The 113,270-nt window shown below is 59.7% G+C and carries 110 protein-coding genes, 5 tRNA genes and 1 pseudogene (1 of these 116 running past the window's edge); 58 read left to right on the top strand and 58 right to left on the bottom strand.

Annotation, left to right across the window (positions count from 1 at the left end; translation table 11 throughout):
• Positions 1-110: 110 nt before the first annotated feature.
• Together ACLH1I_RS13745 and ACLH1I_RS13740 are read right to left on the bottom strand one after the other, a co-directional pair.
• Entirely contained in the window at positions 111-692 is a 582-nt protein-coding gene (locus ACLH1I_RS13745) for a fimbrial protein (RefSeq protein ID WP_048334308.1), read from the bottom strand.
• Between the two features lie 699 nt (positions 693-1,391).
• The gene (locus tag ACLH1I_RS13740; RefSeq protein ID WP_004205728.1) at positions 1,392-2,912 is read right to left on the bottom strand and encodes an aldehyde dehydrogenase family protein; all 1,521 of its coding nucleotides are present in this window, start codon (positions 2,910-2,912) and stop codon (positions 1,392-1,394) included.
• A 263-nt stretch (positions 2,913-3,175) separates the two neighbouring features.
• On the opposite strand from ACLH1I_RS13740, the gene ACLH1I_RS13735 reads away from it, so the two are divergent.
• Entirely contained in the window at positions 3,176-4,963 is a 1,788-nt protein-coding gene (locus ACLH1I_RS13735) for a sigma-54-dependent Fis family transcriptional regulator (RefSeq protein WP_004205727.1), read from the top strand.
• Between the two features lie 2 nt (positions 4,964-4,965).
• On the opposite strand, the gene ACLH1I_RS13730 is transcribed toward ACLH1I_RS13735, so the two are convergent.
• A complete protein-coding gene (locus ACLH1I_RS13730) occupies positions 4,966-5,562 on the bottom strand; it encodes an undecaprenyl-diphosphatase (RefSeq protein ID WP_004205726.1) in 597 nt (198 codons plus the stop codon).
• Positions 5,563-5,621: 59 nt separating this feature from the next.
• Entirely contained in the window at positions 5,622-6,539 is a 918-nt protein-coding gene (locus ACLH1I_RS13725) for a LysR family transcriptional regulator (protein WP_151385348.1), read from the bottom strand.
• 103 nt (positions 6,540-6,642) lie between these two features.
• Between ACLH1I_RS13725 and ACLH1I_RS13720 the strand changes: the two genes are divergently transcribed.
• The 3 genes and pseudogenes from ACLH1I_RS13720 to ACLH1I_RS13710 all read left to right on the top strand — a co-directional run bounded on the left by ACLH1I_RS13720 (position 6,643) and on the right by ACLH1I_RS13710 (position 8,176).
• On the top strand, positions 6,643-7,248 hold the full coding sequence (locus ACLH1I_RS13720) for an FMN-dependent NADH-azoreductase (RefSeq protein WP_004205724.1): 606 nt from the start codon (positions 6,643-6,645) through the stop codon (positions 7,246-7,248).
• A 74-nt stretch (positions 7,249-7,322) separates the two neighbouring features.
• Complete coding sequence (locus tag ACLH1I_RS13715; protein ID WP_049115872.1) at positions 7,323-7,622, top strand: ArsR/SmtB family transcription factor; 300 nt, start codon at positions 7,323-7,325, stop codon at positions 7,620-7,622.
• Between the two features lie 7 nt (positions 7,623-7,629).
• A pseudogene (locus ACLH1I_RS13710) lies at positions 7,630-8,176 on the top strand (rhodanese family protein).
• Here the strand turns inward: ACLH1I_RS13710 and lpxO are convergent.
• Positions 8,157-9,059, bottom strand: coding sequence for a lipid A hydroxylase LpxO (gene lpxO, locus ACLH1I_RS13705; protein ID WP_004205722.1), 903 nt, complete (start codon positions 9,057-9,059; stop codon positions 8,157-8,159). The pseudogene ACLH1I_RS13710 and the gene lpxO sit on opposite strands and share 20 nt — an antisense overlap.
• Before the next feature lie 205 nt (positions 9,060-9,264).
• On the opposite strand from lpxO, the gene ACLH1I_RS13700 reads away from it, so the two are divergent.
• Positions 9,265-9,444 carry a hypothetical protein gene (locus ACLH1I_RS13700; protein ID WP_151385196.1) on the top strand — a complete coding sequence of 60 codons (180 nt, stop codon included), beginning with the start codon at positions 9,265-9,267 and terminating at the stop codon, positions 9,442-9,444.
• Positions 9,445-9,521: 77 nt separating this feature from the next.
• On the opposite strand, the gene stpA is transcribed toward ACLH1I_RS13700, so the two are convergent.
• Positions 9,522-9,923 carry a DNA-binding protein StpA gene (stpA, locus tag ACLH1I_RS13695; RefSeq protein WP_004205720.1) on the bottom strand — a complete coding sequence of 134 codons (402 nt, stop codon included), beginning with the start codon at positions 9,921-9,923 and terminating at the stop codon, positions 9,522-9,524.
• Positions 9,924-10,651: 728 nt separating this feature from the next.
• On the opposite strand from stpA, the gene alaE reads away from it, so the two are divergent.
• Positions 10,652-11,101 carry an L-alanine exporter AlaE gene (gene alaE / locus ACLH1I_RS13690; RefSeq protein ID WP_004205719.1) on the top strand — a complete coding sequence of 150 codons (450 nt, stop codon included), beginning with the start codon at positions 10,652-10,654 and terminating at the stop codon, positions 11,099-11,101.
• Positions 11,102-11,179: 78 nt separating this feature from the next.
• On the opposite strand, the gene ACLH1I_RS13685 is transcribed toward alaE, so the two are convergent.
• Positions 11,180-11,542, bottom strand: coding sequence for a DUF2002 family protein (locus tag ACLH1I_RS13685; protein WP_004205718.1), 363 nt, complete (start codon positions 11,540-11,542; stop codon positions 11,180-11,182).
• Positions 11,543-11,691: 149 nt separating this feature from the next.
• Here ACLH1I_RS13685 and ACLH1I_RS13680 point away from each other — a divergent pair, with 149 nt between their 5' ends.
• Positions 11,692-12,039 (top strand): DUF883 family protein, encoded by a 348-nt coding sequence (locus ACLH1I_RS13680; protein WP_004205716.1) that lies wholly within the window; start codon positions 11,692-11,694, stop codon positions 12,037-12,039.
• Between the two features lie 119 nt (positions 12,040-12,158).
• Here the strand turns inward: ACLH1I_RS13680 and ACLH1I_RS13675 are convergent, their stop codons facing one another.
• Positions 12,159-13,532, bottom strand: a complete 1,374-nt coding sequence (locus ACLH1I_RS13675; RefSeq protein WP_198079854.1) for a PLP-dependent aminotransferase family protein — start codon at positions 13,530-13,532, stop codon at positions 12,159-12,161.
• Between the two features lie 88 nt (positions 13,533-13,620).
• Here ACLH1I_RS13675 and ACLH1I_RS13670 point away from each other — a divergent pair, with 88 nt between their 5' ends.
• From ACLH1I_RS13670 to leuA, 14 genes are all read left to right on the top strand, one after another.
• Positions 13,621-14,052 carry a carboxymuconolactone decarboxylase family protein gene (locus ACLH1I_RS13670; RefSeq protein ID WP_004205714.1) on the top strand — a complete coding sequence of 144 codons (432 nt, stop codon included), beginning with the start codon at positions 13,621-13,623 and terminating at the stop codon, positions 14,050-14,052.
• Positions 14,053-14,235: 183 nt separating this feature from the next.
• Positions 14,236-14,481: a glutaredoxin-like protein NrdH gene (nrdH, locus tag ACLH1I_RS13665; RefSeq protein WP_004205709.1), complete on the top strand. Its 246-nt coding sequence runs from the start codon at positions 14,236-14,238 to the stop codon at positions 14,479-14,481.
• Positions 14,478-14,888 carry a class Ib ribonucleoside-diphosphate reductase assembly flavoprotein NrdI gene (gene nrdI, locus ACLH1I_RS13660; protein ID WP_004205706.1) on the top strand — a complete coding sequence of 137 codons (411 nt, stop codon included), beginning with the start codon at positions 14,478-14,480 and terminating at the stop codon, positions 14,886-14,888. Before nrdH ends, nrdI begins: the two co-directional genes overlap by 4 nt.
• Positions 14,861-17,002: a class 1b ribonucleoside-diphosphate reductase subunit alpha gene (gene nrdE / locus ACLH1I_RS13655; RefSeq protein ID WP_017900618.1), complete on the top strand. Its 2,142-nt coding sequence runs from the start codon at positions 14,861-14,863 to the stop codon at positions 17,000-17,002. The genes nrdI and nrdE overlap by 28 nt, the downstream gene beginning before the upstream one ends.
• A 10-nt stretch (positions 17,003-17,012) precedes the next feature.
• Complete coding sequence (nrdF, locus tag ACLH1I_RS13650) at positions 17,013-17,975, top strand: class 1b ribonucleoside-diphosphate reductase subunit beta (RefSeq protein WP_032456496.1); 963 nt, start codon at positions 17,013-17,015, stop codon at positions 17,973-17,975.
• A 357-nt stretch (positions 17,976-18,332) separates the two neighbouring features.
• Positions 18,333-19,535, top strand: a complete 1,203-nt coding sequence (gene proV, locus ACLH1I_RS13645; RefSeq protein WP_002914328.1) for a glycine betaine/L-proline ABC transporter ATP-binding protein ProV — start codon at positions 18,333-18,335, stop codon at positions 19,533-19,535.
• On the top strand, positions 19,528-20,595 hold the full coding sequence (proW, locus tag ACLH1I_RS13640; protein ID WP_048325452.1) for a glycine betaine/L-proline ABC transporter permease ProW: 1,068 nt from the start codon (positions 19,528-19,530) through the stop codon (positions 20,593-20,595). Before proV ends, proW begins: the two co-directional genes overlap by 8 nt.
• 78 nt (positions 20,596-20,673) lie before the next feature.
• Complete coding sequence (proX, locus tag ACLH1I_RS13635) at positions 20,674-21,672, top strand: glycine betaine/L-proline ABC transporter substrate-binding protein ProX (RefSeq protein ID WP_023290755.1); 999 nt, start codon at positions 20,674-20,676, stop codon at positions 21,670-21,672.
• Positions 21,673-21,853: 181 nt separating this feature from the next.
• On the top strand, positions 21,854-22,600 hold the full coding sequence (locus tag ACLH1I_RS13630) for an AzlC family ABC transporter permease (protein ID WP_064150758.1): 747 nt from the start codon (positions 21,854-21,856) through the stop codon (positions 22,598-22,600).
• A complete protein-coding gene (gene ygaH, locus ACLH1I_RS13625) occupies positions 22,590-22,925 on the top strand; it encodes an L-valine transporter subunit YgaH (protein WP_004205699.1) in 336 nt (111 codons plus the stop codon). Before ACLH1I_RS13630 ends, ygaH begins: the two co-directional genes overlap by 11 nt.
• A 90-nt stretch (positions 22,926-23,015) precedes the next feature.
• Positions 23,016-23,546 (top strand): transcriptional repressor MprA, encoded by a 531-nt coding sequence (mprA, locus tag ACLH1I_RS13620; RefSeq protein ID WP_002914337.1) that lies wholly within the window; start codon positions 23,016-23,018, stop codon positions 23,544-23,546.
• 125 nt (positions 23,547-23,671) lie between these two features.
• Complete coding sequence (gene emrA / locus ACLH1I_RS13615; protein WP_004205697.1) at positions 23,672-24,844, top strand: multidrug efflux MFS transporter periplasmic adaptor subunit EmrA; 1,173 nt, start codon at positions 23,672-23,674, stop codon at positions 24,842-24,844.
• Positions 24,845-24,859: 15 nt separating this feature from the next.
• Positions 24,860-26,398, top strand: coding sequence for a multidrug efflux MFS transporter permease subunit EmrB (gene emrB, locus ACLH1I_RS13610; RefSeq protein ID WP_002914342.1), 1,539 nt, complete (start codon positions 24,860-24,862; stop codon positions 26,396-26,398).
• Positions 26,399-26,534: 136 nt separating this feature from the next.
• Positions 26,535-28,211 carry a 2-isopropylmalate synthase gene (gene leuA, locus ACLH1I_RS13605; RefSeq protein ID WP_017901451.1) on the top strand — a complete coding sequence of 559 codons (1,677 nt, stop codon included), beginning with the start codon at positions 26,535-26,537 and terminating at the stop codon, positions 28,209-28,211.
• Here leuA and ACLH1I_RS13600 read toward each other — a convergent pair.
• The 20 genes from ACLH1I_RS13600 to mltB all read right to left on the bottom strand — a co-directional run bounded on the left by ACLH1I_RS13600 (position 28,190) and on the right by mltB (position 43,661).
• The gene (locus ACLH1I_RS13600) at positions 28,190-28,957 is read right to left on the bottom strand and encodes an AraC family transcriptional regulator (protein WP_032456498.1); all 768 of its coding nucleotides are present in this window, start codon (positions 28,955-28,957) and stop codon (positions 28,190-28,192) included. The two genes, leuA and ACLH1I_RS13600, sit on opposite strands and share 22 nt — an antisense overlap.
• Before the next feature lie 52 nt (positions 28,958-29,009).
• Positions 29,010-29,525, bottom strand: a complete 516-nt coding sequence (gene luxS, locus ACLH1I_RS13595) for an S-ribosylhomocysteine lyase (protein WP_004205694.1) — start codon at positions 29,523-29,525, stop codon at positions 29,010-29,012.
• A 165-nt stretch (positions 29,526-29,690) separates the two neighbouring features.
• Entirely contained in the window at positions 29,691-31,247 is a 1,557-nt protein-coding gene (gene gshA, locus ACLH1I_RS13590; protein ID WP_049116493.1) for a glutamate--cysteine ligase, read from the bottom strand.
• Between the two features lie 66 nt (positions 31,248-31,313).
• Positions 31,314-31,742 (bottom strand): YqaA family protein, encoded by a 429-nt coding sequence (locus ACLH1I_RS13585; protein ID WP_004205691.1) that lies wholly within the window; start codon positions 31,740-31,742, stop codon positions 31,314-31,316.
• Positions 31,739-32,305: a fructose-1-phosphate/6-phosphogluconate phosphatase gene (gene yqaB / locus ACLH1I_RS13580; protein ID WP_004205690.1), complete on the bottom strand. Its 567-nt coding sequence runs from the start codon at positions 32,303-32,305 to the stop codon at positions 31,739-31,741. The genes ACLH1I_RS13585 and yqaB overlap by 4 nt, the downstream gene beginning before the upstream one ends.
• 125 nt (positions 32,306-32,430) lie before the next feature.
• Positions 32,431-32,745, bottom strand: a complete 315-nt coding sequence (locus ACLH1I_RS13575; protein ID WP_004205689.1) for a BON domain-containing protein — start codon at positions 32,743-32,745, stop codon at positions 32,431-32,433.
• Between the two features lie 223 nt (positions 32,746-32,968).
• Positions 32,969-33,045 (bottom strand) — tRNA-Arg (locus tag ACLH1I_RS13570).
• 96 nt (positions 33,046-33,141) lie between these two features.
• A tRNA-Arg gene (locus ACLH1I_RS13565) sits at positions 33,142-33,218 on the bottom strand.
• Positions 33,219-33,279: 61 nt separating this feature from the next.
• Positions 33,280-33,356 (bottom strand) — tRNA-Arg (locus ACLH1I_RS13560).
• A 150-nt stretch (positions 33,357-33,506) separates the two neighbouring features.
• Positions 33,507-33,583: transfer RNA gene (locus ACLH1I_RS13555), tRNA-Arg, on the bottom strand.
• 4 nt (positions 33,584-33,587) lie between these two features.
• Positions 33,588-33,680: transfer RNA gene (locus ACLH1I_RS13550), tRNA-Ser, on the bottom strand.
• Between the two features lie 322 nt (positions 33,681-34,002).
• Positions 34,003-34,188 carry a carbon storage regulator CsrA gene (csrA, locus tag ACLH1I_RS13545; protein ID WP_000906486.1) on the bottom strand — a complete coding sequence of 62 codons (186 nt, stop codon included), beginning with the start codon at positions 34,186-34,188 and terminating at the stop codon, positions 34,003-34,005.
• A gap of 363 nt (positions 34,189-34,551) precedes the next feature.
• Positions 34,552-37,179, bottom strand: coding sequence for an alanine--tRNA ligase (alaS, locus tag ACLH1I_RS13540; RefSeq protein ID WP_048325458.1), 2,628 nt, complete (start codon positions 37,177-37,179; stop codon positions 34,552-34,554).
• Positions 37,180-37,429: 250 nt separating this feature from the next.
• Positions 37,430-37,930, bottom strand: a complete 501-nt coding sequence (gene recX / locus ACLH1I_RS13535; RefSeq protein ID WP_004205687.1) for a recombination regulator RecX — start codon at positions 37,928-37,930, stop codon at positions 37,430-37,432.
• A gap of 70 nt (positions 37,931-38,000) precedes the next feature.
• Positions 38,001-39,059 (bottom strand): recombinase RecA, encoded by a 1,059-nt coding sequence (gene recA / locus ACLH1I_RS13530; protein ID WP_004205686.1) that lies wholly within the window; start codon positions 39,057-39,059, stop codon positions 38,001-38,003.
• 90 nt (positions 39,060-39,149) lie between these two features.
• On the bottom strand, positions 39,150-39,647 hold the full coding sequence (gene pncC / locus ACLH1I_RS13525) for a nicotinamide-nucleotide amidase (protein ID WP_004205685.1): 498 nt from the start codon (positions 39,645-39,647) through the stop codon (positions 39,150-39,152).
• A gap of 138 nt (positions 39,648-39,785) precedes the next feature.
• A complete protein-coding gene (locus ACLH1I_RS13520; protein ID WP_004205683.1) occupies positions 39,786-40,664 on the bottom strand; it encodes a metal ABC transporter substrate-binding protein in 879 nt (292 codons plus the stop codon).
• A 7-nt stretch (positions 40,665-40,671) separates the two neighbouring features.
• A complete protein-coding gene (locus tag ACLH1I_RS13515; RefSeq protein WP_004205682.1) occupies positions 40,672-41,535 on the bottom strand; it encodes a metal ABC transporter permease in 864 nt (287 codons plus the stop codon).
• Positions 41,532-42,242, bottom strand: a complete 711-nt coding sequence (locus ACLH1I_RS13510) for a metal ABC transporter ATP-binding protein (protein ID WP_192796522.1) — start codon at positions 42,240-42,242, stop codon at positions 41,532-41,534. The genes ACLH1I_RS13515 and ACLH1I_RS13510 overlap by 4 nt, the downstream gene beginning before the upstream one ends.
• A 339-nt stretch (positions 42,243-42,581) precedes the next feature.
• Positions 42,582-43,661, bottom strand: coding sequence for a lytic murein transglycosylase B (gene mltB, locus ACLH1I_RS13505; protein ID WP_043521292.1), 1,080 nt, complete (start codon positions 43,659-43,661; stop codon positions 42,582-42,584).
• A 277-nt stretch (positions 43,662-43,938) separates the two neighbouring features.
• Between mltB and ACLH1I_RS13500 the strand changes: the two genes are divergently transcribed.
• The 7 genes from ACLH1I_RS13500 to gutQ all read left to right on the top strand — a co-directional run bounded on the left by ACLH1I_RS13500 (position 43,939) and on the right by gutQ (position 48,959).
• A complete protein-coding gene (locus ACLH1I_RS13500; protein ID WP_004205677.1) occupies positions 43,939-44,502 on the top strand; it encodes a PTS glucitol/sorbitol transporter subunit IIC in 564 nt (187 codons plus the stop codon).
• Positions 44,499-45,479 (top strand): PTS glucitol/sorbitol transporter subunit IIB, encoded by a 981-nt coding sequence (locus ACLH1I_RS13495; RefSeq protein ID WP_004205675.1) that lies wholly within the window; start codon positions 44,499-44,501, stop codon positions 45,477-45,479. The genes ACLH1I_RS13500 and ACLH1I_RS13495 overlap by 4 nt, the downstream gene beginning before the upstream one ends.
• Before the next feature lie 13 nt (positions 45,480-45,492).
• The gene (srlB, locus tag ACLH1I_RS13490; protein WP_004205674.1) at positions 45,493-45,855 is read left to right on the top strand and encodes a PTS glucitol/sorbitol transporter subunit IIA; all 363 of its coding nucleotides are present in this window, start codon (positions 45,493-45,495) and stop codon (positions 45,853-45,855) included.
• Between the two features lie 12 nt (positions 45,856-45,867).
• Positions 45,868-46,647 carry a sorbitol-6-phosphate dehydrogenase gene (srlD, locus tag ACLH1I_RS13485; RefSeq protein WP_002914815.1) on the top strand — a complete coding sequence of 260 codons (780 nt, stop codon included), beginning with the start codon at positions 45,868-45,870 and terminating at the stop codon, positions 46,645-46,647.
• Between the two features lie 154 nt (positions 46,648-46,801).
• Positions 46,802-47,161, top strand: a complete 360-nt coding sequence (gene gutM, locus ACLH1I_RS13480) for a transcriptional regulator GutM (RefSeq protein ID WP_048325461.1) — start codon at positions 46,802-46,804, stop codon at positions 47,159-47,161.
• Between the two features lie 66 nt (positions 47,162-47,227).
• Positions 47,228-48,001, top strand: a complete 774-nt coding sequence (locus tag ACLH1I_RS13475; protein WP_096833456.1) for a glucitol operon DNA-binding transcriptional repressor SrlR — start codon at positions 47,228-47,230, stop codon at positions 47,999-48,001.
• Entirely contained in the window at positions 47,994-48,959 is a 966-nt protein-coding gene (gutQ, locus tag ACLH1I_RS13470) for an arabinose-5-phosphate isomerase GutQ (RefSeq protein ID WP_094309093.1), read from the top strand. The genes ACLH1I_RS13475 and gutQ overlap by 8 nt, the downstream gene beginning before the upstream one ends.
• Here gutQ and norR read toward each other — a convergent pair.
• Positions 48,922-50,472, bottom strand: a complete 1,551-nt coding sequence (gene norR, locus ACLH1I_RS13465) for a nitric oxide reductase transcriptional regulator NorR (protein ID WP_043521289.1) — start codon at positions 50,470-50,472, stop codon at positions 48,922-48,924. The two genes, gutQ and norR, sit on opposite strands and share 38 nt — an antisense overlap.
• A 187-nt stretch (positions 50,473-50,659) precedes the next feature.
• Between norR and norV the strand changes: the two genes are divergently transcribed.
• Together norV and norW are read left to right on the top strand one after the other, a co-directional pair.
• Positions 50,660-52,108, top strand: a complete 1,449-nt coding sequence (gene norV / locus ACLH1I_RS13460; protein WP_048295431.1) for an anaerobic nitric oxide reductase flavorubredoxin — start codon at positions 50,660-50,662, stop codon at positions 52,106-52,108.
• Entirely contained in the window at positions 52,105-53,238 is a 1,134-nt protein-coding gene (norW, locus tag ACLH1I_RS13455) for an NADH:flavorubredoxin reductase NorW (protein WP_094309094.1), read from the top strand. Before norV ends, norW begins: the two co-directional genes overlap by 4 nt.
• Positions 53,239-54,080: 842 nt before the next feature.
• Here the strand turns inward: norW and ACLH1I_RS13450 are convergent.
• Both ACLH1I_RS13450 and ACLH1I_RS13445 read right to left on the bottom strand, forming a co-directional pair.
• Positions 54,081-55,028 carry a hydroxyacid dehydrogenase gene (locus tag ACLH1I_RS13450; protein ID WP_004205666.1) on the bottom strand — a complete coding sequence of 316 codons (948 nt, stop codon included), beginning with the start codon at positions 55,026-55,028 and terminating at the stop codon, positions 54,081-54,083.
• Entirely contained in the window at positions 55,025-55,720 is a 696-nt protein-coding gene (locus tag ACLH1I_RS13445) for a diguanylate cyclase (protein ID WP_017899644.1), read from the bottom strand. The genes ACLH1I_RS13450 and ACLH1I_RS13445 overlap by 4 nt, the downstream gene beginning before the upstream one ends.
• A gap of 166 nt (positions 55,721-55,886) precedes the next feature.
• On the opposite strand from ACLH1I_RS13445, the gene ACLH1I_RS13440 reads away from it, so the two are divergent.
• A complete protein-coding gene (locus ACLH1I_RS13440) occupies positions 55,887-56,603 on the top strand; it encodes an IclR family transcriptional regulator (RefSeq protein ID WP_094309095.1) in 717 nt (238 codons plus the stop codon).
• Between the two features lie 39 nt (positions 56,604-56,642).
• Here ACLH1I_RS13440 and ACLH1I_RS13435 read toward each other — a convergent pair whose 3' ends face one another.
• The 5 genes from ACLH1I_RS13435 to ACLH1I_RS13415 all read right to left on the bottom strand — a co-directional run bounded on the left by ACLH1I_RS13435 (position 56,643) and on the right by ACLH1I_RS13415 (position 63,420).
• Complete coding sequence (locus ACLH1I_RS13435; RefSeq protein ID WP_048325484.1) at positions 56,643-57,977, bottom strand: MFS transporter; 1,335 nt, start codon at positions 57,975-57,977, stop codon at positions 56,643-56,645.
• A 513-nt stretch (positions 57,978-58,490) separates the two neighbouring features.
• Positions 58,491-59,504, bottom strand: coding sequence for a HoxN/HupN/NixA family nickel/cobalt transporter (locus ACLH1I_RS13430; RefSeq protein WP_017899641.1), 1,014 nt, complete (start codon positions 59,502-59,504; stop codon positions 58,491-58,493).
• On the bottom strand, positions 59,501-61,735 hold the full coding sequence (gene hypF, locus ACLH1I_RS13425) for a carbamoyltransferase HypF (RefSeq protein ID WP_048325485.1): 2,235 nt from the start codon (positions 61,733-61,735) through the stop codon (positions 59,501-59,503). Before hypF ends, ACLH1I_RS13430 begins: the two co-directional genes overlap by 4 nt.
• An 8-nt stretch (positions 61,736-61,743) precedes the next feature.
• Positions 61,744-62,271 (bottom strand): electron transport protein HydN, encoded by a 528-nt coding sequence (gene hydN / locus ACLH1I_RS13420; protein WP_004205658.1) that lies wholly within the window; start codon positions 62,269-62,271, stop codon positions 61,744-61,746.
• A gap of 135 nt (positions 62,272-62,406) precedes the next feature.
• Positions 62,407-63,420 (bottom strand): LacI family DNA-binding transcriptional regulator, encoded by a 1,014-nt coding sequence (locus ACLH1I_RS13415; RefSeq protein ID WP_048325488.1) that lies wholly within the window; start codon positions 63,418-63,420, stop codon positions 62,407-62,409.
• A gap of 249 nt (positions 63,421-63,669) precedes the next feature.
• Between ACLH1I_RS13415 and ascF the strand changes: the two genes are divergently transcribed.
• From ascF to ACLH1I_RS13400, 3 genes are all read left to right on the top strand, one after another.
• On the top strand, positions 63,670-65,112 hold the full coding sequence (ascF, locus tag ACLH1I_RS13410) for a PTS cellobiose/arbutin/salicin transporter subunit IIBC (protein ID WP_048295440.1): 1,443 nt from the start codon (positions 63,670-63,672) through the stop codon (positions 65,110-65,112).
• A 26-nt stretch (positions 65,113-65,138) separates the two neighbouring features.
• Entirely contained in the window at positions 65,139-66,563 is a 1,425-nt protein-coding gene (locus ACLH1I_RS13405) for a 6-phospho-beta-glucosidase (RefSeq protein ID WP_023318986.1), read from the top strand.
• Between the two features lie 181 nt (positions 66,564-66,744).
• Entirely contained in the window at positions 66,745-67,026 is a 282-nt protein-coding gene (locus ACLH1I_RS13400) for a SymE family type I addiction module toxin (RefSeq protein WP_198079855.1), read from the top strand.
• A gap of 11 nt (positions 67,027-67,037) precedes the next feature.
• Here ACLH1I_RS13400 and hycI read toward each other — a convergent pair whose 3' ends face one another.
• The 9 genes from hycI to hycA form a co-directional block, all read right to left on the bottom strand.
• Entirely contained in the window at positions 67,038-67,508 is a 471-nt protein-coding gene (hycI, locus tag ACLH1I_RS13395) for a hydrogenase maturation peptidase HycI (protein WP_004205652.1), read from the bottom strand.
• Positions 67,501-67,911, bottom strand: coding sequence for a formate hydrogenlyase maturation HycH family protein (locus ACLH1I_RS13390; protein WP_004205651.1), 411 nt, complete (start codon positions 67,909-67,911; stop codon positions 67,501-67,503). The genes hycI and ACLH1I_RS13390 overlap by 8 nt, the downstream gene beginning before the upstream one ends.
• Complete coding sequence (locus ACLH1I_RS13385) at positions 67,908-68,675, bottom strand: NADH-quinone oxidoreductase subunit B family protein (protein ID WP_151629063.1); 768 nt, start codon at positions 68,673-68,675, stop codon at positions 67,908-67,910. Before ACLH1I_RS13385 ends, ACLH1I_RS13390 begins: the two co-directional genes overlap by 4 nt.
• Positions 68,675-69,217, bottom strand: a complete 543-nt coding sequence (locus tag ACLH1I_RS13380) for a formate hydrogenlyase complex iron-sulfur subunit (protein ID WP_198079857.1) — start codon at positions 69,215-69,217, stop codon at positions 68,675-68,677. The genes ACLH1I_RS13385 and ACLH1I_RS13380 overlap by 1 nt, the downstream gene beginning before the upstream one ends.
• Positions 69,218-69,226: 9 nt before the next feature.
• Complete coding sequence (gene hycE, locus ACLH1I_RS13375; protein ID WP_004205649.1) at positions 69,227-70,936, bottom strand: formate hydrogenlyase subunit HycE; 1,710 nt, start codon at positions 70,934-70,936, stop codon at positions 69,227-69,229.
• Positions 70,937-70,953: 17 nt separating this feature from the next.
• Positions 70,954-71,877, bottom strand: coding sequence for a respiratory chain complex I subunit 1 family protein (locus ACLH1I_RS13370; protein WP_004205648.1), 924 nt, complete (start codon positions 71,875-71,877; stop codon positions 70,954-70,956).
• A gap of 2 nt (positions 71,878-71,879) precedes the next feature.
• Positions 71,880-73,706, bottom strand: coding sequence for a formate hydrogenlyase subunit 3 (gene hycC / locus ACLH1I_RS13365; protein ID WP_151629061.1), 1,827 nt, complete (start codon positions 73,704-73,706; stop codon positions 71,880-71,882).
• On the bottom strand, positions 73,703-74,311 hold the full coding sequence (locus ACLH1I_RS13360) for a 4Fe-4S dicluster domain-containing protein (RefSeq protein ID WP_151629059.1): 609 nt from the start codon (positions 74,309-74,311) through the stop codon (positions 73,703-73,705). The genes hycC and ACLH1I_RS13360 overlap by 4 nt, the downstream gene beginning before the upstream one ends.
• 82 nt (positions 74,312-74,393) lie before the next feature.
• On the bottom strand, positions 74,394-74,843 hold the full coding sequence (gene hycA, locus ACLH1I_RS13355; protein WP_004205645.1) for a formate hydrogenlyase regulator HycA: 450 nt from the start codon (positions 74,841-74,843) through the stop codon (positions 74,394-74,396).
• 210 nt (positions 74,844-75,053) lie between these two features.
• Here hycA and hypA point away from each other — a divergent pair, with 210 nt between their 5' ends.
• The 6 genes from hypA (at position 75,054) to flhA (ending at position 80,973) form a co-directional block, all read left to right on the top strand.
• Positions 75,054-75,398, top strand: coding sequence for a hydrogenase maturation nickel metallochaperone HypA (hypA, locus tag ACLH1I_RS13350; RefSeq protein WP_004205644.1), 345 nt, complete (start codon positions 75,054-75,056; stop codon positions 75,396-75,398).
• Between the two features lie 3 nt (positions 75,399-75,401).
• The gene (gene hypB / locus ACLH1I_RS13345; protein WP_198079859.1) at positions 75,402-76,274 is read left to right on the top strand and encodes a hydrogenase nickel incorporation protein HypB; all 873 of its coding nucleotides are present in this window, start codon (positions 75,402-75,404) and stop codon (positions 76,272-76,274) included.
• Complete coding sequence (locus ACLH1I_RS13340) at positions 76,265-76,537, top strand: HypC/HybG/HupF family hydrogenase formation chaperone (RefSeq protein WP_002914934.1); 273 nt, start codon at positions 76,265-76,267, stop codon at positions 76,535-76,537. Before hypB ends, ACLH1I_RS13340 begins: the two co-directional genes overlap by 10 nt.
• Complete coding sequence (hypD, locus tag ACLH1I_RS13335) at positions 76,537-77,658, top strand: hydrogenase formation protein HypD (RefSeq protein WP_065802675.1); 1,122 nt, start codon at positions 76,537-76,539, stop codon at positions 77,656-77,658. Before ACLH1I_RS13340 ends, hypD begins: the two co-directional genes overlap by 1 nt.
• Entirely contained in the window at positions 77,655-78,665 is a 1,011-nt protein-coding gene (gene hypE, locus ACLH1I_RS13330) for a hydrogenase expression/formation protein HypE (protein ID WP_043520715.1), read from the top strand. Before hypD ends, hypE begins: the two co-directional genes overlap by 4 nt.
• 235 nt (positions 78,666-78,900) lie before the next feature.
• The gene (gene flhA / locus ACLH1I_RS13325) at positions 78,901-80,973 is read left to right on the top strand and encodes a formate hydrogenlyase transcriptional activator FlhA (RefSeq protein WP_004205639.1); all 2,073 of its coding nucleotides are present in this window, start codon (positions 78,901-78,903) and stop codon (positions 80,971-80,973) included.
• A 53-nt stretch (positions 80,974-81,026) separates the two neighbouring features.
• Here flhA and ACLH1I_RS13320 read toward each other — a convergent pair whose 3' ends face one another.
• The 4 genes from ACLH1I_RS13320 to ACLH1I_RS13305 form a co-directional block, all read right to left on the bottom strand.
• Positions 81,027-82,427 (bottom strand): glycoside hydrolase family 1 protein, encoded by a 1,401-nt coding sequence (locus ACLH1I_RS13320; protein ID WP_062913542.1) that lies wholly within the window; start codon positions 82,425-82,427, stop codon positions 81,027-81,029.
• A gap of 51 nt (positions 82,428-82,478) precedes the next feature.
• Positions 82,479-84,671: a CBM35 domain-containing protein gene (locus ACLH1I_RS13315; protein ID WP_043520719.1), complete on the bottom strand. Its 2,193-nt coding sequence runs from the start codon at positions 84,669-84,671 to the stop codon at positions 82,479-82,481.
• 12 nt (positions 84,672-84,683) lie between these two features.
• Positions 84,684-86,021, bottom strand: coding sequence for a maltoporin (locus ACLH1I_RS13310; protein ID WP_004205637.1), 1,338 nt, complete (start codon positions 86,019-86,021; stop codon positions 84,684-84,686).
• A gap of 262 nt (positions 86,022-86,283) precedes the next feature.
• On the bottom strand, positions 86,284-87,555 hold the full coding sequence (locus tag ACLH1I_RS13305) for a PTS sugar transporter subunit IIC (RefSeq protein WP_065802674.1): 1,272 nt from the start codon (positions 87,553-87,555) through the stop codon (positions 86,284-86,286).
• Between the two features lie 177 nt (positions 87,556-87,732).
• On the opposite strand from ACLH1I_RS13305, the gene ACLH1I_RS13300 reads away from it, so the two are divergent.
• From ACLH1I_RS13300 to ACLH1I_RS13260, 9 genes are all read left to right on the top strand, one after another.
• Entirely contained in the window at positions 87,733-88,047 is a 315-nt protein-coding gene (locus ACLH1I_RS13300) for a PTS sugar transporter subunit IIB (protein ID WP_002914979.1), read from the top strand.
• A 9-nt stretch (positions 88,048-88,056) separates the two neighbouring features.
• Positions 88,057-89,379 carry a PTS sugar transporter subunit IIC gene (locus ACLH1I_RS13295; RefSeq protein ID WP_004205635.1) on the top strand — a complete coding sequence of 441 codons (1,323 nt, stop codon included), beginning with the start codon at positions 88,057-88,059 and terminating at the stop codon, positions 89,377-89,379.
• 23 nt (positions 89,380-89,402) lie between these two features.
• Positions 89,403-89,717, top strand: coding sequence for a PTS lactose/cellobiose transporter subunit IIA (locus ACLH1I_RS13290; protein ID WP_002914983.1), 315 nt, complete (start codon positions 89,403-89,405; stop codon positions 89,715-89,717).
• 50 nt (positions 89,718-89,767) lie between these two features.
• Positions 89,768-90,682 carry an ROK family protein gene (locus ACLH1I_RS13285; RefSeq protein WP_065802673.1) on the top strand — a complete coding sequence of 305 codons (915 nt, stop codon included), beginning with the start codon at positions 89,768-89,770 and terminating at the stop codon, positions 90,680-90,682.
• Positions 90,683-90,738: 56 nt separating this feature from the next.
• The gene (locus tag ACLH1I_RS13280) at positions 90,739-91,701 is read left to right on the top strand and encodes a LacI family DNA-binding transcriptional regulator (RefSeq protein ID WP_032456513.1); all 963 of its coding nucleotides are present in this window, start codon (positions 90,739-90,741) and stop codon (positions 91,699-91,701) included.
• A gap of 178 nt (positions 91,702-91,879) precedes the next feature.
• Positions 91,880-92,797, top strand: a complete 918-nt coding sequence (locus tag ACLH1I_RS13275) for a metal ABC transporter substrate-binding protein (RefSeq protein ID WP_004205632.1) — start codon at positions 91,880-91,882, stop codon at positions 92,795-92,797.
• Positions 92,794-93,615: a manganese/iron ABC transporter ATP-binding protein gene (locus tag ACLH1I_RS13270; RefSeq protein ID WP_023318999.1), complete on the top strand. Its 822-nt coding sequence runs from the start codon at positions 92,794-92,796 to the stop codon at positions 93,613-93,615. The genes ACLH1I_RS13275 and ACLH1I_RS13270 overlap by 4 nt, the downstream gene beginning before the upstream one ends.
• Complete coding sequence (sitC, locus tag ACLH1I_RS13265; protein WP_048325503.1) at positions 93,612-94,460, top strand: iron/manganese ABC transporter permease subunit SitC; 849 nt, start codon at positions 93,612-93,614, stop codon at positions 94,458-94,460. The genes ACLH1I_RS13270 and sitC overlap by 4 nt, the downstream gene beginning before the upstream one ends.
• Positions 94,454-95,308, top strand: a complete 855-nt coding sequence (locus ACLH1I_RS13260) for a metal ABC transporter permease (RefSeq protein ID WP_023319001.1) — start codon at positions 94,454-94,456, stop codon at positions 95,306-95,308. Before sitC ends, ACLH1I_RS13260 begins: the two co-directional genes overlap by 7 nt.
• 69 nt (positions 95,309-95,377) lie before the next feature.
• On the opposite strand, the gene ACLH1I_RS13255 is transcribed toward ACLH1I_RS13260, so the two are convergent.
• Both ACLH1I_RS13255 and ACLH1I_RS13250 read right to left on the bottom strand, forming a co-directional pair.
• Positions 95,378-95,719, bottom strand: coding sequence for a nitrous oxide-stimulated promoter family protein (locus tag ACLH1I_RS13255; protein WP_074377604.1), 342 nt, complete (start codon positions 95,717-95,719; stop codon positions 95,378-95,380).
• 77 nt (positions 95,720-95,796) lie between these two features.
• On the bottom strand, positions 95,797-96,090 hold the full coding sequence (locus ACLH1I_RS13250) for a SelT/SelW/SelH family protein (RefSeq protein ID WP_048295863.1): 294 nt from the start codon (positions 96,088-96,090) through the stop codon (positions 95,797-95,799).
• 215 nt (positions 96,091-96,305) lie between these two features.
• On the opposite strand from ACLH1I_RS13250, the gene ACLH1I_RS13245 reads away from it, so the two are divergent.
• From ACLH1I_RS13245 to mutS, 6 genes are all read left to right on the top strand, one after another.
• A complete protein-coding gene (locus ACLH1I_RS13245) occupies positions 96,306-98,669 on the top strand; it encodes a TonB-dependent receptor domain-containing protein (RefSeq protein WP_135711843.1) in 2,364 nt (787 codons plus the stop codon).
• Between the two features lie 70 nt (positions 98,670-98,739).
• Positions 98,740-99,771, top strand: coding sequence for a hemin-degrading factor (locus ACLH1I_RS13240; RefSeq protein ID WP_064187465.1), 1,032 nt, complete (start codon positions 98,740-98,742; stop codon positions 99,769-99,771).
• A complete protein-coding gene (locus ACLH1I_RS13235) occupies positions 99,768-100,586 on the top strand; it encodes a hemin ABC transporter substrate-binding protein (RefSeq protein ID WP_060656689.1) in 819 nt (272 codons plus the stop codon). The genes ACLH1I_RS13240 and ACLH1I_RS13235 overlap by 4 nt, the downstream gene beginning before the upstream one ends.
• Positions 100,586-101,581 (top strand): FecCD family ABC transporter permease, encoded by a 996-nt coding sequence (locus tag ACLH1I_RS13230; RefSeq protein ID WP_065802671.1) that lies wholly within the window; start codon positions 100,586-100,588, stop codon positions 101,579-101,581. Before ACLH1I_RS13235 ends, ACLH1I_RS13230 begins: the two co-directional genes overlap by 1 nt.
• On the top strand, positions 101,574-102,353 hold the full coding sequence (locus ACLH1I_RS13225) for a heme ABC transporter ATP-binding protein (RefSeq protein ID WP_064150783.1): 780 nt from the start codon (positions 101,574-101,576) through the stop codon (positions 102,351-102,353). Before ACLH1I_RS13230 ends, ACLH1I_RS13225 begins: the two co-directional genes overlap by 8 nt.
• A 153-nt stretch (positions 102,354-102,506) precedes the next feature.
• Entirely contained in the window at positions 102,507-105,068 is a 2,562-nt protein-coding gene (gene mutS / locus ACLH1I_RS13220) for a DNA mismatch repair protein MutS (protein WP_023290813.1), read from the top strand.
• 127 nt (positions 105,069-105,195) lie between these two features.
• Here the strand turns inward: mutS and ACLH1I_RS13215 are convergent, their stop codons facing one another.
• The 4 genes from ACLH1I_RS13215 to ACLH1I_RS13200 form a co-directional block, all read right to left on the bottom strand.
• A complete protein-coding gene (locus ACLH1I_RS13215) occupies positions 105,196-105,348 on the bottom strand; it encodes a Hok/Gef family protein (protein ID WP_049116054.1) in 153 nt (50 codons plus the stop codon).
• 432 nt (positions 105,349-105,780) lie between these two features.
• Positions 105,781-106,017 (bottom strand): non-oxidative hydroxyarylic acid decarboxylases subunit D, encoded by a 237-nt coding sequence (locus ACLH1I_RS13210; RefSeq protein WP_004205613.1) that lies wholly within the window; start codon positions 106,015-106,017, stop codon positions 105,781-105,783.
• Between the two features lie 10 nt (positions 106,018-106,027).
• A complete protein-coding gene (locus ACLH1I_RS13205; protein WP_004205612.1) occupies positions 106,028-107,455 on the bottom strand; it encodes a non-oxidative hydroxyarylic acid decarboxylases subunit C in 1,428 nt (475 codons plus the stop codon).
• Positions 107,455-108,048, bottom strand: coding sequence for a non-oxidative hydroxyarylic acid decarboxylases subunit B (locus tag ACLH1I_RS13200; RefSeq protein WP_002915099.1), 594 nt, complete (start codon positions 108,046-108,048; stop codon positions 107,455-107,457). Before ACLH1I_RS13200 ends, ACLH1I_RS13205 begins: the two co-directional genes overlap by 1 nt.
• 172 nt (positions 108,049-108,220) lie before the next feature.
• On the opposite strand from ACLH1I_RS13200, the gene ACLH1I_RS13195 reads away from it, so the two are divergent.
• Entirely contained in the window at positions 108,221-108,628 is a 408-nt protein-coding gene (locus tag ACLH1I_RS13195; protein WP_004205611.1) for a MarR family winged helix-turn-helix transcriptional regulator, read from the top strand.
• Positions 108,629-108,636: 8 nt separating this feature from the next.
• Here the strand turns inward: ACLH1I_RS13195 and ACLH1I_RS13190 are convergent, their stop codons facing one another.
• Positions 108,637-109,524 carry a LysR family transcriptional regulator gene (locus ACLH1I_RS13190; RefSeq protein ID WP_004205610.1) on the bottom strand — a complete coding sequence of 296 codons (888 nt, stop codon included), beginning with the start codon at positions 109,522-109,524 and terminating at the stop codon, positions 108,637-108,639.
• Between the two features lie 108 nt (positions 109,525-109,632).
• Here ACLH1I_RS13190 and ACLH1I_RS13185 point away from each other — a divergent pair, with 108 nt between their 5' ends.
• Both ACLH1I_RS13185 and ACLH1I_RS13180 read left to right on the top strand, forming a co-directional pair.
• Positions 109,633-110,835 carry an MFS transporter gene (locus ACLH1I_RS13185; protein ID WP_151629057.1) on the top strand — a complete coding sequence of 401 codons (1,203 nt, stop codon included), beginning with the start codon at positions 109,633-109,635 and terminating at the stop codon, positions 110,833-110,835.
• Complete coding sequence (locus tag ACLH1I_RS13180) at positions 110,832-111,209, top strand: DUF4440 domain-containing protein (RefSeq protein WP_094309104.1); 378 nt, start codon at positions 110,832-110,834, stop codon at positions 111,207-111,209. Before ACLH1I_RS13185 ends, ACLH1I_RS13180 begins: the two co-directional genes overlap by 4 nt.
• 52 nt (positions 111,210-111,261) lie before the next feature.
• Here ACLH1I_RS13180 and rpoS read toward each other — a convergent pair whose 3' ends face one another.
• Complete coding sequence (gene rpoS / locus ACLH1I_RS13175) at positions 111,262-112,254, bottom strand: RNA polymerase sigma factor RpoS (RefSeq protein WP_002915106.1); 993 nt, start codon at positions 112,252-112,254, stop codon at positions 111,262-111,264.
• Positions 112,255-112,412: 158 nt separating this feature from the next.
• Positions 112,413-113,270, bottom strand: partial view of a murein hydrolase activator NlpD gene (gene nlpD, locus ACLH1I_RS13170; protein WP_151629055.1) — the 3' portion only. Its footprint extends 273 nt past the window's final position; 858 of the gene's 1,131 nt are visible here — the last part of the coding sequence; the start codon falls outside the window, past its right edge — the gene reads right to left on this strand; its stop codon occupies positions 112,413-112,415.

The following is a 113,270-nucleotide window of genomic DNA, read 5'->3' as shown; positions in this document are numbered from 1 at the left end:
AACAACTATACCGTCACGAATATAGTCCGTGACTTTATGACAATTATCACTTTAGCTATCTGCAATTAATCAGGACGCAGTGGACTGACTCTGAATAGCGCGCAATATGATTAGTTATAAATCATATTGAAATTAGCCGTACCGTTGGCATCGCCTGCCGTCACCGCACCGGTGGAGATATAGTCGGCGAAAAACTTGAGGTCGGCAGTGCCGGTGCCGGCAGTCGCGCCCGCAACGACATTTTTGGCTTGAGACGCTTTGCCGAGGCTGACCGCCGTAGACTTGTCATCTTCATACAGCTTGATCGCCACGCCAGCGGCGCCGCCGGTGGTCGCCAGCAGCGTGTTATCCGACTGATCGCGCGCGCCGTCAAACAGCACTGCAACATTTTTTACGCTGGCGGGGCAATCTTTCACACTGATATGGAAAGGGGTTTTGGTGGTTTCAAAACCTGTGCTGGTAAAATAGGTGCTGGCCCATTTGCCCAGATCCACCGTCTGGCTGGTGGATGCGCTGTCGATATTGCAGGAGCTGTCGGTGATTGATCCATTGAAGATAACCTGTCCGCCGGTACCCTGGGTACCCGCTTTGGAGCCTGGGTTAACGTTAATGGTTGGCGTAGTAACAGAAATTGCAGCGCCAGAAACCAACGCTCCCATGAGAATTGCCATAATACGAAGTTGCGTTTTCATTATTTATCTCATCGTTAACGAATATATTTTCCCGTCATCGACAATAGCCCCATGGCTATCGCGAAACGGCTCGTCCGTTCCTCCCTGTAAATGTTCATTACGTTCCTTCCGCAGGATAATCGGCACACGTCCTTTGACTCCGCTTTATTTCGCCGAAAGGTGGCCATGAATAACAAGCAGAAGAAAAAGAGTTATTTTGATGTGCAAAATAAATATATTACCCGATGTAAAAAAAGGCAACCTGATGAAATGTTACATACAGGTTAATGACTATACTCGCCATAAAGTTATTTTTTGAAATGGCATTTCGATGTTAATTTACATATCTATACAAAAGAAAATTAAATACTTCTCAACAACAACACGCCAATTTTATTAACAAATTTAAAGGTAATTGCTCAAAAAAGCGTCTTGTTTTATTGTGCTCAAACCCGGCGCCACGAAAAAATTAGGAATTTTCCTGGTATTAATCTTCATCATTTCTACACAAATTAGGGCAAAGCGCTCCCGATCCGCGCTGTAATTTCTTGTTCTGGAAGTATTTTTATTTTCAAATGAAAGCTATTACTTCATTAACCTAAATGTATTGCCGTTATCCGCCACCGTAACCACTCCCTCTCACAGGGTTATTTTGACGCAAAAAAAATCCGCAACCCGAACGGATTGCGGACTGGGGATCAATCAGAAATAAGATGGGCTTCAGAACAGGCCCAGCGGCGCGGTGCCGTAGCTCACCAGCAGGTTTTTGGTTTGCTGATAGGCATCCAGCGCCATCTTGTGCGTTTCCCGGCCGACGCCGGACTGTTTATAGCCGCCGAACGCCGCATGCGCCGGATAGACATGATAGCAGTTGGTCCATACGCGACCCGCTTTTATGCCGCGGCCCATGCGATAGGCGAGGTTGGTATCGCGCGTCCACACCCCAGCGCCGAGGCCAAACTGGGTCTCATTGGCGATAGCCAGCGCTTCCGCTTCGTCTTTAAAGGTGGTCACCCCGATCACCGGCCCAAAGATCTCCTCCTGGAAGGAGCGCATATCGTTGCGGCCTTTAATTAGCGTGGGCTGAATATAAAAACCATTATCCAGCGCCGGCGCGATAGCCGCCCGCTCGCCGCCGGTGAGGATTTGGCCGCCCTCTTCCCGGGCAATCTGAATATAGGAGAGGATCTTGTCAAACTGCTGGCGGGAAGCCTGGGCACCGATCATGGTGTCGGTATCTAACGGATCGCCGCGGCGGATCTGCGCCACCTTCTCCATGACCCGCGCCATAAAGGGCTCATAGATGGATTCATGGATCAGCGCCCGCGACGGGCAGGTACAGACCTCACCCTGGTTGAAGAAGCCGAGCACCAGCCCCTCCACCGCCTTCTCAATAAACTCCTCTTCTCCCTCCATCACATCGGCGAAGTAGATATTGGGCGATTTGCCCCCCAGCTCGACGGTGCAGGGGATAATATTCTCCGCCGCGCAGGCGAGAATATGTCGCCCGACCGGCGTGGAGCCGGTAAACGCCAGCTTGGCGATACGCTTGCTGGTGGCCAGCGCCTCGCCCGCCTCTTTGCCGAAGCCCTGCACCACGTTCAGCACCCCCGCCGGGAACAGATCGCCGATCAGCTCCAGCAGCAGGGTAATACTCAGCGGCGTCTGTTCCGCCGGCTTGAGCACCACGCAGTTACCCGCCGCCAGGGCCGGGGCCAGCTTCCACGCGGCCATCAGCAGCGGGAAGTTCCACGGGATAATCTGACCGACCACCCCCAGCGGTTCATGGAAATGGTAGGCCACCGTGGTTTCGTCAATTTCGGCAGTGCTTCCCTCCTGGGCGCGCAGGCAGCCGGCGAAGTAGCGAAAGTGATCCACCGCCAGCGGCAGGTCGGCATTCAGCGTTTCGCGGATCGGTTTTCCGTTATCCCAGCTCTCCGCCACCGCCAGATATTCCAGATGCTGTTCAATACGATCGGCGACCTGCAGCAGCAGCCGGGAGCGCTGCTGCACTGAGGTTTTGCCCCACGCCGGCGCCGCACGGTGGGCGGCGTCGAGGGCGAAGTCAATGTCTCTGGCATCCGACCGGGGAAACTGCGCAATGTTGCTGCCGTCTACCGGGGAGGTATTCATAAAGAATTCACCGCTCAGCGGCTCGACAAATTTACCGTCAATAAAGTTGCCGTAAGCGGATTTAAATGAAACCAGGGCGCCGGGCTGGCCAGGGTGTGCATAACGCATCGCAAATCTCCTTCTGTAGGGTTGAGACGCAGCGGCATATTGATTTTTTAAACTTGCCGCCGAACGCTTCTCACTTTGCAGGGGTTATGCCAGTTTTTTATTTACTTTAAATCTTTTTATTTATTAATAGGTTGCCTTCACTAACTGGGCAGATGGTCAGCCACTGTTGCACGGGTTTCCACTTATGTGTTGCAAATCGCAACACCAAATAAACCAAATAGCTACAATATTGCAACACAGCAACATCGACCCAGAGGTGCCCTGTGCCAGGCAATCCCTTTCTTCTCGCACCAGAGGTTAACGCCAATCCCCTGCTGAGCGATTCATGGTCTCGCTGCCAGCGCTACGGTCTGGATCCCGCTACCGAGGATTTTCCCCGCCTCGACGCCGGCGAGCTGGCGGATCGACTCGCCAGCCACCGCAGCCTGCAGCAGCTGGCGCAGCCGGTGGTGGAAGCCCTGTCGCGCCAGGTGGCGGACCTGCAGTCGGTGGTGATCCTCTCCGACCCCGGCGGTCTGGTGCTGCACACCGTCGGCGATACCCAGGCGATGCAAAAGGCGCAGCGCGTGGCGCTGGCGCCGGGCAATCTGTGGAGCGAAAGCGGGCGTGGGACCAACGCCATCGGCACCGCGCTGGCGATTGACGACGGCTGCGAAATCGATGGCCGTCAGCACTTTCTCACCCGCAACCAGAATCTGTACTGCGCGGCGATGCCGCTCCAGCGGCCGGACGGAAGTATCGCCGGCGTGCTGGATATCTCCGGCCCGGCGGATTTTCCCCACCAGCATACCTTTGGCTGGGTGAAAGCAGCGGCAAAGCAGATTGAGTATCTGTGGGTGAAGCAGAGCCTGCATCCTGAGCAGTGGCTGATGAGCCTGCACCGGCAGGTGGACAAGCTCGACAGCGTCGAGGAGCTGCTGCTGGTCTTTTCCGATAACGTCCTCACCGCCGGCAACCGGCTGGCGATGCGCGAGTTCGGCCTGAGCGCGGCGCAGTTTGGCCAGCTCACCTTTGCGTCGCTCTTTCCGACGCTGACGCAAACGGCGGTCAGCGTTCCCCTGCCGCTGACCACCCCGCAGGGTCGCTATCACTATCGCCTGCGCGAGCCCACCCGTCGCCGGGTGGCGGTGAGCGCCCCGCCGGCCATGCAGCTCCCCTTCACCAGCCCGCGGGAAGGCGAAAAGCTGCTCCGGCTGCTTAACGCCGGCATCGCGCTCTGTATTGAGGGGGAAACCGGCAGCGGCAAAGAGTATGTCAGCCGCACGCTGCACCAGCACAGCCGCTGGCGCAGCGGTAAATTCGTCGCCATTAACTGCGCCGCCATCCCGGAATCGCTGATCGAGTCCGAGCTTTTCGGCTACCAGCCGGGGGCGTTTACCGGCGCCAGTAAAAATGGCTATATCGGCAAAATCCGCGAAGCCGAGGGCGGGGTGCTGTTTCTTGATGAGATCGGCGATATGCCGCTGGCGCTGCAGACCCGCCTTCTGCGGGTACTGCAGGAGAAAGAGGTTGCCCCGCTGGGCGCCAGCCGCAGCGTGCCGGTGAACTTCGCCTTGATCTGCGCCACGCACCGCAACCTGACCCAGCGGGTCAGTGCCGGCGAATTCCGCGAAGATCTACTGTGGCGCCTGCGGGAGTATGCCCTGGCGCTGCCTCCGCTGCGCGAGTGGCCAGCGCTGGAAACCTTTATCGCCACCCTGTGGCGCGACCTGGGCGGCGCTTCGCGCCGGGTGACGCTGTCCACCGCGCTGCTGACCCACCTCAGCCAGCTGCCGTGGCCGGGAAACGTACGCCAGCTGCAGAGCGTCCTGAAGGTGATGCTGGCCCTCGCCGATGAGGGCGACACATTAACGCCCGATGCGCTGCCGGAGACATATCGCACCGCGCCTGCGCCGCTGCCGCGCGGGGGATTGCAGGCCCATGACGAGCAGTTGATTGTCGATACCCTCGCCAGAGTCAACGGCAACGTCAGCCGGGCGGCGCAGATGTTGGGCATCGCCCGCAGCACGTTATACCGTCGCGCCGCCCGTGCCGGACGGCCACGCCGCTGAGACTATGGCGTAAAGCGCGCCGGCAGCCAGGAGAACATCCGCCGGCTGACGGCCTCGCACAGCAGCACCAGTCGTGGGCCGACCGCCTGCCAGACTCGCTTCGCCACGATGACCCCACCGACGGCGACCAGGGCCGCGCCCACCATATCCAGCGGAAAATGCACCCCAAGATAGATCCGCGACCAGGCCACCGGCAGCGCGGCCAGCAGCATCAGCAGGCCAAGCGCCCGCAGGCGCAGCGACAGCAGCGCAAACGCAGCACTGAACATTACCGTACCGTGATCGCTGGGAAAGCTGTTATCCGCCGGATGGCTTATCCAGGTATGGCCGAGGGGGATCATAAACGGCCGCGGATGGAACCAGAGCGTCCCGCACACCATCCCCAGCCCGAGGGAAATGATCACGGCCAGGGTCATAAACAGCGCCTGACGATGTCCCTCACGGCCACCGAGAAACCACAGGCCGAGCGCGATCGTCGGCATCATAAACACAATGCCATTGGCGCAAAAACTGGCCAGCGACAGCAGGCCATCCGCGGCGCCAGGCTGCGCGTTAAGCGCGAAAAAAACAGATTGATTCAGGGTTTCCAGGGCGTTCATGGCGATAGCTCTCAGTCGTCATCTTTCTGTCATTATCGCCCAGACGCCTTAAGATACCCTTAAGCGCTGGGCGGTGTGCTTTTAGCAAGGCGCAGTCCTTCCCGCAGGGCATCGATCGCCACCTGCGTTTTTTGCGGCAGCCACGGCCCTTCCGGCCACACCGCGTGGATAGCGAAACGCACACGGTCGCTGGGCGCCAGAACCTGCTGCAGCGTCCCGTCGGCGAGCGCCTGCGCCACCAGCCAGTCCGGCAGCCAGGCGATGCCCATTCCCTGCTGCGCCGCGGCGGCGATGGCGGCAAAGTCATCCTGCACCAGCCACGCCTCCGGGGTGAAGCGCACTTCGCCCTGCTGCGGGTCGTAAAGTTGCCATTTTTGCAGCTGACCGTTATGCAGATAGCCGAGGGTGCGGTGCTCGCTCAGCCCGGCGATGGTCTGCGGCGCCGGCTGGCGGCGCAGGTACTCCGCCGCCGCGCACAGCACCATGCCATGCTCCCCCAGCGCCCGCGCCCGTAGCGACCCGGTATCGGCCAGGCTCCCGATACGCACCGCGAGATCAAACCCCTCTTCCAGCAAATTGACCTGCCGGTCGCTGTAGTGGAGCTCGAGCTTCAGCAGTGGATAGCGCTGACTCAGGCGGAACAGCAGCGGCGCCACGCAGCGCTGGCCAAACAGCACCGGCAGCGAAATCCGCAGCCGTCCCTGCACCTCGCCTTTGCCGCGCTGCAGCGCTTCTTCGGCCTCGCGAATGCGACCCAGCGCCTCCCGACACTGGTGATAAAATTGCTCTCCCTCTTCCGTCAGCAGTTGCCTGCGGGTGGTGCGCTGGAATAGCGCCACGCCGAGACGCGCCTCCAGCCGGGCAATGGTTTTCCCCACCGCCGATCGCGTGACGTGGAGGATCGTCGCCGCGCTGGCAAAGTTACCGCTCTCGACCACCGTGACAAACACCGGGATCGCGTTCAGATCGTCGCGCACAGATTGGTTCCTTATGGGATACAATAGCGGAAAATAATGTCACTCCAGAGAGAAAAAAGACAGTGTTAGTCTCTGCCTCTACCCTTTACCTGAGGCACTTACCATGGCTAACGTTCTGGTATTAAAATCCAGCATTAATGGCGAAACATCCCTGACCAATCAGCTGATTAACGAATTTCTCGCGGCGCGCCAGGCGGCGGGTCACCCCGATCGGATCCGCGAACACGATCTCAGCGCCATGGCGCTGCCGACGCTGGATGGCGCGCTGTTCGCCGCCCTGCGCGGGGCGGCGGATCCGCAGCCGGCCATCCGCGCGGCGGTTGCGCTCTCTGACCAGCTTATCGCCGAGTTAAAAGCCAGCGACCTGCTGGTGATCGGCGCCCCGATGTATAACCTCAACGTCCCGACCGACCTGAAGAAATGGTTCGACCTCGTGGCGCGGGCGCGGGAAACCTTTCGCTACACCGACAGCTGGCCGCAGGGGCTGGTCGAGGGCGTCCGGGCGGTGGTCGTCAGCAGCCGCGGCGGTATTCACCAGGGCGAAAGCACCGACGCCGTCACCCCCTATCTGCGCGCGGTGCTGGGGCTGATGGGGATCCATGAGGTGGAGTTTATCTATGCCGAAGGGCTGGATAACCGCCCGCACGGTCGCGACGCCGGGATCGCCAGCGCCCGTGCGCAGATAGCCGATCTCGCCGTTCCGGCCTGAGTCACGGGAAAATGTGCTGGCGCTGGCGGTCTTTTTATTTTAGAGTTATCTAAATTTAGAAAAAGCTAAAATACATGACCACACCTGAAGATCTGCAGGCCCGCGCCGGAGAAGCCGCCACGCTAATGAAAGCGATGAGCAATCCTCACCGATTGCTGATCCTGTGCATGCTGTGCGACGCGCCGCGGGCCAGCGCCGGTGAACTCGCCCGCGCCACCGGCCTGAGCCCTTCCGCCACCTCGCAGCATCTCGCGCGGATGCGTGACGAGGGGCTGATCGACAGCGAACGCGACGCTCAGCGTATTCACTATTTCATCACCCATCCTGCAGTACAGCAGGTGATCAACACGCTGAAAACGCTCTATTGCCCGTGAGGAGCCTATGACCATCGCCACCTTAACCCCTGCCGAAGCCCGGGCGCAGATTGCCCAGGGCGCGAGACTGATAGATATCCGCGATGCGGATGAATACGCGCGCGAACATATTCCCGATGCCGAGCTGGTGCCGCTCGCCACCCTGAACGGCGGCGCGACCCTAAACGCCCGGGCCGGCGAGCGCGTGATCTTCCACTGCCAGGCCGGCTCCCGGACGCAGAATAACGCCATTCGTCTGGCCGCCGCTGCCGCGCCGGCGCAGGTCAGCCTGCTGGCGGGTGGGATTCAGGCGTGGAAAGCCGCGGGGCTCCCGGTTGAGGAAGATAAATCGCAACCGCTGCCGCTGATGCGTCAGGTGCAAATTGCCGCTGGCGTTCTGATTTTACTGGGGGTGCTGCTGGGCTATACCGTGAACGGCGGCTTTTTCCTGCTCAGCGGCGCGGTCGGCGCCGGGCTCACTTTCGCCGGGGTGACCGGCTTTTGCGGCATGGCGCGCCTGCTGGCGATCATGCCGTGGAACCGGCGCCAGGGGAGTTAAAACGCACTCCAGATAAGCCAGGCAATGCCGCCGAAAAGCAGCCATTTGACGATGTAATAGACCGTCTTATTCCATTTTTTCAGCCGCTTGCCGACAATACGGATCTGGTAGATATAGCGAAATGCCCGGTTAATTCCGCCGGTGCGATCGCTGGCGTCGTTGGGCGCCGAGGCGGCGCTCATCAGATAGCGCCCCAGCCAGTGGTTGACCTTCTGCGCCCAGCGGTAGCGCATCGGCCGTTCAATATCGCAGAACAGAATCAGTCGATTCTCACCGCTGGTATTTTCTGCATAGTGGATATAGGTCTCGTCAAACAGCACGCCTTCCCCGTCGCGCCAGCTGTAGCGCTGACCATCCACCTCGATAAAGCAGCGGTCATCGTTCGGCGTCGCCAGGCCAAGATGAAAGCGCAGGGAACCGGCGTAGGGGTCGCGATGGCGCGGCAGACGGCTGCCGTCCGGCAGGGTGGCAAACATAGCCGCTTTTACCGACGGGATATCCCGCAGCAGCGCGGTAGTTTGCGGACAAAGCTGGCTGGCGGAAGGATGGGCATCCTCATACCATTTCAGATAAAAGCGTTTCCAGCCGGTTTTAAAAAATGAGTTAAATCCGGCGTCATTATATTTATCGGCCGCTTTAATCTGCTCCAGTTGCTGGAGGCGGATCCCTTCTTCGCGAATAACCAGCCAGTTCTGCTGCAATATCGCCAGCTCGGGAAACATCTCCGGGCGCAGATAAGGCGTATTCGGTACGCGGGAAAATAAATACATAAATCCATTCAGCGGCGCGGTAAATGTGGAATGGTCGGAGAGCTGTCGCCAGAAACGATAGCGCACCCGTCCGCGGTAATGGACATACAGTACAGCAATAACAATGATCAACAGAATGATATACTTCATGGTGTCTTTCCTGACCTGATTGGTGGTAACCCTACCCTCGCCGTCCCCCCTTCTCAGCAGCGGTATGGCGCCAGCAAAACATTAACAACTCTAATACATATACCTCCAAATTGTTTTAACAAAAAACAGCACACCCGGTGTTCAGTGAACGGGCGTTGAGCTATGGTTTAGGTTCATACGTAGTATTAACAGTGAGGAGTGAATGATGTTTTCTGTCGGCGATCTGGTGCAACCGCGTGCGGGCGGGCCAAAACTGAAAGTGATCGAAGTGCAGGGCGAGGATCTGGTGGTGGTTCAGGCCGCTCAGGAGCAGGGAGAACGCTATATGCTGAAGTCAGACGAGGTGACGCGATATCAGGAAGAGGGAGACTTCGGCGTCTGCTGAAGCTCCCTCGCTGCAGGTCATAAGGCCAGGCCGGGCGGTGGGTCTTCCCCGCCGTCGTGGCGCTGGCCGAATCGGTTTTAAATTAAAAAGCTGTCCAGCGATTTCCCCTCGGCGACCGCCAGGGCAATCGGCTTCGGCATTCTTCCCTGGCCGGTCCAGGTTTTCTCGGCGCCGGTATGATCGGTATAACGATATTTCGCCGGGCGCGGTTTCCGCTTTTTACCGCCCGCCATCGGCGGCTGAATATCGGCCACCAGCTCGTCAGGAGAAATACCGTCGGCGCGCATCAGCTCAAGCCAGGTATTCACTTTTTCCTGATATTCCGCTTGCTGCTGTGCCGCCAGCTGCTGTTGCGTACGTATTTCTTCAGTGACGATCCTGAGCTTTTCCAGCATCTCTTCAAGCACGTCAATGGAGAATTCACGGGACAGCGCGCGCAGTGAACGGATATTATTCAGTTTGTGTAACATTGAAGACATAAAATTAAAAAATTCCAAATAGCAAATTAAAAGACACAACGCGGCAAGTGTAATAGAAACGTTTATTTATTTCCAGCCTGCGGTTGTCCAGATAAATATATTATGCAGAGAGTAAATCTCTTCCGCCTGCCCTATATCGGAAAATCCCCGATTCTTTTTCGCCAGCGCGGGCCAACGAGACCATGAATAAATAAAAGCGGCGGATAGTGAGATAGGAAAATATATTCAGCAGGCGATATTACCTTTATGGTCAGCGGCTTATCCTCTTATCGTCGGCGGATGCGCTGGCCCTCTCAGCCCAACCTAATGAATAGTTACTCGGCCATTCAGAATAAAACGCCACTCGGCATTTTAGAATTTTCCACCACAAAAACCGGAATAATGGCATAAAAACATCTAAACGAGACACTCATCACAGGCTAACGCGATTTTGCGCCACGGCGAGTGCTCAGACGCCGAATCGTGGGTCAAACATCACGGCAAAAAACAACATAACCATATGAAATAAAACACATTTAACAAAATAAGCAATAAAAGTAGCGTAACGGGCAGAAAACCAACCGTCGCAGAGTATTTTATCGACAAAAAGGCAATAAATAAAAATTTATAGCTAGTTGCCACTTTTAATGCAGAGATATACTCTACGCACATCAAAACAGACAGCCCAAAAACGCTATACCAACGCGCATTTTTCGGCGTTCTTGACTTCATTTTCGAGGAGCACTCCGATGTTCTCTGCGCACTCCCGCTTGCGGCACGCGGTTGCAGACACCTTTGCGATGGTGGTTTACTGCACCGTCGTCAACATGATGATCGAAATTTTTCTCTCTGGTATGACGTTTGAGCAGTCGTTATCGTCGCGTCTGGTGGCGATCCCGGTCAACATTATTATTGCTGTTCCTTACGGGATTTATCGCGATTTCGCCATGCGTCAGGCCCGGCGCATCACTCCGGCCGGCTGGATGAAAAATATGGCCGACGTGCTGGCCTACGTGACCTTTCAGTCGCCGGTATATGTCGCCATTCTGTGGAGCGTGGGTGCGGACTGGCACCAGATTGTCGCTGCGGTGAGCTCGAACCTGGCGGTATCGATGATGATGGGCGCCGCTTACGGCTACTTCCTCGACTATTGCCGCCGCCTGTTCCGCGTGGCTCCCTACCAGCAGGCAAAAGCCTGACCGACACGTTAACAGCGACTGGCTCTGCCAGTCGCTTCCTCCCGCCAGCCGATTTCGCCCGGGCCTTTATCCAGCGAATTAATTCGTCGACATGGCCGGCTTAGCTTCGCCAAATAGCCCATTCAGAAAACGCTCAAGCGCCATGCGTGAGCTAAATCCGTGCGGAATTCCATAATGCTGCTGCGCATCCCCGGCTAAATACAGCGGAAACTGTTCATAATGGTCGCAGGTTTTGATATCTGAAGCCGGTTCAGCCAGCATATTGCTGCGCTCTTTTAACGCCGGATGAATAACTAACGCTGTTCGCCCCATGCGCGCTTCGCGGTTCACATAAACATAATTATCGCCGCGGCGATAGCCGTACGCTTTTTGCGTCACAACATCCATGGTGAAGCCGGCTTTTTCAAGAACACGCGCCACCTCATCGGGTCTTAAATACATACTGATTCCTCGTTATCTTTTACCGCACATTGACCTTACCTTATTCATTAAGGGCAGTGCTTTCGGAATATTCCAGAAACCACAGCAGTAAGCATAATTCAAAATCTTGTCCTACACTTACTCACTCGATGGAATTAAGGGAGATAACGATGGCTAACCATGTGAACCGCAACAATTTTGACGATAACGCCGAAGATATTCATAACGATGTCAGCCAATTAGCGGACACGCTGGAAGAGGTGCTGAAATCGTGGGGCAGTGACGCGAAAGAGGAAGCGGAAGCGGCGCGTGCCAAAGCGCAGTCGCTGTTAAAAGAGACCCGCGCCCGCATTAATGGCCACAACCGGGTGCAGCAGGCGGCGCTGGATGCGCGCCAGGCAGCATGTGATGCGCTGGGCTGCGCCGATACCTACGTGCGCAATAAACCGTGGCACAGCGTGGGCGCCGCCGCCGCCGTCGGGGTATTTATTGGCGTATTGCTCAATTTACGTCGATAATAGCTATAGCGTTTGCTGCCGCCGCGCGATCAGCGTGCGGAAGCCCGCCTGCTTCACGGAAAGCAATGAAGATAACAAATACGCGTCAGCCCCTGCGCGCCTCTGGCCGCAGGGGTTTTTTATGCGCCATCGGGGGGGACGCCGACGCTGATCGCCTCCCTCAGCCGCCGGGCCAGCGCGCCAGCCATTGCCGGCGAGCGAATATTGGTAAAACTCATCAGTAATCCCCCCTCGCCGGCATGGCGCATCCGCCAGTCGCTCAACGCCTGTACCGCCAGCCCGGCCGCCACCGCCCGTTGGGCCAACAGGCGATCGTCGCCGCTAACCGGCATGACCAGCTGAATCCCCCCTTGCTGCGGCGTAACCTGAAAGCCCTGCGCCTGCAGAGCCGACTCCAGCCACTGCCTGCGCTGGCTGTAGCTGGCGCGCATTTTTTTCAGATGACGCCAGAAATGGCCCTGCTGGATAAAATCCGCCAGCGTCTGCTGCCACAGGGTGGGAACCGTACAGGGCTGGCGCTCCACGGTCTGCTGAAAGCGCGCCGCCAGCGCGCTCGGCACCACCAGCCAGGCGGTGCGCAGCGCCGGAAACATCGACTTGCTGAAGGTGCCCGCGTAGATGACCCGCTGTGGCGCATCAAGGCTTTTCAGCGGCGGCAACGGTTTGCCGCGATAGCGAAACTCGCTATCGTAATCGTCCTCAATGATCCATGCGTCACGCTCCGCGGCCCATGCCAACAGCTGGCGACGCCGGGGCAGCGACAGCGCCACGCCCAGCGGACTCTGATGCGCCGGGGTGAGCAGGGCAAACCGCGCCTGCGGATGATGGCGCTGGCCCCAGGCGATATCCATCCCCTCGTCGTCCACCGGGATCGCATCCACCACCGGTTGCCCGGCCTCGACCACCGGGCGGATAAAGGGATATCCCGGATCTTCCATCCACATATGCTGCCCCGGCTGTGCCAGAGTACGCAGGATCAGGTTCATAGCGGTGGCATAGTTGCCGGCGATCAGCACCTGCTCCGGCTGACAGTCGATACTGCGCGACAGGCGCAGATAGTCGACGATCGCCTGACGCAGAAGCGGGTCGCCGCCGGGATCGCCGGGCGCCAGATCGAACCGCGACTGCGTGCGCAGCCGGCGCCCCATCACCCGCGCCCACAGCCCGCGCGGAAAGAGATCCAGCGCCGGGAGCCCCATCTGAAACGGCAACGGCTCCGCCGGCGCGGCAGGTTGCGCTGGCATTACCGGCGCCAGCTGGCGCGGACTGAGCCGTTCGCTGACAAAGGTTCCCGCCTGCCCGCGTCGCTCGAGCCAGCCCTGAGCGACCAGTTCGCCCCAGGCGTTTTCGATGGTCGCCCGGGAGACGCCCTGCTCCTGGGCAAACACCCGGCTGGCGGGCAGACGGCTGCCAGGAGCCAGTTCGCCCCGTTCAATGGCGGATTTCAGCTGGCGGGCAATACGCTGATAGAGAGGGAGGTGGCTGGCTTCCATTATGGTCTGCTTTTTTCATCACAATATGGCTATCTTTTACAGTCCATTATAGTGCTATTTTGGCTGCCGTCTTAGAGAGGAGAACACCATGAGCCAATTACGTCAGCCATTCAGTGAACTAAGCCCGGAAGTCTATAAAGGGCTGGTGCAGGCCAGCCTCGCGCTGGAGAAAAGCGAACTGGGCAGCGCCCTGGTGGAGCTGGTCTATTTACGCGTGTCGCAGATCAACGGCTGCGCCTTCTGCCTTGAGAAGCACAGCCAGGCGCTGCGCAAGGGCGGCATGGCGCAGAGCAAACTGGATGCCCTGGCCGGCTGGCGGGTGAGCGACCATTTTACCCCTGCCGAACGCGCGGCACTGGCGTGGGCCGAGTCGGTCACCGACATCGCCGCCAGCCATGCGGAAGATGAGGTTTACCTGCCGCTGCGCGAACATTTTACCCCGCGTCAGATAAGCGATCTCACCTTCGCTATCAGCCTGATGAACGCCTTTAACCGCCTCGCCGTCGCCATGCGTCTGTAGTTTCGCGCAACCTTCCCCCTCCTCCGCCTGGCCATCCCGGCGGGGGAATCCTTTGCTAAAAACGCTATATATTGAGTGGTTGAAGTTTTAAATAACTACATCTAGTATTTCCTTATTGAATGGCCCACAACGTTCGACGCTACGTTTAGCGCCGTGCTGTTATCTTAAATGGAAATACGAATCATGCGCATTATTATTTACACTCGAAATGACTGCGTGCAGTGCCATGCCACCCGGCGAGCCATGGAGAGCCGGGGACTGGCCTTTGAAATGGTCAACGTCGACCAACAGCCGGATGCCGCCGACATCCTGCGCGAGCAGGGATTTCGCCAGCTGCCGGTGGTGATCGCCGGCGACCTGCGCTGGAGCGGCTTCCGCCCGGATATGATCAATCGCCTGCGTCCCTCCGTCGCGGCGGCCAGCGCATGAGCCTCATCGTCTACTTCTCCAGCCGTTCGGAGAACACCCATCGCTTTGTGCAGCGCCTGGGGCTGCCGGCGGTGCGCATCCCGCTGAACGAGCGTGAACATCTGCAGGTAGACGAGCCCTACATTCTCATCGTTCCCAGCTATGGCGGCGGCGGCACCGCCGGCGCCGTGCCGCGTCAGGCGATCCGCTTTTTAAACGACGTACATAACCGTCGACTGATCCGCGGGGTGATTGCCGCCGGCAATCGCAACTTTGGCGACGCCTGGGGGCGCGCCGGGGATGTCATCGCGCAGAAGTGCGCCGTGCCCTATCTCTACCGCTTCGAGCTGATGGGAACCCCCGACGATATCGATAACGTACGCAAAGGAGTCAGCGAATTTTGGCAACGACAACCGCAGAACGTATAACCGCCGCCGTGGATTTTCACGCCCTCAATGCGATGCTGAACTTATACGACAGCGAGGGCCGCATCCCGTTTGAGAAAGATCGCCAGGCGGTTGAGGCCTTTATGGCGACCCAGGTTCAGCCCAACACCCTCGCCTTTGCCAGCCAGGAGGATAAACTCAGCTGGCTCGTCCGCGAGGGCTATTACGATCCGCAGGTGCTGGCCGGCTATGACCGCGGGTTTGTGTTGGCGTTGTTCGACCATGCCCGGCGCGCCGCGTTTCGCTTCCAGACCTTCCTCGGGGCCTGGAAGTTCTACACCAGCTACGCGCTGAAGAGCTTTGATGGCAAACATTACCTCGAGGATTTCGCCGAACGCAGCGTAATGGTGGCCCTGACGCTGGCCCGGGGCGATGAACAGCAGGCGCGGCAGCTGACGGAGGAGATACTCAGCGGCCGCTTCCAGCCGGCTACCCCCACCTTCCTCAACGCCGGCAAACAGCAGCGCGGGGAGCTGATCTCCTGCTTCCTGCTGCGCATTGAGGATAATATGGAGTCTATCGGCCGGGCGGTGAACTCGGCGCTGCAGCTGTCGAAGCGCGGCGGCGGCGTGGCCTTTTTACTCTCTAACCTGCGCGAGGCCGGGGCGCCGATCAAGCGCATCGAAAACCAGTCCTCCGGCGTGGTGCCGGTGATGAAGATGCTGGAGGATGCCTTCTCCTATGCCAACCAGCTCGGTGCCCGCCAGGGGGCGGGGGCGGTCTGGCTGCACGCGCACCATCCGGATATTTTGCGCTTCCTTGATACCCGGCGTGAAAATGCCGATGAGAAAATCCGCATCAAAACCTTGTCGCTGGGGGTGGTGATCCCTGATATCACTTTCCAGCTGGCGAAAGAAGACGCGCAGATGGCGCTGTTCTCGCCGTATGATGTCGAACGGCTGTACGGCAAACCCTTCGCCGACTGCGCCATCGGCGACCTCTATCCGCAGCTGGTGGCCGACGAGCGGGTGGGCAAACGCTGGATCCGCGCCCGCGACCTGTTCCAGCGCCTGGCGGAGATCCAGTTTGAATCCGGCTACCCGTACATCATGTTTGAAGACACCGTGAACCGCGCCAGTCCAGTGGCCGGGCGGGTCACCATGAGCAATCTGTGTTCCGAGATCCTGCAGGTCAGTACGCCGTCCGCCTATAATGAAGACCTCAGCTATGCCCATATCGGGGAAGATATCTCCTGCAACCTCGGCTCGCTGAATATCGCCCATACCATGGACTCGCCGGATTTCGGCCGCACAATCGCCACCGCGGTGCGCGCCCTGACCGCCGTGTCCGACATGAGCCACATTCAGTCGGTCCCTTCCGTGGCGGCCGGCAACGCGGCCTCCCACGCCATCGGCCTGGGGCAGATGAATCTGCACGGTTACCTGGCGCGGGAAGGCATTGCCTACGGCAGCCCGGAGGGGCTGGACTTCACCAATATCTACTTTTACACCGTGACCTGGCACGCGCTGCACACCTCGATGCTGTTGGCTCGCGAGCGCGGTCAGCGCTTCGCCGGCTTCGAGCAGTCGCGCTACGCCAGCGGGGAGTACTTCGACAAATATCTGCATGAGGAGTGGCAGCCGAAAACCGCACGGGTCCGCGCGCTATTCGCCCGCGCCGGCATCTCCCTGCCCGACCGGGAAAGCTGGCGCCAGCTGCGCGACGACGTCATGCGCTATGGCATTTACAACCGCTATCTGCAGGCGGTGCCGCCCACCGGCTCGATCTCGTACATCAACCATGCCACCTCCAGCATTCACCCGATCGTCTCGAAGATTGAGATCCGCAAAGAGGGGAAAACCGGACGGGTGTACTACCCCGCGCCGTTTATGAATAACGACAATCTGGCCCTCTATCAGGATGCCTACGAGATAGGGCCCCAGAAAATCATCGACACCTACGCCGAGGCGACGCGCCACGTCGATCAGGGGCTGTCGCTGACCCTGTTCTTCCCCGATACCGCCACCACCCGCGATATCAACAAGGCGCAGATCTACGCCTGGAAGAAAGGCATTAAGACGCTCTACTACATCCGACTGCGCCAGCTGGCGCTGGAAGGCACTGAAATTGAAGGCTGCGTGTCCTGCGCGCTGTAAGGAGATCAGGATGACTCATTTAACGCGCGTCAGCGCGATCAACTGGAACCGCATCGATGACGATAAAGATCTGGAGGTGTGGAACCGTCTCACCAGCAACTTCTGGCTGCCGGAGAAAGTGCCGCTGTCGAACGACATTCCCGCCTGGCAAACCCTCAGCGCGGCGGAGCAGCAGTTGACCATTCGCGTTTTTACCGGGCTGACCCTGCTCGACACCATTCAGAACACCATCGGCGCGCCGGCGCTGATGGCGGACGCCCTGACCCCGCATGAGGAGGCGGTGCTGTCGAACATCAGCTTTATGGAAGCGGTTCATGCTCGCTCTTACAGCTCCATCTTTTCCACGCTGTGCCACAGCAAGGAGGTGGATGCCGCCTTCGCCTGGAGCGAAAGATGTGAGCCCCTGCAGCGCAAGGCGCAGCTGATGCTGGGCTACTATCAGGCCGACGAGCCGCTGAAGAAAAAAATCGCCAGCGTGTTCCTCGAATCCTTTCTCTTCTACTCCGGCTTCTGGCTACCGATGTACTTCTCCAGCCGGGGAAAGCTGACCAACACCGCGGATCTGATCCGCCTGATCATTCGCGATGAAGCGGTGCATGGCTATTACATCGGCTACAAATATCAGAAAGGACTGGAGATCGTCAGCCCCGGCAAGCGCGAAGAATTGAAAAATTTCGCCCTCGATCTGCTGATGGATCTTTACGACAACGAGCTGGCCTACAGCCGGGAACTGTACGGCGAGAGCGGCTGGTTCGACGACGTTAGCGCTTTCCTGTGCTACAACGCCAACAAAGCGCTGATGAACCTCGGCTACGAGGCGCTGTTCCCGGCGGAGATGGCGGCGGTTAATCCAGCGATCCTCGCGGCGCTGTCGCCCAACGCCGATGAAAACCACGACTTTTTCTCCGGTTCTGGCTCCTCCTACGTGATAGGAAAAATGGAAGAGACCGCCGACGACGACTGGGACTTTTAACCGTACTTTCACCAGGAATATCGCGACCGAATTCCTGGTGATCTATTTCGCAGAAAAGTGGGTTCATCTGTCAAATATTCTCTCCATGGCCTAACCGTCATCATCCCGTCATATTTAGCAGAAAACTGGTCTATTTCAGTCGAATTATCCAGAGATAATCAAAAAATATTACCCACAACAAATTACCGCTCAGCCCTTATATCACGGGGGCTGCGCCGCCATGTCCCTCACTCCATTTTGCCGAGAGTTTGTCATTAAGGGTTGTCACAGAATCTGAGTATGTTAGGGTGTAAAAAGATCATAATCACCATTGGGTACCGTATCGCAATAAACAAATAACAGGAACTTCTCTATTGCATGGCAATTAAATTAGAAATTAAAAATCTTTATAAGATATTTGGCGAGCACCCTCACCGTGCTTTCAAATATATTGAGAAAGGACTCAACAAAGCGCAAATACTGGAAAAAACGGGGCTGTCGCTTGGCGTCAAAGACGCCAGTCTGGCCATTGAAGAAGGCGAGATATTCGTCATCATGGGGCTCTCCGGTTCGGGGAAATCCACCATGGTTCGCCTTCTCAATCGCCTGATTGAACCCACCCGCGGCCAGGTGCTGATTGACGGGGTCGATATCGCGAAAATGTCGGACGCCGAGCTGCGCGAGGTGCGTCGTAAAAAAATTGCGATGGTTTTTCAATCCTTTGCACTGATGCCGCACATGAGCGTGCTCGACAACACGGCGTTTGGCATGGCGCTTGCCGGCGTCCCGGCCGCTGAGCGAGAGCAAAAAGCGCGGGAAGCGCTGCGGCAGGTGGGGCTGGAGAATTATGCCCACGCCTGGCCGGATGAACTCTCTGGCGGGATGCGTCAGCGCGTCGGTTTAGCCCGCGCCCTGGCGATTAATCCCGATATTCTGTTAATGGATGAAGCCTTCTCCGCGCTCGATCCGCTCATTCGCACCGAAATGCAGGATGAGCTGATCAAATTACAGGCTAAGCATCAGCGTACCATTGTCTTTATTTCCCATGACCTTGATGAAGCCATGCGAATTGGCGATCGTATCGCCATTATGCAAAATGGCGAAGTGGTCCAGGTCGGTACTCCGGATGAAATATTGAATAATCCGGCCAATGATTATGTCCGCACCTTCTTCCGCGGCGTCGATATTAGCCAGGTCTTCAGCGCCAAAGATATTGCCCGTCGTAGTCCGGTCGGCCTGATTCGTAAAACGCCAGGTTTTGGCCCCCGCTCAGCGCTGAAATTATTACAGGATGAAGACCGGGAATATGGCTATGTCATCGAGCGTGGTAATCGCTTTGTCGGGATTGTGTCGATCGATTCTTTGAAAACCGCGCTCAGCGCCGGCCAGGGGATCGAGGCGGCGCTGATTGACGCCCCGCTGGCGGTGGAGGCGCAAACGCCGCTCAGCGATCTGCTCTCCCACGTCGGCCACGCCCCGTGCGCCGTCCCGGTGGTGGATGAAGAACAACAATATATTGGCATCATTTCCAAACGAATGTTGCTCCAGGCTTTAGATCGCGAGGGGGTGAATCATGGCTGATCAAACCAATCCGTGGGACAGCGCCCCGGCAACCGACAACGCCGCCCAGGCTGCAGACGCCTGGGGTGGCGCTTCTACTGCCGCGCCGACCAATGGCGGCGGCGCCGACTGGCTGCACAGCGCCCCGGCGCCGCAGCCGGAACAGTTCAATATCATGGATCCGTTCCATAAGACCCTGATCCCGCTCGACAGCTGGGTGACCCACGCCATCGACTGGATCGTGCTGCACTTCCGCCCGCTGTTCCAGGGGATCCGCGTGCCGATCGACTACATTCTCAGCGCCTTTCAGCAGCTGCTGTTGGGAATGCCGGCGCCGGTGGCGATTATCGTCTTCGCGCTGATCGCCTGGCAGATCTCCAGCCTCGGCATCGGGGTCGCCACCCTGGTATCGCTGATTGCCATTGGCGCCATCGGCGCGTGGTCGCAGGCGATGGTCACCCTGGCGCTGGTCCTCACCGCCCTGCTGTTCTGCATGATCATCGGCCTGCCGCTGGGGATCTGGCTGGCGCGCAGTCCGCGGGCGGCGAAAATTATCCGCCCACTGCTGGATGCCATGCAGACCACGCCGGCCTTTGTCTACCTGGTGCCGATCGTAATGCTGTTCGGCATCGGCAACGTGCCCGGCGTGGTGGTGACGATTATCTTCGCCCTGCCGCCCATCGTCCGTCTGACCATCCTCGGGATAAACCAGGTGCCTGCGGATCTGATCGAAGCGTCGCGCTCATTTGGCGCCAGCCCGCGCCAGCTGCTGTTTAAAGTTCAGCTGCCGCTGGCGATGCCCACCATTATGGCCGGGGTTAACCAGACGCTGATGCTGGCCCTGTCGATGGTGGTGATCGCCTCGATGATCGCCGTCGGCGGTCTTGGCCAGATGGTGCTGCGCGGCATTGGTCGCCTGGATATGGGCCTGGCCACCGTCGGCGGCGTGGGGATCGTGATCCTGGCGATTATTCTTGACCGCCTTACCCAGGCCGTCGGCCGCGACGCCCGCAGTCGCGGCAACCGCCGCTGGTACACCACCGGCCCGCTGGGGCTTCTCACTCGCCCTTTCTGTCGATAAGTCGATAACAGCGCCGCTCCCCGGCACCAGCCGATGCCGGGGGGCCGCCCTTCCCGTTAAACAATAAGAGGAACCACCATGCGACATAGCACGATGATGGCCACCGCCGCCTTTGCCACCCTGATCGCCACTAGCGCCTTCGCCGCCGACCTGCCGGGCAAAGGCATTACCGTCAAGCCGGCCCAGAGCACCATCTCCGAAGAGAGCTTCCAGACCCTGCTGGTCAGCCGCGCGCTGGAGAAGCTTGGCTACACCGTCGAGAAACCGAGCGAAGTGGACTATAACGTTGCCTATACCTCGATTGCCGCTGGGGATACCACCTTCATCGCCACCAACTGGCAGCCGCTGCACGATGACATGTACGCCGCGGCGGGCGGTGATAACAAATTTTACCGCAAGGGGGTATACGTCTCAGGTGCCGCCCAGGGCTATCTGATCGACAAAAAAACCGCCGAGCAGTACCACATCACCTCCATCGATCAGCTCAAAGATCCGCAGATCGCCAAACTGTTTGATACCAACAACGACGGCAAAGCGGACCTCACCGGCTGCACCCCTGGCTGGGGCTGCGAAGCGGTGATTAACCACCAGATTGACGCCTATGGCCTGAGCAAAACCGTCACCCATAACCAGGGCAACTACGCGGCGATGATGGCCGACACCATCGCCCGTTATAAAGAGGGTAAACCGGTGCTCTACTACACCTGGACGCCGTACTGGGTTAGCGACGTGCTGAAGCCTGGCAAAGATGTCGTCTGGCTGCAGGTGCCGTTCTCCTCCCTGCCGGGCGAGCAGAAAAACATCGATACCAAACTGGCCAATGGCGCCAACTATGGATTCCCGGTCAACACCATGCACATTGTCGCCAACAAAGCCTGGGCGGAGAAAAACCCGGCCGCCGCCACTCTGTTTAGCGTCATGAAGCTGCCGATCGCCGACATCAATGCCGAGAATGCGATGATGCACGAAGGCCATGCTTCTGAAGCCGACATTAACGGTCATGTTGATGGCTGGATCAAGGCCCACCAGCCGCTGTTCGACAGCTGGGTGAAAGCCGCCCTCGCCGCGCAGCAGTAACCCGCTCCCGGATAAGGCCCGACGCCTTATCCGGGCCCCCTTCCCCGCCTTTCATCCCGTCTGGGTCAGGGAAAAGCGGATTGCGGGCATTTTCATAGTGTTAAGGCGCGTCGCGCTCTGTTAAGGTGGGGACATCGGTCAATTTGCCACCTTCACATGGATCCAGCGATAAGTTATTCATATGGAAAACCCCGCGCCCTTAACCTGTGCCTTATCTGAACGTGTCGCCACCGTCGGCGAAGGCATTAAAGACAGTCTCCCCATCGTCATCAGCTACCTTCCGGTGGCATTCGCCTTCGGACTCAATGCCACCCGGCTGGGTTTCTCCCCGCTGGAAAGCCTGTTTTTCTCCTGCATCATTTACGCCGGCGCCAGCCAGTTTGTGATCACCGCCATGCTGGCCGCCGGCAGTTCGCTGTGGGTCGCCGCCCTGACGGTGATGGCGATGGACGTACGCCACGTGCTGTATGGCCCCTCGCTGCGCAGCCGCATCCATACCGCGCTGAACAAAAAGAAAACCGCCCTCTGGGCCTTCGGCCTGACCGATGAGGTTTTCGCCGCCGCCACCGCCAGGCTGGTTCGCGACAACCGCCGCTGGAGCGAAAACTGGATGCTCGGTCTCGCGTTCACCTCGTGGGCATCCTGGGTGTGCGGCACGCTGGCCGGCGCCTGGTCCGGCAACGGTTTGCTGGTGGACTATCCGGCGGTGGAAGCCGCGCTCGGCTTTATGCTGCCGGCGCTGTTTATGAGCTTCCTGCTGGCCTCTTTCCAGCGCCAGCAATCCCTGTGCGTCACCGCGGCGCTGGCGGGCGCCCTGGGTGGCATTCTGTTATTTTCCATTCCGGCGGCGATCCTTGCCGGGATTGTTTGCGGGTGTCTGACGGCGCTGGTCCAGGCCATGCTGAAGGGGATGCCGGATGAACAGTGAGGTCCTTCTGCTCGGGGTGATTGTCGGCGGCGTGAACTATCTGTTTCGCTATCTTCCCCTGCGTCTGCGCGCGGGCCATGCCCGGCCTGCCCGCCGTGGCCCGGTCAGCGTGCTGCTGGATACCATCGGCATCGCCTCGATTTGCGCGCTGCTGGTGGTCTCCAGCGTGCCGGAGATCCTCGCCGATGCCCATCGTCTGGCGCCGACGCTGATCGGCTTCCTGGTGCTGGGGGGCGCCTTCTGGAAAACCCGCAGCATTATTATCCCGACCCTCCTGTCGGCGTTGGCCTACGGTCTGGCCTGGAAAATCGCCAGCGGGCTCTAAGCTTTACGTATCAATTTTGGTCAATAATTCATTTGATTTATTTGTCACAATAGTTATTATATCGGCTGTAATTAATGAGGTCATACCCAAATGGATAGTTCGTTTACTCCCATTGAGCAAATGCTCAAGTTCCGCGCCAGCCGCCATGAAGATTTCCCGTTCCAGGAGATTCTGTTAACTCGTCTTTGCATGCATATGCAAGGTAAGCTGCTGGAAAATCGCAATAAAATGCTCAAAGCGCAGGGAATTAACGAGACATTATTTATGGCGCTGATTACGCTGGAGTCGCAGGAAAACCACAGCATTCAGCCGTCCGAGCTGAGCTGTGCGCTGGGCTCGTCGCGTACCAACGCCACCCGTATCGCTGATGAACTGGAAAAACGCGGCTGGATTGAACGCCGCGAGAGCGATAACGATCGTCGCTGTCTGCATCTGCAGCTGACCGAAAAGGGCCATCAGTTTTTGCGTGAAGTCCTGCCGCCGCAGCATAACTGCCTGCATCAGCTGTGGTCTTCACTCAGCACCAGCGAAAAAGATCAGCTCGAACATATTACCCGCAAACTCCTGAGCCGCCTTGACCAGATGGAAGAAGAAGGCGTGCTGGCGGACTCTCTACGCTAAGGGCGGCGTCGCTCAGCCCATTTTTACGTTGCAAGGAAAACAGCCAGGCCAGCAGATCTCTGCTGGCCTTTCTGATAAACAGGTCGGCTCAGCCGATGTGAAATAATAAGATCGTGGAGAATAACATGAGCGCAAATGCGGAGAGCCAAACCCCGCAGCAACCAGGCAGCAAAAAAGGGAAGCGTAAAGGCGCCCTTCTGTTGCTGACATTGCTCTTCATTATTATTGCCGTGGCATATGGGATTTACTGGTTTCTGGTACTGCGTCACTACGAAGAGACCGACGATGCCTACGTGGCAGGGAACCAGGTACAAATTATGGCCCAGGTCTCGGGCAGCGTGACCAAAGTCTGGGCTGACAACACGGACTACGTGCAGAAAGGCGATCCGCTGGTCACCCTCGATCAGACCGATGCCCAACAGGCGTTTGAGAAAGCCAAAACGCAGCTGGCCGCCAGCGTGCGTCAAACCCGTCAGCAGATGATCAACAGCAAGCAGCTGCAGGCGAATATTGACGTCAAAAAGACCGCCCTCGCCCAGGCGCAGGCTGACCTGAACCGCCGCATCCCGCTGGGCGCGGCGAACCTCATCGGCCGCGAAGAGCTGCAGCACGCCCGCGACACCGTCGCCAGCGCGCAGGCCGAGCTTGACGTGGCCATCCAGCAGTACAACGCCAACCAGGCGATCGTGCTGGGTACCAAACTCGAACAGCAGCCGGCGGTGCTGCAGGCGGCGACCGAAGTGCGTAACGCCTGGCTGGCCCTGCAGCGTACGCAGATCGTCAGCCCGATTAGCGGCTACGTTTCCCGTCGCTCGGTACAGCCAGGGGCGCAGATCGGCACTACCACGCCGCTGATGGCGGTGGTTCCGGCAACTAACCTGTGGATCGACGCCAACTTTAAAGAGACCCAGCTGGCGCATATGCGCATCGGCCAGCCGGCCACGGTGATCAGCGACATCTATGGCGATGACGTGAAATACACCGGCAAGGTGGTTGGTCTGGATATGGGGACCGGGAGCGCCTTCTCCCTGCTGCCGGCGCAGAACGCCACCGGTAACTGGATCAAAGTGGTACAGCGTCTGCCGGTCCGCATCGAACTGGATGAAAAACAGCTGGCGGAACACCCGCTGCGCATCGGCCTCTCGACGTTGGTAGAAGTTAACACCACCGATCGCGATGGCGAAATGCTGGCAAGCCAGGTGCGGAGCTCCCCGGTCTACGAGAGCAACGCCCGCGAAATCGCTCTCGATCCGGTCAATAAGCTGATAGACGAGATCATTCAGGCCAACGCCGGATAATTCGGGGTGAGTGTAATGCAACAGCAAAAACCGCTGGAAGGCGCGCAGCTGGTCATCATGACCATTGCGCTATCGCTCGCGACGTTCATGCAGGTGCTGGATTCCACTATCGCCAACGTGGCGATCCCGACCATCGCCGGTAACCTTGGCTCATCGCTGAGCCAGGGGACCTGGGTCATCACTTCGTTCGGGGTCGCTAACGCCATCTCCATTCCGATCACCGGATGGCTGGCCAAGCGCGTGGGCGAGGTGAAGCTGTTCCTGTGGTCCACCACCGCTTTCGCCATCGCCTCCTGGGCCTGCGGCGTCTCCAACAGCCTGACGATGCTGATCTTCTTCCGCGTCATTCAGGGGATTGTTGCCGGGCCGCTGATCCCGCTGTCGCAAAGTCTGTTGCTCAGCAACTATCCGCCGGCGAAACGCTCTATCGCCCTGGCGCTGTGGTCGATGACGGTGATCGTCGCTCCCATCTGCGGCCCGATCCTCGGCGGCTATATCAGCGATAACTACCACTGGGGATGGATCTTCTTTATCAACGTGCCCATTGGCGTGGCGGTGGTGCTGATGACCCTGCAGACCCTGCGCAACCGGGAAACCAAAACCGAACAGCGGCGTATCGACGGCGTCGGCCTGGCGCTGCTGATCATCGGTATCGGTAGTCTGCAGGTGATGCTGGACCGGGGCAAAGAGCTGGACTGGTTCTCCTCCAATGAAATTATCATTCTGACCATCGTGGCGGTGGTGGCGATAAGCTTCCTGATCGTCTGGGAGCTGACCGACGATAACCCGATTGTCGATCTGTCGCTGTTTAAGTCGCGCAACTTCACCATCGGCTGCCTCTGCATCAGCCTGGCCTACATGCTCTACTTCGGGGCCATCGTGCTGCTGCCGCAGCTGTTGCAGGAGGTCTACGGCTACACTGCGACCTGGGCCGGCCTGGCGTCAGCGCCGGTGGGGGTGATCCCGGTCATTCTGTCGCCGATTATCGGCCGCTTTGCGCATAAGCTCGATATGCGGCGGCTGGTTACCTTCAGCTTTATCATGTACGCCGTCTGCTTCTACTGGCGCGCCTGGACCTTCGAACCGGGGATGGACTTTGGCGCCTCGGCGTGGCCGCAGTTTATCCAGGGCTTCGCGGTGGCCTGCTTCTTCATGCCGTTGACCACCATCACCCTTTCCGGCCTGCCGCCGGAGCGGCTGGCGGCGGCGTCGAGCTTGTCGAACTTCACCCGTACCCTTGCTGGCTCCATCGGGACCTCGATCACCACCACCCTGTGGACCAACCGCGAGGCGCTGCACCATGCGCAGCTCACCGAATCGGTGACGCCGTTCAACCCCAACGCGCAGCAGATCTACGATCAGCTGCAGGGGATGGGAATGACGCAGCAACAGGCGTCCGGCTGGATAGCACAGCAGATAACCAACCAGGGGCTGATTATCTCTGCCAACGAAATCTTCTGGATCTCAGCGGCCATTTTCATCCTGCTGTTGGGACTGGTATGGTTCGCCAGACCCCCGTTCAGCGCCGGCGGCGGCGGCGGCGGCGCGCACTAAGCCTCACATTAAGGGACCTGCGGGTCCCTTTTTTACGCCTTCAGGTTGTCCAGTTCTCGCTAGTTTCTGTCTCGTTTGCGAAAGCCCGCCCGCCGGCGCTCGGGCAGGATAAAGGCAGACTATTAAGGAGAACACTATGCTGAGCCATCCTGCTGAAAAGTACCGTCCCTATCCGCCGATCGCCCTTCCCGATCGCCGCTGGCCTGACCGGCAAATCAGCCACGCCCCACGCTGGCTGTCGACTGACCTGCGCGACGGCAACCAGGCGCTGGCCGAGCCCATGGACAGCGCCCGCAAACTGCAGTTCTGGGATCTGCTGCTGGAGTGCGGCTTTAAAGAGATTGAGGTCGCCTTCCCTTCCGCTTCACAAACCGACTTCAACTTTGTCCGCCAGCTGATTGACGAACAGCGCATCCCGGAAGATGTCACTATCCAGGTGCTGACCCAGGCGCGAGACCCGCTGATCCTGCGCACCTTTGAGGCGCTGCGCGGCGCCCGCCGGGCCACCGTCCACCTCTACAATGCCACCGCGCCGCTGTTCCGCGAGCTGGTTTTCGGCATGGACAAGGCCGAGGTGATCGCCCTCGCGACCCGCGCCACCCGGCTTATCCGTCAGCAGTGCGAACAGCAGCCAGAGACCCGCTGGCAATATGAATATTCGCCTGAAACCTTCTGCTTCACCGAGCCCGAGTTTGCGCTTGAGATTTGCGAAGCGGTGGCGGATGTCTGGCAGCCCTGCGCCGAGCGACCGATGATCGTCAATCTGCCGGCGACGGTGGAAGTCAACACCCCGAATGTCTATGCCGATCAGATCGAATATTTTTGCCGCCACTTCTCCCGCCGCGGCGAAGTCTGCATCAGCGTGCATCCGCACAATGACCGCGGCACCGGCGTCGCCAGCGCCGAGCTGGCGGTGATGGCCGGTGCCGACCGGGTGGAAGGCTGCCTGTTTGGCAACGGCGAACGCACCGGCAATGTCTGTCTGGTGACGCTGGCGATGAATCTCTACAGCCAGGGCATCGACCCTGAGCTTCGCTTCGAGCAGATGAACCGGGTGGTGGAAGTGGTGGAAAACTGCAATCAGATCCCCGTTCACCCGCGCCACCCGTGGGCGGGAAGTCTGGCTTACACCGCCTTCTCCGGCTCTCATCAGGATGCGATCAAAAAAGGATTTGATGCCCGTCAGCCTGGCGACCCGTGGCGGATGCCCTATCTGCCGATTGACCCGCAGGATATTGGCTGCAGCTATGAGGCGGTGATCCGCGTCAACAGCCAGTCGGGGAAAAGCGGCAGCGCCTGGCTTATCGAACAAAATCATGGCCTGAAGCTGCCCCGCGGGCTGCAGCAGGACTTCAGCCAGCACGTTCAGCAGGTCACCGATAGCGACGGCAAAGAGATGACCCACCATGCGCTGTGGCAGCTGTTCCGCACGCGCTACGGGCTGCAGACGCAGTCTGCGCTGACGCTGGTCGATTATCAGAGCGCCAGCCAGCAGGATGGCCAGCTTTCCCTGCAGGCAACGCTGCGTCACCACGGCGAAACCCGACGCCTGCAGGGCCAGGGCAACGGCCTGCTCTCCGCCGCAGCCAGCGGCCTCAGCGCGCTGTTTCGGCAACCGTTTATGATCAAGGACTATCATGAGCATACCCTCGGCGCGCGCAGCGACAGCCGGTCGGTGGCCTATATCCGCTGCGTTTTTCCGCAAGGAGAAAGCTACTGGGGCGTGGGTATCGATAATGACGTGGCGCGCGCCTCGCTGCAGGCGCTGTGCAATGCGCTCAGCGCCGCCGATCAGGCCGGGGGACGAAAATAGTCGCTGGGGGCGACGCCCATCACCCGACGAAACATGGCGCTGAAGGCGCTGTGGCTGCCGTAGCCCAGCTCCAGCGCCACCCGCAGCACGGAGTGGCCCTGCGCCAGGCGAATCAGCGCTTCCATTAGCTTCGCCCGGCGCACCCACTCGCGCCACGTCAGGCTAGTCTGCTGCTGAAAATGGCGGTTCAGGGTTCGCTCGCTCATGCTGCACGCCTTCGCCGCCTGGCTGCTGCTCCAGACGTCGCCCGGCGCCTCGCGCACCTGCTGGCACAGCCGGCGCAGCGTTTCGCTTTGCGGCTCCGGCAGGCCAAACGGCAGGATCGCCATCCCGCGGATCTCATCGAGGATCAGCTCATAAATCCGTTCGTCGCGGCTGGCGGGGGCATAACGCTCGGCCAGCGCCAGGGAGGAGACAATCAGTTCCCGCAGCAGGGGCGTGATCTGTACGATCTGGCAGCCCGCCGGAAGATCGGCGCGCGCCAGCGGATCGATAAACAGCGTTCGCGCCGCCACGTTGCCGGTCATGCGCAGCGCGTGCGGCGTTCCCGCCGGCAGCCAGACGCCGCGTCCGGGCGGCACCACCCAGTAGCCTGCCGGCGTCGCCACCCGCACCACGCCGCTTAAAATATGCAGCAGCTGGGCGCAGTCATGCTGATGCCAGTCTTCCTGGTCACCGTGAGCATAATCATGGGCAAAGGGCACCAGCGGGCGGTGCTGAAAGGAGAAGGTGGTGGTCGTCGTCATGGCGGCGTCGGGAAAGCGGCCCGGCGACAGGCGTCGGGCCGCGGCGGAAGCACTAGATGTGCAGTTCCTGCAGTTTTTCTTTCGGCAACGCCAGTTCGTCGTTGCTGTTGATGCGCACATCGCGCTCGATGATATGACGAGCGATCTCCTGCGCCTCTTCCAGCGAGTGCATGGTGTAGGTCCCGCACTGGTAGACGTTCAGCTCCGGGATCTGGTTCTGATCTTTCACCTTCAGCACGTCGGCCATCGCCGCTTTCCAGGCGTCGGCGACGCGCTGCTCGTCCGGCGTACCAATCAGGCTCATATAGAACCCGGTGCGGCAGCCCATCGGCGAAATGTCGATAATTTCCACGCCATTCCCGTTCAGGTGATCGCGCATAAAGCCGGCGAACAGGTGCTCGAGGGTGTGGATACCGCGCTCCGGCATCACTTCCTGGTTCGGCACGCAGAAGCGCAGATCGAATACGGTGATTTCATCGCCATGCGGCGTGTTCATTTTCTTCGCGACACGCACCGCTGGGGCTTCCATTCGGGTATGGTCGACTGTGAAACTATCTAACAACGGCATTCGTCACCTCCGGGAGTGAATTTTTTTAAAATAAAATGAACTCTTTGTTCAGCCGCGAGTCTCAGTATATGAAAGACGCGCATTTATTATCATCATCATCCCTGAATCAGAGATGAAAGTTTGGCCACAGTGATGTGGCCTTTTTCTTTTCCAGCGCTTCGACCGCTACGCGTGCCGCGCCAACAGCGCCTCAAACGGCTCGCTGTCTTCCGCTTCTATTTTCTTCTGTCGCGCCACCGACGCGTCACGCTCGGCGATGAAATCTTCTTCGCTCAGGATCTCCAGCGGCTCTTCACGCAGCTGGGTCCGGTAACGATCGGCCAGCGCACGGCCGGTTCCACCAATCCCTTCTTCAATCATAGAACGCAGAATGCGGGCTGAGAAGGTTAATTCCGGATCGTCAAAACAGGCCAGCAGCTCATCGCAGACCTGTTGATAGGCCTCGCCGCCGTGAATGCTGTCCAGCGTCTGCGCTACACGGCGTAAATCGCGGAACAGATCTTTACCCACCTGCGCCAGCGGGAACTGCGCGCTTTCGCAGCCGATGCCCAACGTTAAGCCCGGCTTACGCCCTTCCAGAATCACCCGATTCCAGTTGGTGCGGGTGCACAGCAGCTCATCGCTGCTCATCTCCGGCGCGTCGGCCAGCGCGCACCAGACCATAAACAGGTCGAGGAAACGCACCTGCTGGGCGTCAACGCCGATCGGCGAGAACGGATTGATATCCAGCGAACGCACTTCGATATACTCAATACCACCGCGCAACAGCGCATCGGACGGGGTTTCGCCCCGACGGGTGACGCGTTTCGGGCGGATCGGCGCATAGAGTTCGTTTTCAATCTGCAGGATATTGCTGTTGATCTGCAGATACTTACCGTCTTTTTCCAGCCCGATTTTGGCGTACTCTTCCGACGGCGTTTTAATCGCGCGCTTCAATCCTGCCACATACTCGTGCAGATCGTTAAACGTAATTCCGAGATTGCTTTGCGACTTATTGGTATAACCAAGGTCGCTGAGGCGCAGCGAGGTGGCGTACGGCAAGTAATACATGCCGTTGCCCGTCTCCTCAAAGGGCAGCGTCGTCGGCTTTCCTTGCAGGAACGAAGCGCAAATCGCCGGCGAGGCGCCGAACAGATACGGGATCACCCAGCCAAAGCGATAGTAGTTACGAATCGTGCGGAAATAGCCTGCCGAAATGGCCTCTTTACCACTCTCAGCGTCTTCCACACCGCACTTCGCCTGCCAGAAGGCCATCGGTAGGGAGAAGTTATAGTGCACGCCGGAGATAGTCTGCATCAGCGCGCCATAGCGGTTCTTCAGCCCCTCGCGATATAGCGTTTTCAGGCGCCCCACGTTAGAGGTGCCGTACTGCGCCAGCTCAATATCCTGACCGGGGGCGATATAGCATGGCATACTCAGCGGCCACATCCGCTCATCACCGATCTGACGCGCGGTATAGCGATGGACATCGCGCATAAAGGTCAGCATATGCTCAATATCGCCATCTACTGGCGTAATGAACTCAAGTAAAGCTTCGGCAAAATCGGTGGTAATCCATTTATGCGTCAGCGCTGAGCCTAACGCCGGAGGGTGACCGGTCGTTGCAAGGGTGCCGTCTGCGTTCACGCGCAGCGTTTCCCGCTCCAGACCACGTTGAATACCCTGCAGAGCCTGCGGATGTTTTTCCAGCCAGGCCAGCGCCTGTGATACGTCCGGGATCAATTTGACCTCCCGCCTGTCGAAATCGTTTGAATAAGCATAATTGTAATGGATGAACTATCAGTCCAATTAGTGCCACCACGTCATGCCCTGAAGCGTCGCTGCTGCAATGACGATATAGCGCAGCGCCTTACCAAGGCATAAGAAAAAGAGTACCGGTCCCCAGGAAATGCGCATCCATCCCGCCAGCAAACACAGTAAATCGCCGACAACCGGCGCCCAGCTCAGTAACAGCGTGACCGCGCCGTAGCGCTTAAGCCAGCCGGCCGCCCGCTCCTGCCAGCGCGAGGTTTTGCGCAGCGGAAACAGGCGCCCCAGAATAACGTTAGTTACCCCTCCAAGGCTATTGCCGATTGTTGCTATTAATACTAACCACCACGGATGACTGACCCCCGCAAGTAGCATAGCCACCAGCACAACCTCCGAATTGCCGGGAAGCAGCGTGGCGCTTAAAAAGCTACTGGCAAACAGCGAGAGGAGTGACAGCGCATCGCTCACAGCAAACGCACGTCTACAGCGTCCATTCCCGCGCGCTTCGCCGCCTGCAGACCAAAGTCGGCATCTTCGAAGACCACGCATTTTTCCGGCGCGACGCCCATGCGCTCGGCGCACAGCAGGAAGGTATCGGGCGCGGGTTTATGGTTGACCACATGATCGGCCGCCACCACCGCGGAGAAGTAATGACGCAGGCCCAGGTGCGCCAGCAGCGCTTCGGCGACGGCGCTTTCGCTACCGGTGCCGACCGACATCGGGCGACGGCCGTGCCACGCCTTGACCACCTCGATCAGCGGCAATGGACGTACGCTGTCCAGCAGCATCGCCTTAACGGCCAGGGTTTTTTCCTGCGCCAGGCGATGTGGATCGAGATCCGCCTGGTTGAGTTCAATAATCGCCTGGGCAATCCGCCAGGTCGGTGAGCCATTGAGGGCAACCATCGCCTGTTCGTCGAAACGCATACCGTAGCGGCCCAGCACCTCATTCCATGCCTGACGATGGGTCGGCTCGGTATCGAGGATAGTGCCATCCATATCAAAGATCAGTCCTGCGTAACCTTCGTACATCGTCTTCTCACCAACCGGTTAATGAATGGTTACTGTAACGCAAAAGCCGGTCGTTGTCGCGGCCAGCGGCGCAGACGACAAAGGCGCCCACAGGCGCCTTCAGGCATCAGACCGGATAGGCGGCCTTATTTAATTCGCAGATCGTTTTCGACCATTCGCACGCCCTGCACCCGACGGGTGACTTCCACCGCCCGTTTAGCGCTTTCCGCGGAGGAGACAAATCCGCTCAGTTGGACGCGGCCTTTAAAGGTCTGGACGCTGATTTCAGAGGACTTGATGTCTTTATCGTTAAAGAGCGCCGTTTTCACCTTGGTGGTCACCACGGTATCGTCAATATAGCCGCCCGTACTCTCCTTTGTAGCCGATCCCGCACAGCCAGCGAGGGCAGTCGCCACCAGCAGCGTTGCGCAAAAAGCAGGTATTGCTTTGAACCATTTCATGGATTTCTCTCCTTGCATTTATCTCAGCCTGATAACGCTGATATACAAGGATAAATTATAGTGGAAAGCGCGGCTTGCCAATAAAAAAGTCAGGATGAAACTGGCGATGGGAAACGCGGTTATCGGGATGGTGAGAGAAGAGTGAAGATGATGCATTCAGAACGGGTGCTGCGATAATTTCGCAGCCTATGTAACAACATCGTCGCTGTTATTAAGGAGAATATGGTGCATCCGGGAGGATTCGAACCTCCGACCGCTCGGTTCGTAGCCGAGTACTCTATCCAGCTGAGCTACGGATGCATCGGGAAAGCTATTTTACTGCGGGGTTACTCTCCTGGCACTTACGATGGTTTCGCAAACCAGATAACAACAATGTTGCTGTTACTAAGGAGAATATGGTGCATCCGGGAGGATTCGAACCTCCGACCGCTCGGTTCGTAGCCGAGTACTCTATCCAGCTGAGCTACGGATGCATCGGGATTACTGCAGTAATTCTGATATCAAATTTCGCGATTTGCCATTCTTGTTAAAGAATGGTGCATCCGGGAGGATTCGAACCTCCGACCGCTCGGTTCGTAGCCGAGTACTCTATCCAGCTGAGCTACGGATGCATCGGGAAACTTGCTTTACTACGCGTCAGTGTCACAACTAACACATGCCACACTGAGTATGACGGTCTAATCGGTAGAGTGACTCGATTATGCCTCGCACTGCGGGCCGCTGCTTTCACAGCGCGCTTCTCTCTTAATTCAGAAAGAAGATGGTGCATCCGGGAGGATTCGAACCTCCGACCGCTCGGTTCGTAGCCGAGTACTCTATCCAGCTGAGCTACGGATGCAAAATGGCGGTGAGGCGGGGATTCGAACCCCGGATGCAGCTTTTGACCGCATACTCCCTTAGCAGGGGAGCGCCTTCAGCCTCTCGGCCACCTCACCACACACGCCTCTTTCGAGTGCTTCGAAGAACTTGTTTCTGCTCTTCGTCGCTGCGATGGCGCACATATTACTTTCTGGTACTTATAAGTCAAACACTTTTTCGAGACCTTTTTTCGTTTGCACACTTCGCACGCAATTCGCGTGCAAAAACGGCAAAAAGGGCAATTTATCAACAGGAAATCAGCCCTGACGCTGGCATAATGTCAAACAACCAAAGCGGCAAAGGGTAATGAAAAGCGGTATGGTGCAGGGGGAAGAAACAGAAAAAGGGAAAAAGCGGCGATAAGTGATGCGCCTCACTGAACAGCGAGGCGCGGAAACCTTAGTAACTGGACTGCTGGGATTTTTCAGCCTGAATACGCTGGTAGATCTCTTCACGGTGTACAGATACTTCTTTAGGGGCGTTTACGCCAATACGAACCTGGTTACCCTTCACCCCTAAAACTGTCACAGTGACCTCATCTCCAATCATGAGGGTCTCACCAACTCGACGAGTCAGAATCAGCATTCTTTGCTCCTTGAAAGATTAAAAGAGTCGGGTCTCTCGTATCCCGGCATTATCCATCATATAACGCCAAAAAGTAAGCAATGACAAATACCTTACGGTATAAGCAGTCATGGCATCACATTCTGTTAAACCTAAGTTTAGCCGATATACACAATTTCAACCCGACTTTATCGTTATCGGTGTTTCTCGCGCAAGGTGCCATTTCCCTGAGGTTACGGCACCTAAACCCGCCATACTTCAAGTTGCATGTGTGTTGGTTTTCCTCGCTCACCCCAGTCACTTACTTGAGTAAGCTCCTGGGGATTCGCTGTGTCGCCGCCTTCCTGCAACTCGAATTATTTAGGGTATATGCGTTTATAGTTATTACAGTTTTGCGCTGACCCAGCCTTTCACACTGGCTAACGCTGCAGGGAGAGCAGACGCATCGGTACCACCGGCCTGCGCCATATCCGGACGACCGCCCCCTTTACCGCCCACCTGCTGAGCGACCATACCAACCAGCTCCCCAGCCTTGACGCGATCTGTCACATCCTTAGACACACCGGCAATCAGGGAAACTTTACCGTCTGCGACCGTAGCCAACACCACAACCGTCGAACCCAGCTGGTTCTTCAGATCGTCAACCATGGTGCGCAGCATCTTCGGCTCCACGCCGGCCAGCTCGCTGACCAGCAGCTTAACGCCGTTAATCTCTTCCGCTTTGCTGGAGAGGTTTGCGCTCTCCTGCGCCGCAGCCTGCTCTTTCAGCTGCTGCAGCTCTTTTTCCAGCTGACGGGTACGCTCCAGCGCGGCGCGAACTTTCTCGCCGAGATTGTGGCTGTCGCCCTTCAGCAGCTGTGCGATATCGCTGAGCTGATCGCTCTGCGCGTGCAGCATGGCCATCGCGCCCTCACCGGTCACCGCTTCGATACGGCGCACGCCAGCGGCGGTACCGGACTCAGACGTGATACGGAACAGGCCGATATCACCGGTACGCGCCGCGTGAGTCCCGCCGCACAGTTCGGTGGAGAAGTCGCCCATCCGCAGCACGCGGACGCGGTCATCGTATTTCTCGCCGAACAGCGCCATCGCGCCGGATGCGCGCGCGGCATCGATATCCATAATGTTGGTTTCGATAGCCAGGTTACGACGGATCTGCGCGTTGACCAGATCTTCCACTGCACGAATCTCTTCCGGCTTCATCGCTTCGAAATGCGAGAAGTCAAAGCGCAGCGCTTTATCGTTGACCAGCGAGCCTTTCTGCGCCACATGGGTGCCGAGCACCTGGCGCAGCGCCGCGTGCATCAGGTGCGTCGCGGAGTGGTTCAGGCGGATACGCTGACGGCGAGCCTCGTCCACATCGGCCTGCACCGCGTCGCCCACTTTCAGGGAGCCGCTGGCGACTTTACCGATATGACCAATGGCCTGGCCGTACTTCTGCGTGTCGCTGACCGCGAAGGAGAAGCCCGCGCCTTTCAGTTCGCCTTTATCGCCCACCTGGCCGCCGGACTCCGCATAGAACGGGGTCTGGTCGAGGATCACTACCGCTTCCTGACCCGCGCTGACGCTATCCACCGCTTTGCCATCGATGAACAGCGCAGTCACTTTGCCGTTCAGCTCCAGATGATCGTAACCTTTAAATTCAGAGGCGCCGTCAACGCGGATCATCGCGTTATAGTCAGCGCCGAAACCGCTGGACTCGCGCGCGCGACGGCGCTGCTCTTCCATGGCGGCCTCAAAGCCGGCTTCGTCAACCTTGATGTTGCGCTCGCGGCAGACGTCCGCGGTCAGGTCGACCGGGAAGCCGTAGGTGTCGTACAGACGGAAGGCGGTTTCGCCATCCAGGGTGTCGCCTTTCAGCTTCGACAGCTCTTCATCCAGCAGCGCCAGTCCGCGCTCCAGAGTACGGGCGAACTGCTCTTCTTCGGTTTTCAGCACCTGCTCAACCTGAGCCTGCTGCTGCTTCAGTTCTTCGCCGGCGGAGCCCATCACGGCGATCAGCGGGGCAACCAGTTTCCAGAAGAAGGTATCCTTCGCGCCCAGCATGTTGCCGTGACGGATCGCGCGGCGAATGATGCGGCGCAGCACATAGCCGCGGTTTTCATTCGACGGGATTACGCCGTCAGCGATCAGGAAGGCGCAGGAGCGAATGTGGTCGGCAATAACGCGCAGCGACTTGTTCGTCAGATCGGTGGCGCCGGTGACTTTCGCCACGCTGGCGATCAGATCGCGGAACAGGTCGATGTCATAGTTTGAGTTAACGTGCTGCAGCACCGCGGCAATACGCTCCAGGCCCATACCGGTGTCGACGGACGGCTTCGGCAGCGGCTCCATGGTACCGTCAGCCTGACGGTTGAACTGCATGAAGACGATGTTCCAGATCTCAATGTAGCGGTCGCCGTCTTCTTCCGGACTTCCCGGAGGGCCGCCCCAGATGTGATCGCCATGGTCGAAGAAAATCTCGGTGCACGGACCGCACGGACCGGTGTCGCCCATCTGCCAGAAGTTGTCTGAAGCAAACGGCGCGCCTTTGTTGTCGCCGATGCGGATGATTCGCTCGCGCGGGACGCCTACTTCATTGGCCCAGATGTCGTATGCTTCGTCATCGGTCTCGTAAACGGTGACCCACAGCTTCTCTTTCGGCAGCGCGAACCAGTTCTCACCGGTCAGCAGCTCCCACGCGTATTTGATGGCATCCTGCTTGAAGTAGTCGCCGAAGCTAAAGTTGCCCAGCATTTCAAAGAAGGTGTGGTGACGCGCGGTGTAACCGACGTTTTCCAGATCGTTGTGTTTACCACCCGCACGCACGCAACGCTGCGCGGTGGTCGCACGCGAATAATTACGTTTGTCGAGACCAAGGAAGACATCCTTGAACTGGTTCATCCCTGCGTTGGTAAACAGCAGGGTCGGATCGTTGTGCGGCACCAGGGAGCTGCTGGCAACTACCTGATGTCCCTTGCTATGGAAAAAGTCGAGAAACGCCTGACGGATCTCAGCGGTGCTCTTGCTCATAATTATCCTGAAATCAAGCTACACGTCATCCTTCAAGTCGCCTCTGTCCTGGCTGCGCTTGCTCTTCCGGCACCGAACTGACGTGCGTTGCGGAAGATAGTCTCTCTTGCCGCCCTGATGCAGCTTGAATGATTTTGTGTAAAGGAATAATCGCCCAGGACGCTGCCTGCACTGTCACAACCAGCGGCCCGACGGAATAAAGTGGGAATAAGATAAGTTTTCTTTACGGCGAAGTAAAATCCCGGATGGGTCAATCTGCAAAATTTCGCCAGATTTCCTGGATATCTTCCATCAGGTAGCCACGGTACAGCAGGAATCTCTGGATTTTCACTTTTTCAGCAAAGGCGGAGGGTAACGGTTCACCGTATTTACGCTGCGCCTGCGCCCTGGCAAGGCTCACCCAGTCGATATCGCATTCGCGCATCGCCTGCTCCACGGCCTGGCGCGCAATGCCTTTCTGGCTGAGCTCCTGACGAATGCGCGCGGGGCCATAGCCTTTGCGGCTCCGGCTGGCGATGAACTGGCCGACAAAACGATTATCGTCGAGATAACGGTTTTCGATACACCAGGCAACCACCTGCTCCAGCTCTTCAGGGGTGACGTCCAGCGCCTCGGGGCCGTTTTTGCTCATTACCGGAGCAGCCAGTTTGCGCCGCAGCTCCTGTTCGCTGTGGTCGCGCATCGCCAGAATGCGGATAGCGCGGTCCAGCAGGCGGGCGTAGCCGGAGCGGCGTGATGAAGGTTCAGTCACAGGCACCTCAATAATCTAAGAAAAGCAAAAGGGCCGCATAAGCAGCCCTTTATCACTCTGTTAGACGATATCAGAAATCTTGTTCCGTTTCTTCTGCATCGTTGCCGTCAACGGCGAAGTCCGGCGTAGAGTCCTGGTTGTTGAGCAGCAGTTCGCGCACTTTCTTCTCAATCTCTTTCGCCGCCGCCGGGTTCTCTTTCAGCCAGGTGATAGCGTTCGCTTTGCCCTGACCAATTTTGTCGCCGTTGTAGCTGTACCAGGCGCCCGCTTTCTCAATCAGCTTCTCTTTCACGCCGAGGTCAACCAGCTCGCCGAAGAAGTTGATGCCTTCGCCGTAGAGGATCTGGAATTCAGCCTGTTTGAACGGCGCCGCAATCTTGTTCTTCACCACTTTGACGCGGGTTTCGCTACCGACGACGTTGTCGCCCTCTTTCACCGCGCCGATGCGACGGATATCCAGACGCACGGAGGCGTAGAACTTCAGCGCATTACCGCCGGTGGTGGTTTCCGGGTTACCGAACATCACGCCGATTTTCATACGGATCTGGTTGATAAAGATCAGCAGCGTGTTGGACTGCTTCAGGTTACCCGCCAGTTTACGCATCGCCTGGCTCATCATACGCGCCGCGAGGCCCATGTGAGAGTCGCCGATTTCGCCTTCGATTTCCGCTTTCGGCGTCAGCGCCGCGACGGAGTCGACGACGATAACGTCAACCGCGCCGGAGCGCGCCAGCGCGTCACAGATTTCCAGCGCCTGCTCGCCGGTATCCGGCTGAGAACACAGCAGGTTGTCGATATCCACGCCCAGCTTGCGCGCATAGACCGGATCCAGCGCGTGTTCCGCATCGATGAACGCACAGGTTTTACCTTCGCGCTGCGCTGCGGCGATAACCTGCAGCGTCAGGGTGGTTTTACCGGAGGATTCCGGCCCGTAGATCTCGACGATACGGCCCATTGGCAGACCGCCGGCGCCCAGCGCGATATCCAGAGAAAGCGAGCCGGTGGAGATGGTTTCTACGTCCATAGAACGGTCTTCACCCAGGCGCATGATGGAGCCTTTACCGAATTGCTTTTCGATCTGGCCCAGTGCAGCCGCCAACGCTTTCTGTTTGTTTTCGTCGATCGCCATTGTTACTCCTAATCATGCAGGGTGAAGCGTGTTCGCTTCGCCGTTAATATTTGTTCAGTTGAGGCAATTATACTGTATGGTCATACAGTATCAAGTCTTTTGTAGAAATTGTTGCCAGAGCAGATTGAGCGCGTAGGCCGTCGCCTGACGACGTACCGCTTCGCGGTCTCCGGCAAAGCATTCCCGCCGCGTCACCCCTTGCCCGCTAACGCTGGCGACGCCAAACCACACCGTCCCGACCGGCTTTTCGTCGCTGCCGCCATCCGGCCCGGCGACGCCGCTAACCGAGATGGCATAGTCCGCGCGCGCGGCGCGCAACGCGCCGATCGCCATCTCCACCACCACCGGTTCGCTCACCGCGCCGTTGTCCCGCAGCGTCGCTTCGCTGACGCCGATCATTTGCGATTTGGCCTCGTTGCTGTAAGTCACAAAACCGCGTTCAAACCACGCTGAGCTGCCGGCAATATCGGTGATGGCTTTCGCTATCCAGCCACCGGTGCAGGATTCCGCCGTGGTCACCGTCGCGCCCTGCGCCTGCAGCGCCCGGCCGACCTTCTCGCTTAGCTGCATTAATTCTGAATCGGTCATTATCGCCCCGCTTTGCTCCGGATAAAGAGGCCATCAAAGATAGCACTTTCCACAGAGATATGGGGACGAGGTGTGGAATTTACGAGGGGACATCCAAAATGAATCATCCCGGCGGCGCCGGGATGAGAAATCGCACGCTTACTTCATGCTGGCGGCGATCAGCGCCACGTTATGACGCATCATTTTGACATAGCTATCCGCGACGCCCCCCGGGGCGGAGAGCGCCTCAGGATAGAGTTCTCCGCCGGGCTGCGCGCCGGTGGCGCTGGCAATCTGCTTCACCAGCCGCGGGTCAAGCTGGTTCTCCATAAACCAGGTATGGACGCCGTCCGCGTTGATTTGCTTAATCAGCGCCGCCACCTGCGCCGCGCTGGCCTCGCTCTCTGAAGAGAGCCCCTGCGGCGCGAGGAAGGTTACGTGATAAGCGCGGCCAAAATAGCCGAAAGCGTCATGGCTGGTCAGGACCTTGCGCTTGGCCAGCGGAATGGCGCTGAACTGCCCTTTAGCCCAGCCGTCGAGGGCCGTCAGCTGGTCGATATAGCGCTTGCCGCTGCTGGTCAACGCCGCTTTATCTTCCGGGTCGGCTTTCACCAGACCATCGAGGATATTCTGCGCATACAATGCGCCGTTCGCTGCGCTGTTCCAGGCGTGGGGATCGGTCACCGTTTTGCCGTCTTCATCGAGGGTATGGGTCTTGACGCCCTTCGACGCCACCACCAGCTCGCCCTTAAAACCAGAGGCCTTAATCAGGCGATCCAGCCAGCCTTCCAGTCCCAGGCCGTTAACCACCACCACGTCGGCCTTGCTGAGCAGCGCGCTATCCTTCGGCGACGGCTCGAAGGTGTGCGGATCGCCATCCGGGCCGACCAGGGTATCCACATGGACATGCTCCCCGCCAACCTGCTGCACCATATCACCCAGCACTGAAAAACTGCTTACCACATTCAGCGTTTTCGCCATCGCCCCCTGCGCCATCAGGCCAAAGGCCAGCGCGACCACTATTGCACTACGTTTCATCATTTCCTTACCCCATCAATTTGCGCCAGCCGACCAGCAGTCGGCTGCGCGTGCCAAAAAACAGCGAAATAAAAAACAGCGCGCTGGCGGTCAGCACGATGGCGGGCCCGGCGGGAAGACTGGCCGCCCAGGAGAGACTCAAACCCAGCCAGGCGCAGAGCGCGCCGGAGAGCGCCGCCAGCAGCAGGATGCCCGGCAGCGTTCGCGCCCAGCAGCGCGCGGCGACCGCCGGAAGCATCATCACCCCTACCGCCATCAGCGTGCCGAGCACCTGAAATCCCGCCACCAGGTTAAGCACCAGCAGCGCCAGAAAAAGCCCATGCAGCACCGCGGGCAGCCGGCGGTTATTCACCTGCAGCCAGGCACTGTCGAACGCCTCGCTGACCAGACCGCGGTAGCACAGCGCGATGCACAACAGCGTCAGGCTGGCGACGCCGCTGACAAACAGCGCCGCGTCACGATCCACCGCCAGAATGGAGCCAAACAGCAGATGCAGCAGGTCGACGCTGGAGCCGCGCAGCGACACCAGAGTGACGCCCAGCGCCAGCGATCCCAGATAAAATCCAGCAAAGCTGGCGTCCTCTTTTAACGGCGTCCGCCGGCTCACCCATCCCGCCACCAGCGCGACCGCGATGCCGGCGACAAAGCCGCCCACGGTCATGGCCAGCAGCGACATGCCGCTCAGCAGATAGCCCACCGCCACGCCGGGGAGAATGGCGTGCGACAGCGCGTCGCCCATCAAGCTCATGCGCCGCAGCAACAGGAAGACGCCCAGCATGGTGGTGCTTAGCGACAGCGCCAGGCAGACCACCAGCGCCCGGCGCATAAAGCCGAATTCAATAAAAGGTTGAAAGAAGGTGTGCCAGATCATGCTGACCTCGCCTGGCTGAAGGCCGGGAGAACCGCCCGGGTGGCACCCCAGTAAGCGCGCTGGCGGGTTAAAAGCAGCGTCTCCGGAAAAAAGTCGGCTACCCGCTGGTTATCATGCAGCACCGCCAGGATGGTTTGCCCCTGCCGGTGCATGTCGAGGATCAGCTCCATCAGTTCGCGACTGGTTGCTTCATCGATACCCGTGAAGGGCTCGTCGAGCATCACCAGCGGCGCCCGCTGCACCATCACCCGGGCAAACAGCATGCGCTGAAACTGGCCGCCGGAGAGCGCTTCGATCGGGGTTTTCGCCAGGCTCGCCAGCCCGACCCGCTCCAGCACCGCGCCGATGCGTCGCCGGGTATCGCCGCTCAGACCGCGCAGCAGCGACACGCCGGGCCATGCGCCCTGACTCACCACATCCTGCACGTTGAGAGGAAACTGTGACTCGAGGGCATGGCGCTGTGCCAGCCAGCCCATCACCGGCCGCTTTCCCTGCCAGCGCAGGCGGCCGCTGACCGGCGGAAGAAACCCGGCGAGGGTTTTCAGCAGGGTCGATTTTCCGCAGCCATTGAGACCGACGATTGCCGTCAGGCTGCCGGGACATATCATCCCGCTCAGCGGAGGGGTGATCGCCGCCCCGCCATAGCCGGTTACCAGTTGTTCCAGTTCAATCATGGCAGCGTCACCGCCCACCAGGTCGCCAGCCATAGCGCCGCCAGCAGCGTTCCAGCGATGGCCAGGCGCGCCGCGCCGGATGCCATAAAAACCGATGCGAACATATCCTTACCCCTTTTATTAAATGTTATAACATAACAATACAGAGGCGAAATTAGATTGTAAATCAGAGCCGGTGAGCGTAAATGTAACAAAGGTAGACAGGAAGCATGCCGACGGGAAGAAACAGCAGGATAAGCGCGGCCTTTCCGGGAAATCCCCCGGTCGCGCTGCGCTTACGGGGCCACCAACCAGATAACAGACCGTCGCCCGGATAAGGCGCTACGCGCCGTTATCCGGGGAGGCTCGGATACTGTCAGCCGGATGACAGTATTAATAACCGCCGCGGGCCTGCGAAACCGCCAGGCCAAGCTGCCAGACGGCCATCGCGTAGTGGGTGCTGTGGTTATAGCGGGTGATGGTGTAGAAGTTCGGCAGCCCGTACCAGTACTCATAGCCGGTCCCGACGTCCAGGCGCAGCAGACTGGCCTGCTGATGGTTACCCAGCGGCTGGGTTGGGGTTAGCCCCGCCGCCGCCAGCTGCGACACGCTGTATTTGGTTTTGAAACCATTCTCCAGCCCCGGTGCCTGGCCCAGCGCCTGCACCGCCACCAGATCGCCGCTCACCCAGCCGTGCTGTTTGAAGTAGTTGGCCACGCTGCCGATAGCATCCACCGGGTCCCACAGGTTGATATGGCCGTCGCCGTTAAAGTCCACCGCGTATTGCTTATAGGACGACGGCATAAACTGGCCGTACCCCATCGCCCCGGCGAAAGAGCCTTTCAGATCCAGCGGGTCGTCGCTTTCGCTGCGCGCCATCAGCAGGAAGGTTTCCAGCTCGGAGGAGAAGTATTCGGCGCGGCGCGGATAGCTAAACGACAGGGTCGCCAGCGCGTCGAGGATGCGGGTTTTGCCCATCACCCGTCCCCAACGGGTCTCCACGCCGATAATACCGACAATGATTTCCGGCGGCACGCCGTAGACCTGATAAGCGCGGTTGAGCGCGTCCTGATATTGATTCCAGAACACCACGCCGTTCTGCACGTTATCCGGGGTAATAAACTGTTTCTTGTAGCGCAGCCAGGCGCCGGTAGGCCCGGTCGGCGGCAAGCCGGTCGGCGCCTGACGATCCATCAGCCGCAGAACGTAGTCCAGACGCTTCGCCTGCGACAGGATCTCCTGCAGCTGCTGCCTGTCGAAGCCGTGCTTCGCCACCATCTTATCGATGAACTGCGCCGCCGCCGGGTTGTTGGCGAAGTCGCCGCCCATCTGCATCACGTTATGCTGCGGTTCCAGCAAAAAGCCGCCGGTTCCACTCGCCATCTCCGTTTCCGCGGGAGTCTTGGGTTTGCTGCTGCAGGCAGCGAGGAGCACACAAAGGGGAAGTAAAGCCAGAGAGCGACGCTTCAACATGGGAATTCCGTTTAACAAATTCAGCAAGGGATAATTATGGTAAAGCATGCGACGACCAACAAGAAAGCGACAATCCGTTTGTAGACAAAATAGTCCTTCACCGACCCCTTCCCTGCATGCTGTCATGCCCCTCGTTATTTCATCCTCTCAGCGCCAACCTTTCAAAATAAAATATTTATCTTTCATTTTGCGATCCATTTAACACTTTAAAACCTTTCAAAATGATTAAAATCAGCCTGCAGTTAGCAAGAAAAATAACATGCTGAAGGAGAGAACAATGATTGACGTCGTGACCCACGGCGCGGAGTGGTTTATCGGCCTGTTTCAGAAAGGCGGCGAGGTGTTTACCGGCATGGTGACCGGGATCCTCCCCTTGCTGATCAGTCTGCTGGTGATCATGAACGCGCTGATCAACTTTATTGGCCAGCAGCGGATCGAAAAACTGGCGCAGCGCTGCGCCGGGAACCCGATCTCCCGCTACCTGCTGTTGCCCTGCATCGGTACCTTTGTGTTTTGTAACCCGATGACCCTGAGCCTGGGCCGCTTTATGCCAGAGAAGTACAAGCCCAGCTATTACGCGGCGGCGTCCTATAGCTGCCACTCAATGAACGGTCTGTTTCCGCATATCAACCCCGGCGAACTGTTCGTCTATCTCGGCATCGCCAACGGCCTCACCACCCTCGGCCTGCCGCTCGGTCCGCTGGCGGTGAGCTATCTGCTGGTCGGGCTGGTGACCAACTTCTTCCGCGGCTGGGTTACCGACCTGACCACCTCGATTTTCGAGCGAAAAATGGCGATTCAGCTGGCTCAGAAAGTGCATCTGTCAGGAGCGACATCATGACCCGGATTCGTATTGAGAAAGGCACCGGCGGCTGGGGCGGCCCCCTTGAGCTCGACGTCGTCGAGGGCAAAAAGATCGTCTATATCACCGCCGGCACCCGCCCGGCGATCGTTGACCGTATCGCCAGCCTGACCGGCTGGCAGGCGGTGGACGGTTTTAAAGAGGGCGAACCGGCGGAAAGCGACATCGGCGTGGCGATTATCGACTGCGGAGGCACCCTGCGCTGCGGGCTCTATCCCAAGCGCCGCATCCCGACGGTGAATATCCATGCCACCGGCAAATCGGGGCCGCTGGCCCAGTACATCACAGAAGATATCTACGTCTCCGGCGTCAAGGAGGAGAACATTCAGCGCATCGCGACCGGCGGCACGATAGCTCCCGAGCCACCGGCGGAGAACAACCGCGCGGGTCGCGACTACGACGCCAGCAAAAAGATCACTGAACAGAGCGATGGCCTACTGGCGAAGGTCGGGATGGGGATGGGCTCGGTGGTGGCGGTGCTGTTCCAGGCCGGACGCGACACCATCGATACGGTGCTGAAGACGATCCTGCCGTTTATGGCCTTCGTCTCGGCGCTGATCGGCATCATCATGGCCTCCGGCATCGGCGATTGGATCGCCCATGGCCTGGCGCCGCTCGCCAGCCATCCGCTGGGTCTGGTGACCCTGGCGCTGATCTGCTCCTTCCCGCTGCTGTCGCCGTTTCTCGGCCCCGGCGCGGTTATCGCCCAGGTGATTGGCGTACTGATCGGCGTGCAGATCGGCCTCGGCAATATTCCGCCGCACCTCGCCCTGCCGGCGCTGTTCGCCATTAACGCCCAGGCCGCCTGCGATTTTATCCCGGTTGGCCTGTCGCTGGCCGAAGCTCGCCAGGATACCGTGCGCGTCGGCGTGCCGTCGGTGCTGGTCAGCCGCTTTTTGACCGGCGCGCCAACGGTGCTGATCGCGTGGTTCGTTTCCGGATTTATTTACCAGTAAGAGGGGCCAGAACATGACCGTGATTTACCAGACCACCATTACGCACATCGGCGCCTGCGCGGCGATGGCGCTGGAAGAGCAAATGCTGATCACCTTCCGCGAGGGCGCCCCGGCGGATATCGAAGCGTATTGCTTTATTCACAACCACGGCGAGCTTGCCGGTTCGCTGCAGCCGGGGGCAGAGCTGCAGCTTGGCGAGCTGCGCTACCCGGTGACCGCCGTCGGCGACGTTGCCGAGCAAAATCTGCGCGAGCTGGGCCATATCACCCTGCGCTTTGACGGCCATCGCGACGCGGAGTTTCCGGGGACCGTCCACGTGGCGGGCCCGGTGCCGGACGCCATTGCGCCCGGCTGCGTACTGAAATTTGTTGCTTAACAGGAGAGAAAGATGAATCAGGTTGCTGTTGTCATTGGCGGTGGACAAACCTTAGGAGAGTTTCTGTGCCGCGGGCTGGCCGCCGAGGGCTACCGCGTGGCGGTGGTCGATATTCAGAGCGAAAAAGCCAGCCGCGTCGCCCAGGAGATTAACGCTGAATATGGCGAAGGCATGGCGTATGGCTTCGGCGCCGACGCCACCAGCGAGGCCAGCGTCACCGCGCTGGCCCATGGGGTGGATGAGATTTTCTCGCGCGTCGACTTGCTGGTGTACAGCGCCGGCATCGCCAAAGCGGCGTTTATTAGCGACTTTGCGCTGGGGGATTTCGACCGCTCGCTACAGGTCAATCTGGTGGGCTACTTCCTCTGCGCCCGCGAATTCTCCCGGCTGATGATCCGCGACGGCATTAAGGGACGCATCATTCAGATCAACTCGAAATCCGGCAAAGTCGGCAGCAAGCACAACTCCGGCTACAGCGCGGCGAAGTTCGGCGGCGTCGGACTGACCCAGTCGCTGGCGCTGGATCTGGCGGAATACGGCATTACCGTACACTCACTGATGCTCGGCAATCTGCTGAAGTCGCCGATGTTCCAGTCGCTGCTGCCGCAGTACGCCACCAAGCTCGGTATCGATGAGAGCGAGGTCGAGCAGTATTACATCGACAAGGTGCCCCTGAAGCGCGGTTGCGAATATCAGGATGTGCTGAACGTATTAATGTTTTACGCCAGCCCGCAGGCGTCGTACTGCACCGGTCAGTCGATCAACGTGACCGGCGGTCAGGTGATGTTTTAAAGGGATCCCGGATGGCGCCGCGCTTATCCGGGCTACAAAACTGTAGGTCGGGTAAGGCGTTAGCCGCTACCCGACGAAAAGGCACCGCGGATCGCTCGGGTTAGGCGCTCGCGCCACGACCCGGGTTGTTCCCGCCCCCCTTAAGGAGATACCTATGGTTACCGCATTAATCACCGTCGCCGCCATCGCCTGGCTTACCCAAATGGCCTTTGGCGGCTGGCAGATCCGCCGTTTCAATCGCGCTTTCGACAGCCTGTGCCAGCAGGGTCGGGTGGGGGTCGGCCGCTCCGCCGGACGCTTTCAACCGCGCGCCATCGTCGCTATCGCCGTTGATGATGACAACCGCATTTGCGACACGCTGCTGATGAAAGGCTTCACCATTTTCGCCCGTCCGCAAAAAATCCCCGCGCTGGACGGCAAACATATCGCGGAATTGCAGCCTGATGTGATCTTTCCCCATGATCCGCGCTGTCAGAATGCACTATCATTAGCGCTTAATCCGAAACATGGATAATTTCGTTGTAAAAGTAAATATCTTGCGAAATTATCACTTCGAAACTTAAACGCAGGATAGACGCCTATGAAACCACGTCAGCGCCAGGCAGCCATTCTCGAGTTCCTGCAGTCGCAGGGAAAATGCTCGGTCGAAGACCTGGCGCAACATTTCGATACGACCGGCACCACCATCCGTAAGGATCTGGTCACGCTGGAAAACGCCGGCACCGTCATTCGCACCTACGGTGGCGTGGTACTCAACAAGGATGAAGCCGATCCGCCGATCGATCATAAGACGTTGATCAACACCCATAAGAAAGCGCGCATCGCCGAAGCGGCGGTGCGCTTTATTCATGATGGCGACTCCCTCATCCTCGATGCCGGCAGCACGGTGCTGCAGATGGTCCCGCTGCTCAGCCGCTTCAATAACATCACGGTGATGACCAACAGCCTGCATATCGTCAATGCCCTTGCCGAACTGGATAATGAACAGACTATCCTGATGCCCGGCGGCACCTTCCGCAAAAAATCGGCCTCCTTTCACGGCCAGCTGGCGGAAAACGCTTTCGAACAGTTCAGTTTCGACAAGCTGTTTATGGGCACCGACGGCATCGATCTGAACGCCGGCGTCACCACCTTCAATGAGGTGTATACCGTCAGCAAGGCGATGTGCAACGCCGCCCGCGAAGTGATCCTGATGGCCGACTCGTCAAAGTTTGGCCGTAAAAGCCCCAATATTGTCTGCGGCCTGGAGCGCGTGGATAAACTGATTACCGATGCCGATATTGACCCTGCATTCCAGCGGGCGCTGGAAGCCAAAGGCATAGAAGTCATCATTACTGGAGAACATCATGAGTAACTTTTTGTTAGAGGCCGGACGCCAGACCCTGATGCTGGAGCTACAGGAGGCGAGCCGCCTGCCGGAACGCCTGGGCGATGACTTCATCCGCGCGGCGGAGACCATCATCCACTGCGAGGGCAAACTGATTGTCTCCGGTATCGGGAAATCCGGTCATATCGGCAAAAAGCTGGCGGCGACCTTCGCCAGCACCGGCACTCCGGCCTTTTTCGTCCACCCGGCGGAAGCCCTGCACGGCGATCTCGGCATGCTCGACGGTCGCGATGTGATGCTGTTTATCTCCTACTCCGGCAGCGCGAAAGAGCTGGATCTGATCGTGCCGCGGCTGGAGGAAAAAGGGATACCCCTGCTGGCGATGACCGGCAAATCCACCTCGCCGCTGGCGCTGGCGGCGAAAGCAGTGCTGGATATCGCCGTGGAGCGCGAAGCCTGTCCGATGCATCTGGCGCCGACCTCCAGCACCGTCAACACCCTGATGCTCGGCGACGCGCTGGCGATGGCGGTGATGCAGGCCCGCGGCTTCAGTGAAGAGGATTTCGCTCGCTCCCATCCGGCGGGGGCGCTCGGCGCGCGTCTGCTGAACAAAGTGCATCATCTGATGCGCCGCGACGACGAAATGCCGCGCGTCGGTACAGACGCCAACGTCATGGACGCGATGCTCGAGCTGAGCCGCACCGGGCTCGGCCTGGTGGCGGTCTGCGATGAGGCCAACCGCGTGCAGGGCGTCTTCACCGACGGCGACCTGCGCCGCTGGCTGGTGGGCGGCGGCACCTTAAACGACGGCGTCACGCAGGCGATGACCCGCAACGGCGTGACGCTGCAGGCGGAGAGCCGCGCGGTGGAAGCCAAAGAGCGGCTGATGAAACATAAAATCAGCGCCGCGCCGGTAGTGGATGAAAACGGCCTGCTGGTCGGCGCCATCAACCTGCAGAACTTTTACCAGGCCGGGATCCTTTAAGCCCCAGACGTTTCGCCAGCCGGTGCAGGTTGGCGACGTCCAGTTCCAGCGCGCGGGCGGTCGCCGCCCAGTTGCCCTGATGCGCCGCCAGCGTGCGGGAAATCGCCTCGCGCTGGAAGTTATCCGTGGCTTCGCGCAGATTCACGTTGCCCATCGCCGGCGCCGCTGCCATCTCCTCGGTCGGCAACGTCGGCGCAGCCGCTGTAAACTGGAAATGCTGCGGCTCCAGTACTACGTCATCGCCAGCCTGGGTAGCCCGCGCCAGCACCACCGCCCGGTGAATGGCATGCTCCAGTTCGCGCACGTTGCCCGGCCACGACCACTGCTGCAGCCTGTTACGCGTTGCCTCACTTAAAATTACCCGCGCCAGCCCCATCCGCAGGCGGCACTGCTCGCAAAAATAGCCTGCCAGCAGCACCACGTCATTTTCCCGCTCGCGCAGCGCCGGAACCGACAGCGGGAAAACGCTCAGCCGGTGATAGAGATCGGCGCGAAAGCGCCCTTCCACCACCTCCTGGCGCAGATCGCGGTTGGTCGCCGCCAGCACCCGCACATCGACCCGCAGGCTGCGGTCATCGCCGACACGCTGAATATCGCCATACTGCAGGACGCGCAGCAGCTTCGCCTGCAGCGCCAGCGACAGTTCGCCGATTTCGTCGAGGAACAGCGTGCCGTTATCGGCCATCTCAAATTTGCCGCTGCGGTTGCTGATAGCCCCGGTAAATGCCCCTTTCACGTGACCGAACAGCTCGCTCTCCGCCACGCTCTCCGGCAGCGCCGCGCAGTTGAGGTACACCAGCGGGTTAGCCGCCCGCGGCGAACCCTGATGCACCGCCTTCGCCACCAGCTCTTTGCCGGTCCCCGTTTCGCCGCTGATCAGCACGTTTAAATCCGAGGCAGCGACAATCTCGATCTCTTTTTTCAGCTGCAGCATCGGCGCCGACAGGCCGATGAGCTCCTGGCGCTCCGGCTGCGGGTAATTCACCACCTGCGGCGGCAGGACGTTTTGCGCTTCAAGGCGGGCGATAAGCAGCGCGTTATTCAGCGCCCCGGCCACCAGGGCGGCGATCAGCCGCAGCTCTTCATCGCTGAAGCTGTCGAAGCGGTCGGCATCCATACCGTCAAGGGTCAGTGCGCCGATCAGCGTTTGCCCGGCAAACAGCGGCAGCCCCACGCAGGCGTGAACCTTGAGGCTCTCCTGGCCGGGGATCAGGCCGTCATAGGGGTCCGGCAGGTCGCTGTCCGCCGGGAAGCGCACCACATCGCCGGCGCGGGCGATCGCCTCCAGCCGCGGATGCCCATCCAGCGCAAAGCGCCGGCCAAGCACATCCTGCGCCAGGCCATCGATCGCCAGCGGCACAAACTGATGGGCCTCATAGCGCAGCAGCGCCGAGGCGTCGCAGCCCAGGATCTGCCGCAGGGTGGCGATCAGGCGCGAAAAGCGGTCGACGTGACCGATATCGCTTTGTAAATCAATGGCGATTCTCGCCAGCGCCTCAACGGAAAAACTCATCATCGCTCCATTGTCATTTTGACAACCTTAATAGTCATATCGACTATTTTAATCATTGTCATTTTGACAGCAACGAAAATCATGAAAATTTAAAAATTCTTTTTATTCAATACTTTAAAAAACTGGCACGCAACTTGTAATACGCCAGGCAACTGAGTTTAAACACACTGTATTGATTGAGGTTGCTATGTCTATTGTGGTGAAAAATAACATTCTTTGGGTTGGCCAACGTGACTGGGAAGTGCGTGATTTCCACGGCACCGAATATAAAACGCTGCGCGGCAGCAGCTATAACAGCTATCTCATCCGCGAAGAGAAAAACGTGCTGATCGATACCGTCGATCACAAATTCAGCCGCGAGTTCGTGCAGAACCTGCGCCGCGAAATCGACCTCGCCGACCTCGACTACATCGTTATTAACCACGCCGAAGAGGACCACGCCGGCGCGTTGACTGAGCTGATGATGCAGATCCCGGATACGCCGATCTACTGCACCGCCAATGCCATCGACTCCATCAACGGTCATCACCACCATCCGGAGTGGAACTTCCACGTGGTGAAAACTGGCGACACTCTCGATATCGGCAACGGTAAGCAGCTGATCTTCGTCGAAACGCCAATGCTGCACTGGCCGGACAGCATGATGACCTACCTGACCGGCGACGCGGTGCTGTTCAGCAATGACGCCTTCGGGCAGCACTACTGCGACGAACATCTGTTCAACGATGAAGTGGACCAGAGTGAACTGTACGAACAGTGCCAGCGCTACTACGCCAACATCCTGACGCCCTTCAGCCGCCTGGTGACGCCGAAAATTAACGAAATCCTCGGCTTCAATCTGCCGGTAGCGATGATTGCCACCTCCCACGGCGTGGTCTGGCGCGATAACCCGACGCAAATCGTCGAGAAATACCTCGAATGGGCGGCGGATTATCAGGAAGATCGCATCACGATTTTCTACGACACCATGTCCAACAACACCCGCATGATGGCGGACGCCATTGCCCAGGGGATCACTGAGGTCGATCCACGGGTGGCGGTGAAAATCTTTAACGTCGCCCGCAGCGACAAAAACGACATCCTCACCAATGTTTTCCGCTCGAAGGGCGTGCTGGTGGGCACCTCTACCATGAACAACGTGATGATGCCGAAAATCGCCGGGCTGGTGGAAGAGATGACCGGGCTGCGTTTTCGCAACAAACGCGCCAGCGCCTTTGGCTCCCACGGCTGGAGCGGCGGCGCGGTAGACCGCCTGTCCACCCGCCTGCAGGATGCCGGGTTTGAGATGTCCCTGAGCCTGAAAGCCAAATGGCGCCCGGATATCGACGCGCTCGAACTGTGCCGCCAACACGGTCGCGACATCGCCCGCCAGTGGGCCCTCTCCCCGCTGCCGGTTGCTGAAGCGACAGTCACGCCGGAACAACAGGACTGCGCCTGTGCCGCCGCCACGGCCGCCGATCTCGGTCCCATGATGCAGTGCAGCGTCTGCCAGTGGGTGTATGACCCGGCGAAAGGCGAACCTAACCAGGATGTCCAGCCGGGTACGCCCTGGAGTGAAGTGCCGGACAATTTCCTTTGTCCTGAGTGTTCTCTTGGCAAAGATGTCTTTGACGTCCTGGCGACGGAGGCAAAATGAGTGATGGTATCGTCATCATCGGCTCGGGCTTCGCGGCCCGCCAGCTGGTGAAAAATATTCGTAAGCAGGATGCCGAAATCCCGCTGACCCTCATCGCCGCAGATAGCATGGATGAGTACAACAAGCCCGATCTCAGCCACGTCATCAGCCGCGGACAGCACGCCGACGATCTCACCCTGCAAAGCGCCGGCGAGTTCGCCGAGCAGTACAATCTGCGCCTGTTTCCCCATACCTGGGTGAACGATATCGACGCTGAAAACCATCGGGTGAAAAGCCTGGATAAGCAGTGGCGCTACGACAAACTGGTGCTGGCCACCGGCGCCACGCCGTTTATCCCCCCGGTGCCGGGCCGCGAGCTGATGCTGACGCTGAACAGCCAGCGCGAATATGGCGCCGCGCAGAGCCAGCTCCGCGACGCCAGGCGGGTGCTGATCGTCGGCGGCGGCCTGATTGGCTGCGAGCTGGCGATGGATTTCTGTCGCGCCGGTAAAGCGGTGACGGTGGTTGATAACGCCGCCAGCGTACTGGCGGCGCTGATGCCGCCGGAGGTCAGCAGCCGTCTGCAGCATCGCCTCACCGGGATGGGCGTCCATCTGATGTTAAAAACGCAGCTGGAAGGGCTTGAGCATACCGCCGACGGCATCCGCGTTAGCCTCGATCGCCAGCGCGTGATAACCGTCGATGCAGTGGTGGCCGCCGCCGGCCTGCGCCCGGAAACCTCGCTGGCGCGCCACGCCGGATTGCAGATTAACCGCGGCGTGGTGGTCAATAGCCAGCTGCAAACCAGCGACCCGGCGATTTACGCCCTCGGCGACTGTGCGGAAATCAACGGTACGGTAATGCCGTTCCTGCAGCCGATTTTACTCAGCGCCATGTGCCTGAGTAAAAACCTGCTGGCGCAGACGGGAGAACTGAAACTGCCGCCGATGCTGGTGAAGGTGAAGACCCCGGATCTGCCGCTGCATCTGGCCGGCGATACCCGTCGCGAGGATCTGACGTGGAACATCGTGGCCGCCAAAGAGGGGCTGGTGGCGAAAGGGCTGGATGGTGAGAAGCAGCTGCGCGCCTTTGTGGTCAGCGAAGACAAGATGAAAGACGCCTTTGCCCTGCTCAAACAGCTGGTGAGTTGATGACCTTCCAGGCAGCCCTGTTGCGCCGTTAGTTTGCCGGGTGGCGCTACGCTTACCCGGCCTACAGGATCCACTCACAGGCTCACACCCCGTAGGCCCGTGCAAGCGCAGCGCCGCCGGGCAAGATATCAGGCACGGTATCCTTGATTTCGCCGGGTGGCGGCTGCACCTTACCCGGCCTACAGCCCCAAATCACCGCTGGCGCTGGGGTCGCTGAAACTGCCGGTGCTGACGGCCTCAAAATCGCTGAGACGTTCCCGGAAGGCCGGGGCAGCCCGCATGGATGCGGGCTGAGGGCCGTGTTTTGCACGGACGCTGCCTCGGCCCGACCCGAAGCCTGCAGGGATAAGTCGAAGGGACCGCGCAGCGGCGATTTTGCTGGCCGGAGCCCGGGGGTACAGGGGGCGGCGGCGACTGGCCGCCCCCTGTGCGCTCCCTGCGCCATGAAAGACATAACGCAGAAGATTAACCGGGAGCGCAATGTACGCTGAAGTTACAGGCGACAGACGCTGTTGCCGGAGTGACAAAGTGGCATTCCGATAACCGTATCTGCAATACACGCAGCGCCGCCGGGCAAGCATTGATTACCTCCCACGCAGCCCTGTTGCGCGGTTATTTTGCCGGGTGGCGCTACGCTTACCCGGCCTACGGATGTAACCCGTAAGCTCAAACATTGTAGGCCCGCGCAAGCGCAGCGCCGCCGGGCAAGCGTTGATTACCTCCCACGCAGCCTGTTGCGCGTTAATTTCGCCGGCTGGCGCTACGCTTACCCGGCCTGCGGACGCCGCCCGTAAGTGCATAAGGGCAGAATAATTAACCGGGAGCGCAGGTTCGGTTAACACTTAATACGTTGTTTCTGTCTGAGCCAACTCCTGCAGCACCTGCAGAATGTTGGCCGCGGCGGCGGTCCCCATTTTCACGTAAGAGGCATCGCTAACGCCGCCCACATGCGGAGAGAGAATGACATTATCGATCGCCTGCCAGATATGCGGCGTGGTTAATGGTTCACTATTAAAGCTGTCAAGCGCCGCCCAGCGCAAGGTCCCCGCTTTTAATGCCGCGGCCAGCGCCGCATCGTCAATCAACCCGCCGCGCGCGGTATTCACCAGGATGGCGCCCGGCTTACACTGCGCCAGCGTGGCGGCATTGATCATTCCCCTGTTTTGTTGCGTCAAAGGGCAATGAAGCGACAGCACATCGGCCTGCATGAGCAGCTCGCTAAGTTCAGCAACACGTTCACATTCCGGCGGAACCGCTTTCGCATACGGATCGTAAGCCAGAACCTTCATGCCAAAGGCACAGGCAATCTTCGCCACCCGGCTGCCAATGGCGCCGAGGCCGATGAGTCCCAGCGTTCTGCCCTCAAGCTCAAGCGATTTATGCGTTGATTTATCCCAGTGCCCTTCGCGCAGGCGGCGATCAAGCGGAATGACCGACTTAGCACAGGCCAGAATTAACGCCCAGGTGTGTTCGGAAACCGCGGCGGCATTCGCCCCGGTCGCCGCGCGAACCAGAATGCCGCGCGCGGCAGCCGCCTCAACGTCAATGACATCGATGCCACTGCCATGTTTGGCAATCACCTTCAATGCAGGGGCGGCATCCATAACGGCGGCAGTGATGTGGCCATAGCGCACCAGGATGGCGACGGGATTGTGCTGCTGGCACAGCGCGATCAGCTGGGCCTCTGTAGGCTGGCGGCCGGCAAAGACAAGTTCGTAATCTTCCAGCATCCCCAGCGCCGCGTCAGCCAAATCGCTGCCGGTAATCAGTATGACATTTTTAGCGCTCATGGCAGTGTCTCCCCTTCGCTCAGCATCCCCGCCTGACGCAGAGCGCTCTCCAGCCAGTGCGGACGAAGGTCGCCGTCGCGGATAGCAACCAGACGTTTTGATTCCATTTCCAGTTTACCTTTCGCCAGCTCGATGATAGTGCGGACTTCATCGCGCGGGATAACAACCACGCCGTCAATATCCCCTACCACTAAGTCACCTGCCTGCACCGCGGCGCCACCGACCGAAATGGCATGATTGACCCGGCCAGGAATGAACTTGGTGGGGCCGCACGGATTCAGGCCGGCTGCGAAAACCGGAAAGCGTTGTTTACTTAAGGTTTCCGCATCACGAACAGCGCCATCGATGACGATCCCGGCGATACCGCTGGCCTGCGCCTGCGTTGCCATGATCTCTCCCAGCAGCGCGCAGGAGAGATCGCCCTTCCCGTCGATGACCAGCACGTCGCCAGGTTTGGCGACGGCCATTGCGGCGTGAATAGCCAGATTATCCCCTGGGCGTACCTCTACGGTAATCGCCGGCCCGGCAACCGTCATATGCGGCGCCAGCGGCTTGATGCGGCCATGTAATGTGCCACGGCGTCCGGCTACGTCAGCCAGGATGGCGGCCTGAAATTCGGCAGCCTGACGGACCTCTTCCGCGTCAACACGCGCAATATCAAGATTGATGAGTTTCTGTTGTGAAGCAGACATGGTGACTCTCCATTTGTTTTACTAGGTACAACTTGTGTGTACTATATAAAACAACTATACGAGCATTGCGTCGCTTTTCGCCAGTGTTGCGAAGTTGTTTGTGATGCAAACACGAAGTTACTCACAAAATTCAGGTACAATTTTGGTCGGCAAAAAGGAGAACATGATGGGGAATGAAGGCGTAATTGCCGTTGAAAAGGCGCTGGCTTTACTTGACTGCTTCCGTCCCGGTAATGACAGTCTGACGTTAACCGAGCTGGCCCAGCTTTCGGGATATCACAAAACAACCGTTTATCGCCTGATGAATTCGCTTGAGCGAATGAACTACATCATCCGGCACGACGATGGCACCTATACGCTCGGCCACCGTTTGCTCTATCTCGGCAAGCTCTATGAGCAATCATTTGAACTTGCCAGAGTCGTACAGCCGGAATTGCAGGCGCTGTCGCAGGCCTCCAGCGAAAGCGCAAGCTGGTATGTGATTGAGGGTGGGCAACGCCTGTGCCTGTTCCGCGCCGAAGCCTCCCAGGGATTACGCCACAGCAACCTGCCTGGCAGCCAGTTCCCGCTGGATGGTTCCGCTATCAGCAAGGTTTTACGCCACTGGGGATTGGGTGAATCGTTGCCGGAAAACGAACCGACGCTGCCGTTCTATACCTCCGGCGCGCGCGACCCGCACACTGCGGCCTTCGCAATGCCTGTTTTTGGCGTCCACGATAAACTGATCGCGGCGCTGGCCCTGACCGGGCCGGCATCGCGTCTGACGGAAGATCGTAAAACGAGCGGCATCAGCCAGCTCATGCAGGAGACGGCCAACCGCCTGTCGCTCAAGCTAGGGGCCAGCAAGCCTTTCTGCGAAACGTTTTACGGTGTGAAAGAGTAAGCTTTGCTGAGAAGGCGGGAAAAATCCCGCCTTTGCTTATTAATGGGTCACCTGTTTTTCCTGCCTGGCAGACTGCGAGTAACGGCGCCCCATCGCCAGCACTGCAATGCCGCCTGCCAGACACAAGACGGCCAGCGGCAGCATCGCCAGCGTATAGCTTCCTGTCCGTTCGCTAATAATGCCATAGGCATTCACCATCACCGCGCCGCCAATCAGGTTGGCGATCGCGCCGATGGCCGCCAGCCCGGCGGCAGCTGACGTGCTGCTCATCCAGCCCGATGCCAGCGCCCAGAAGGGGCCCTTCGCCGCATATGCGCCAATCAGTATGGTACTGAGGATCATAATGGTGGCCGGCAGCGATAGATTGATAAATGCCGCGAACACGCCAGCCGCAATCATAAAGAGGGCAAGGGCCGTGTGCCAGCGGCGTTCATTATTCCGGTCCGAACTGCGTCCCCATACAATCATCAGCACCGAGGCCAGGCCATAGGGGATGGCATTCAGCAGCCCGGTGGTCAGGTTATCAAGATGGAACGACTTCAGCAGCTGTGGAGACCAGACGCTTAGCGTGGTGCCGGCAGAAGAAGCGCCAGCGTAAATCAGCGCCATAAGCCAGATCTGGCGATGCTTCAACAGTTGCCATGTCGTGGTGTGGCCGATCTGTGTCTGCTGTTGCCGCTCTGCCTGAAGGGTGTTTTCCAGCCACGTTTTTTGCCGCTCGGTTAACCAGCCAGCCTGGTGAGGGCGGTCGCGCAGAATAAAAAACGCGGCTATTCCCAGCAGTACCGCCGGCAGCCCTTCAATAATGAATAACAGATGCCAGCCACGCAGCCCTAACCAGCCATCCAGGGTCAGGATCAACCCTGAAAGCGGTGAACCGAAAAAGTTAGCCAGCGGAATGGCCACCATAAAAGAGGCAATGATGCGCGCACGGTAGCGCGACGGGATCCACCAGGTAAGATAGAGCACCACGCCCGGGAAGAAACCCGCTTCGGCGGCACCCAGTAAAAAACGGACGATATACAGTGAGGTGGTATTTTGCACCAGCGCCATACACATCGATACCACGCCCCAGCTAATCATAATGCGCGGCAGCCACAAGCGTGCCCCCACCTTCTGCATCGCCAGATTGCTGGGTACTTCAAAAATAAAGTAGGCGACAAAATACAAACTGCTGGCGAAACCAAAAGCCGCCTTACTTAGCCCCAGATCCTCATTCATCTGCAGCGCAGCCATACCTATATTGCCCCGGTCAATAATCGACACCAGGTAGCTCACCACCAGGAACGGAAGGATGCGCCAGATAACCCGCCGCATGGTCTCTTTTTCCAGCGCGTCGTTATCGGTCGCGCGGTTCGGTAATTGATCGGTCATGGTTTCCTCGCAGGGTTTCATTATGTTTATCAGGAAAACGATGTAGAGATGCAATAAGTGACTTCAGCCTGATGCGTCCGTTTTGCCGCGCCCGAAGATCAGGATGGGCGGCTCGGGTTGCCATGGCGCTTCACGCTGTAACGCCAGCCACACGTTCTGACCGCAAGGTACGGTGCGCTAACGATCGCCATGAACACCTCACTCATTGTTGTACAATGTACAACCAAGTTTTATTTCACAAAACTACTATAACGAGGCTGCCGTGTTTTTATCCAGTTAACAACTGGTTTAAATTATGTAAATAAGAGGTAAATCACAGATGTTTCAGGTCGTTTAAACGGGGGGAGCGTTGAGATTTAATTAAAAAGTATAATTTTTCAATGAGTTAAATAAGTGAGCTGATTAACGTAGAGCGATGGTTCGTGACGACCGGTGGGAACCTGCGCAGAGAAGCGCCGCCAGAGAGTGATGATCGCCCGGCTTAGCGCAGCGCAAGCCGGGAAAATGCTGAACCTAACGCGCCAGATTATCGTAGCCGCGCCAGCGATAATTGAGCACCGACAGCGCCCAACAGGCGACAAACAGCCCGACCACCACAAACCCGGCGTCGCCGAGGTTGTCGTTTAACGCCCCTACCCAGCGCCATATTCCGCCGCTGAGCGCAAACTTATCCATCAGCAGACCCAGCGCTTCCAGGCCGCCGATAAACAGCGCCACCACCACCGAAGTGCCGGTGATGGTCATGTTGTAGTAAAGCTTGCGCTGCGGCTTGCTGAACGCCCAGCCGTAGGCGCCGACCATCAGCACGTTATCGAGGGTGTCCACCAGCGCCATGCCGCTGGCGAACAGCGCCGGGAAGACCATAATCGACCAGACGGAAATCCCGCTCGACGCGCCGGCGGCGGAGATGCCCAGCACGCCGATTTCGGTGGCGGTATCAAACCCGAGGCCGAACAGGAAACCGACCAGGTACATCTGCCAGCTACGGCTGACCAGACGAAAGGTTTTGCCAAACAGCCAGCTCATCACCCCGCCGCCGCTGACGATCTCGTCGCTCAACGGCTCACCCCGCTTCCACGCCCGAAAGCTACGCCAGACGCTGCGCAATATCACCAGGTTGATAAAGGCCATCGCCAGCAGAAACAGCGCCGACACAGCGGTGCCGATGACGCTACCGGTGTCGTGCAGCCAGTTCATCTGCGCGCTGAAGGCCGTGGCGGTAGCGGCAATCGCTGCCGAGGCCAGCACCACAATCGACGAGTGGCCCAGCGAGAACCAGGCCCCGACGGCGAAGGGCCGCCGCCCCTGCTGCATCATCTTGCGGGTGACGTTATCAATCGCCGCGATATGATCGGCGTCCACTGCGTGGCGCAGGCCGTAGCCCCAGGCCAGCAGGCTGGCGGCCATTAGCGCGCCGCTGTCGCCAAAGGCCTGCAGCGCCCAGCACCAGGCCAGTAAGTTCGCCGCGATCAACCCCAACACCAGGCCCGCGGCGCGCGGCTGCTGGCGTAAAACTGTCATTATCATTGTTGTGTTCCTTGAGCCTGAACGCGAGCGGCGGCGATCACCGCCTGACCATAGGCGATTGCGCCGTCGCCGGCCGGCAACTGCTGCGCAAACAGCAGAGTAAAATCCGCCAGATAAAAGGTCAATCGCGCCGCCAGCAGACGGTTATGCAGCACCCCACCGCTGCAGACAATCGTGTCGATGCCGCGGGCAGTCGCACAGTCGCGGGCCATCGCCGCCAGTCCGCTGGCCAGGGCGTCATGAAATGCCCAGGCTTTTTGCGCCGGGCTCGCCTGCCAGCGCAGCCATTGTCGCCAGAAGGTGGCCAGGTCCAGCGCATTGCCGCGCCACGGCAGCGTGACCGGATGGCTGACGCCGGGGCAGCTGGCGGCCAGCGCCTCCAGCCGACAGGCCGCCTCCCCCTCATAGCTCAGGCTCTCCGGGGCGCAGTCCAGCGCGCAGGCGACGGCATCAAACAGCCGTCCGCAGGACGAGGCGCGCGGCGCGTTAATACCGCGGTCGATGGCCTGCGCCAGCAGCGGCCAGTTGCGCTGGCGCAGCGTGCCGGTCTGCGGGTAATCCTGCCAGTCAGGGACAAAAGCCAGGCACTGAGCCAGCAGATTACGCCACGGCTGACGCGCCGCCAGGTCGCCGCCCGGCAGGGCGACAGCCGGCAGCCCGCCGAGATGTTCGCACTGGCGATAGTTAACCCGCAGGCACTCCCCTCCCCATAGCGCGCCGTTCTCCCCCATGCCGATTCCGTCGAGGATCAGGGCGATAACGTCTCCGCCGTCGAGCGGCCAGCGGTGCTCTGCCAGGCACGCCGCAGCGTGAGCATGGTGATGCAGCACGGTCTCCACCGGCAGCGGCAGAGCCGCTCCCCACTGCGTCGATCGATAGCCAGGATGGGCGTCAACCACCACCCGCTGCGGCGCAAAGGCGAAGATGTTCTGCATCAGCTGCAGCGCGCTGCGCCACTGCTGCTCGACGCCCTCCTCGCCAAGATCGCCGAAGTGCTGGCTGAGAACCGCTTCGCCCCCGCGCGCCAGGCAGAAGGTGTTTTTCATGTCCGCGCCCAGCGCCAGCAGCGGCGGCACCTTGTCCAGACCCGGCGGCAGCGGCAGCGCATCCGGGACATAGCCCCGGGCGCGGCGCAGCATTTCTCCGCTCGAGCGCACCAGAGAATCATCCAGCCGCTGCACGATGTCGCGGTTATGGAGCAAAAAGCCGTCGGCGATGTCGGCTAAGTCGTTGAGTGCTTCAGTATTACTTAACGCCGGCGGGCGGCCGCTAAGGTTGCCGGAGGTCATCACGATAGGGCGCGCCAGCGCCTGCAGAAGCAAATGCTGCAGCGGATTAGACGGCAGCATCACCCCAACTTCCGCAAGCCCTGGCGCAATCTCGTCGCACAGGCCGGAGACCTGCGCTTTGCTAATCAGTACGATGGGCGCCGCCGGGGAGTCCATTAGCGCCACGGCGTCGGCAGGTAACCCCGCCGCAGAGGGCAGCATCACCGCCAGCGGTTTCGCCGGACGGTGTTTCCTCGCCCGCAGCGTGGCAACAGCAGCGGGGTTGCCGGCGTCGCAGGCCAGATGAAAGCCGCCGACGCCTTTTATCGCCACGATGTCGCCCGCCGCCAGCCGGGCGATAGCCGCCTGCAGCGCCGCCTCACCGCGCCGCACTTCACCTTGGGCCCGCCACTCCAGCCGCGGCCCGCAGTCGGGGCAGGCCACCGGCTGGGCGTGAAAGCGGCGATCGGCGGGATCGCGGTATTCCGCCTCGCAGGGCGGACAGAGCGGAAACGGCGCCATCGCGGTAAGAGGCCGGTCGTAAGGCATGGCACGAATGATGGTCAACCGCGGCCCGCAGTGGGTGCAGTTGATAAAGGGGTAGCGATAGCGGCGCGCCCGGGGATCATTCATCTCCGCGAGGCACGCCGGGCAGGTCGCGGCATCGGGCACGATCTGGGTGCGCATCCGCCCCGCCCCGCTCTCACGGATGGTGAAGCCCTGCGGCGGAGCCGCCCAGCGATAAGGGGCGCAGTCGGCGCTGTCGACCCGCGCCAGCGGCGGGCAGTGGGCAGCGAGGGCGGCAGTAAAACCGTCATCGCCCCCGGCCAGCCGCACCAGAACGCCCTCGCCGTCGTTACAGACATCGCCGCAGCGAGCCTGCCTCTGAGCCAGCTGCCAGACAAAGGGGCGGAACCCCACCCCCTGCACCTTACCGCGAATGCGGATTTGCACCCCGTTCATGCCAGAGGTTACCAGGCCAGCGCCGTGCGGCGACGTTTCTCTTGGTTCATCTGCTCCAGCTTGTTGCGGTCTACGCAGACCAGGGCGTGCGTCGGGCAGACCTCCATGCAGGCCGGGCCGCTGTCGCGGTGGAAGCAGAGATCGCACTTGTTGGCTTCGGCTTTTTCCGCCACGACGTTCAGTCCGGCGCCGCTATGGCGGATCACCGGCCGCACCACTACCTCCATCGCCCCGTACGGGCAGGCGACGACGCAGGTTTTGCAACCGATGCAGCGCTCCTGCATCACGTGAACAAAGCCTTTATCGCGACTGATAGCGCCGTTCGGGCAGACGTTGGCGCAGGGAGCGTCCTCACACTGACGGCAGGCGGTGGCCGTGGAGACATTGACCCCTTTTATCACATGAATACGCGGCTGAAAGGTGTGCGGCGTCAGGGAGGCGCAGTCCTGATGTTCCTGATGGGACACCACGCAGGCCACTTCGCAAGTGCGACAGCCGATGCATTTGCTCGCATCGGCGATAATGAAACGGTTCATCCATTTCTCCAGCAGTAAGAGGGTTAGGCGCCGGAGTATGCATAATACGTTCCAATTTTTATATTATTGATAATAAATAGATTTTAATCGGTGATGCGCTGTCATCGTCAGTAGTGACGATGACAGCTGACGACGTCAGGCGCAGGGACCCGCCACCAGCGACTCACGCTCGATCAGCGCCCCTGGGAAACTCTGCTGAACATTGAATTCCCCGCCATCGAGCATAAATATCAGGCGATTAATGCTCTCTTTAATCATCTCCGTCACCGGCACCCGGACGCTGGCAAGCGACGGCACCATGTACGGCGCCAGCACAATATCGTCAAACCCCACCACCGAGACCTGCTCCGGCACCTTAATGCCCAGCTGGTGAAGCTGCTTCATCGCCCCGATGGCCATATCGTCATTGCTTGCCACCAGCGCGCTGTAGGTCACCCCGCGCTGACGCAGGCTCTCCACTGCCGCCGCGCCGGTTTCCGGCGTCCAGCGCCCTTCGGTAATGAGCGCCTCGTTCAGGGTAATGCCGTGGCCAGCCAACGCGTCTTTGTAGCCGGCAAGACGCTCAACGCCGGTGGGCGAGTCAAGGGAGCCGGTAATAAAAGCGATATCGCGGTGGCCCAGGGCAATCAGCCGCTCCACCACCCGCATCGCCGACGCTTTTTGATCGGACCAGACGCAGTGGCTGGCGTGGCGGCGCAGGCGGCGGTTAAGCACCATGATCGGCTGCGAGTGGTTCTCAACGATCTCATCCATCTCGTCGACAGTGAGAAAACGCGGGTAGATGATGATCGCATCGCAGCGCAGATCCAGCAGGTACTGGATCGCCTCCCGCTCCTCTTGCGCGCTGTGCTTGCCATCCGCGAGGATCAGCTGCCGCCCCTTGTCCTCGGTCATCCGCGCCACCTGATACAGCAGCTCGCTGAAATAGACGCCGTGGTACAGGGTATTGGTCACCACCAGGCCGAGGGTTTGCGTGGTTTTGGTCGCCAGGTTGCGCGCCAGCAGATTCGGTCGGTAGCCGCTCTCCGCCACCGCCTTAAACACCCGGTCTTTGGTCTCCTGGCTGACATAGCCGTTGCCCGACAGCACCCGCGACACGGTCGCCTTCGATACCCCCGCGCGCTTAGCGACCTCCAGCATCGTTGCCATGTGATTCTTCCTGTTGCAAAAGTTGCAGGCAGTGTACTGCACGTTTCCCGCTTTTACAGCACTCCCCTGCTCACCGCGACGATTAGCGATCAAAATCACAAAACTGAGATCATATTTTTTTTATTTCTTGTGCAATCAAATGAAACTCACCATGATTTTGTGGAACCGGTTTCCTATAAAGCATGGTATCGCCCGGCGATGCGGCGCGGTAACAGATCAGTACCCTATTGATAAACAGGATAAAATCCGATGTCGAAAAATTATGCAGCCCTGGCGCAACAGATAGTCGCGGCATTAGGCGGAGTCGATAACGTCGTCGCCGTGACCCACTGCATGACTCGTCTGCGTTTCGTGGTCAAAGACAACGAACAGGTCGATAGCCCTACACTGAAAGGCCTGACCGGGGTGCTCGGCGTCGTGCGCAGCGATAACCAGTGCCAGGTGATCATCGGCAACACGGTCTCACAGGCCTATCGCGAGGTGGTGAATCTGCTGCCCGGCGACCTGCGCCCGGTCGAGCCGCAGGGCAAAGCGCCGGTCACCCTGAAACGCATCGGCGCCGGGATCCTTGACGCGCTGATCGGCACCATGTCGCCGCTGATCCCGGCGATTATCGGCGGATCGATGGTCAAGTTGCTGGCGATGATCCTTGAGATGAGCGGCGCGTTGCCGAAAGGCTCGCCGACGCTGACCCTCCTGACGCTTATCGGCGACGGCGCATTTTTCTTCCTGCCGCTGATGGTGGCCGCCTCCGCGGCGGTGAAATTCAAAACCAATATGTCGCTTGCCATCGCTATCGCCGGGGTGCTGGTGCATCCCGGGTTTATCGAATTAATGGCCAAAGCCGCTCAGGGCGAACACGTTGAATTTGCCTTTATCCCGGTGACCGCGGTGAAATACACCTACACGGTGATCCCGGCGCTGGTGATGACCTGGTGCCTGTCGTATATCGAACGCTGGGTGGATCGCATTACCCCGGCGGTGACGAAAAACTTCCTTAAGCCAATGCTGATCGTGCTGATCGCCGCCCCGCTGGCGATCCTGCTGATTGGCCCGCTCGGCATCTGGATCGGTAGCGCCATTTCCGCGCTGGTCTATACGATCCACAGCTATCTCGGCTGGCTGTCGGTGGCGATCATGGGCGGGCTGTGGCCGCTGCTGGTGATGACCGGCATGCACCGGGTCTTTACGCCGACCATCATTCAGACCATCGCCGAAACCGGCAAAGAGGGCATGGTAATGCCGTCGGAGATCGGCGCCAACCTGTCGCTCGGCGGCTCTTCGCTGGCGGTGGCGTGGAAAACCAAAAACCCGGAACTGCGCCAGACGGCGCTGGCCGCCGCGGCATCGGCGATTCTGGCCGGGATTTCCGAACCGGCGCTGTACGGCGTGGCGGTGCGCCTGAAACGCCCGCTGATCGCCAGCTTGATCAGCGGCTTTATCTGCGGCGCGGTGGCGGGTATCGCCGGACTGGCCAGCCACTCGATGGCGGCGCCGGGGCTGTTCACCAGCGTGCAGTTTTTCGATCCAGCCAATCCAATGACCATCGTCTGGGTGTTTGGCGTGATGGCGCTGTCGGTAGTGCTGTCGTTTGCCCTGACGCTGATCCTCGGCTTTGAAGATATTCCCGTTGAACAGGCCGCCGCCGACGCCCGAGCGCGCCAGGCCCAGGCCCAGGCAACCCACGCCTGAACACATCACTGATAACGAGGTAACGCATGGCGAGTTTCCCACAGGGATTTTTATGGGGCGGCGCACTGGCCGCCAACCAGTCTGAAGGCGCATGGCGCGAAGGGGGGAAAGGGATGGCCACCGTGGATACCCTCCCCCACGGCGCCCACCGTCTGCCGGTAAAATTAGGCCTGGAGAAGCGCTTCACGCTTCGCGAAGACGAATTCTACCCCAGCCACGAGGCGATCGATTTCTACCACCGCTACAAGGAAGATATCGCCCTGATGGCGGAGATGGGGTTCAGCGTCTTTCGCACCTCCATCGCCTGGAGCCGCCTGTTCCCGCGCGGCGACGAGCAGCAGCCGAATCCGCAGGGCATCGCCTTCTATCGCTCGCTGTTCGAAGAGTGCAAAAAGCACGGTATCGAGCCGCTGGTCACGCTGTGCCATTTTGACGTGCCGATGCACCTGGTGATGGAGTACGGCTCCTGGCGCAACCGCAAAATGGTGGATTTCTTTAGCCACTACGCCCGCACCTGCTTTGAAGCTTTTGACGGTCTGGTGAAATACTGGCTCACCTTCAATGAAATCAACATCATGCTGCACAGCCCCTACTCCGGCGCCGGTCTGGTGTTTGAAGAGGGAGAAAACCAGGAGCAGGTGAAGTATCAGGCCGCGCATCACGAGCTGGTGGCCAGCGCGCTGGCGACAAAAATCGCCCACGAGATAAACCCGCAAAATCAGGTCGGCTGCATGCTGGCGGGCGGTAATTTCTACCCTTACTCCTGCAAGCCGGAAGATGTCTGGATGGCGCTGGAGAAGGACCGCGAAAATCTGTTCTTTATTGACGTCCAGGCGCGCGGCGCCTACCCGGTGTGGGCCGCGCGGGTGTTCCGGGAAAAGGGGGTCACCATTGCGAAGCAGCCGGGCGATGACGAGATCCTCAAAAACACCGTCGATTTCGTCTCCTTTAGCTACTACGCCTCACGCTGCGCCTCGGCGGAGATGAACGCCAGCAACACCAATGCCGCCAATATCGTCAAGTCGCTGAAGAACCCGCACATTCCGGCCAGCGAATGGGGCTGGGGCATCGACCCGCTGGGTCTGCGTATCACCATGAACATGATGTACGACCGCTATCAGAAGCCGCTGTTCCTGGTGGAAAACGGGCTCGGCGCCCGGGACGAGATCGACGCCAGGGGCGAGATCAATGACGACTATCGCATCAGTTACCTGCGCGAGCACATCAAGGCGATGCGCGACGCCATCGGCGACGGTATTCCGGTGCTGGGTTACACCAGCTGGGGCTGTATCGATCTGGTCTCGGCGTCCACCGGCGAGATGAGCAAACGCTACGGCTTTGTCTATGTCGATCGCGACGACGCCGGCAACGGCACGCTGGCGCGCAAGCGTAAAAAGTCGTTCTTCTGGTACCAGAAGGTGATAGCCAGCAACGGCGCCGACCTCGACTAAGCGCGTCTCCGGCGCTCGCCCGTCTCCCTGCGCTGACCGGGGGACGGGCGTCTACTTTCTGTTGCATCCATTACATGTTTTTTTCTCGAGCCTGATTCCAGTTTCTGGTTTGCCTCCCGTTCACAACAACTGGTATTTTATCCAGTATATTTTCAGGGGTATCTTCAGCAATGAGCAAATCATGAACGCACAGCAGCCCCCCGCAGCCAGAGGGATCGTCAGGGCCATTCGCCAGTTAACCGTGGGTTATGTCAGAAAACGCCATGAGAACCGCAAAACGCGGGAGACGCGGCGCTACACCCGCCACGCGGCCCTGAGCCTGAACGGCGACTGGCTGGAGCAGGCGGGATTTCCGGTCGGCACGCAGGTCAGAGTTTCGGTGTCGCCCGGTAAATTAGTGATAGAGAATCTTGAGCTGGCGCCGCCGGTAACGGGGCTCCCGGCAGCCGTCGGGGAGCCCTGATCGCCGCAGGGTTAATCGTCTGCGGCCTCCAGCCGGGCAAAGCCGCCCTGACCCTGCCAGTCTGCCAGCTGCTGGTACACCCGGGCAACGGCCTCTTTTACCGGCTGGGTCATCGGATAATAAAAACCGACGATATCCGGCTGAATGCCGAGGAAGATCACCTCGCCGACGTCCTCTTTCAGCTGATCGACCAGATAGTTGAGCGGCATGTTATGGGTGGTCATCATAAACATCTCGGCGATGTCGTCGGGGTCGATGACGCGAATGTCGCCGGGGTTAAGGCCCATGTCGGTGGCATCAACAATCAGCAGGCGTTCGGGGCGTAATTCACGGATCGCCACGATGTCGTTTTCCGGCGCGCTGCCGCCGTCGATGACCACCCACTGGCCGGCCGGGTTCGCCGCGCACATCTCCGCCAGCAACGGTCCGGCGCCGTCGTCGCCCATCATACTGTTGCCAACACAGAGTAAAACGTTAGTCACGTAATCTCCTCACCATCAGATAGATGGCGCTCTCCTGGTGAATATCATGCAGCATGCTGAGCATCGCTTTGCTCCACGCCTGCTGCTGCGGGGTCTGCGTGGACTGCGCTTTATCAAAGGCGTTGGCCAGCATTGCCACGTGGCTGCTGTCGATGACGATCTCGCCATACTTCGGCACGCCCTCCATTTTGCGCCGCGCGGCGCTGCCGGCCTCAAGGGTGGCGATCCACGCCAGATACGCCTCCCACGGGCAGCTCAGCGCCGCCTCAAGACAGTCGATAACGCCGAGGTGGTGGCCAATCGCCAGGCTGTAATAGACCACCTGCTGCGCCTGATCCGGCGTGGCGTCGTTCTCATCAATAAATTTACGGCTCAGCTGACTGAACACCACCGTCTCGCTCATCGGATACGCGCCCCCTCGACCACCTGGTTGAGATGGGTGACGATCTCGGTCAGACGCGGATCTTTTTCCGCCTCCAGCCAGCGCAGCACCTGGCTGTCGCCCTGGCCGAGCAGACGCATATAGTCGTCAGCAATCTGCCGGCCATAGCGATAGCCCGCCAGACGCCGCGCTTCGCGATCGATACGCACCCGCAGGGGTTGTACCATATCGGCGTGCAGCAGCTCGGTCGGCTGTTCGTCAAGCTCGCCCGGCAGGCGGGCGTGAATTTTCTGCTCCAGCAGGCCGAGGGCCATGGCGAAGCCGTACAGGGTGGCGGCGGGCGTCGGCGGGCAGCCCGGAACATAGACATCGACCGGTACGATTTTATCGGTACCGCCCCAGACGCAGTACAGGTCGTGGAAGATGCCGCCGCTGTTGCCGCAGGCGCCGTAGGAGATACAGATCTTCGGATCCGGCGCCGACTGCCAGGCGCGCAGCGCCGGGGAGCGCATCGCGCGGGTCACCGCCCCGGTAAACAACAGGATATCGGCATGGCGCGGCGAAGGCACAACCTTAATCCCGAAGCGTTCAGCGTCGAACAGCGGCGAAAGGGTGGCGAAGATTTCGATTTCGCAACCGTTACAACCACCGCAGTCGACGCGGTAGACGTAGGCCGAACGTTTAATTTTCTTCAGCAGCGAGGCCTTCATGCTGGCGATGGATTCATCCACCGTCATTGGCACCGGAATGCCGTTTTCATCGCGCGGGCCAAGTAAAGTGCTCATCAGCTGGCCTCCCTTATGTGGCGGGTCAGTTCAATACGATCGGACGGCACCAGACATTTCTGGCGCTTGCATTCCGGGCAGGTTTCGAAGCTTTCGCGGTGCAGCTCGGCGCGGGTATCGCCGTTATGCTTGAGCAGCGCGATGGCGTAGTCGATCTCCTTCTGCACCGCGAACGGCCGCTGGCACTCCCGGCAGTGGCAGATAGCGAAGCGCGACTGCTGAAGGAAATCCTCTTTCTTCCACACCGCCAGCTCATACTCCGGCGACAGCTTAATCGCCGCCGTCGGGCAGACCTCTTCGCAGCGGCCGCAGAAGATGCAGCGCCCGAGGTTGAACTGCCACGCCAGCTGGTTAGTGGCCAGATCGGTCTCGACCATCAGGGCGTTCGATGGGCAGGCATTCACGCAGGCCGCGCAGCCGATACACTGCTGCGGGTTATGCTCCGGCTTGCCGCGGAAGTTTTTATCTACCGGCATCGGATCCAGCGGGTAGGCGTGCGTCGCGGTGCCGGTCTTAATGACTTTTTTAATAAAGGTAAACATGGCGATTCCTTATTTCAGCGGCGAGTTTTTACGCTCGATGCTATAGCGCTCCAGCTCTTTGTACGGCACCACTTTGCTCTTCTTCTTGCGTACATCGACCACGGTCATGCGGTCGGTACAGGAGTAGCACGGGTCGAGGCTGCCGATGATCAGCGGCGCATCGGAAACGGTGTTGCCGCGCAGCATGTAGCGCAGGGTCGGCCAGTTGGCGTAGGTCGCCGCCCGGCAGCGCCAGCGGTACAGTTTTTGGTTGTCGCCGGTCATGCTCCAGTGGATATCGTCGCCGCGCGGCGCCTCGGAGAAGCCCAGCGCGAAGCGGTGCGGGATATAGGTGAACCCTTCCACCATCAGCGGACCGCCGGGCAGGTTATCGAGACCGTAATCAATCATGTTCAGCGCGGTATAAACCTCGTTGATCCGCACCTTGAGGCGGGATATCACGTCGCAGCCCTGCTCGCTGTGAACCTCCATCGGCAGCAGGCCGTAACCGACGAACGGATGGTCGGCGCGGGTGTCGCGGGCGTGGCCGCTGGCGCGCACCATCGGGCCGACGTTACTGAAGTCGCGGGCGATTTCCGGGTCCAGCCGGCCAATGCCGACGGTGCGCTGCTCCATGTTCGGGGTGCTGAGCAGCATATCCACCAGCTCCTGCACATCGCGACGCATCTGCTGCGCCAGCTGACGGGTCTGGATCATGTCCTCTTTCAGCAGGTCGCGGCGGATCCCGCCGATCAGGTTCAGACCGTAGGTTTTACGCGCGCCGGTGAGGATCTCCGCCATCTTCATCGAGGTTTCGCGCACGCGGAAGAACTGCATAAAGCCTGAGTCGAAGCCGGTGAAGTGGCAGGCCAGACCAAGGTTCAGGAGGTGCGAATGCAGGCGTTCCACCTCCAGCAGAATGGCGCGGATCATCTGCGCCCGCTCCGGCACCACGATGCCCATCGCATTCTCCACCGAGGTGGTATAAGCGGTACTGTGGGCGAAGCCGCAGATGCCGCACACGCGGTCAGACAGGAAAGTCACTTCGTTATAACCCATGCGGGTTTCCGCCAGTTTCTCCATGCCGCGGTGGACATAGAACAGACGGTAATCGGCATCGATAATGTTCTCACCGTCAACGAACAGGCGGAAATGGCCGGGCTCATCGGAAGTGACGTGCAGCGGGCCGATCGGCACCACGTTGTTTTTCTTGCTGCCGAGCTCGTTGATGAACTCGTAGGTTTCGGCGTCGGTGGTCGGCGCCGGACGCTGGCGGTAGTCCATGCTGTCTTTACGCAGCGGATAGAGTTCGTCCGGCCAGTCGTCCGGCAGCACCAGCCGGCGTTCGTCCGGCAGGCCGACCGGCACCAGGCCGTACATGTCGCGCACTTCGCGCTCGCCCCACACCGCCGCCGGCACGCGCGGCGTCACCGACGGGTATTCCGGTTTGTTGGCGTCCACTTCCACGCGTACGGTGATCCAGCATTTGGTGCCCTGCTCCATCGACAGCACGTAATAGACCGCGTAGTGGCCGTTCAGCTTACGTTCATCGTTGCCGAACAGCACCGACAGCCAGCCGCCCTGCTGGTAGTAGAGAAACTCCACCACTTCCGGCAGGTAATTGACCTTCACGGTGATGGTTAACTGGTCTTTGGTCTGCCAGGCTTCGTCCAGCACCACGCCCGGAAAGGCCTGGTGCAGCGCCGCAAGATAGTGTTGACCGATTTTTTCTTCAGACATGCTCAAACTCTCTTAAATCACGCCACCAGCAAGGAGACGAAGGCTAAAAAGGCAAAACCAAACCCGGCCCAGGTGACGCGGGAGGTGGCACAAAAACGCAGACGCGCCATGCTGTTCTCGAACAGCGCGATGATCAGCACGCCCACCACCAGCTTGACGACGGCCACCACCAGCGCCAGCAGCAGGCCGCCGACGCTGAAGCTGGTCATCTGGCCCCACGGGAAAAAGACCCCGACAAACATCTGCAGCACCACCAGCTGTTTGAGGCTGATGCCCCACTTCAGGATGCCAAAGCCGCTACCGCTGTACTCGGAAAGCGGCCCCTCCTGCAGCTCCTGCTCCGCTTCCGCCAGATCGAACGGCAGTTTGCCCATCTCGATAAAGGTGGCGAAGGCGCAGGCGCACAGCGCCAGAATCAATGGAATGCTGCGCGCTGCCGGCCAGTGATAAAGGGTATCGGTAATGGTGCTGATGTGCGTCGAGCCGGCGACCTGTGCGGCGACCCACAGGCCCAGCAGCAGGATCGGCTCCACCAGCACGCCGAGCATCGCTTCGCGGCTGCTGCCCAGCGCGGTAAATGGGCTGCCGGTGTCCAGACCGGAAATCGCGAAGAAGAAACGGGCGATGGCGAACAGGTAGATCAGGGTGATGAGATCCCCAAGCACCGGCAGCGGAGAGTCCACCGTCACCACCGGCAAGGCGGTGGCGATGGTCAGCATCACGCCCACCATGACGTACGGCGTCAGGCGGAACACCCAGCCCGAGGCGTCGGGACCGACGCTCTGGCGGCCCAGCAGTTTCAGGATATCCCGATACTCCTGCAGCACGCCCGGACCGCGGCGGTTATGCAGCCGCGCGCGGGCGACGCGAACGATCCCGGATAACAGCGGCGCGACGGCAAACAGCGCCAGCGCCTGTAGCAATGCAATTAACAAACTCATTCTCAGGCTCCTCGCGAAATGACAATCACCACCAGCACCGCCAGCTCAACCAGCGCCATTCCGCGCAGCAGCGCTGGCGCCGAGGCCGATTGCCAGCCCGGCACCAGACGCACCGGATTCAGCCAGTGACGCAGCTTCAGCAGCGGCGCAAAGGCCTCTTTCACCGGCATGGCGAAACCGTGGGCAGTGACCACCATCGACTGTTCGTGATCGTAGCCGCAGACCCAGGCCGCGCCGCGCGAGCGCGCCGCCAGGCGATCGCCTTTAAAGAAGATCATCAACAAGAACGGCAGCAGCGGGCAGGCGATAAGCAGCAGCGCGATCATCGGCTGCGACACCACGCTCGACACCTGGGCCTGCAGCGGGAAGGCACCGCTCACCAGCGGCAGCAGCCACGGCGCGGCGATGCCGCCAACGAGGCAGAAGGCCGCCGCCATGACCACGCTCAGGGTCATCAGCCAGGGGGCGCAGGTGGCGTTTTCCGCCTCTTTGCTCCGCGGCGCGCCGAGGAAGGTGACGCCATAGACTTTGGCCATACACATCACCGCCAGCGCGCCGGTGATCGCCAGACCGACCGCCAGCAGCGGCCCCAGCAGACGGCCAATAAACAGGTCGCTGGTGCTCATTTTGAAGAAGGACTGGTAGATAACCCACTCGCCGGCGAAGCCGTTCAGCGGTGGCAGGGCCGCCATCGCCATCAGCCCCACCAGCATGGCGAGGGAGATCAGCGGCATTTTTTTACCGATGCCGCCCAGCTTCTCGATATCGCGATGGCCGGTGCGGAACCACACCGCCCCGGCGCCGAGGAACAGCGTAGTTTTGAACAGGCTGTGGTTAATCAGGTGATACATGCCACCGATGAAACCCAGCACCATCAGCGTGCTGTTGCGGGTGGCCACGCCGGTGACGAAGGCGCCCAGCCCCAGCAGGATAATGCCGATGTTCTCCAGGGTGTGATAGGCCAGCAGGCGCTGAATGTTATGTTCCATCAACGCATACAGCCCGCCGATAAAGGCGGTGATCATCCCCAGCACCAGCAGCATCACGCCCCACCACAGCGGCGGCACGCCGCCGGCCAGCGAAACGGTTAACATGCCGTACAGACCGACCTTCATGACCACAGTGGAAAACAGCGCGGCGGCCGGCGCGCTGGCCCCGGCGTGCGCCTGCGGCGCCCAGCCGTGCAGCGGGATAGCCCCCGCCAGCAGGGCGAACCCCGCCAGCCCCGGCAGCCACAGCAGCGGGCTCTGCATCATATCCACCGCCTGAAGATTGATCTGCGCCAGCTCGAGGGTGCCGTAGGTCGACCACACTAGCCAGCAGGTCCAGGCCATCAGCAACGTGCCGAGACGACCCAGGGCAAACCACAGCTTACCGGAGGCGGCGCAGCCGGTGAGAAACGCCGCGCAGAGCGCCATGATCTCCGCCATCACCACCAGCGAACCGATATTGGTCACCACCACCGCGCAGGTCGCGGCGGCCAGCAGCAGGTTGACCAGCAGGCCGTTGGCCTTCACCTGCGGATGGCGATGCCAGCTAATGTTAAACAGCGACACCGGCAGCGCCGACAGGCCAATGGCCAGCAGCCACAGGGCGTTCACGCCGCCCACCCGCATCGTCAGATGGAGAAACTGCAGCATGCCGCCGTGGATCCGATCCGGCATCAACAGCGCGGCGCCGCCGGCAACCACCAGCATGGCGCTGGCCACCGCGCCGCCGATCCCGGCAATGGCGCCGCTGAGCGGTTTACGCATGGCAAACACGAAGGCCAGCACGGCGCTGGCGGCGTACCAGGTCACCGCCTGATTGACTAATCCAATTACACTCATTCCCTCTCCCCCTGTTGCGCCTGGAACAGCGACAAGTCGCCAAGGTCGGTATTAAAGGTCAGCTGGCGTTTACGCTTGCTGGCCAGGGCGATATCACGGCTATCCACCAGCATCAGCGCTTTGGTCGGACAGGTCCGCACGCAGGCCGGGCCCTGGTCATCGAAGTGGCAGAGGTCGCATTTCACGGCAATGGCGCGCACCCCAGGCACCCAGTCGAGCAGCGAGCTAACGCGGGCCGGCGCCGGCGGCGCGGGGGGCGCCAGTCGGGTATTGGCATTGGCCGGAATATCCAGCGGACGGCTGCCGGAAAATTCGATCGCGCCAAACGGGCAGGCGATGCCGCACAGTTTGCAGCTTACGCACAGGCTCTCGTTGAGCTGGACAGCGCCATCGACGCGCTGGATGGCGTTAACCGGACAGACAGCGGCGCAGGGGGCGTCTTCGCAGTGGTGGCACATCTGCGGTGCCGATTCTTTTTCATTACGCATCACCTTCAGCCGCGGCATCGCCTGCAGGCCATGCTGGCGATGCGTCTCAGAGCAGGCGGCTTCGCAGGTGCGGCAGCCGATACAGACAGTGGAGTCAGCAATTACAAAACGGTTCACCGGGTCATCCTCGGGTGAAAGTCACTTTTGACGAAATCAGGTTGCGCAGGTGTCATTTTCGACACATGTCGACACCTTGCGATCAGTGGGTCAGAGCCAGATGGCTTAAGTCCACCGGTTGGTCTTGCTCCATGGCGTCGTACAGACGGTCATAGACGGTGGCGATAATCGCCAGATAGTGCTCCAGCACCTGGTCGCGGGAGCGGTTGCTGATCCGCCCGTCCACCGTGCCATCCGCGGCGAGCGTGGCCTGAGCAATCAGATACTTATCACCGCCGCCTTTGTTTTCGACGTAGTATTCGATGGTGTGGCTGTTGAAGCCTTCCGCCAGGGCGACGAACACCTGAAAATGGCCGAACAGCACGAAGCACAGCTCTTTGTCCGGCGCGCAGCTCATCGCGTGATGCAGGCGGGCTTTCGACAGGGTGATCCCCTGAACCAGCGAGTTACAGTAGATATGCCACTGCTCCTGCTGCTGCCGGTGACGGTCGGCGATGTAATCCGCCTTTTCACTTATTTCCCAAATAGTCATATCGGTTTCTCCGTAGCATGAGATGCACCGTTTAAGCATTTTCCGTGCCACATTTTATTTATTTGATTTAATTATGTTTTTATATTTACCTCCTGCCGACGCGACATGTCGATGACAGCCCCGGCGCGTCGTCATCGACATTTCCCACCGCCATGAGTCTGTTCTGGCATCGTTATTGCATAAAAGGCGCATCGCGATACGGAGGCGACTATGCACGAAATTACCCTCAGCCAGCGGGCGCTGGAAATTATTGAACAACAGGCGCAGCAGGCCGGCGCGCGACGGGTGACCGGCGTGTGGCTTAAGGTCGGGGCATTTTCCTGCGTCGAAGCCAGCGCCCTGACCTTCTGCTTTGAGCTGGTCTGCCGCGGCACGCTGGCGGAGGGGTGTGAACTGCATATCGCCGAACAACAGGCTGAATGCTGGTGCGAACGCTGTCAGCAGTACGTCCATCTTGTCTCGCAGCACGTCCGCCGCTGCCCGCACTGCAATAACGACCAGCTACAGATCGTGGCGGATGACGGCTTACAGATTCAGCGTTTAGAATTGGAGTAAATTATGTGTACGACATGCGGCTGTGGCGAAGGCAACCTCTATATTGAAGGAGACGAACGAAACCCGCATTCCGCGTTCCGCAGCGCCCCCTTCGCGCCCGCCCCACGCCAGACGATGACCATCACCGGCGTCAAAACTGACCACTTCGCCCCCACCCGCACGACAGAGGGCGATCTGCATTACGGCCATGGCGAAGCGGGGACTCACGCCCCGGGCCAGAGCCAGCGGCGGATGCTGGAAGTGGAAATCGACGTGCTGGATAAAAACAACCGCCTGGCGGCGCGCAACCGCGCGCGCTTTGCGGCAAAGCAGCAGCTGGTGCTGAATCTGGTTTCCAGCCCCGGCTCCGGCAAAACCACCCTGCTCACCGAAACCCTCACCCGGCTGAAAGGGCGTGCCGACTGCGCGGTGATCGAAGGCGACCAGCAAACGGTCAATGACGCCGCCCGCATTCGCGCCACCGGCACTCCGGCGATCCAGGTCAACACCGGGAAAGGCTGCCATCTCGACGCCCAGATGATCGCCGACGCCGCCCCGCTCCTGCCGCTGGCTGACCACGGCATTCTGTTTATTGAAAACGTCGGCAACCTGGTCTGCCCGGCGAGCTTCGACCTCGGCGAACGCCATAAGGTGGCGGTGCTGTCGGTCACCGAAGGCGAAGACAAGCCGCTGAAGTATCCGCATATGTTCGCCGCCGCCAGCCTGATGCTGCTCAACAAGGTCGACCTGCTGCCGTATCTCAATTTCGACGTCGGTAAATGCCTGGCCTGCGCCCGCGAGGTCAATCCGCATATTGAAATTATCCTCCTCTCCGCCACCAGCGGCGAAGGCATGGACCAGTGGCTCACCTGGCTGGAGACGCAACGATGTGCATAGGCATTCCGGGACAAATTTGCGCCATCGACGGCGTGCTGGCGAAGGTGGAAGTCTGTGGCATTCAGCGCGACGTTGACCTGACGCTGGTGGGCGCCGTTGACGAGCAGGGTCAGCCGCGTCTCGGCCAGTGGGTGCTGGTGCACGTCGGGTTCGCCATGAGCGTGATCAATGAAGCCGAAGCGCGCGATACGCTCGAGGCGCTGCAAAATATGTTTGACGTGGAGCCGGACGTCGGCGCCCTGCTGTACGGCGAGGAGCGATAATGCGTTACGTTGACGAATACCGCGCCCCCGAGCAGGTCATGCAGCTGGTGGCCCATCTTCAGCAGCGTGCCCATCTGCTGCCGCACACCGCGCAGCGTCCGCTGCGCATTATGGAGGTCTGCGGCGGCCATACCCATGCCATATTTAAGTTCGGTCTCGACCAGCTGTTGCCGGAGAATATTGAATTTATTCATGGGCCCGGCTGCCCGGTATGCGTCCTGCCGATGGGGCGCATCGACGCCTGCATTGAGATTGCCAGCCGCCCGGGGGTGATCTTCTGTACCTTCGGCGACGCCATGCGCGTGCCGGGCAAAAACGGCTCACTGCTGCAGGCGAAAGCCAGCGGCGCCGATGTTCGCATCGTTTACTCGCCGATGGACGCCCTGCGGCTGGCGCAGCAAAACCCGCAGCGTGAGGTGGTCTTTTTCGGTCTCGGTTTCGAAACCACCATGCCCGCCACCGCCCTCACCCTGCGTCAGGCGCGGGAGCGCAACGTCGAAAACTTCTTCTTTTTCTGTCAGCACATCACCCTGCTGCCGACCCTGCGCAGTCTGCTGGATCAGCCGGACAACGGTATCGACGCCTTTCTCGCCCCCGGCCACGTCAGTATGGTGATCGGCACCGAAGCCTACGGCTTTATCGCCAGCGACTATCATCGCCCGTTAGTGGTCGCCGGTTTCGAACCGCTTGATCTACTGCAAGGCGCGGTGATGCTGGTTGAGCAGACAATAGCGCAGCGTAGCGAAGTGGAAAATCAGTACCGTCGCGTGGTGCCGGATGCCGGCAACCCGCTGGCGCAGGCGGCGATGGCCGACGTGTTTTGCCTTGATGGCGACAGCGAATGGCGCGGTCTGGGGGTCATCAGCGACTCCGGCGTGCGCCTCACGCTGGCCTATCAGCGCTTCGATGCCGAGGCCCATTTCCGCCCGGCGCCGCAGCGCGTGTGCGACGACCCGCGCGCCCGCTGCGGCGAGGTGTTGACCGGTCGCTGTAAACCGCACCAGTGCCCGCTCTTCGCCAGCACCTGCAATCCGCAAAGCGCCTTTGGCGCGCTGATGGTCTCCTCGGAAGGGGCCTGCGCCGCCTGGTATCAATATCGCAGTCAGGAATATGAAGCATGAAAAGCGTCCAGTTAGCCCACGGTAGCGGCGGTCAGGCAATGCAGCAGCTGATCGGCGACCTGTTTATGCAGGCTTTCGCCAACCCCTGGCTGGCGGAGCAGGAGGATCAGGCGCGCCTCGATCTGGCGGCGCTTGCCGCTCAGGGGGATCGCCTCGCCTTCTCCACCGACAGCTATGTAATTGACCCACTGTTCTTTCCCGGCGGCAATATCGGCAAGCTGGCCGTCTGCGGTACCGCCAACGACGTGGCGGTCAGCGGCGCCATCCCGCGCTATCTCTCCTGCGGGTTTATTCTCGAAGAGGGGCTGGAGATGACTACCCTGGAAGCGGTGGTCGCCAGCATGGCCGATACCGCTCGGGCGGCAGGGATCGCCATCGTCACCGGCGATACCAAAGTGGTGCCGCGCGGCGCGGCGGATAAGCTGTTTATCAACACCGCCGGCATCGGCGCCATCCCGGCGGACGTTCGCTGGGGGACGCAGCAGATCAGCGCCGGCGATGTGCTGCTGGTCAGCGGCACGCTGGGGGATCATGGCGCCACCATCCTTAATCTGCGTGAGCAGATGGGGCTCGACGGCGCGCTGTCCAGCGACTGCGCGGTGCTGACGCCGCTGATCCAAACCCTGCGGCCGCTGCGCGGCGTAAAAGCCCTGCGCGACGCCACCCGCGGCGGCGTCAACGCCGTCGCCCATGAGTTCGCCGTCGCCAGCGGCTGCGGCATTGAACTGCACGAGGCGAAGCTACCGGTCAACGACACCGTGCGCGGGGTCTGCGAGCTGCTCGGGCTGGACGCCCTGAACTTCGCCAATGAAGGCAAGCTGGTGATCGCCGTCGCCCGCGAAGAAGCGGAAAATGTGCTGACGCATCTACGGTCTCACGCCCTGGGATGCGAGGCGGCGATAATCGGCGAGGTGGTCGCCCGACCGGGCGTGCGTTCCGTCGGGCTGTACGGCGTGAAGCGGACGCTCGATCTTCCCCACGCCGAGCCGCTGCCGAGAATTTGTTAACGACGGCGTCGGGGCCCGGATAGCGGCTGGCGCCTTATCCGGCTACAAAACTCCGCGCACTTGTAGCCCGGCTAAGCGCAGCGTAAGCCGGGAAAAGCCAGCATGAGTATCCCGCCCAAACCAGCGGGCGCCCACGGATGGGTTAACGGCGGTCACAACCGCCTTATTAACATACTATTATTTGTACCATCATTTTCTTATGCGCCGCGTTGCCGGCGCGTTTTGGATGTAAGCCATGTCGTATACACCGATGAGCGATCTCGGCCAGCAGGGTCTGTTTGATATCACCCGGCTTTTATTACAGCAGCCCGATCTGGCTGCGCTGAGCGAAACCCTGACCCGCCTGGTGCAACAGTCCGCGCTGGCCGACGAAGCGGCCATTATCCTGTGGAACGCAGGCAACCACCGCGCGGCCAGATACGCCTGCGATGAGGCAGGCCAGCCGGTGAGCTACGAAGATGAAACCGTGCTCGCCCACGGCCCTGTACGCCGCTTACTCTCCCGGCCGGATGCCCTGCATTGCGATCATGAGACCTTTGCCGACACCTGGCCGCAGCTTATCCGCAGCGGGATCTATCGCCCGTTCGGGTACTACTCGCTGCTGCCGCTGGCGGCCGACGGGCGGATCTTCGGCGGTTGCGAATTTCTGCGTCGTGACAACCGGCCATGGAGCGAGAAAGAGTTCCAGCGGCTGCATACCTTTGCGCAGATCGTCGCCGTGGTCACCGAGCAGATTCAGAACCGGGTCAGCAACAACGTCGATTACGATCTGCTGTGCCACGAGCGCGACAACTTTCGCATCCTGGTGGCGATCACCAACGCGGTCCTCTCGCGTCTGGATATCGACGAGCTGGTCAGCGAGGTGGCGAAAGAGATCCATCGCTACTTCCGGATCGATGCCATCAGCGTAGTGCTGCGCAGCAACCGCAAAGGGAAGCTCAACATCTATTCCACCCACTATCTTGACGCCAGCCATCCGGTTCACGACCAGAGCGAGGTGGATGAAGCCGGCACCCTCACCGAGCGGGTGTTCAAAAGCAAAGAGATGCTGCTGCTTAACCTGCACGAGCATGACACTCTCGCGCCGTACGAGAAAATGCTCTTCGAGATGTGGGGCAACAAGATCCAGACCCTGTGCCTGCTGCCGCTGATGTCCGGCAACACCCTGCTCGGCGTGCTGAAGCTGGCGCAGTGCGACGAACAGGTGTTTACCACCACCAATCTCAAGCTGCTGCGGCAGATCGCCGAGCGGGTGTCGATCGCTATCGATAACGCCCTCGCCTACCGCGAAATTCAGCGCCTGAAAGAGCGACTGGTGGATGAGAACCTCGCCCTCACCGAGCAGCTCAACAATGTCGAGAGCGAATTCGGGGAGATCATCGGTCGCAGCGAGGCGATGAACAATGTGCTCAAGCAGGTCGAGATGGTGGCCCACAGCGACAGCACCGTGCTGATCCTCGGCGAAACCGGCACCGGTAAAGAGCTTATCGCCCGCGCCATTCATAACCTCAGCGGACGAAACAGTCGGCGGATGGTGAAGATGAACTGCGCCGCGATGCCCGCCGGGCTGCTGGAGAGCGATCTGTTCGGCCACGAACGCGGCGCGTTCACCGGGGCCAGCGCCCAGCGTATCGGCCGCTTCGAACTGGCGGACAAAAGCTCCCTGTTCCTTGATGAAGTGGGCGATATGCCGCTGGAGCTGCAGCCCAAGCTGCTGCGCGTCCTCCAGGAGCAGGAGTTCGAACGCCTGGGGAGCAACAAGCTGATCCAGACCGACGTCCGACTGATCGCCGCCACCAACCGCGATCTCAAGCAAATGGTTATCGACAGGGAATTCCGCAGCGATCTCTACTACCGGCTCAACGTGTTCCCGATCCACCTGCCGCCGCTGCGCGAGCGTCCCGACGACATCCCGCTGCTGGTGAAGGCGTTTACCTTCAAAATCGCCCGCCGCATGGGACGCAATATCGACAGCATCCCGGCGGAAACCCTGCGCACCCTGACGCGCATGGAGTGGCCGGGCAACGTGCGCGAGCTGGAAAACGTCATCGAACGGGCGGTCCTGCTGACCCGCGGAAACGTGCTGCAGCTCTCCCTGCCGGAGCGGGATATCGTCGAGCCTCCGCGGTCGCCAGAGGTCCTGCCTGAAGAAGGTGAAGATGAATATCAGCTGATCGTCCGGGTGCTGAAGGAGAGCAACGGCGTGGTGGCCGGGCCGAAGGGCGCCGCCCAGCGGCTGGGGCTGAAGCGCACCACGCTCCTGTCGCGCATGAAGCGGCTGGGCATTAATAAAGACGAACTGGTGTAGCCTCGCACGCTCCCTCTTTGCGCGCCGCCAGGAGGGAGCGCTGGCGCAGCGCGCTATTTGTCGCGGGTAAAACCGTTGCTGGTCGCCAGTTCGGCAAACCACAGCGCATTGCGTTTTATCTGTCGCTCGCCAGTCTCCAGATCCAGTCGCCAGAAGCCGTAGCGCCGTTTGAAGGCATTGATCCACGACCAGTTGTCGATAAACGTCCACTGGTGCACGCCAAAGCAGTTCGCGCCGTCGGCAATAGCGCGGTGCAGCTGCACCAGATGCTCTTCCATCAGTTGAATGCGGAAAGTATCGTCTATGACCCCGTCCGCCCCGGGCTCGCCCTCTGATTGTCGATCCATCGCGATACCGATTTCCGCGAGATACCACTTAATATTGCCGTAGTTTTCACGAATATTGGCGGCAATGTCGTAAATAGCCTGCGGCAGGATCTCGTTGTTATCACGATAGGGGTTAAAGCGGCCCTGCGGGTTCACCGCGTTTTCGAAATAGTATTCCGGGGTGAAATAATCGAGGTTATATTCGCTCTCACGCGCTTTTACCCGCCGCGGCACGTAATAGTTCACCCCAAGAAAATCGATCTCCGCGCTGAGGATCAACGCCACGTCGTCTTTGCTGGTCGTCGGCAGGCAGTCGTGGGCGGCGAGGATCTCGCACAGCGCTTTAGGGAATTCATGTTTTACCAGCGGGTCAAGGAAGCTGCGGTTAAAAAACAGGTCGGCATACCAGGCGGCCTTTTTATCCGCGTCGCTGTCGGTGAGCGTATAGCTCGGAGTCAGGTTGAGCACCACGCCGATCTCGCCCGCCAGCGCCAGTTCACGATAAGCCGTTACCGCTTTGGCATGCGCCAGCATAATGTTAAACGCCACCTGCGCCGCCAGACGGCCATCTTTCTTACACGGATAGTGGAAGTCGTACAGGTAGCCTCCCTCAACCGGTACAATCGGCTCGTTGAAGGTTATCCAGTATTTAACCTTATGGCCAAACAGGTTAAAGGCGGTGCGGGCAAAGCGGGCAAACAGCTCTGCTACGTGCGCCGATTCAAAGCCACCGTACTGTTTCTGCAGCACCTCCGGCATATCAAAATGGTAGAGATTGATCATCGGCTCAATGCCGTTGGCGATCATCTCATCAAGATAGGCGTGATAAAAACGCACCGCGTCCGGGTCCGGCGCGCCGGTTTCAAAATCCGCGATCAGTCGTGACCACTGAATCGAGGTTCGAAACGAGTTGAAGCCGGTCTGTTTCATCAGCGCCACGTCCTGCGGATACTGATGATAAGTATCACACACGGTTTGCGGCCCTACCTGTTGATAAAATCGCTCCGGCTGTTCAGCAAACCAGCTGTCCCAGATGGAACGATGGCGCTTATTGGTGACCCCTTCCGTTTGCGGGCCGGACGCCGCCGCCCCCCACAGAAACCCTTGCGGAAACTGATACTGCTGCATAACCTCTCCTTTCGAAAAAAGGCTGCGCCCGTCTGGCGCAGCCTGAGCGTACTACTCCGCGACCACTTCGATCGATTTAATAAACATATAGCCCCAGTCGCCGGCGAAGCGGCCGAAGTCAACCTGATTGCTCCCCGCTTTCAGCGTTACGGGTATCCGCAGCTGCTGGCCCTGCTCATCCGTCTGCGGGAAGGCCACGGCCTGCGGAGCGCCCCCGTTGACGACAAAGGAGTTCTGCTTGCCGCCCCATTTGCCGTTGAAGGTTACGTTGAGCTGGAACTGACCGCTCCACGGCGCCTGCACCTGCCAGCTGATCTTATCCCCCTCGCTGGCAAATGGGCCGAGAAAACCGTCCTCGCCAACTGCCAGCGCGTCTTTATCACTCTTCATTACCGTCAGGCGCCCCTCAGCCACGCCATAGACTTTGCCGTGATAACGACAGAAATCCGCCGGCGCCTTCCCCGTCGCCTCGCCCACCGTCACGGTCACGGTTTTGCTGCTTTTCAGCAGCCCATCGTCGGCAGTGAACGTCAGCGCATAGGTGCCTGGCGCCGTGAACCAGGCCCGGGTTTGCGGCCGATCGGCATGGCAGAAATGTACCTGTCCGTCGCCGGCGTGCTGCCAGCCCACTTTCACCTCTCGCGACGGCAGGCCATCGTCCTGCCAGTTGGCCGTAAGCTCGACGCCCTGGTCCTGAGTGGTAGTTAAGGCGGGTTCCAGCGTGATAGCCGGCGGCTGATTCACCTCACTATGCTTCACGCTAATCACATTGGAAGGGGCAGAACGACCGCTCTCGTTTTTCGCCGTCACCCGGTAGTAGTACGTCCGCCCGAGCTGAAGCTGACGATAATCGTCGCGGAACAGAACCATGGTTTCCGGGTTCCATTCGTTAACGCCATCGGATATATCCCGGCCCACCACCGTCCACGGCCCGGTCGGCGAGCCAGCGCGTTCGACATCGTAGCTACGTCCTACCGCGGCACCCATCCAGTTGATCGCGAAGGGCGAGGTGGTCTCGCGCAGCAGAGGCGCGTCCGGCTTCGGCAGCGGCGCCATCCTCTGCTGTCCGGCCATCTGCGCTGCGGCGGTGCGCACCAGATCGACCACCGCCTGCTCCTGGTTCGCTTCGCCTTCTTTTGCAAACCCCGGCAGGTGGTAGCTGTAGTGTCCGGTCGACTCCTTATGCCAGTAGAAGCCGCCGTCGTGACGATGGCCGCGGAAGCCCCAGATAAGCCCCCCGGCGGCTTGCGCCCCGTTGACCTCGCTGTGAACAATCGACTGCATAATGGCGTTCAGCTGATCCGCCGGCAGCAAGCCAAACTCGCCGACGAGATAGACTTTTTGCCCGCCGACGGCGCGTAGATCCTGCGTCACCTGCCCGGGATGGTTATTATCGGCGTTGGTGTAATAGTGATTGCTGACGATATCCACATTGGGGTCAGTCAACGCAAAAGAATTGATTTTCTTATAGGTGCCATCCATCACCAGCTGGTTGGGAGCCCACTTTTTAATCCACGCCGCGGTCTGCTGCAGAAAATCGGCATTGGTATCCTCCAGCTCGTTACCGGTCTCCCAGGCCATGATCGCCTTCTCATCAAAATAGGCGCGGCCGGTGACGGTATTTGTCCGGGTGATGACCTGACGGATCACATCCAGATAGGCTTTGAAGGTCTTGCTATCGGTACGATAAAAGTCTTCCGCTTTTTCGTGGTAGAACGCCGCCAGCTGCTCGCGCCCGCCCCACCACCACCAGTGGTCGATAAAGGGCAGGATCAGTCGCAATCCCTGTTTATCCGCTTCGGCAATCATGTTGTCATACACCCGCATGGCTTTCTCATTCAGCCGCGGCATGCCGTCCGCCGTTTCCGGCGCGAGAATATGGGTCTCGCGGCCGCAGGCCTTGTCAAACTCCTGCTGCACCGACAGCACGTAGACGCGCTGGGCTTTCGCCCCGGTTTGCACCATCGCCTGGATCCAGTTTTGCTGCTCCTGGGCCGTCGGCCATTTAAAGTATTGCCCCCAGCCGCGCGGGTCTGCCCTGCAGGGGCCGCGGGCGTCGTCTTCAATGCGGTGCAGCTCCGGCGCGTGGATCCCGGCGAAGCGAAACACCTTATCGCCATCCTTGAGAGCGGCGCCGTCGCGAGTGATAAAGTGTTCAAAATGCGAGCGCTCGGCGGCCAGCGCCCCGCCGGCCCCCAGCGCGGACAGCAGCCCCATTAGCAGCAGGTTTTTCATCGGCTTCATCGCTGTCTCTCCTTAGAACCAGACTTCGGCCTGTACGCCGAAGTTAACGGTGTCGGTTGAGCCACTGCGGGAATAACCGCCGGCGGTGATGGTATTGGTATCCCAGTTGTAGTTGCCGTCCAGCGCATCGGAGACACCTTTGTCCCACTTCGCGTAGGTGACGAAGAAACGCAGCTGCGGGCGCGCCCAGAAGCCGGAGTCAAAAGTCAGCGTTGGCGCAACGGTGACTTTGGTCAGGCCGCCTTTGCCTTTGCCGTTAACCCCTTTGTAGTTTTTGTCATCCAGGTATTCGTAGCCCAGCTCGTACTGCATGGCAAAGTTGCGGGTGATCTGATGATAGGGGCGGATACCAGCGACCCACATCGAGCGTCCCCAGCCATTGTCATCTTCCGTCCACCAGCGGTAATTTTTATCCTTCTGCCAGAAGGCGAAGGTGGAGATTTCCAGATCGCCCATCGAGGCCACGCTATCCAGCACCACCCGCCAGGACTGGGTGTTTTCCAGATTGGCCCAGCCCCAGCCGTTTTTACCCAGCGAGTCGCCCGCCGCCAGCCCTTTGCCGTACTGCAATGCGAGGCGGGAGTACCCCCCGGTCAGACCATAGAAGCCGTCAAAGTTATAAATACCGGTCACGCCATAGCCCTTCTCGGCGGAAGTCGGATGCTTTTCGTTACGGTTCATGTGGTGGCCGATCAGCTCCAGATCGAAGCCTGTCCCGGCGATCTTTTTCAGCCACAGGTTGAGGGAGTAATCATCCGGGTAGCCCTGATCTCCCTTATCCACCGGGTAGGCTTTGGTTTCATCGGTGGGCGAAAAGGCGTAGACCCCGGCGTCGAAGCGAGCGAAGCCCAGATCCATGTTATCGAAGCCGCCGCCGGTGCCATTGTATTGAATGTACTCCCAGTCAAACTGATGGCTGGAAGTGTTGGAGCTGCTGTAGCGCTTACCGGCCCAGAAGGTCATCTCCGGCGCAAAATCCAGATTGCTCAGCTCGGCGAACCCTTCACGAAACTGCACATCATGGCCATCGTCATCCTGACAGTTCCAGTCGGAGGTGCATTTCGACTGGTGAGTGAGGTTGGCCTGCACTTTCGCCACCACGCCGCTGTCCGCCGTCAGCGTCACGGTGGGGATCAATTCAATCTTGGTGTCTTCTTCGTTGCCCAGTCGCCACTTGCCGTCCGGCATCAGGCCGACGGAGTCCGCGCGGTTGCCATCAGAATTGGCAAGGATCCCGGAGCGAATATAGCCATGCAGCGCAAAATCATACTTCGGATCGGCGCAGGCCAGGCTGCTGGTCCCGGCCAGCGAGAGGAGAGCCAGAGGTATTGAGTGTTTCAGCTTTATCATTATTTTTTTCCCACGTTATGTTTGTTAACACGAACCGATAACGGAGGGGAAATTTACGGATCAAAAATGGAAATGTACATCCACTAATGGAAAGCGCTTTCCATAATTGCCTATCTGGTTCACAAAATTCGCTCTGCGACGAATATATTCGTGAGACTGATCACATAAAATAACAAAAATACCGCCGGAAGCCGGCAGCAGAGCGGAAGAAAGAGAAAGTGAACAGGTGCCGTCGGGGGATAAGCCGCCGACGGCGAGGGGATCAGCGCTCGGTTTCCGCGAGCTGGCGTTCGTAAACTTTGAAGAAGGGGCGATAAAGCATCCAGGCGTTAAACATCGCGAACAGGCTCATGCACAAATTTTTCCAGCTGCCGTTCGCCGACCATGCCGCCCCCAGCGGAGAAGGCATCGACCAGGGTAGCATCGCCACCGCGCGATCGAGGATGCCCAGCTGAGTCAAATACCATGCAATACAGGCATTTATCAGCGGAACAAAGAGAAACGGCAGTAAAAAAACCGGGTTCATGATCACCGGAAAACCAAACAGTATCGGCTCGTTGATATTAAACAGCGACGGCAGCAGGCCAATTTTGGCCACGCTTTTCAGCTGCCGTGAGCGGCTGCGCATCGCCATCAATACCAGCGGCAGAGTGGAGCCGATACCGCCGATCAGCAGGTAAAAATCCCAGAATCCCTGCAGATAAATATGCGGCAACGTTGCCGAACCCGCTGCCAAAGCCTGCTGATTTTCAAACAGATAGGTCATCCAGAAGGGGTTCATAATCCCGGTGATAATCAGCGCGCCGTGGATACCGATAAACCAGAGTAAGTTACAGATTAACAAAGAGATAAGTACCGCCATCAACGTGTCGGACGCCAGCACCAGCGGCCGCACCGCTTCGCTGATTAGCTCCGGTACGATGCGCCCGGTGGTCTGCAGCAATATGGCATTCATCACGCTTATCGACAGCATCACCACCAGCAGCGGGATCAGCAGTTGAAAGCCATTGCGAGTCATCAGCGGCACTTCATCAGGCAGGCGGATACACCAGCCTTTTTTGTAGAAAAAACGAATTATCTCAATGGAATAGGTACTGGATATCAGGGCGGTAAATATCCCCATGCCGCCGAGATAAACGTTGCTCACCGCAGTCTCGCGAAAGCCAATAAACAGCAGAAAAGCCAGACACCCGGTTAAACCACAGAGCCGTTCCGGCAGACGGTACTGCTTGGCGAGACTGGCGCTGGCGCCGAAAGCGACAATCAGCGCCACCAGGCCAATGGTTAGCTGAAAGGTCGGCAGCAGGATAGGCCGCAGCAGCAAATAGACCTGGCCGAAACGCGAGGCGCCGTCGATGGAAACGGGCGGAAACAAAATGGGAACCAACAGGCTGCCAACAATCACAAATGGCATCGCCAGCGCAAAGCTATCGCGCATCGCCGTAATGTGGTTGTTGCGCGTCAGAACATTCGCCAGCGGCGCCAGCCGCTGCTCGATGATGTCCACGGCCACATTCATTAACTGAATGTTCATACTCCTACCTTTGCAAATGATTGTCTCGCCGGGATGATCGCCCACAACACCGGAAAGTGAAAGCCTGCCATAGGTGATCATGGTCACAATAAATAAATCCATAAACGGAAAGCGCTTTCCGTAATGCATCCATTTTGACTATAGTCCGCACATCCAACCTCATCAGGAGCGGTACTTATGAAAAAAATTATGTTGTGTTGTTCGGCAGGCATGTCCACCAGCCTGCTGATGAAAAAAATGATTGCGGAAGCCGAACAGCGGGGCCTACCGGTAGAGATCAACGCCTATGGCGTAGCGGAGTTCGCCGAACAGGTTGGCCATTATCAGGTGGTGCTGCTGGGGCCGCAGGTGAAATACATGCAGCAGGATTTGCAAAAGCAGGCGGATAAATACGGTATCCGCGTCGAACCCATCAATATGATGGACTACGGCATGCAAAAAGGCGCCGCAGTCCTTGATTTCGCCCTTTCCCTCATCGAAAACAAGAACTAAGGAAAGATCATGAGCTCTCTGTACGCTAAATTGATCGATGTGATCGAACGGCAGATCACGCCTATGGCGGGAGCGATCGGCCAGCAAAAATACGTTACCTCCATCCGCGACGGTTTTATTACCGCCCTGCCCTTTATGATCGTCGGCTCGTTTTTGCTGGTGTTTATCTTCCCGCCGTTTTCTCCGGATACGACGTGGGGCTTTGCCCGCGCCTGGCTGCAATTTTCGCTCGATCATCGCGAGGCGCTGATGCTGCCGTTCAACTTCAGCATGGGGGTGATGACCCTGTTTATCGCCGTCGGGATCGCCGCCAGCCTCGCCAAGCACCATCACCTGGACTCATTGACCGCCGGGATGCTGTCGCTGATGTCGTTTCTGCTGGTCGCCGCGCCGCTGAAAGATGGCCAGATCTCTACCGCCTACTTCTCCGGCCAGGGGATCTTTACCGCCATTCTGGTGGCTATCTATTCCACCGAGCTGTACGCCTTCCTCAAGCGGCATAACATCACCATTCGCCTGCCGCCGGAAGTGCCTGCCGGGGTAGCGCGCTCGTTCGAGATCCTGATCCCGGTGCTGGCGATCATCCTGACGCTACATCCGTTGAACCTGTTTATCGAGGCCCAGCTGGGGATGATCATTCCGGAAGCGATCATGTCGCTGGTGAAACCGCTGGTCGCAGCTTCCGATACGCTGCCGGCGATCCTGCTGTCAGTGCTGGTCTGTCAGGTACTGTGGTTCGCCGGGATCCACGGCGCGCTGATCGTCACCGGGATCATGAACCCGTTCTGGATGGCCAACCTGTCGGTCAATCAGGCGGCGATGGCCGCTGGCACCGCTATCCCGCACATCTATGTCCAGGGCTTCTGGGATCACTATCTGCTGATCGGCGGCGTCGGCTCAACCCTGCCGCTGGCGCTGATGCTGCTGCGCAGCAAGGCCGTGCATCTGCGGACGATTGGCCGGATGGGCGTGGTGCCGGGCGTATTTAACATCAACGAACCGATTCTGTTCGGCGCGCCGATCATCATGAACCCGCTGTTCTTCCTGCCGTTCGTGCTGGTGCCGATGGTCAACGCGACCCTGGCGTACTTTGCGCTGAAGCTGGACCTGGTCAGCCGCGTAGTGTCGATGACGCCGTGGACGACGCCGGCCCCTATCGGCGCCTCGTGGGCGGCGAACTGGAGCTTTAGCCCGGTGATCCTGTGCCTTATTTGTATGGCCACCGCCATGGTGATGTACCTGCCATTTCTCAAAGCTTACGAAAAACAGCTGCTGGCCCAGGAGCGTGAAAACGCCGTCGACCAGGCTGACAACGCGGCGCAAACCGCTTAACGCTAACGATTCAGAGGATAATCATGGAATTAGAAGAACAGGTGATGGGGATCATCATCAACGCCGGCCAGTCCCGTAGCCTGTGCTACGAAGCGCTGCACGCCGCTAAAGCGGGTGATTTCGCCACCGCCGACGCCAAAATGCAGGAAGCGGCGCACTATTCCCGCGAAGCTCACCTTGTGCAGACCCAGCTTATCGAAGCTGACGAAGGCGAGGGAAAAACCAAAATGACGCTGGTGATGGTCCATGCTCAGGATCACCTGATGACCTCCATTCTGGCGAAAGAGCTGATTGCCGAACTGATTGCGATTTACCGCGCGCAACCGCTTCACGCCTAGCGCCTTGCCCGGCCAGACGTGCTGGCCGGGTCTGATTCCCCGAGGTCACTATGTTACATCTTGGAATAGATATTGGCGGCACCAAAATGGAGGCCGTACTGCTGGATCCCGCAGGCGAATGCGTCCAGCGCCTGCGTTGGCCAACCCACAAAGAGAGCTATGACGCCTTTATGCGTCAACTGCTGACCCTGATTGCCGATATGCGCGCGGTCAGCCCGCAGCCGTTCACTCTGGGGATCGGCCTGCCCGGGGCTATCGATCCGCAAAGCGGACGCATTAAAAACTGCAACTGCCTGGTGCTCAACGGCCACGATCTGCGCCGGGATATCATGCAGCAGCTTGGCCAACCGGTGTGGATGGCAAACGATGCCGACTGCTTCACCCTTTCCGAGGCGGTCGATGGCGCCGGCGCCGGCGCCACCACCGTCTTCGGGGTGATTATCGGTACCGGCTGCGGCGGCGGGATCGCCGTTCATCAACAGCTGCTCAGCGGCCCCAACGCTATCGCCGGAGAGTGGGGACATAATCCGCTGCCGGGCTATACTCCTGAGCGCGATGGCCCGCCGCAGCCCTGCTACTGCGGCAAAACGAACTGCATCGAAAGCTTTGTTTCCGGCACCGGCTTCGCCCGCCGCTACGGGGAACAAGCGCGTGCGGAAGCCATTGTCGCCGCAGCGCAAAACGGCGATCCGCGCGCGCTGGCCCACTGGCGTCATTTTATCGACGCCTTTGCCCGCAGCCTGGCGTCAGTGATCAACATTCTCGACCCGCAGGTGATTGTGCTGGGCGGCGGTTTGTCCAACGTCAGCCAGATCTATCGCGATCTACCTGCCGCCATCGTGCCGTGGATCTTCTCCGACAGCTGCCGCACGCAGATCAAACCGGCCCGCTTCGGCGACGCCAGCGGCGTGCGCGGCGCGGCCTGGCTGCCCCGGTTGCCCGGCGCCGCGGACGGGCCTCGGTAGACACTTTTTTCAGCAGGTATGTTAAGCTAGGCGAAAATGTCCAGACAGAAAAAGCCATGCCAACGATTGATGATGTTTCAAGATTAGCGAATGTCTCAAGAGCGACGGTTTCCCGCGTGCTGACCGGCACCCGGGGCGTGCGCGAAGAGAGCCGGGAAGCTGTGCTGCGGGCCGTTGAAGAACTCAACTATCGCCCGAGCTTTGCCGCACAAAACCTCGCCAGTCAGACATCCAGCCACGTTGGCCTGGTGATTTCCGCGCAGGACGAGAGCCTCGGCGCGCGTCTGTTGCCGCTCCTCTCGCAGGCGCTGAAAGGGCTGAATAAAAGCCTGCTGGTCCAGTACGTCAGCGACCCGGTAGAGCAGGCGGCGGCGATCGATGATCTGCAGCGCCAGTGCGTGGCGGTGGTGGTGCTGGGCGCCGTTGCCGCCGACGCGCCGCGCAACGTTATCGCCTTTGACCGCTTCGGCGTCGCTGGAAGCAACAGCCAGGGCTATGACTTCGCCTTCGCCACCGAAAGCGCCTGCCGCTATGTGATTGGCAAGGGACACCGCAACATCGCCCTGCTGGTGGACAGCGATAGCGACGATGCCAGCCGCCAGATGCTGGAAGGCTACCGCAACGTCCTGCAGAACTACTCCATTCCTTTTAACCGCCAGCTGGTGCTGACGGCCAACGATGATGTCGAGCAGGCGCTGCTGACCTTAATTAACAGCTTCAGTAAATACTCAGTCATTATCGTTAAACGCGACCGCTACGCGGCTGAAGCAATGCGCCTGCTGCGCGAATTCACCATCGCCGTCCCGCAGGAGGTCTCCCTGCTGAGCCTTGAGGATTCCCCCCTCGCCTCGCTGCTCTATCCGCCGCTGACCTGCATCTCATGGCCACTGGAGGCGCTGCTGGATAACTGTATTCAGCGTATTCGCAGCCTGATAGACGACCGGCCAACGTTCACCGCCGAGGGCCGCTCGCTGGCCGGCCGCCTGATCCCGCGCCAGTCGGTCGCCGATATCTCTTGATCTCCGCCCGGTTCGCGCCGGGCCAACCTTGCCTCCCCTTTCTCGCGCTTTCGTTTCCCGGCTCATTATTACCCCCGCACGCAAATAAGAATTATTTTCATTTATAAATAGCTTGTGCTATATAACATAGCAATTGCTATAAACGCTGAGAAATTAACCACACCATTGCGAGGATCCTATGCTGCATCTGACACCGCTGAAATCATTGCTGCTGGCCAGCGCGCTGGCCCTGCTGGCCGCGGCGCCGGCCTCGGCGCAGGAGAAATTCAGGGTTATCACCACCTTCACGGTTATCGCCGATATGGCGCAGAACGTGGCCGGCGATGCCGCCGTCGTCAGCTCCATCACCAAACCGGGCGCGGAGATCCACGACTACCAGCCCACCCCCGGCGATATCAAACGCGCGCAGGGGGCGCAGCTGATCCTCAGCAATGGTCTCAATCTCGAACGGTGGTTTGCCCGCTTTTATCAGCACTTGCAGGGCGTCCCGGAGGTGGTGGTCAGCGAGGGGATCCAGCCGATGGGCATCAGCGCGGGCCCCTATAGCGGGAAGCCCAATCCCCATGCCTGGATGTCGGCAGATAACGCCCTGATCTATGTCGATAATATTCGCGACGCGCTGGTGAAATACGATCCGCCTCACGCCGACACCTATCGCCGCAACGCCGAGGCCTACAAAGAGAAGATCCGCCAGACGATGGCGCCACTGCAGGCCAGACTGGCGCAGCTGCCGGAGGATAAGCGCTGGCTGGTCACCAGCGAGGGAGCCTTCTCCTATCTGGCCCGCGACTATGGCCTGCGCGAACTGTATCTGTGGCCGATTAACGCCGACCAGCAGGGTACCCCGCAACAGGTGCGCAAGGTTATCGACACCATGAAGAGAGAACAGATCCCGACCATCTTCAGCGAAAGCACCATCTCCGATAAACCGGCGCGTCAGGTGGCGCGCGAAGCCGGCGCCCACTACGGCGGCGTGCTGTATGTCGATTCCCTGAGCGCCGCCGACGGCCCGGTGCCGACCTGGCTCGACCTGCTGCGCGTCACCACCGAAACCATCGTCAACGGTATCCAGGACGGGATGAGGAAACAGCCATGAATACAGCGCAAGCGGGTCTGTATGTCGACCAGCTCACCGTTACCTGGCGCAACGGCCACACCGCCCTGCGCGACGCCTCGTTCAGCGTACCACGCGGCGCCATTGCCGCGCTGGTGGGGGTTAACGGCTCGGGGAAATCCACGCTGTTTAAAGCGCTGATGGGCTTTGTGCGCATCGGTCACGGCGAGATCGCCATACTCGGCCAGCCGGTCAATCGCGCGCTGCGCCAGAATCTGGTCGCCTATGTCCCGCAGTCGGAAGAGGTGGACTGGTCCTTCCCGGTGCTGGTGGAGGATGTGGTGATGATGGGCCGCTACGGCCATATGGGCTGGCTGCGGCGGGCAAAGCCGCGCGATCGCGAAATCGTCGATGCCGCGCTGGCCCGCGTGGGCATGAGCGAGTACCGCCATCGGCAAATTGGCGAGCTCTCCGGTGGGCAGAAAAAGCGCGTCTTCCTTGCCCGCGCCATCGCTCAGCAGGGTCAGGTGATCCTGCTGGATGAGCCTTTTACCGGCGTCGATGTGCAGACCGAAGCGCGGATCATCAGCCTGCTGCGCGAGCTACGCGATGAGGGCTGCACCATGCTGGTCTCCACCCATAACCTCGGGTCCGTAAGTGAGTTTTGCGATTATACGGTGATGGTAAAAGGCACCGTGCTGGCCAGCGGCCCGACAGAAACCACCTTCACCGCCGAGAATCTGGAGCGGGCTTTCAGCGGCGTGCTGCGCCACGTCGCCCTCACCGGCGCGGAAGCGCAGATTATCACCGATGACGAGCGGCCGTTTATCAGCCGGCGCGCGGCGGGAGGACCACGATGAGCTGGCTGCTGGAGCCGTTTGGCTATCACTATATGCTCAATGCGATGTGGGTATCGGCGCTGGTGGGCGGCGTCTGCGCCTTTCTCTCCTGCTACCTGATGCTCAAAGGCTGGTCGCTGATTGGCGACGCCCTTTCCCACTCGATTGTGCCCGGCGTCGCCGGGGCCTATATGCTCGGCCTGCCGTTTGCCCTCGGCGCGTTTCTCTCCGGCGGCCTGGCGGCGGGCAGTATGCTGTTTTTGCAGCAGCGATCGCGGCTAAAAGAGGATGCGATTATCGGCCTGATCTTCTCCTCCTTCTTCGGTATCGGGCTGTTTATGGTGTCGCTGAACCCGACGTCGGTGAATATCCAGACCATTATCCTCGGCAATATTCTGGCCATCGCCCCGGAGGATATTATCCAGCTGGCGGCGATCGGCTTTATCTCGATGGCGATCCTGCTGCTGAAGTGGAAAGATCTGATGGTGACCTTCTTCGATGAAAACCACGCTCGCTCGATTGGTCTGAACACCCGCGGCCTGAAGCTGCTGTTCTTTACCCTGCTGGCGGCCTGCACCGTAGCGGCGCTGCAGACCGTCGGCGCCTTTCTGGTCATCTGCCTGGTGGTCACTCCCGGGGCCACCGCCTGGCTGTTAACCGACCGCTTCCCGCGCCTGCTGGCCATCGCCGTCGTCATCGGCAGCCTGACCAGCTTCTTCGGCGCCTGGCTCAGCTACTATCTCGACGGCGCCACCGGAGGTATTATCGTGGTGGCGCAAACGCTGCTGTTCCTCATCACCTTTATCTTTGCGCCGAAGCATGGCCTGCTGGCCAACCGCCGCCGCGCCAGGGAGGCTGCATGCTGAATCTGTTCCTGGCTCCGTTTCAGTTTCCATTTATGGTCAACGCGATAACGGTATCGATGGTCGTCGCCGTGCCCTGCGCGCTGCTGTCGGTCTTTCTGGTGCTTAAAGGCTGGGCGCTGATGGGCGACGCCATGAGCCACGCGGTATTTCCCGGCGTGGTGCTGGCCTACATTATCGGCATCCCCTTCGCCATCGGCGCGTTTATCGCCGGGCTGCTGTGTGCCGTAACGACCGGTTTTCTTGACGATAACAGCCGCCTCAAACGCGATACCATTATGGGAATTGTCTTCTCCGGCATGTTTGGCGCCGGGCTGGTGCTGTATGTAGCGATCCAGTCCGACGTCCATCTCGACCATATTCTGTTCGGCGACATGCTGGGGATCTCCCTCAGCGATATTGGACAAACGGCGGCTATCGCGCTGGTGATTGCGCTGATTATCGGGCTGAAATGGCGGGATTTTTTGCTGCACGCCTTCGATCCGACGCAGGCCAAAGCCAGCGGCCTGCGCGGGGGGCTGCTGCACTACGGCCTGCTGTGCATGATCGCCCTGACCATCGTCGCGACGCTGCAGTCGGTAGGGATTATTCTGTCGATTTCGCTGCTGATTGCCCCCGGGGCGATCGCGCTCCTGCTGGTACGGCGCTTTATCCACGCCCTGCTGCTGGCGGTGGCAGTGGCGGTCTGCTGCTCGGCGGGAGGGGTGTGGCTGGCGTTTTATCTCGATAGCGCGCCGGCGCCGACTATCGTGGTGCTGTTCACCGCGCTGTTTGTGGTCGCCTTTGTGGCAAGCACGATCCGGGATAGCCGGAAACAGAAAACTTCAGCAACCATCCCCGGCGGCGGCTAACGCCTTACCGGGGCTACAAAAAACGCGAGTTGTCCGCCGGCTGCGCGCCGCGCAGGCCGGGGAAGGCCGCTATTTTTTCGGTCGGTATTTTTCCGGCAGCGGCGGCACCGGCCGCCTGTCATCCAGCAGATGGCGAAGGGTCAGGATCGGGTGACGCCAGAGCATTCGCGGCCCGGCCCAGCGCATAATCTGCTTCATCTCTTCGCGCTTCGCCGGCTGGTAGCAATGCACCGGACACTGCTTGCAGGCCGGTTTATTGTTGCCAAACACGCACTTATCAAGGCGCTTATCGGCGTAGGCGTTCAGCGCCTGATAGTGTTCGGCGTCGTCGCGGGCCTCCGGACAGCGGCGCTGATAAAGCCCAATCATCCGACAGATCGTCTGCTTTTCACGTTCGATGCGTTTGCCCACCGTCAATTTCCCTCCCCACAAAAAGATGCATCAATAATACACCTTTTAAGCCGGCCACGCAGCCGCTTTCCTAACGATCAGGTCGGGTTAGCGGGTTTATCAACATGCCCCAATGCTTTTTCCGGGAAGCAGAGATCGCGCACCCGGCGTTTCAGCTCTGCCGCATCCGGAAAGCCGCCATCCTGCTTGCGCTCCCAGATCTGCTGGCCGTCGATATCGATAGTGAAGATCCCGCCGGTGCCCGGCACCAGCGTCACCGAGGCGATATCGGTGCTGAAGGTGTGTAACAGCTCCTGCGCCATCCAGCTGGCGCGCAGCATCCAGTTGCACTGGGAACAATAGGTGATGGTGATAGCCGCTTTTGAATTCATCGTCATCTCGCTCAGGCTGAAAGGGCACAGTGTAAACAAAGTGCAGTTTAAATGAGGAATACATCAATATTTTGTTGCAAACGATAATACCTATCATTACCATTCGCAATCAACAAATGGAGTTAGACCCTATCCGCAACGGAAAAGACGGAGCAACCTGCAACTCTGGAAGTAACGCGTGAGCCGATACTAATAACGATCAAGGCGTGGCGACTATGTACAAATCGACTCCGTCAGCAGCAGGGTGTAAAAAACGCCTGCTGGTGACCTCTTTGCTTGCAGCAATTTATCAAACTTCTGCCGTCGCAGCAGGCACTTCCGCCATCGGCGGCGAGGCGGTGGATGACACCTCGGAACAAATGACCGTCACCGCTCCAGCGCCGGCGCAAAAAGCCGGTAACGAGCACAGCATCAGCGCCCGGGAGCTGGAGGATAAAGGCGCTAACGATTTCGGCTCGATCATGCGCTATGAGCCGCTCATCAGCGCCACCGGGGCCAGCGGCGGCTCCGGCAACGGCAAAAGCGGCTTCGACCGCGGGGGCTACACCGGCTACAACATTCGCGGTATGGAGAGCAACCGCGTCGGCATCGACGTGGACGGTATCGCCCAGCCCAACGCCACCGGCCGTGGCTACGTCGGTCGCGCCGGGCTCAACACCTTCGGCATCGGCCGCGATTATATCGACCCCTATATGTACGGCAGCGTGGATATCCAGTCCGGCGCCACCTCGACGGAAACGGCCAACAGCGCCATCGGGGGGAATGTCTCCTTCCGCCCGAAATCGGCGGATGATTACCTGCGCCCGGGCAAAACCAGCGCCTTCGGCTATCGCAGCGGCTACGACTCCGCGGATCGCAGCTGGCACAACGGGGTGACCGTCGCCGGCGGCGATGAGTTCCTGCGCGGCATTTTGGTCTACAGCCGCCGCGATGGTCAGGAAACCGAAAATAACAGCGGCACCGTCGATGCCTACCCGGCGAACTGGCACTCCGATGCCTTTCTGGCCTCCGGGATCTGGCAGCCCAACGACGAGCACAAGCTAACCAGCACCTTCGACTATTACCATAAAACCAACCACACCCACTACGATACCTGGGACTCCAGCGGCAACAGCACCATCGGCACCGCCAGCCAGACCAGCCAGACCCGGCGCTGGGGCCTGAGCCTGAAGGATGACTGGACGCCGATGAATGACTACCTCGACAGCGTCTCCAGTAAAATCTATTACCAGCATACCGAAGCCCATGACTGGACGTATATGCCGGACAGCGTCACCCGCAGAATGCAGACGGTGAACTCCAACTACGACACCGACACCTGGGGCCTGCAGACCGCACTGGCGAAAACCCTGGGCCGCCACGATCTGAGCGCCGGCTTTAACGCCAGCACCAGCAAAACCCAGCGGCCGTTCAGCCAGTCGCCAATCCCCAGCGTTTACAGCGAGATCATGCAGCCGGAGGCGGATAGCCGCAGCTACACCCTCGGCGGTTTTGTTCAGGATAAGATCAACTTCGATCTCGATAGCCACAATTTCGCCATTATTCCCGGCGTGCGTGTGGTACATCAATCGACGAAGCCGGAAAATCTGTCCGACCTCGCCGCCAACAGCAGCGCGCTGACCGAATCGTCAGTGGCCAGGCTGTATGGTAAAAACAGCGATACCCAGGTTCTGCCGTCGTTGACCTTCCAGTACGACCTCACCCCGCGTCTGATGACCTACCTGCAGTACCAGCGCGGGGCGCAGTTCCCCAACGCCAGCCAGCTGTATGGCTCCTGGAACCTTGGCTCCAGCTACGCCGGCAGCCAGCAGTATGCCCTGATCGGCAATACCGAACTGAAGACGGAAACCAGCGATAATCTTGAGTGGGGACTGAAGGGGGAAGTTACCGAAGGCATCACTCTGCGCACGGCGCTGTTCTACAACAGCTATAAGAACTTTATCGCCTATACCCGCTATACCCGGGCGAATAATCCGGGCCAGTTCACCAACGTGCCGTCGAATATCTACACCATTTATCAGGCGGAAAACCGCGATAAAGCCTATATCTACGGCGGCGAAATCAGCACTAAATTTAACTTTGGCACCTGGTATGAGCAGGTGGACGGCCTGAGCGCCACCCTCGCCCTCGGCTATAGCGAAGGGAAATCGAAATCCAGCTACAGCGGCGATAAATACGTCGACCTCGACAGCGTAGCGCCGATGAAAGCCATCGTCGGCGTGGCGTGGGACGATCCGGCGAAACGCTACGGCACCGCCCTGACGGCGACCTTCGTCAAAGGGAAACAGGCGACCGCCACCAATCGCGAAAGCTACAGCAACAGCGGATCCGCCATCACCGATGCCAGCAGCGACTATATGCGCGTGCCGGGCTACGGCATGCTGGACTGGACCGCGTACTGGCAGGTAGCGAAAAACGTGCGCCTCAATGGCGGGGTCTACAACCTCACCGATCGTAAATACTGGGATTACCTGAGCAGCCGCAATATCGAGACCGGCACCAACCAGGACGCCAACGATAAAGCGCTGGCGGTGATGCCGGGCCGCACCTGGCAGCTCGGAGTCAACGTCGACTTCTGATTGCCCGAATAACCACTCACCTGCCCCGGCCCACCGGCCGGGGATATTGATCATCGAGAAGGATATAATTATGCCCAATGCCCACCCCGATTTGTGGCAGCGCTACCAGGCCACCAAAGCGGCCAGCGCCGCGAAATATGCCCGCGATATCGCCGCGGAAATGGGGATCAGCGAAGCCGAACTGACCGCCGCCCGCCTCGGCCACGATACCGTACGCCTGAGCGATGACGCCCGGGCGCTGATTGCCGCCCTGGAGCGCGTCGGTGAAACCAAATGCATCTGCCGCAACGAGTATGCCGTGCATGAGCAGGTCGGCCAGTTCACGCACCAGCACCTCAGCGGCCACGCCGGGCTGGTGCTCAACCCGCGCGCGCTCGACCTGCGTCTGTTCCTCAGCCAGTGGGCCAGCGCCTTCCATCTGAACGATAACGGTCGCCAGAGCATTCAGTTTTTCGACCACCACGGTGACGCCCTGCTGAAAGTCTATGCGACCACGCAGACCGACATGGCGGCCTGGGACACCCTGATCGCGGAGTATCGGGTGGCGGCCCCGGCACCGCTGACCCTGCGCCCACTGGAGCCGGTGAAATATGCCGAGAGCGCCGATGGAGCCGCGCTGGAGAACGACTGGCGCGCGATGACCGACGTACACCAGTTCTTCGGTCTGCTGCGTAAATATCAGCTTTCCCGCCAGCAGGCCTTCCGTCTGGTGAGCGACGACCTCGCCTGCCGCGTTGATCGCCATGCGCTGCCAGCGTTACTGGAGACGGTGCGCCAGGAGGGCAATGAAATCATGATCTTCGTCGGCAATCGCGGCTGCGTGCAGATTTTCACCGGCGCCCTGGAAAAGCTGGCGCCGATGCGCGGCTGGCTGAATATCTTCAATCCCACCTTTACCCTCCATCTGCGCGAAGAGAGCATCGATGAAGTGTGGGTGACCCGTAAGCCGACCTCAGACGGACACGTCACCAGCGTCGAGCTGTTCGCCAAAGACGGCACCCAGATTGCCCAGCTCTATGGCCAGCGCAGCGAGGGCCACCCCGAGCAGGCGCAATGGCGCCAGCAGGTGGATCGTCTGACCCGCGAAGGACTGCCCGCATGATGCGCTGGTTACTGCTTCTCATCGCCTTCCCGCTGCTGAGCCACGCCGCTGTGGAGCGGCTCGTCACCCTCGGCGGAGATGTCACTGAGATCGTCTATGCCCTTGGCGCGCAACAGAGCCTGGTCGCCCGGGACAGCACCAGCAGCTGGCCCCCGGCGGCGCAAAAACTGCCGGATGTCGGCTACCTGCGGCAGCTGAACGCTGAGGGGATCCTCGCATTACGTCCGCAGCTGGTGTTAGCGAGCGCCCAGGCGCAGCCCTCGCTGGTCTTACACAAGGTGCAGGCGAGCGGCGTGAAGGTGGTTAACGTGCCTGGCGGCGAAAACCTGGCCGCGATCGATAAAAAAGTGGCCGTCATTGCCGAAGCATTAGGCAAAACCCCGGCAGGCGACGCGCTGCGCCAGCAGCTTCAGCAGCAGATCGCCGCCATTCCAACGCAGCCGATTGCCAGGCGGGTGCTGTTTATTCTCAGCCACGGCGGAATGAATACCCTGGTGGCCGGGCAACACACCGCGGCCGATGGCGCCATTCGCACCGCCGGTCTGCAGAACGCGATGCAGGGCTTCGACCACTATCGGGCGATGTCGCAGGAGGGAGTGGCCGCCAGCCAGGCGGATCTGGTGGTGATCTCCGCCGATGGTCTCAAAGGGATGGGCGGCGAAGCCGGGCTGTGGAGCCTGCCCGGCCTGGCGCAGACCCCGGCGGGGCGTCATAAACAGCTGCTGACGATCGACGACATGGCCCTGCTCGGCTTTGGGCCGCGCACCCCGCAGGCAATTATCGCGCTGCGTGAAAAAGCGGAGCAACTGCCCTGATGCGCCCTGCCCTCGCCCGCCGTTTGCTGATGATGACGCTACTGCTGGTTTCGCTGACGCTGTTCGCCACCACCCTTGGCGCGATGCGTTTGCCGCTGGCCAGCCTGCTGCCCGCCGGGGATGAGATGCTGCGCCATATCTGGCTGACCATCCGTCTGCCACGGGTGCTGCTGGCCCTGCTGGTAGGCGCGGCGCTGGCCCTCTCCGGCTGCGTGATGCAGGGGCTGTTTCGCAACCCGCTAGCCGACCCGGGCCTGCTGGGCATCAGCAGCGGCGCCGCGCTGGCGGTGGCCTGCTGGCTGGTGCTCCCGCTTTCCGCATCGGGGCTGATCGCCCTGTATATGCCGATGCTGGCGGCGTTTATTGGTAGCCTGGCAGTGATGGTGGTGATTTTTATCCTCAGCCGGGCGGAGGAGGGTTCGCTGTCGCGCCTGCTGCTGGTAGGGATCGCCATCAACGCGCTGTGCGGGGCGCTGGTCGGCGTGCTGGCCTGGCTGAGCAACGACGCCCAGCTGCGCCAGCTGTCGCTGTGGGGCATGGGCAGCCTGGGCCAGGCCGAGTGGCCGACCCTGCTGGTGGCTGCGACCCTGATCATCCCGGCGGCGCTGGCGGTGTGGTGGATGGCCTCCCGCCTGAATCTGCTGCAGCTCGGCGATGAAGAGGCGCACTATCTCGGGGTCAACGTGCGGGCGCTGCAGCGCTGGCTGCTGCTGTGCAGCGCGGTGCTGGTGGCCGCGGCGGTGGCCATCAGCGGAGTCATCGGCTTTATTGGCCTGGTGGTGCCGCATCTGATGCGCCTGTGGCTGGGGCCGGATCATCGCGGGCTGATCCCAGGCTCGCTGCTGGCCGGCGCCATCCTGCTTCTGCTGGCCGATACCCTGGCCCGCACCGTAGCGGCGCCAGCGGAGATGCCGGTCGGTCTGCTCACCAGCCTGCTGGGCGCCCCCTGGTTTCTGTGGCTGGTCTTTCGTCGGGAGAACTCCAGACATGGCTAATGCATACTGCGCCCAGGGTCTGTCACTTCGCCTTGGTAAACGACAGATTATCGACAACGTCTCCGTCGCGCTGCGCGGCGGCGAGATGACGGCGCTTATCGGGCCGAACGGCGCAGGCAAATCCACGCTGCTGCGGGTGCTTACCGGGTACCTGACTCCGGATAGCGGCACTCGCCATCTGGCGGGCACGCCGCTGGAGGAATGGTCACCCGAGGCGCTGGCGCGCCGGCGGGCGGTCATGCTGCAGCGCACGGCCCTGCAGGCTGACTGGACGGTGGAAACGGTCATCGCCATGGGGCGCTCGCCGTGGGGTCCGACCGCGGACCCGGCGGTGCTGGCGGCGGTAATGGCCGTCACCGGCTGCGATGACCTTGTCGGCCGCCGCTATCCCGGCCTCTCCGGCGGCGAGCAGCAGCGGGTACAGCTCGCCCGCTGTCTGGCGCAGCTGTGGCGCGACGGTACGCCGCAGGGCTGGCTGTTTCTTGATGAACCCACCTCGGCGCTGGACCTTTACTATCAACAGTATCTGCTGCGCTTGCTCAAACGGCTCACCGCCGGCGGGCAACTGCACGTGTGCGTGGTGCTGCATGACCTTAACCTCGCCGCCCTTTGGGCCGACCGCATCCTGCTGCTTCACCAGGGCCATCTGGTCGCCCAGGGCACGCCGCAGGAGGTGATCCAGCAGCCGGTTATCCATCGCTGGTACGGGGCGGATGTCCGCCTCGGCCAGCATCCGGACAACGCGGCCCCCCAGGTCTATCTGGCGCCGTAACCCCCGCGCGGCGCAACCGGAATCCGGATCGCGCCGCGCGCCTTCATCAGTTTCCCTCGCCTGCCCATCTCCGTTATCATGTCTCATCCATGTGATAACGACGAAAACAACAAAATCGCAGCCATTTCAAATCAGGGATCTGGATAACACCCCATGAGCACAATTGACAATCTCGACGCCCACACGCCGATGATGCAGCAGTATCTCAAGCTGAAGGCGCAACATCCTGACATTCTGCTGTTTTACCGGATGGGGGATTTTTACGAGCTGTTTTATGACGATGCGAAACGCGCGTCGCAGCTGCTCGATATCTCGCTGACCAAACGCGGCGCCTCCGCGGGCGAACCCATTCCCATGGCCGGCATCCCCCACCACGCGGTGGAAAACTATCTTGCGAAACTGGTTAATCAGGGCGAGTCGGTAGCCATTTGCGAGCAGATAGGCGATCCGGCCACTACCAAAGGGCCGGTCGAGCGTAAAGTGGTGCGTATCGTCACGCCGGGCACTATCAGCGATGAAGCGCTGCTGCAGGAGCGCCAGGACAACCTGCTGGCCGCCATCTGGCAGGACAGCAAAGGCTTTGGCTACGCGACGCTGGACATCAGCTCCGGCCGCTTCCGCTTGAGCGAACCGGCCGACCGCGAAACCATGGCGGCAGAGCTGCAGCGCACTAATCCGGCGGAGCTGCTGTATGCGGAAGATTTTGCCGAATCGTCGCTGATCGAAGGCCGCCGCGGTCTGCGCCGTCGCCCGCTGTGGGAATTTGAAATCGACACCGCGCGCCAGCAGCTTAACCTGCAGTTCGGCACCCGCGATCTGGTTGGCTTCGGCGTGGAAAACGCCCCCCGCGGCCTGTGCGCCGCCGGCTGCCTGCTGCAGTATGTCAAAGACACCCAGCGCACCTCGCTGCCGCATATTCGCTCCATCACCATGGAACGCCAGCAGGACAGCATCATTATGGATGCCGCCACCCGCCGTAATCTGGAGATCACCCAGAATCTCGCCGGCGGCACCGATAACACCCTGGCCTCGGTGCTCGACTGCACGGTGACGCCGATGGGCAGCCGGATGCTCAAGCGCTGGCTGCATATGCCGGTCCGCGATACCGCCGTGCTGGTGGAGCGCCAGCAGACCATCGGCGCGCTGCAGGAGCGCTATACCGAGCTGCAGCCGGTGCTGCGCCAGGTCGGCGATCTGGAACGTATTCTGGCGCGTCTGGCGCTGCGTACCGCCCGTCCACGCGATTTAGCCCGCATGCGTCATGCCCTGCAGCAGTTGCCTCTGCTGCGCGAGCAGCTGGCCGACGTTGACAGCCAGCCGGTGCAAAAATTGCGCGAGAAAATGGGCGAGTTTAGCGAACTGCGCGAACTGCTGGAGCGCGCGGTGATCGACGCGCCGCCGGTGCTGGTCCGCGACGGCGGGGTTATCGCCCCGGGCTACAGCGAAGAGCTGGACGAGTGGCGGGCGCTGGCCGATGGCGCCACTGATTATCTCGATAAGCTGGAGATCCGCGAGCGCGAGCGGCTGGGCCTCGATACCCTGAAGGTCGGCTACAACGCCGTCCACGGCTACTATATCCAGATCAGCCGCGGCCAGAGCCACCTGGCGCCGATCCACTACGTGCGTCGCCAGACGCTGAAAAACGCCGAACGCTACATTATTCCTGAGCTGAAGGAATACGAAGATAAGGTGCTGACCTCCAAGGGCAAGGCGCTGGCGCTGGAAAAACAGCTTTATGACGAACTGTTCGACCTGCTGCTGCCGCATCTTGCCGACCTGCAGGCGAGCGCAAGCGCGCTGGCCGAGCTGGACGTGCTGGTCAACCTGGCGGAACGCGCGGAAACCCTGAACTACTGCTGCCCGACCTTTAGCGATAAGCCGGGCATTCGCATCAGCGAAGGCCGCCATCCGGTGGTCGAGCAGGTGCTGAAAGAGCCGTTTATCGCCAACCCGCTGCAGCTGGCGCCGCAGCGGCGGATGCTGATCATCACCGGGCCGAACATGGGCGGTAAAAGTACCTATATGCGCCAGACCGCGCTGATTGCGCTGCTGGCCTATATCGGCAGCTACGTCCCGGCGCAGAAGGTGGAGATAGGCCCCATCGATCGCATCTTTACCCGCGTCGGCGCGGCGGATGACCTGGCCAGCGGCCGCTCGACCTTTATGGTGGAGATGACTGAAACCGCCAATATCCTGCACAACGCCACCGAACACAGCCTGGTGCTGATGGATGAGATTGGCCGCGGCACGTCCACCTACGACGGTCTGTCGCTGGCATGGGCCTGTGCGGAAAATCTCGCCAACAAAATCAAGGCGCTGACGCTGTTCGCCACCCACTACTTCGAGCTCACTCAGCTGCCGGAGAAAATGGAAGGCGTCGCCAACGTCCATCTCGACGCGCTGGAGCATGGCGACACCATCGCCTTTATGCACAGCGTGCAGGATGGCGCGGCCAGCAAGAGCTACGGCCTGGCGGTCGCCGCGCTGGCCGGGGTGCCGAAAGAGGTGATCAAGCGCGCGCGGCAGAAACTGCGCGAGCTGGAGAGTATTTCGCCCAACGCGGCGGCGACCCAGGTCGACGGCACGCAGATGTCGCTGCTCGCCGCCCCGGAAGAGACCTCGCCTGCGGTTGAGGCGCTGGAGAATCTTGATCCGGACTCCCTGACCCCGCGTCAGGCGCTGGAGTGGATTTATCGTCTGAAAAGTCTGGTCTAGCACCCCAATCGCCCTATTAAGGTCAAAAACGGCAGCGCCGCTCAGCGCTGCCGTTTTAACAAACTAAAAATGGGTGCAAGAGGATGCGTCCTGACAACCGATACGCGGGGTTGCCCCCGCGCGGATGCTACTTCTTCGATTCGTAAGCGAGAACAGCTTTAAACTCAATATTACGCTCTTTAATACTCAGCTCGCATAGTGAGCTGTGCGCCAACAGCGTAAATCCCAGTACCGTAATACAGAGTACGATGATTGCCACAAGGGCATATTCCGTCAGCATATCTTGCCTCCCTGCAAAGAAGAGACTAACATCTGAATTGTCGATGTTCATTCGCTAGCCTCAGTTGATAGAAATATCTCCCGGGGCTTTCGTCTGTCTGGGGTCCTGGTAATGCTCAAGGCCAGACAGCCTCAAGCACCCGCCGCTATTCTATACTCGTCAGGGCGTGAAATTTATCTGCAAGGAATTAATCAGACGGATTTTATAATAATCTGGAAGCAGGCTCGCAAAGTCATCCCACGCTATTATCCCTTTACACCATTTCTGGATTTAATGAATAAAATAACTTTTATCATTCTGCGAAATATAAAAAAACCGACTGAGAGATTATCCCAGTCGGCGTATTTGTCGCAGGCAGTTTGCGCACTGCCCAGTTTTAATATGGCCGGTAAAATAGCCCAAATGAAATAGGCCCTTAGCGGGCCCTTTTCATTAACGCTTATCTTCCGGCAATAGCGGCGGTACGTGCGGCACCTGCGGCGCCTCATCAATATCTTTCTGCGTCATCCGGAACGCTTCCGGATAGTGCTCGCGGCTGGTGCGGCGCAGCGGCTCGGTATCCCGCCAGGTATAAAGGCAGTGCTGGCACTGATACACAGTCCAGACCCCTTTCACCGGCGATTTTGCCATGACTTCAATCTTTTCATCGGCGCAACGTGGACAAATCATCTTCTTCTCCTTATTTACGGTTGGCCAGCATGGCGGTCAGTTTTTCAGCCCAGGCTTTGGTTTCCGGCAGATCCTGCACCGGCTGGCTGTAGTGGCCGCGTAGGTCCGGCGCAACCGGGGTGGTGGCGTCGATAATGAGTTTGTCGGTGATGCCCGCTGGGCTGGAGCCTGGGTCAAGTTCAAGGACCGACATGTTCGGCAACTGCACCAGGTCTCCCGCCGGGTTAACCTTAGAGGAGAGCGCCCACATCACCTGCGGCAGATTGAACGGGTCGACGTCTTCATCAACCATAATCACCATCTTCACATAGCCGAGGCCGTGGGGAGTGGTCATCGCCCGCAGTCCCACCGCGCGGGCAAAGCCGCCGTAGCGTTTTTTGGTGGAGATGATCGCCAGCAGACCGTGGGTGTACATGGCGTTGACCGCCTGCACTTCCGGAAACTCTGCCTTCAGCTGCTGATACAGCGGCACGCAGGTGGCCGGGCCCATCAGATAGTCGATTTCGGTCCATGGCATACCGAGATAGAGCGATTCAAAAATCGGTTTGCTGCGATACGAGACTTTGTCGATGCGCACTACCGTCATGTTACGACCGCCGGAGTAGTGGCCGGTAAACTCACCGAACGGCCCCTCTATCTCACGCTTGCGGCCTTCAATCACCCCTTCGAGGATCACTTCCGAACCCCAGGGCACGTCAAAGCCGGTCAGCGGCGCGGTGGCGATGGGATACGGGCTCTCGCGCAGCGCGCCGGCCATTTCATATTCTGACTGATCGTATTTCAGCGGCGTGGCGCCCATCAGGGTGATAATCGGGTCGTTACCGAGGGTAATGGCGATCGGCAGGTCTTCCCCGCGCTCTTCCGCCTTATGCAGATGCAGGGCGATATCGTGCATCGGCACCGGCTGCAGGCCGAGCTTGCGCTTGCCTTTCACTTCCATACGGTAGATACCGACGTTTTGCTTACCGAAGTTGTCAGGGTCAAGCGGATCGCGCGAAACGACACAGGCTTTGTCGAGGTAGAACCCGCCATCGCCATCGTTGAGGCGGAACAGCGGCAGAATATCGAACAGGTTGATATCGTCGCCATCCACGGTGTTTTCCGCCCATGCCGGGTTGGCGCGGCGCTCTGGCGTCACCGGGAAGTTATCCCAACGGCGGATGAATTCATCAATCTGCTTTTTCACCGGCGTGTTGGGCGGCAGGCCCAGCGAGATGGCATGGTTCTGCCACGAGCCGATGGTGTTCATCGTCACCCGGGCGTCGGTAAAGCCGCGAATATTATCGAACCACAGCGCCGGGGCGCCGTCGCCGATGCGTCCGGTGGCATTGGCCGCCGCCGCCAGGTCTGGCTCAGCGTTCACCTCTTCACTGATTTTCAGCAGTTGTCCCTGGTCATCCAGCGCCTGCAAAAAGCTGCGCAAATCATCAAAAGCCATTATTCGATCTCCTGTGCAAATTGTTCTGCCGTACGCAAGCCGTTCCAGCGGCGCGCCTTGTGGTAGTCGAGGCCAAACTGATCCAACACCCGGGTCACAATATGGTTGGTGATATCGTCAACCGTTTCCGGGTGGTTGTAGTAAGCCGGCATCGGCGGCACCATCGCCACGCCCATCCGGGACAGCGCCAGCATGTTCTCCAGATGGATCGTGCTGAGCGGCATTTCCCGCGGGACCAGCACCAGCTTGCGCCCCTCTTTAAGCACCACGTCCGCCGCGCGGCCCACCAGCCCTTCGGCATAGCCCGCGCGAATGCCCGCCAGCGTCTTCATACTGCAGGGAATAACGATCATGCCGTCGGTGCGAAATGAACCTGATGAGATGGTGGCGGCCTGGTCGGCCGGGCTGTGGGAAAAGTCCGCCAACGCGGCCACTTCCCGTGCCGTCCACGGCGTTTCCAGCTCGATGGTGGTTTTGGCCCATTTCGACATCACCAGATGGGTTTCCACCTCCGGCATATCGCGCAGCGCCTGCAGCAATGCCACCCCAAGCGGAGCCCCGGTGGCCCCCGTCATCCCAATAATCAGTTTCATTCCACACCTCATTCATTTTGTTCGTATACGAACTTTGTACTTAAATTACCCCCTCCTGAGCCAAATGACAAGATCGTTCGTATACGTGCGCATTTTTAATCAAACAGGGAAAAGGTATAAAAAGGCGTAATAACAGCTATCATAGAGGTGACAGTTTTGTTACGGAGTATTCATGGAGTTACGAAACGAAGCATTCCACCTGCTGCGCCAGCTTTTTCAACAACATACCGCCCGCTGGCAGCAGGCGTTACCGGACCTGACTAAGCCTCAGTATGCGGTGATGCGCTCGGTTGCCGAGCAGCCGGGGATCGAACAGGTGGTGCTGATTGAAGCGGCGGTCAGTACTAAGGCCACGCTGGCGGAGATGCTCAGCCGGATGGAAGCGCGCGGCCTGGTGCGCCGGGAGCACGATCCGGCCGATAAACGCCGCCGTTTTGTCTTTCTGACCGACGAAGGCGAGGCGCTGCTTAACCGTTCCATTCCGCAAGGCAATGAGGTCGATGACGAGTTTCTCGGCCGCTTGAGCGATGATGAACGCGAGCAGTTCTCCCGGCTGGTGCGTAAGATGATGGTTCCCTGAGCAAGCGCCTAGTCGAGCTGCTCACGCAGAAAGTCGATAAACGCCCGCACCCGGGTCGGCATATGCTGCGCATCGGGAAAAAGGGCATAAACGCCCTGCGGCGGGAAATGGTATTCCGGCAGGACAGCCACCAGCTCCCGCTGCGCCAGTTTCCCGGCCACCAGCCAGGCAGGCAGCAAAGCGACGCCGCATCCGGCCAGAGCAAAGCTCATCAGCGCCGTGGCGCTGTCGGCTGAAAACCGTGGCGCGTTGACTATCGTAAAATCCACCTCTGCCTGTTCATCCGTTCGCAGCTGCCAGCGCAGCGGCGCCGGCAGACGCTCGTGAATAATCCAGTCAGCTTGCGCCAGATCGGACAGCGTCTGCAGCGGATGGCTCGCCAGCCAGGCCGGTGAGGCGACGGGCAGGATCGCAAAACTGGCAATCCGCGTCGCCCGGTAGCGGGAATCGGCCAACGTGCCGAGGCGTATCGCCACGTCAAATCGTTCGGAGATAAGATCCGCATGATGGGAGGACGAGACGTGCCGCACCCGTAACGCCGGATGATGACGGGAAAACGCCGCCAGCGCCGGGATGATAACCTGTGCACCATACTCCGGCGTAGTGGTGATCCGCAGCTCTCCGCTTAAACCGCTATGGCTGGCCCGAACCTCATCCTGCAGATTTTCCGCCGCTTTCAGCAGCGCCACCCCACGCTGATAGAACAGCGCCCCGGCGTCAGTGAGCCGCAGACGGCGCGTCGAACGCAGCAGCAGGGTCACCCCCAGCTCATTTTCCAGTTGCCTTACGTTAAAGCTGACCACCGCTTTGGTCTGCCCCAGCGCCGCGGCGGCCTGGGTGAAGCTGCCGGCGTCCACCACGGCGATAAACATGGTCACGCGCTGAAGGTTTAGCATCGTCGTCCGGATGATTGTCAAAAATATTCAGACAGTATATCCCGATTCACCCCGTTTATCCCCCGTGGCGCCGGGTTTACAGTAGCCGCCTGTCTGAGGGAGTGAATCATGACCTATCGCCACCGCGTTGCCACCGTTTTTCTGTTCGGCTTTTTTCTCGACTTAATCAATATGTTTATCGCCAGCATCGCCTTCCCGGCTATCAGCCACGCGCTGGCGGTATCCGTCTCGCAGCTGGCGTGGGTCAGCAATGCCTATATTCTTGGCCTGACGGTCGTCGTGCCGTTCAGCGCCTGGCTCAGCCAGCGCTGTGGACCAAAACGGCTGTTTTTACTCTCACTGGGGCTGTTCAGCCTCGGCGCACTGGCATCGGGGCTGGCCCACAGCCTGGGTGCGCTGATTTTCTGGCGGACGTTGCAGGGGATGGGCGGCGGGCTGCTAATCCCCCTCGGTCAGGCGCTGACCTGGCCGCTGTTTCAGCCGCAGGAGCGGGCGAAGCTATCGGCGGCGGTGATGCTGGTCGGCCTGCTGGCGCCCGCCTGCTCGCCGGCGATCGGCGGTCTGCTCGTCCAGGCGTTCAGCTGGCGCTGGGTCTTTTTCGCCAGCCTGCCTGTCGCCCTGCTTACCTTTATGCTGGCGGCGCGATGGCTGAACGACACCTCCGCCCCTGTCCGGCCGGCCCGCTTGCTCCCGCTGTCGTTGCTGGCCGATCCTCTCCTGCGCTTCGCCATGCTTATTTATCTCTGCGTACCAGGGATGTTTATTGGCGTCAACGTCGTGGGAATGTTCTACCTGCAACGCGTCACCGGGATGGCGCCGGGGGCGATTGGCGCCCTGATGGTGCCCTGGTCGCTGGCCTCGTTTGTCGCCATCACCTTTACCGGCAGGTATTTCAACCGCTTCGGACCGCGGCCTCTGGTGATAGTCGGCTGCCTGCTTCAGGCGGCAGGGATCCTGCTGCTGCTGCAGGTCGATGCGCACAGCCCGCTGGCGCTGTTGATTCTGGCCTTTACGCTGATGGGCGGCGGAGGTAGCTTATGCAGCAGCACCGCGCAAAGCAGCGCTTTCCTGCATACGCCTGGCGAAGAGATGCCTGACGCCAGCGCGCTGTGGACCCTTAACCGCCAGCTCAGCTTCTTTGCCGGCAGCGCGCTGCTCGCTCTGCTGCTGAGGATATTCCCGCCGGCCTACGCCTGGCAAGGCGCGTTTAGCTGCGCCGCCGCCATAACCCTGTTGCCGCTGCTGTGTTGCCTGCGGCTGAATAATCGGGCGATTATCCATCGCCTGCACACCACTCTGGAGAAGTCATGAACCCGTATCTGCAGGAAGTCCTCGACGCCCATGTCCTTATCGAACGCTGGTTAAGCCAGGGGGAAGGGAGCGCTGAGGCGCTGATGAGCCGTTTTGCCGCCGAATTCACTATGATCCCTCTGAGCGGCGAGAAGATGGACTACCCGACGGTGAGCCGTTTTTTCCAGCAGGCGGGCGCAAGCCGTCCGGGATTACACATCGTGGTGGATCAGACGAAAATCATCAGCGAGTGGCACGACGGCGCCGCCGTGCTATACCGTGAACGCCAAACGCTGGCGGATGGCAGTGAGAACGTACGCTGGTCGACGGCGATTTTTCAGCAAGCGGAAGGGAAAATTGTCTGGCGCCATCTGCAGGAAACCCGCCGCGGCTAGCGCAAAGAAAAAGGCCCCGACTTTCGAGGGGGCCTTTTTGAGAGAAAAGATCTTATTCGCGGAAGAGCGCTTCGATATTCAGTCCTTGCCCCTGCAGAATTTCCCGCAGACGACGCAGACCTTCCACCTGGATCTGACGCACACGCTCGCGGGTGAGGCCAATTTCACGGCCCACATCTTCCAGGGTGGCGGCTTCATAACCCAGCAGACCGAAACGACGAGCCAGAACCTCACGCTGCTTGGCGTTCAGTTCGAACAGCCATTTAACGATGCTTTGTTTCATATCATCGTCCTGCGTGGTGTCTTCCGGGCCGTTCTCTTTCTCATCGGCCAGAATATCCAGCAGCGCTTTTTCTGAATCGCCACCCAGCGGGGTATCCACCGAGGTGATGCGCTCGTTCAGACGCAGCATACGGCTGACGTCATCGACCGGTTTGTCCAGCTGTTCGGCAATCTCTTCCGCGCTCGGCTCGTGGTCCAGCTTATGGGACAACTCGCGCGCGGTACGCAGATAGACGTTCAGCTCTTTGACAATGTGGATCGGCAAACGGATCGTACGGGTTTGGTTCATGATCGCCCGTTCAATGGTCTGGCGGATCCACCAGGTCGCATAGGTCGAAAAACGGAACCCACGTTCCGGGTCAAACTTCTCAACGGCGCGGATCAGGCCGAGGTTACCTTCTTCAATCAGATCCAGCAGCGCCAGACCACGATTGCTGTAACGACGGGCAATCTTCACCACCAGACGCAGGTTGCTTTCAATCATGCGACGGCGTGAAGCGACATCACCACGCAGTGCGCGACGCGCGAAATAGACTTCCTCTTCCGCGGTCAGCAGTGGGGAATAACCAATCTCTCCAAGATAAAGCTGAGTGGCGTCAAGCACGCGTTGCGTTGCGCCTTGCGACAGCAGCTCTTCCTCAGCCAGATCGCTATCACTGGGTTCCTCTTCTACTAAGGCCTTCTCGTCGAAAACCTCAATTCCGTTCTCATCAAATTCCGCGTCTTCATTTAAATCATGAACTTTCAGCGTATTCTGACTCATAAAGGTGGCTCCTACCCGTGATCCCTGAGCAAAGCACCTTCCACGGTGCATCAACAAAAGACGCCAGGACGATTTCCCCTACTCCTCTCTGCGAGAGGCGCATAGACACCGCCCTGGCGCCTGTTAGCTAATGCTTCGCTTATCCGTACTTTGCCAAATTATCGCTGCGGTAAGTACTGCAGCGGGTTGACGGATTTCCCCTTGTAACGAATTTCAAAATGTAATCTTGTTGAGCTGGTTCCGGTGCTACCCATGGTAGCGATTTTCTGCCCCGCTTTGACTTCCTGTTGCTCCCGAACCAGCATGGTATCGTTATGAGCGTAGGCACTCAGGTAATCATCGTTGTGTTTGATGATAATAAGATTACCGTAGCCGCGCAGTGCGTTACCGGCATAGACGACGCGCCCATCGGCGGTCGCGACAATAGCCTGTCCCTTACTGCCTGCAATGTCGATACCTTTATTGCCGCCTTCCGCGCCACTAAAGTTCTCGATAACTTTGCCATCAGTCGGCCAGCGCCATGATGAGATCGGCGAACTGGTTGACGTACTGCTTGCAGTCGGCTGGGTTGTGCTCACCGTTGTTGGTGCCGTCACCGGCGCGACGACCGTCGAGGTCGTGGTCGCTGGTTTATTATTAGGCAACATCTTGGTAGCACTTTGTTCACCTGAGGATTCAGAATACGTAATAGTCGGTTGTGAAGCAACCACCGCGGTCGATTTTTGTGCAGAAGTTGTGGTGGCCGTCGCACCGCCGCTCGCCCTTGCGCTGGCCTGAGAAACGGCATTTTCACCGGTGATCGGCTGGCCTGAAGCGTTGCCGACCTGCAGCACCTGGCCGACGTTCAGGGCGTACGGGGCCGGGACATTGTTGCGTTGCGCCAGGTCACGGAAATCGTTGCCGGTGACCCAGGCGATATAGAACAGCGTGTCGCCGCGTTTGACCGTATAGGCACTGCCGCCGGTATAGCTACCTTTCGGAATATCGCCATATTTGCGGTTATAAACGATCTTGCC

This window comes from Klebsiella sp. 1SOBk10mer (assembly GCF_046602535.1).
GTDB classification, from domain to species: domain Bacteria; phylum Pseudomonadota; class Gammaproteobacteria; order Enterobacterales; family Enterobacteriaceae; genus Klebsiella; species Klebsiella quasipneumoniae.
The sequence above is the reverse complement of the archived record's forward strand: the minus strand, read 5'-3'. Positions and strand labels throughout refer to the sequence as shown.

Coding starts and splice junctions, on each gene's coding strand:
- ACLH1I_RS13305 (WP_065802674.1), bottom strand. CDS start 87,555: ATGAACATTCAGTTAATGAATGTGGCCGTGGACATCATCGAGCAGCGG.
- alaS (WP_048325458.1), bottom strand. CDS start 37,179: ATGAGCAAGAGCACCGCTGAGATCCGTCAGGCGTTTCTCGACTTTTTC.
- hydN (WP_004205658.1), bottom strand. CDS start 62,271: ATGAACCGTTTCATTATCGCCGATGCGAGCAAATGCATCGGCTGTCGC.
- srlD (WP_002914815.1), top strand. CDS start 45,868: ATGAATCAGGTTGCTGTTGTCATTGGCGGTGGACAAACCTTAGGAGAG.
- mutS (WP_023290813.1), top strand. CDS start 102,507: ATGAGCACAATTGACAATCTCGACGCCCACACGCCGATGATGCAGCAG.
- nrdH (WP_004205709.1), top strand. CDS start 14,236: ATGCGCATTATTATTTACACTCGAAATGACTGCGTGCAGTGCCATGCC.
- ACLH1I_RS13740 (WP_004205728.1), bottom strand. CDS start 2,912: ATGCGTTATGCACACCCTGGCCAGCCCGGCGCCCTGGTTTCATTTAAA.
- ACLH1I_RS13235 (WP_060656689.1), top strand. CDS start 99,768: ATGATGCGCTGGTTACTGCTTCTCATCGCCTTCCCGCTGCTGAGCCAC.
- alaE (WP_004205719.1), top strand. CDS start 10,652: ATGTTCTCTGCGCACTCCCGCTTGCGGCACGCGGTTGCAGACACCTTT.
- ACLH1I_RS13670 (WP_004205714.1), top strand. CDS start 13,621: ATGAGCCAATTACGTCAGCCATTCAGTGAACTAAGCCCGGAAGTCTAT.
- sitC (WP_048325503.1), top strand. CDS start 93,612: ATGAGCTGGCTGCTGGAGCCGTTTGGCTATCACTATATGCTCAATGCG.
- ACLH1I_RS13730 (WP_004205726.1), bottom strand. CDS start 5,562: ATGAACGCCCTGGAAACCCTGAATCAATCTGTTTTTTTCGCGCTTAAC.
- norW (WP_094309094.1), top strand. CDS start 52,105: ATGAGTGATGGTATCGTCATCATCGGCTCGGGCTTCGCGGCCCGCCAG.
- ACLH1I_RS13180 (WP_094309104.1), top strand. CDS start 110,832: ATGAACCCGTATCTGCAGGAAGTCCTCGACGCCCATGTCCTTATCGAA.
- ACLH1I_RS13380 (WP_198079857.1), bottom strand. CDS start 69,217: ATGTTTACCTTTATTAAAAAAGTCATTAAGACCGGCACCGCGACGCAC.
- hypF (WP_048325485.1), bottom strand. CDS start 61,735: ATGAACGGGGTGCAAATCCGCATTCGCGGTAAGGTGCAGGGGGTGGGG.
- ACLH1I_RS13515 (WP_004205682.1), bottom strand. CDS start 41,535: ATGATCTGGCACACCTTCTTTCAACCTTTTATTGAATTCGGCTTTATG.
- ACLH1I_RS13205 (WP_004205612.1), bottom strand. CDS start 107,455: ATGGCTTTTGATGATTTGCGCAGCTTTTTGCAGGCGCTGGATGACCAG.
- luxS (WP_004205694.1), bottom strand. CDS start 29,525: ATGCCGTTGTTAGATAGTTTCACAGTCGACCATACCCGAATGGAAGCC.
- ACLH1I_RS13680 (WP_004205716.1), top strand. CDS start 11,692: ATGGCTAACCATGTGAACCGCAACAATTTTGACGATAACGCCGAAGAT.
- hycC (WP_151629061.1), bottom strand. CDS start 73,706: ATGAGTGTAATTGGATTAGTCAATCAGGCGGTGACCTGGTACGCCGCC.
- ACLH1I_RS13285 (WP_065802673.1), top strand. CDS start 89,768: ATGTTACATCTTGGAATAGATATTGGCGGCACCAAAATGGAGGCCGTA.
- proX (WP_023290755.1), top strand. CDS start 20,674: ATGCGACATAGCACGATGATGGCCACCGCCGCCTTTGCCACCCTGATC.
- ACLH1I_RS13630 (WP_064150758.1), top strand. CDS start 21,854: ATGGAAAACCCCGCGCCCTTAACCTGTGCCTTATCTGAACGTGTCGCC.
- stpA (WP_004205720.1), bottom strand. CDS start 9,923: ATGTCTTCAATGTTACACAAACTGAATAATATCCGTTCACTGCGCGCG.
- ACLH1I_RS13500 (WP_004205677.1), top strand. CDS start 43,939: ATGATTGACGTCGTGACCCACGGCGCGGAGTGGTTTATCGGCCTGTTT.
- ACLH1I_RS13510 (WP_192796522.1), bottom strand. CDS start 42,242: ATGGCTGGCGACCTGGTGGGCGGTGACGCTGCCATGATTGAACTGGAA.
- flhA (WP_004205639.1), top strand. CDS start 78,901: ATGTCGTATACACCGATGAGCGATCTCGGCCAGCAGGGTCTGTTTGAT.
- ACLH1I_RS13475 (WP_096833456.1), top strand. CDS start 47,228: ATGAAACCACGTCAGCGCCAGGCAGCCATTCTCGAGTTCCTGCAGTCG.
- csrA (WP_000906486.1), bottom strand. CDS start 34,188: ATGCTGATTCTGACTCGTCGAGTTGGTGAGACCCTCATGATTGGAGAT.
- ACLH1I_RS13600 (WP_032456498.1), bottom strand. CDS start 28,957: ATGACGACGACCACCACCTTCTCCTTTCAGCACCGCCCGCTGGTGCCC.
- ACLH1I_RS13225 (WP_064150783.1), top strand. CDS start 101,574: ATGGCTAATGCATACTGCGCCCAGGGTCTGTCACTTCGCCTTGGTAAA.
- ACLH1I_RS13280 (WP_032456513.1), top strand. CDS start 90,739: ATGCCAACGATTGATGATGTTTCAAGATTAGCGAATGTCTCAAGAGCG.
- ACLH1I_RS13200 (WP_002915099.1), bottom strand. CDS start 108,048: ATGAAACTGATTATTGGGATGACGGGGGCCACCGGGGCTCCGCTTGGG.
- rpoS (WP_002915106.1), bottom strand. CDS start 112,254: ATGAGTCAGAATACGCTGAAAGTTCATGATTTAAATGAAGACGCGGAA.
- ACLH1I_RS13435 (WP_048325484.1), bottom strand. CDS start 57,977: ATGACCGATCAATTACCGAACCGCGCGACCGATAACGACGCGCTGGAA.
- ACLH1I_RS13260 (WP_023319001.1), top strand. CDS start 94,454: ATGCTGAATCTGTTCCTGGCTCCGTTTCAGTTTCCATTTATGGTCAAC.
- ACLH1I_RS13390 (WP_004205651.1), bottom strand. CDS start 67,911: ATGAGCGAGACGGTGGTGTTCAGTCAGCTGAGCCGTAAATTTATTGAT.
- ACLH1I_RS13320 (WP_062913542.1), bottom strand. CDS start 82,427: ATGCAGCAGTATCAGTTTCCGCAAGGGTTTCTGTGGGGGGCGGCGGCG.
- ACLH1I_RS13440 (WP_094309095.1), top strand. CDS start 55,887: ATGGGGAATGAAGGCGTAATTGCCGTTGAAAAGGCGCTGGCTTTACTT.
- ACLH1I_RS13430 (WP_017899641.1), bottom strand. CDS start 59,504: ATGATAATGACAGTTTTACGCCAGCAGCCGCGCGCCGCGGGCCTGGTG.
- ACLH1I_RS13290 (WP_002914983.1), top strand. CDS start 89,403: ATGGAATTAGAAGAACAGGTGATGGGGATCATCATCAACGCCGGCCAG.
- norV (WP_048295431.1), top strand. CDS start 50,660: ATGTCTATTGTGGTGAAAAATAACATTCTTTGGGTTGGCCAACGTGAC.
- yqaB (WP_004205690.1), bottom strand. CDS start 32,305: ATGTACGAAGGTTACGCAGGACTGATCTTTGATATGGATGGCACTATC.
- ACLH1I_RS13575 (WP_004205689.1), bottom strand. CDS start 32,745: ATGAAATGGTTCAAAGCAATACCTGCTTTTTGCGCAACGCTGCTGGTG.
- ACLH1I_RS13405 (WP_023318986.1), top strand. CDS start 65,139: ATGGCGAGTTTCCCACAGGGATTTTTATGGGGCGGCGCACTGGCCGCC.
- ACLH1I_RS13370 (WP_004205648.1), bottom strand. CDS start 71,877: ATGAGTTTGTTAATTGCATTGCTACAGGCGCTGGCGCTGTTTGCCGTC.
- gutQ (WP_094309093.1), top strand. CDS start 47,994: ATGAGTAACTTTTTGTTAGAGGCCGGACGCCAGACCCTGATGCTGGAG.
- ACLH1I_RS13700 (WP_151385196.1), top strand. CDS start 9,265: ATGTTTTCTGTCGGCGATCTGGTGCAACCGCGTGCGGGCGGGCCAAAA.
- recA (WP_004205686.1), bottom strand. CDS start 39,059: ATGGCGATCGACGAAAACAAACAGAAAGCGTTGGCGGCTGCACTGGGC.
- ACLH1I_RS13230 (WP_065802671.1), top strand. CDS start 100,586: ATGCGCCCTGCCCTCGCCCGCCGTTTGCTGATGATGACGCTACTGCTG.
- pncC (WP_004205685.1), bottom strand. CDS start 39,647: ATGACCGATTCAGAATTAATGCAGCTAAGCGAGAAGGTCGGCCGGGCG.
- ACLH1I_RS13520 (WP_004205683.1), bottom strand. CDS start 40,664: ATGAAACGTAGTGCAATAGTGGTCGCGCTGGCCTTTGGCCTGATGGCG.
- ACLH1I_RS13250 (WP_048295863.1), bottom strand. CDS start 96,090: ATGAATTCAAAAGCGGCTATCACCATCACCTATTGTTCCCAGTGCAAC.
- ACLH1I_RS13190 (WP_004205610.1), bottom strand. CDS start 109,524: ATGCTAAACCTTCAGCGCGTGACCATGTTTATCGCCGTGGTGGACGCC.
- ACLH1I_RS13715 (WP_049115872.1), top strand. CDS start 7,323: ATGACCACACCTGAAGATCTGCAGGCCCGCGCCGGAGAAGCCGCCACG.
- ACLH1I_RS13300 (WP_002914979.1), top strand. CDS start 87,733: ATGAAAAAAATTATGTTGTGTTGTTCGGCAGGCATGTCCACCAGCCTG.
- ACLH1I_RS13385 (WP_151629063.1), bottom strand. CDS start 68,675: ATGAGCACTTTACTTGGCCCGCGCGATGAAAACGGCATTCCGGTGCCA.
- ACLH1I_RS13450 (WP_004205666.1), bottom strand. CDS start 55,028: ATGAGCGCTAAAAATGTCATACTGATTACCGGCAGCGATTTGGCTGAC.
- hypD (WP_065802675.1), top strand. CDS start 76,537: ATGCGTTACGTTGACGAATACCGCGCCCCCGAGCAGGTCATGCAGCTG.
- ACLH1I_RS13210 (WP_004205613.1), bottom strand. CDS start 106,017: ATGATTTGTCCACGTTGCGCCGATGAAAAGATTGAAGTCATGGCAAAA.
- ACLH1I_RS13215 (WP_049116054.1), bottom strand. CDS start 105,348: ATGCTGACGGAATATGCCCTTGTGGCAATCATCGTACTCTGTATTACG.
- ACLH1I_RS13275 (WP_004205632.1), top strand. CDS start 91,880: ATGCTGCATCTGACACCGCTGAAATCATTGCTGCTGGCCAGCGCGCTG.
- proW (WP_048325452.1), top strand. CDS start 19,528: ATGGCTGATCAAACCAATCCGTGGGACAGCGCCCCGGCAACCGACAAC.
- mltB (WP_043521292.1), bottom strand. CDS start 43,661: ATGTTGAAGCGTCGCTCTCTGGCTTTACTTCCCCTTTGTGTGCTCCTC.
- gutM (WP_048325461.1), top strand. CDS start 46,802: ATGGTTACCGCATTAATCACCGTCGCCGCCATCGCCTGGCTTACCCAA.
- ACLH1I_RS13185 (WP_151629057.1), top strand. CDS start 109,633: ATGACCTATCGCCACCGCGTTGCCACCGTTTTTCTGTTCGGCTTTTTT.
- hycE (WP_004205649.1), bottom strand. CDS start 70,936: ATGTCTGAAGAAAAAATCGGTCAACACTATCTTGCGGCGCTGCACCAG.
- ACLH1I_RS13675 (WP_198079854.1), bottom strand. CDS start 13,532: ATGGAAGCCAGCCACCTCCCTCTCTATCAGCGTATTGCCCGCCAGCTG.
- ACLH1I_RS13415 (WP_048325488.1), bottom strand. CDS start 63,420: ATGGCAACGATGCTGGAGGTCGCTAAGCGCGCGGGGGTATCGAAGGCG.
- ACLH1I_RS13270 (WP_023318999.1), top strand. CDS start 92,794: ATGAATACAGCGCAAGCGGGTCTGTATGTCGACCAGCTCACCGTTACC.
- norR (WP_043521289.1), bottom strand. CDS start 50,472: ATGAGTTTTTCCGTTGAGGCGCTGGCGAGAATCGCCATTGATTTACAA.
- emrA (WP_004205697.1), top strand. CDS start 23,672: ATGAGCGCAAATGCGGAGAGCCAAACCCCGCAGCAACCAGGCAGCAAA.
- ACLH1I_RS13720 (WP_004205724.1), top strand. CDS start 6,643: ATGGCTAACGTTCTGGTATTAAAATCCAGCATTAATGGCGAAACATCC.
- mprA (WP_002914337.1), top strand. CDS start 23,016: ATGGATAGTTCGTTTACTCCCATTGAGCAAATGCTCAAGTTCCGCGCC.
- ACLH1I_RS13495 (WP_004205675.1), top strand. CDS start 44,499: ATGACCCGGATTCGTATTGAGAAAGGCACCGGCGGCTGGGGCGGCCCC.
- lpxO (WP_004205722.1), bottom strand. CDS start 9,059: ATGAAGTATATCATTCTGTTGATCATTGTTATTGCTGTACTGTATGTC.
- hypB (WP_198079859.1), top strand. CDS start 75,402: ATGTGTACGACATGCGGCTGTGGCGAAGGCAACCTCTATATTGAAGGA.
- ACLH1I_RS13240 (WP_064187465.1), top strand. CDS start 98,740: ATGCCCAATGCCCACCCCGATTTGTGGCAGCGCTACCAGGCCACCAAA.
- proV (WP_002914328.1), top strand. CDS start 18,333: ATGGCAATTAAATTAGAAATTAAAAATCTTTATAAGATATTTGGCGAG.
- ACLH1I_RS13340 (WP_002914934.1), top strand. CDS start 76,265: ATGTGCATAGGCATTCCGGGACAAATTTGCGCCATCGACGGCGTGCTG.
- leuA (WP_017901451.1), top strand. CDS start 26,535: ATGCTGAGCCATCCTGCTGAAAAGTACCGTCCCTATCCGCCGATCGCC.
- ACLH1I_RS13685 (WP_004205718.1), bottom strand. CDS start 11,542: ATGTATTTAAGACCCGATGAGGTGGCGCGTGTTCTTGAAAAAGCCGGC.
- ACLH1I_RS13400 (WP_198079855.1), top strand. CDS start 66,745: ATGAACGCACAGCAGCCCCCCGCAGCCAGAGGGATCGTCAGGGCCATT.
- ACLH1I_RS13445 (WP_017899644.1), bottom strand. CDS start 55,720: ATGTCTGCTTCACAACAGAAACTCATCAATCTTGATATTGCGCGTGTT.
- ascF (WP_048295440.1), top strand. CDS start 63,670: ATGTCGAAAAATTATGCAGCCCTGGCGCAACAGATAGTCGCGGCATTA.
- hypE (WP_043520715.1), top strand. CDS start 77,655: ATGAAAAGCGTCCAGTTAGCCCACGGTAGCGGCGGTCAGGCAATGCAG.
- hypA (WP_004205644.1), top strand. CDS start 75,054: ATGCACGAAATTACCCTCAGCCAGCGGGCGCTGGAAATTATTGAACAA.
- hycA (WP_004205645.1), bottom strand. CDS start 74,843: ATGACTATTTGGGAAATAAGTGAAAAGGCGGATTACATCGCCGACCGT.
- srlB (WP_004205674.1), top strand. CDS start 45,493: ATGACCGTGATTTACCAGACCACCATTACGCACATCGGCGCCTGCGCG.
- emrB (WP_002914342.1), top strand. CDS start 24,860: ATGCAACAGCAAAAACCGCTGGAAGGCGCGCAGCTGGTCATCATGACC.
- ACLH1I_RS13310 (WP_004205637.1), bottom strand. CDS start 86,021: ATGATAAAGCTGAAACACTCAATACCTCTGGCTCTCCTCTCGCTGGCC.
- ACLH1I_RS13745 (WP_048334308.1), bottom strand. CDS start 692: ATGAAAACGCAACTTCGTATTATGGCAATTCTCATGGGAGCGTTGGTT.
- nrdI (WP_004205706.1), top strand. CDS start 14,478: ATGAGCCTCATCGTCTACTTCTCCAGCCGTTCGGAGAACACCCATCGC.
- ACLH1I_RS13315 (WP_043520719.1), bottom strand. CDS start 84,671: ATGAAGCCGATGAAAAACCTGCTGCTAATGGGGCTGCTGTCCGCGCTG.
- ACLH1I_RS13245 (WP_135711843.1), top strand. CDS start 96,306: ATGTACAAATCGACTCCGTCAGCAGCAGGGTGTAAAAAACGCCTGCTG.
- nrdF (WP_032456496.1), top strand. CDS start 17,013: ATGACTCATTTAACGCGCGTCAGCGCGATCAACTGGAACCGCATCGAT.
- ACLH1I_RS13195 (WP_004205611.1), top strand. CDS start 108,221: ATGGAGTTACGAAACGAAGCATTCCACCTGCTGCGCCAGCTTTTTCAA.
- ACLH1I_RS13295 (WP_004205635.1), top strand. CDS start 88,057: ATGAGCTCTCTGTACGCTAAATTGATCGATGTGATCGAACGGCAGATC.
- ygaH (WP_004205699.1), top strand. CDS start 22,590: ATGAACAGTGAGGTCCTTCTGCTCGGGGTGATTGTCGGCGGCGTGAAC.